104 protein-coding genes, 2 tRNA genes and 2 riboswitches (1 of these 108 running past the window's edge) are annotated in these 115,343 nt (G+C 60.9%); of the genes, 26 read left to right on the forward strand and 80 right to left on the reverse strand.

Annotation, left to right across the window (positions count from 1 at the left end):
• Positions 1-1,327 precede the first annotated feature (1,327 nt).
• The 4 genes from GTP27_RS07480 to guaB all read right to left on the reverse strand — a co-directional run bounded on the left by GTP27_RS07480 (position 1,328) and on the right by guaB (position 5,938).
• Complete coding sequence (locus GTP27_RS07480) at positions 1,328-1,834, reverse strand: GNAT family N-acetyltransferase (RefSeq protein WP_161038570.1); 507 nt, start codon at positions 1,832-1,834, stop codon at positions 1,328-1,330.
• Complete coding sequence (locus tag GTP27_RS07485) at positions 1,831-2,169, reverse strand: type II toxin-antitoxin system TacA family antitoxin (protein WP_161038571.1); 339 nt, start codon at positions 2,167-2,169, stop codon at positions 1,831-1,833. Before GTP27_RS07485 ends, GTP27_RS07480 begins: the two co-directional genes overlap by 4 nt.
• 622 nt (positions 2,170-2,791) lie before the next feature.
• On the reverse strand, positions 2,792-4,402 hold the full coding sequence (guaA, locus tag GTP27_RS07490) for a glutamine-hydrolyzing GMP synthase (RefSeq protein ID WP_161038572.1): 1,611 nt from the start codon (positions 4,400-4,402) through the stop codon (positions 2,792-2,794).
• Positions 4,403-4,465: 63 nt separating this feature from the next.
• Complete coding sequence (gene guaB, locus GTP27_RS07495) at positions 4,466-5,938, reverse strand: IMP dehydrogenase (RefSeq protein ID WP_161038573.1); 1,473 nt, start codon at positions 5,936-5,938, stop codon at positions 4,466-4,468.
• 247 nt (positions 5,939-6,185) lie between these two features.
• Between guaB and GTP27_RS07500 the strand changes: the two genes are divergently transcribed.
• The 4 genes from GTP27_RS07500 to GTP27_RS07515 all read left to right on the forward strand — a co-directional run bounded on the left by GTP27_RS07500 (position 6,186) and on the right by GTP27_RS07515 (position 9,578).
• Positions 6,186-6,701 carry a DUF4124 domain-containing protein gene (locus tag GTP27_RS07500; protein ID WP_229633517.1) on the forward strand — a complete coding sequence of 172 codons (516 nt, stop codon included), beginning with the start codon at positions 6,186-6,188 and terminating at the stop codon, positions 6,699-6,701.
• Between the two features lie 63 nt (positions 6,702-6,764).
• The gene (gntR, locus tag GTP27_RS07505; protein WP_161038574.1) at positions 6,765-7,793 is read left to right on the forward strand and encodes an HTH-type transcriptional regulator GntR; all 1,029 of its coding nucleotides are present in this window, start codon (positions 6,765-6,767) and stop codon (positions 7,791-7,793) included.
• On the forward strand, positions 7,790-8,311 hold the full coding sequence (locus GTP27_RS07510) for a gluconokinase (RefSeq protein ID WP_229633518.1): 522 nt from the start codon (positions 7,790-7,792) through the stop codon (positions 8,309-8,311). The genes gntR and GTP27_RS07510 overlap by 4 nt, the downstream gene beginning before the upstream one ends.
• A 43-nt stretch (positions 8,312-8,354) precedes the next feature.
• On the forward strand, positions 8,355-9,578 hold the full coding sequence (locus GTP27_RS07515) for an esterase/lipase family protein (RefSeq protein ID WP_161038575.1): 1,224 nt from the start codon (positions 8,355-8,357) through the stop codon (positions 9,576-9,578).
• On the opposite strand, the gene GTP27_RS07520 is transcribed toward GTP27_RS07515, so the two are convergent.
• The 6 genes from GTP27_RS07520 to GTP27_RS07545 all read right to left on the reverse strand — a co-directional run bounded on the left by GTP27_RS07520 (position 9,547) and on the right by GTP27_RS07545 (position 16,771).
• Positions 9,547-11,031 (reverse strand): response regulator, encoded by a 1,485-nt coding sequence (locus GTP27_RS07520; protein ID WP_161038576.1) that lies wholly within the window; start codon positions 11,029-11,031, stop codon positions 9,547-9,549. The two genes, GTP27_RS07515 and GTP27_RS07520, sit on opposite strands and share 32 nt — an antisense overlap.
• Positions 11,032-11,068: 37 nt before the next feature.
• Positions 11,069-11,500 carry a hypothetical protein gene (locus tag GTP27_RS07525; RefSeq protein WP_161038577.1) on the reverse strand — a complete coding sequence of 144 codons (432 nt, stop codon included), beginning with the start codon at positions 11,498-11,500 and terminating at the stop codon, positions 11,069-11,071.
• A 1-nt stretch (position 11,501) separates the two neighbouring features.
• Complete coding sequence (locus GTP27_RS07530; protein ID WP_161038578.1) at positions 11,502-12,704, reverse strand: hypothetical protein; 1,203 nt, start codon at positions 12,702-12,704, stop codon at positions 11,502-11,504.
• Positions 12,705-12,712: 8 nt separating this feature from the next.
• A complete protein-coding gene (locus GTP27_RS07535; RefSeq protein ID WP_161038579.1) occupies positions 12,713-15,946 on the reverse strand; it encodes a hybrid sensor histidine kinase/response regulator in 3,234 nt (1,077 codons plus the stop codon).
• A gap of 116 nt (positions 15,947-16,062) precedes the next feature.
• Positions 16,063-16,347, reverse strand: coding sequence for an RnfH family protein (locus GTP27_RS07540; RefSeq protein ID WP_161038580.1), 285 nt, complete (start codon positions 16,345-16,347; stop codon positions 16,063-16,065).
• Positions 16,337-16,771 (reverse strand): type II toxin-antitoxin system RatA family toxin, encoded by a 435-nt coding sequence (locus GTP27_RS07545; RefSeq protein ID WP_161038581.1) that lies wholly within the window; start codon positions 16,769-16,771, stop codon positions 16,337-16,339. Before GTP27_RS07545 ends, GTP27_RS07540 begins: the two co-directional genes overlap by 11 nt.
• 75 nt (positions 16,772-16,846) lie before the next feature.
• Between GTP27_RS07545 and smpB the strand changes: the two genes are divergently transcribed.
• Positions 16,847-17,296, forward strand: coding sequence for an SsrA-binding protein SmpB (gene smpB / locus GTP27_RS07550; protein WP_161038582.1), 450 nt, complete (start codon positions 16,847-16,849; stop codon positions 17,294-17,296).
• Positions 17,297-17,337: 41 nt separating this feature from the next.
• Here smpB and GTP27_RS07555 read toward each other — a convergent pair whose 3' ends face one another.
• The 12 genes from GTP27_RS07555 to GTP27_RS07610 form a co-directional block, all read right to left on the reverse strand.
• Positions 17,338-18,189, reverse strand: a complete 852-nt coding sequence (locus GTP27_RS07555; RefSeq protein WP_161038583.1) for an NAD-dependent protein deacetylase — start codon at positions 18,187-18,189, stop codon at positions 17,338-17,340.
• A gap of 6 nt (positions 18,190-18,195) precedes the next feature.
• Entirely contained in the window at positions 18,196-18,612 is a 417-nt protein-coding gene (locus GTP27_RS07560; RefSeq protein ID WP_161038584.1) for a DUF4259 domain-containing protein, read from the reverse strand.
• Between the two features lie 100 nt (positions 18,613-18,712).
• Positions 18,713-19,498: a hypothetical protein gene (locus GTP27_RS07565; RefSeq protein ID WP_161038585.1), complete on the reverse strand. Its 786-nt coding sequence runs from the start codon at positions 19,496-19,498 to the stop codon at positions 18,713-18,715.
• A gap of 43 nt (positions 19,499-19,541) precedes the next feature.
• Positions 19,542-19,916: a response regulator gene (locus GTP27_RS07570; RefSeq protein ID WP_161038586.1), complete on the reverse strand. Its 375-nt coding sequence runs from the start codon at positions 19,914-19,916 to the stop codon at positions 19,542-19,544.
• Positions 19,913-20,188 carry a hypothetical protein gene (locus GTP27_RS07575; RefSeq protein ID WP_161038587.1) on the reverse strand — a complete coding sequence of 92 codons (276 nt, stop codon included), beginning with the start codon at positions 20,186-20,188 and terminating at the stop codon, positions 19,913-19,915. The genes GTP27_RS07570 and GTP27_RS07575 overlap by 4 nt, the downstream gene beginning before the upstream one ends.
• Entirely contained in the window at positions 20,188-22,443 is a 2,256-nt protein-coding gene (locus tag GTP27_RS07580) for a chemotaxis protein CheA (protein WP_161038588.1), read from the reverse strand. The genes GTP27_RS07575 and GTP27_RS07580 overlap by 1 nt, the downstream gene beginning before the upstream one ends.
• Positions 22,440-22,814 carry a response regulator gene (locus GTP27_RS07585; RefSeq protein ID WP_161038589.1) on the reverse strand — a complete coding sequence of 125 codons (375 nt, stop codon included), beginning with the start codon at positions 22,812-22,814 and terminating at the stop codon, positions 22,440-22,442. Before GTP27_RS07585 ends, GTP27_RS07580 begins: the two co-directional genes overlap by 4 nt.
• Positions 22,811-23,653, reverse strand: a complete 843-nt coding sequence (locus tag GTP27_RS07590) for a CheR family methyltransferase (protein ID WP_161038590.1) — start codon at positions 23,651-23,653, stop codon at positions 22,811-22,813. Before GTP27_RS07590 ends, GTP27_RS07585 begins: the two co-directional genes overlap by 4 nt.
• Positions 23,654-23,659: 6 nt before the next feature.
• Entirely contained in the window at positions 23,660-24,301 is a 642-nt protein-coding gene (locus tag GTP27_RS07595) for a HEAT repeat domain-containing protein (RefSeq protein ID WP_161038591.1), read from the reverse strand.
• Positions 24,292-25,416 carry a chemotaxis-specific protein-glutamate methyltransferase CheB gene (gene cheB, locus GTP27_RS07600; RefSeq protein ID WP_161038592.1) on the reverse strand — a complete coding sequence of 375 codons (1,125 nt, stop codon included), beginning with the start codon at positions 25,414-25,416 and terminating at the stop codon, positions 24,292-24,294. The genes GTP27_RS07595 and cheB overlap by 10 nt, the downstream gene beginning before the upstream one ends.
• Positions 25,409-26,938: a chemotaxis protein CheW gene (locus tag GTP27_RS07605; RefSeq protein ID WP_161038593.1), complete on the reverse strand. Its 1,530-nt coding sequence runs from the start codon at positions 26,936-26,938 to the stop codon at positions 25,409-25,411. Before GTP27_RS07605 ends, cheB begins: the two co-directional genes overlap by 8 nt.
• Positions 26,939-26,949: 11 nt before the next feature.
• Complete coding sequence (locus tag GTP27_RS07610) at positions 26,950-28,872, reverse strand: methyl-accepting chemotaxis protein (RefSeq protein ID WP_161038594.1); 1,923 nt, start codon at positions 28,870-28,872, stop codon at positions 26,950-26,952.
• A gap of 71 nt (positions 28,873-28,943) precedes the next feature.
• Between GTP27_RS07610 and GTP27_RS07615 the strand changes: the two genes are divergently transcribed.
• The gene (locus GTP27_RS07615) at positions 28,944-29,189 is read left to right on the forward strand and encodes a hypothetical protein (RefSeq protein WP_161038595.1); all 246 of its coding nucleotides are present in this window, start codon (positions 28,944-28,946) and stop codon (positions 29,187-29,189) included.
• On the opposite strand, the gene GTP27_RS07620 is transcribed toward GTP27_RS07615, so the two are convergent.
• The 3 genes from GTP27_RS07620 to ppsA all read right to left on the reverse strand — a co-directional run bounded on the left by GTP27_RS07620 (position 29,186) and on the right by ppsA (position 33,209).
• Positions 29,186-30,115 carry an SPFH domain-containing protein gene (locus GTP27_RS07620; protein WP_161038596.1) on the reverse strand — a complete coding sequence of 310 codons (930 nt, stop codon included), beginning with the start codon at positions 30,113-30,115 and terminating at the stop codon, positions 29,186-29,188. The genes GTP27_RS07615 and GTP27_RS07620 overlap by 4 nt on opposite strands.
• A 56-nt stretch (positions 30,116-30,171) precedes the next feature.
• Entirely contained in the window at positions 30,172-30,600 is a 429-nt protein-coding gene (locus GTP27_RS07625) for an NfeD family protein (RefSeq protein WP_161038597.1), read from the reverse strand.
• Between the two features lie 179 nt (positions 30,601-30,779).
• On the reverse strand, positions 30,780-33,209 hold the full coding sequence (gene ppsA, locus GTP27_RS07630; RefSeq protein ID WP_161038784.1) for a phosphoenolpyruvate synthase: 2,430 nt from the start codon (positions 33,207-33,209) through the stop codon (positions 30,780-30,782).
• A 153-nt stretch (positions 33,210-33,362) separates the two neighbouring features.
• Between ppsA and ppsR the strand changes: the two genes are divergently transcribed.
• Positions 33,363-34,211: a posphoenolpyruvate synthetase regulatory kinase/phosphorylase PpsR gene (gene ppsR / locus GTP27_RS07635; RefSeq protein WP_161038598.1), complete on the forward strand. Its 849-nt coding sequence runs from the start codon at positions 33,363-33,365 to the stop codon at positions 34,209-34,211.
• 14 nt (positions 34,212-34,225) lie between these two features.
• The gene (locus GTP27_RS07640; protein WP_161038599.1) at positions 34,226-35,602 is read left to right on the forward strand and encodes a GGDEF domain-containing protein; all 1,377 of its coding nucleotides are present in this window, start codon (positions 34,226-34,228) and stop codon (positions 35,600-35,602) included.
• An 18-nt stretch (positions 35,603-35,620) separates the two neighbouring features.
• Here the strand turns inward: GTP27_RS07640 and GTP27_RS07645 are convergent, their stop codons facing one another.
• Together GTP27_RS07645 and GTP27_RS07650 are read right to left on the reverse strand one after the other, a co-directional pair.
• A complete protein-coding gene (locus tag GTP27_RS07645) occupies positions 35,621-36,085 on the reverse strand; it encodes a DUF805 domain-containing protein (RefSeq protein ID WP_229633519.1) in 465 nt (154 codons plus the stop codon).
• Between the two features lie 133 nt (positions 36,086-36,218).
• A complete protein-coding gene (locus tag GTP27_RS07650; RefSeq protein WP_229633552.1) occupies positions 36,219-37,502 on the reverse strand; it encodes a 2-hydroxycarboxylate transporter family protein in 1,284 nt (427 codons plus the stop codon).
• A gap of 319 nt (positions 37,503-37,821) precedes the next feature.
• Between GTP27_RS07650 and GTP27_RS23750 the strand changes: the two genes are divergently transcribed.
• Positions 37,822-38,397, forward strand: a complete 576-nt coding sequence (locus GTP27_RS23750) for a PEP-CTERM sorting domain-containing protein (RefSeq protein ID WP_229633520.1) — start codon at positions 37,822-37,824, stop codon at positions 38,395-38,397.
• A gap of 75 nt (positions 38,398-38,472) precedes the next feature.
• Here GTP27_RS23750 and GTP27_RS07660 read toward each other — a convergent pair whose 3' ends face one another.
• The 17 genes from GTP27_RS07660 to rpsB all read right to left on the reverse strand — a co-directional run bounded on the left by GTP27_RS07660 (position 38,473) and on the right by rpsB (position 55,295).
• Positions 38,473-39,678 carry an EAL domain-containing response regulator gene (locus tag GTP27_RS07660; protein ID WP_161038600.1) on the reverse strand — a complete coding sequence of 402 codons (1,206 nt, stop codon included), beginning with the start codon at positions 39,676-39,678 and terminating at the stop codon, positions 38,473-38,475.
• A gap of 21 nt (positions 39,679-39,699) precedes the next feature.
• Entirely contained in the window at positions 39,700-40,485 is a 786-nt protein-coding gene (locus tag GTP27_RS07665) for a TrmH family RNA methyltransferase (RefSeq protein ID WP_161038601.1), read from the reverse strand.
• A complete protein-coding gene (gene rnhB, locus GTP27_RS07670) occupies positions 40,482-41,123 on the reverse strand; it encodes a ribonuclease HII (RefSeq protein WP_161038602.1) in 642 nt (213 codons plus the stop codon). The genes GTP27_RS07665 and rnhB overlap by 4 nt, the downstream gene beginning before the upstream one ends.
• A gap of 10 nt (positions 41,124-41,133) precedes the next feature.
• Positions 41,134-42,321 carry a lipid-A-disaccharide synthase gene (gene lpxB, locus GTP27_RS07675; protein ID WP_161038603.1) on the reverse strand — a complete coding sequence of 396 codons (1,188 nt, stop codon included), beginning with the start codon at positions 42,319-42,321 and terminating at the stop codon, positions 41,134-41,136.
• Positions 42,305-43,093 carry an acyl-ACP--UDP-N-acetylglucosamine O-acyltransferase gene (gene lpxA / locus GTP27_RS07680; protein ID WP_161038604.1) on the reverse strand — a complete coding sequence of 263 codons (789 nt, stop codon included), beginning with the start codon at positions 43,091-43,093 and terminating at the stop codon, positions 42,305-42,307. The genes lpxB and lpxA overlap by 17 nt, the downstream gene beginning before the upstream one ends.
• A 2-nt stretch (positions 43,094-43,095) precedes the next feature.
• Positions 43,096-43,608 (reverse strand): 3-hydroxyacyl-ACP dehydratase FabZ, encoded by a 513-nt coding sequence (gene fabZ / locus GTP27_RS07685; protein WP_161038605.1) that lies wholly within the window; start codon positions 43,606-43,608, stop codon positions 43,096-43,098.
• A complete protein-coding gene (gene lpxD / locus GTP27_RS07690; RefSeq protein WP_161038606.1) occupies positions 43,605-44,666 on the reverse strand; it encodes a UDP-3-O-(3-hydroxymyristoyl)glucosamine N-acyltransferase in 1,062 nt (353 codons plus the stop codon). Before lpxD ends, fabZ begins: the two co-directional genes overlap by 4 nt.
• Positions 44,667-44,687: 21 nt before the next feature.
• Positions 44,688-45,212, reverse strand: coding sequence for an OmpH/Skp family outer membrane protein (locus tag GTP27_RS07695; protein ID WP_161038607.1), 525 nt, complete (start codon positions 45,210-45,212; stop codon positions 44,688-44,690).
• Between the two features lie 55 nt (positions 45,213-45,267).
• The gene (gene bamA / locus GTP27_RS07700) at positions 45,268-47,604 is read right to left on the reverse strand and encodes an outer membrane protein assembly factor BamA (protein WP_161038608.1); all 2,337 of its coding nucleotides are present in this window, start codon (positions 47,602-47,604) and stop codon (positions 45,268-45,270) included.
• Between the two features lie 82 nt (positions 47,605-47,686).
• Positions 47,687-49,078 (reverse strand): RIP metalloprotease RseP, encoded by a 1,392-nt coding sequence (gene rseP / locus GTP27_RS07705; RefSeq protein ID WP_161038609.1) that lies wholly within the window; start codon positions 49,076-49,078, stop codon positions 47,687-47,689.
• Positions 49,075-50,304, reverse strand: a complete 1,230-nt coding sequence (gene ispC, locus GTP27_RS07710; protein ID WP_161038610.1) for a 1-deoxy-D-xylulose-5-phosphate reductoisomerase — start codon at positions 50,302-50,304, stop codon at positions 49,075-49,077. The genes rseP and ispC overlap by 4 nt, the downstream gene beginning before the upstream one ends.
• A gap of 10 nt (positions 50,305-50,314) precedes the next feature.
• Positions 50,315-51,151, reverse strand: coding sequence for a phosphatidate cytidylyltransferase (locus tag GTP27_RS07715; RefSeq protein WP_161038611.1), 837 nt, complete (start codon positions 51,149-51,151; stop codon positions 50,315-50,317).
• Entirely contained in the window at positions 51,151-51,903 is a 753-nt protein-coding gene (uppS, locus tag GTP27_RS07720; protein WP_161038612.1) for a polyprenyl diphosphate synthase, read from the reverse strand. The genes GTP27_RS07715 and uppS overlap by 1 nt, the downstream gene beginning before the upstream one ends.
• A 126-nt stretch (positions 51,904-52,029) precedes the next feature.
• Positions 52,030-52,590, reverse strand: coding sequence for a ribosome recycling factor (frr, locus tag GTP27_RS07725; protein WP_155435295.1), 561 nt, complete (start codon positions 52,588-52,590; stop codon positions 52,030-52,032).
• Positions 52,591-52,632: 42 nt separating this feature from the next.
• On the reverse strand, positions 52,633-53,349 hold the full coding sequence (gene pyrH / locus GTP27_RS07730) for a UMP kinase (RefSeq protein WP_161038613.1): 717 nt from the start codon (positions 53,347-53,349) through the stop codon (positions 52,633-52,635).
• Between the two features lie 155 nt (positions 53,350-53,504).
• Entirely contained in the window at positions 53,505-54,416 is a 912-nt protein-coding gene (gene tsf / locus GTP27_RS07735; protein WP_155435293.1) for a translation elongation factor Ts, read from the reverse strand.
• Between the two features lie 126 nt (positions 54,417-54,542).
• Entirely contained in the window at positions 54,543-55,295 is a 753-nt protein-coding gene (gene rpsB, locus GTP27_RS07740; protein WP_155435292.1) for a 30S ribosomal protein S2, read from the reverse strand.
• A gap of 368 nt (positions 55,296-55,663) precedes the next feature.
• Between rpsB and GTP27_RS23580 the strand changes: the two genes are divergently transcribed.
• The 6 genes from GTP27_RS23580 (at position 55,664) to GTP27_RS07770 (ending at position 62,256) form a co-directional block, all read left to right on the forward strand.
• Positions 55,664-56,470, forward strand: coding sequence for an MHFG family PEP-CTERM protein (locus GTP27_RS23580; protein WP_202416614.1), 807 nt, complete (start codon positions 55,664-55,666; stop codon positions 56,468-56,470).
• 138 nt (positions 56,471-56,608) lie between these two features.
• Positions 56,609-57,418 carry a type I methionyl aminopeptidase gene (map, locus tag GTP27_RS07750; protein WP_161038614.1) on the forward strand — a complete coding sequence of 270 codons (810 nt, stop codon included), beginning with the start codon at positions 56,609-56,611 and terminating at the stop codon, positions 57,416-57,418.
• A gap of 13 nt (positions 57,419-57,431) precedes the next feature.
• The gene (locus tag GTP27_RS07755; RefSeq protein WP_229633521.1) at positions 57,432-60,014 is read left to right on the forward strand and encodes a [protein-PII] uridylyltransferase; all 2,583 of its coding nucleotides are present in this window, start codon (positions 57,432-57,434) and stop codon (positions 60,012-60,014) included.
• 51 nt (positions 60,015-60,065) lie between these two features.
• Positions 60,066-60,815: a pseudouridine synthase gene (locus tag GTP27_RS07760; protein WP_202416615.1), complete on the forward strand. Its 750-nt coding sequence runs from the start codon at positions 60,066-60,068 to the stop codon at positions 60,813-60,815.
• A gap of 154 nt (positions 60,816-60,969) precedes the next feature.
• On the forward strand, positions 60,970-61,809 hold the full coding sequence (locus GTP27_RS07765; protein ID WP_161038615.1) for a substrate-binding periplasmic protein: 840 nt from the start codon (positions 60,970-60,972) through the stop codon (positions 61,807-61,809).
• Between the two features lie 18 nt (positions 61,810-61,827).
• Entirely contained in the window at positions 61,828-62,256 is a 429-nt protein-coding gene (locus tag GTP27_RS07770; protein WP_161038616.1) for a hypothetical protein, read from the forward strand.
• On the opposite strand, the gene GTP27_RS07775 is transcribed toward GTP27_RS07770, so the two are convergent.
• The 9 genes from GTP27_RS07775 to GTP27_RS07815 form a co-directional block, all read right to left on the reverse strand.
• Complete coding sequence (locus GTP27_RS07775; RefSeq protein ID WP_161038617.1) at positions 62,253-63,221, reverse strand: ion channel; 969 nt, start codon at positions 63,219-63,221, stop codon at positions 62,253-62,255. The two genes, GTP27_RS07770 and GTP27_RS07775, sit on opposite strands and share 4 nt — an antisense overlap.
• Before the next feature lie 11 nt (positions 63,222-63,232).
• Positions 63,233-63,769 (reverse strand): peptide deformylase, encoded by a 537-nt coding sequence (gene def / locus GTP27_RS07780; RefSeq protein ID WP_161038618.1) that lies wholly within the window; start codon positions 63,767-63,769, stop codon positions 63,233-63,235.
• Entirely contained in the window at positions 63,766-64,668 is a 903-nt protein-coding gene (galU, locus tag GTP27_RS07785) for a UTP--glucose-1-phosphate uridylyltransferase GalU (RefSeq protein ID WP_161038619.1), read from the reverse strand. Before galU ends, def begins: the two co-directional genes overlap by 4 nt.
• An 8-nt stretch (positions 64,669-64,676) precedes the next feature.
• Positions 64,677-67,016: an NAD-dependent DNA ligase LigA gene (ligA, locus tag GTP27_RS07790; RefSeq protein WP_161038620.1), complete on the reverse strand. Its 2,340-nt coding sequence runs from the start codon at positions 67,014-67,016 to the stop codon at positions 64,677-64,679.
• An 8-nt stretch (positions 67,017-67,024) separates the two neighbouring features.
• On the reverse strand, positions 67,025-68,155 hold the full coding sequence (locus GTP27_RS07795) for a cell division protein ZipA C-terminal FtsZ-binding domain-containing protein (RefSeq protein ID WP_161038621.1): 1,131 nt from the start codon (positions 68,153-68,155) through the stop codon (positions 67,025-67,027).
• The gene (gene smc, locus GTP27_RS07800) at positions 68,152-71,679 is read right to left on the reverse strand and encodes a chromosome segregation protein SMC (RefSeq protein WP_161038622.1); all 3,528 of its coding nucleotides are present in this window, start codon (positions 71,677-71,679) and stop codon (positions 68,152-68,154) included. The genes GTP27_RS07795 and smc overlap by 4 nt, the downstream gene beginning before the upstream one ends.
• A 69-nt stretch (positions 71,680-71,748) precedes the next feature.
• Positions 71,749-72,405 (reverse strand): phosphatase PAP2 family protein, encoded by a 657-nt coding sequence (locus tag GTP27_RS07805; RefSeq protein WP_229633522.1) that lies wholly within the window; start codon positions 72,403-72,405, stop codon positions 71,749-71,751.
• Between the two features lie 416 nt (positions 72,406-72,821).
• Positions 72,822-75,068 (reverse strand): DUF1631 family protein, encoded by a 2,247-nt coding sequence (locus GTP27_RS07810; protein ID WP_161038623.1) that lies wholly within the window; start codon positions 75,066-75,068, stop codon positions 72,822-72,824.
• Positions 75,069-75,161: 93 nt separating this feature from the next.
• Positions 75,162-75,722 carry an ATP-dependent Clp protease proteolytic subunit gene (locus GTP27_RS07815; RefSeq protein WP_161038624.1) on the reverse strand — a complete coding sequence of 187 codons (561 nt, stop codon included), beginning with the start codon at positions 75,720-75,722 and terminating at the stop codon, positions 75,162-75,164.
• Positions 75,723-75,865: 143 nt separating this feature from the next.
• Positions 75,866-75,952: riboswitch (glycine riboswitch) on the forward strand.
• A gap of 29 nt (positions 75,953-75,981) precedes the next feature.
• Positions 75,982-76,095: riboswitch (glycine riboswitch) on the forward strand.
• A 74-nt stretch (positions 76,096-76,169) separates the two neighbouring features.
• Between GTP27_RS07815 and gcvT the strand changes: the two genes are divergently transcribed.
• The 6 genes from gcvT (at position 76,170) to GTP27_RS07845 (ending at position 81,912) form a co-directional block, all read left to right on the forward strand.
• Positions 76,170-77,291, forward strand: coding sequence for a glycine cleavage system aminomethyltransferase GcvT (gene gcvT, locus GTP27_RS07820; RefSeq protein WP_161038625.1), 1,122 nt, complete (start codon positions 76,170-76,172; stop codon positions 77,289-77,291).
• A 52-nt stretch (positions 77,292-77,343) separates the two neighbouring features.
• The gene (gene gcvH, locus GTP27_RS07825) at positions 77,344-77,724 is read left to right on the forward strand and encodes a glycine cleavage system protein GcvH (protein ID WP_161038626.1); all 381 of its coding nucleotides are present in this window, start codon (positions 77,344-77,346) and stop codon (positions 77,722-77,724) included.
• Positions 77,725-77,856: 132 nt separating this feature from the next.
• Positions 77,857-80,751, forward strand: a complete 2,895-nt coding sequence (gene gcvP / locus GTP27_RS07830; protein WP_161038627.1) for an aminomethyl-transferring glycine dehydrogenase — start codon at positions 77,857-77,859, stop codon at positions 80,749-80,751.
• 126 nt (positions 80,752-80,877) lie between these two features.
• Positions 80,878-81,207, forward strand: a complete 330-nt coding sequence (locus tag GTP27_RS07835) for an ArsR/SmtB family transcription factor (RefSeq protein ID WP_161038628.1) — start codon at positions 80,878-80,880, stop codon at positions 81,205-81,207.
• A 9-nt stretch (positions 81,208-81,216) separates the two neighbouring features.
• Positions 81,217-81,474: a hypothetical protein gene (locus tag GTP27_RS07840; RefSeq protein WP_161038629.1), complete on the forward strand. Its 258-nt coding sequence runs from the start codon at positions 81,217-81,219 to the stop codon at positions 81,472-81,474.
• Between the two features lie 21 nt (positions 81,475-81,495).
• Positions 81,496-81,912, forward strand: coding sequence for a hypothetical protein (locus tag GTP27_RS07845; protein ID WP_161038630.1), 417 nt, complete (start codon positions 81,496-81,498; stop codon positions 81,910-81,912).
• A gap of 32 nt (positions 81,913-81,944) precedes the next feature.
• Here the strand turns inward: GTP27_RS07845 and GTP27_RS07850 are convergent, their stop codons facing one another.
• The 11 genes from GTP27_RS07850 to GTP27_RS07900 form a co-directional block, all read right to left on the reverse strand.
• Positions 81,945-83,015, reverse strand: a complete 1,071-nt coding sequence (locus GTP27_RS07850; protein WP_161038631.1) for an MCP four helix bundle domain-containing protein — start codon at positions 83,013-83,015, stop codon at positions 81,945-81,947.
• Positions 83,016-83,055: 40 nt separating this feature from the next.
• Complete coding sequence (locus GTP27_RS07855; protein WP_308495211.1) at positions 83,056-83,538, reverse strand: cache domain-containing protein; 483 nt, start codon at positions 83,536-83,538, stop codon at positions 83,056-83,058.
• Positions 83,539-83,721: 183 nt separating this feature from the next.
• Entirely contained in the window at positions 83,722-85,389 is a 1,668-nt protein-coding gene (locus GTP27_RS07860; RefSeq protein WP_161038632.1) for a peptide chain release factor 3, read from the reverse strand.
• 95 nt (positions 85,390-85,484) lie between these two features.
• Positions 85,485-90,167: a pilus assembly protein gene (locus GTP27_RS07865; protein WP_161038633.1), complete on the reverse strand. Its 4,683-nt coding sequence runs from the start codon at positions 90,165-90,167 to the stop codon at positions 85,485-85,487.
• A 27-nt stretch (positions 90,168-90,194) separates the two neighbouring features.
• On the reverse strand, positions 90,195-90,776 hold the full coding sequence (locus GTP27_RS07870) for a hypothetical protein (protein ID WP_202416616.1): 582 nt from the start codon (positions 90,774-90,776) through the stop codon (positions 90,195-90,197).
• On the reverse strand, positions 90,773-91,969 hold the full coding sequence (locus GTP27_RS07875) for a PilW family protein (protein ID WP_229633526.1): 1,197 nt from the start codon (positions 91,967-91,969) through the stop codon (positions 90,773-90,775). The genes GTP27_RS07870 and GTP27_RS07875 overlap by 4 nt, the downstream gene beginning before the upstream one ends.
• Before the next feature lies 1 nt (position 91,970).
• A complete protein-coding gene (locus GTP27_RS07880; RefSeq protein WP_229633528.1) occupies positions 91,971-92,447 on the reverse strand; it encodes a hypothetical protein in 477 nt (158 codons plus the stop codon).
• Positions 92,444-93,094 carry a prepilin-type N-terminal cleavage/methylation domain-containing protein gene (locus tag GTP27_RS07885; RefSeq protein ID WP_229633530.1) on the reverse strand — a complete coding sequence of 217 codons (651 nt, stop codon included), beginning with the start codon at positions 93,092-93,094 and terminating at the stop codon, positions 92,444-92,446. Before GTP27_RS07885 ends, GTP27_RS07880 begins: the two co-directional genes overlap by 4 nt.
• A complete protein-coding gene (locus GTP27_RS07890; RefSeq protein ID WP_161038635.1) occupies positions 93,082-93,507 on the reverse strand; it encodes a type IV pilin protein in 426 nt (141 codons plus the stop codon). Before GTP27_RS07890 ends, GTP27_RS07885 begins: the two co-directional genes overlap by 13 nt.
• Positions 93,508-93,616: 109 nt before the next feature.
• Positions 93,617-94,990: a sensor histidine kinase gene (locus GTP27_RS07895; RefSeq protein WP_161038636.1), complete on the reverse strand. Its 1,374-nt coding sequence runs from the start codon at positions 94,988-94,990 to the stop codon at positions 93,617-93,619.
• Positions 94,987-95,664, reverse strand: coding sequence for a response regulator transcription factor (locus GTP27_RS07900; protein ID WP_161038637.1), 678 nt, complete (start codon positions 95,662-95,664; stop codon positions 94,987-94,989). The genes GTP27_RS07895 and GTP27_RS07900 overlap by 4 nt, the downstream gene beginning before the upstream one ends.
• Before the next feature lie 250 nt (positions 95,665-95,914).
• Here GTP27_RS07900 and GTP27_RS07905 point away from each other — a divergent pair, with 250 nt between their 5' ends.
• Complete coding sequence (locus tag GTP27_RS07905) at positions 95,915-96,706, forward strand: Crp/Fnr family transcriptional regulator (protein WP_161038638.1); 792 nt, start codon at positions 95,915-95,917, stop codon at positions 96,704-96,706.
• Here the strand turns inward: GTP27_RS07905 and GTP27_RS07910 are convergent.
• The 12 genes from GTP27_RS07910 to GTP27_RS07965 form a co-directional block, all read right to left on the reverse strand.
• Positions 96,603-98,186 carry a CHASE3 domain-containing protein gene (locus tag GTP27_RS07910; protein ID WP_161038639.1) on the reverse strand — a complete coding sequence of 528 codons (1,584 nt, stop codon included), beginning with the start codon at positions 98,184-98,186 and terminating at the stop codon, positions 96,603-96,605. The two genes, GTP27_RS07905 and GTP27_RS07910, sit on opposite strands and share 104 nt — an antisense overlap.
• A 117-nt stretch (positions 98,187-98,303) precedes the next feature.
• The gene (locus GTP27_RS07915; RefSeq protein ID WP_161038640.1) at positions 98,304-98,936 is read right to left on the reverse strand and encodes a response regulator; all 633 of its coding nucleotides are present in this window, start codon (positions 98,934-98,936) and stop codon (positions 98,304-98,306) included.
• 139 nt (positions 98,937-99,075) lie between these two features.
• A complete protein-coding gene (locus tag GTP27_RS07920) occupies positions 99,076-99,468 on the reverse strand; it encodes a MerR family transcriptional regulator (RefSeq protein WP_161038641.1) in 393 nt (130 codons plus the stop codon).
• A gap of 14 nt (positions 99,469-99,482) precedes the next feature.
• Positions 99,483-99,830: an integration host factor subunit alpha gene (locus tag GTP27_RS07925; protein ID WP_155435261.1), complete on the reverse strand. Its 348-nt coding sequence runs from the start codon at positions 99,828-99,830 to the stop codon at positions 99,483-99,485.
• A gap of 152 nt (positions 99,831-99,982) precedes the next feature.
• On the reverse strand, positions 99,983-102,433 hold the full coding sequence (gene pheT / locus GTP27_RS07930; RefSeq protein WP_161038642.1) for a phenylalanine--tRNA ligase subunit beta: 2,451 nt from the start codon (positions 102,431-102,433) through the stop codon (positions 99,983-99,985).
• A gap of 72 nt (positions 102,434-102,505) precedes the next feature.
• Positions 102,506-103,525: a phenylalanine--tRNA ligase subunit alpha gene (pheS, locus tag GTP27_RS07935; RefSeq protein ID WP_155435259.1), complete on the reverse strand. Its 1,020-nt coding sequence runs from the start codon at positions 103,523-103,525 to the stop codon at positions 102,506-102,508.
• 103 nt (positions 103,526-103,628) lie between these two features.
• Positions 103,629-103,988 carry a 50S ribosomal protein L20 gene (gene rplT / locus GTP27_RS07940; protein ID WP_008449404.1) on the reverse strand — a complete coding sequence of 120 codons (360 nt, stop codon included), beginning with the start codon at positions 103,986-103,988 and terminating at the stop codon, positions 103,629-103,631.
• Between the two features lie 23 nt (positions 103,989-104,011).
• Positions 104,012-104,209: a 50S ribosomal protein L35 gene (gene rpmI / locus GTP27_RS07945; RefSeq protein ID WP_057262756.1), complete on the reverse strand. Its 198-nt coding sequence runs from the start codon at positions 104,207-104,209 to the stop codon at positions 104,012-104,014.
• A 333-nt stretch (positions 104,210-104,542) separates the two neighbouring features.
• The gene (gene infC / locus GTP27_RS07950) at positions 104,543-105,070 is read right to left on the reverse strand and encodes a translation initiation factor IF-3 (protein WP_371865902.1); all 528 of its coding nucleotides are present in this window, start codon (positions 105,068-105,070) and stop codon (positions 104,543-104,545) included.
• 31 nt (positions 105,071-105,101) lie between these two features.
• Positions 105,102-107,009: a threonine--tRNA ligase gene (thrS, locus tag GTP27_RS07955; protein WP_161038643.1), complete on the reverse strand. Its 1,908-nt coding sequence runs from the start codon at positions 107,007-107,009 to the stop codon at positions 105,102-105,104.
• Positions 107,010-107,200: 191 nt separating this feature from the next.
• A tRNA-Val gene (locus GTP27_RS07960) sits at positions 107,201-107,277 on the reverse strand.
• Between the two features lie 57 nt (positions 107,278-107,334).
• Positions 107,335-107,411: transfer RNA gene (locus tag GTP27_RS07965), tRNA-Val, on the reverse strand.
• A gap of 168 nt (positions 107,412-107,579) precedes the next feature.
• On the opposite strand from GTP27_RS07965, the gene GTP27_RS07970 reads away from it, so the two are divergent.
• Positions 107,580-108,521 carry a cation diffusion facilitator family transporter gene (locus tag GTP27_RS07970; protein ID WP_161038644.1) on the forward strand — a complete coding sequence of 314 codons (942 nt, stop codon included), beginning with the start codon at positions 107,580-107,582 and terminating at the stop codon, positions 108,519-108,521.
• Positions 108,514-109,155, forward strand: coding sequence for a CatA-like O-acetyltransferase (locus tag GTP27_RS07975; protein ID WP_161038645.1), 642 nt, complete (start codon positions 108,514-108,516; stop codon positions 109,153-109,155). The genes GTP27_RS07970 and GTP27_RS07975 overlap by 8 nt, the downstream gene beginning before the upstream one ends.
• Before the next feature lie 18 nt (positions 109,156-109,173).
• Here GTP27_RS07975 and GTP27_RS07980 read toward each other — a convergent pair whose 3' ends face one another.
• Genes GTP27_RS07980 through GTP27_RS07990 form a run of 3 tightly spaced genes read right to left on the reverse strand, consistent with a single transcriptional unit; the run spans position 109,174 to position 112,726 of the window.
• The gene (locus tag GTP27_RS07980; protein ID WP_161038646.1) at positions 109,174-111,429 is read right to left on the reverse strand and encodes a RelA/SpoT family protein; all 2,256 of its coding nucleotides are present in this window, start codon (positions 111,427-111,429) and stop codon (positions 109,174-109,176) included.
• A gap of 7 nt (positions 111,430-111,436) precedes the next feature.
• Positions 111,437-111,787 carry a RidA family protein gene (locus GTP27_RS07985; protein WP_161038647.1) on the reverse strand — a complete coding sequence of 117 codons (351 nt, stop codon included), beginning with the start codon at positions 111,785-111,787 and terminating at the stop codon, positions 111,437-111,439.
• A 60-nt stretch (positions 111,788-111,847) separates the two neighbouring features.
• Positions 111,848-112,726 (reverse strand): alpha/beta fold hydrolase, encoded by an 879-nt coding sequence (locus GTP27_RS07990; RefSeq protein ID WP_161038648.1) that lies wholly within the window; start codon positions 112,724-112,726, stop codon positions 111,848-111,850.
• Positions 112,727-112,858: 132 nt separating this feature from the next.
• Between GTP27_RS07990 and GTP27_RS07995 the strand changes: the two genes are divergently transcribed.
• Together GTP27_RS07995 and GTP27_RS08000 are read left to right on the forward strand one after the other, a co-directional pair.
• A complete protein-coding gene (locus GTP27_RS07995; protein WP_161038649.1) occupies positions 112,859-113,653 on the forward strand; it encodes a 3-hydroxybutyrate dehydrogenase in 795 nt (264 codons plus the stop codon).
• A gap of 161 nt (positions 113,654-113,814) precedes the next feature.
• Complete coding sequence (locus GTP27_RS08000; protein WP_161038650.1) at positions 113,815-115,119, forward strand: dicarboxylate/amino acid:cation symporter; 1,305 nt, start codon at positions 113,815-113,817, stop codon at positions 115,117-115,119.
• A gap of 109 nt (positions 115,120-115,228) precedes the next feature.
• Here the strand turns inward: GTP27_RS08000 and GTP27_RS08005 are convergent, their stop codons facing one another.
• Positions 115,229-115,343, reverse strand: the final stretch of a protein-coding gene (locus GTP27_RS08005; RefSeq protein ID WP_229633532.1) for an FxDxF family PEP-CTERM protein. Its footprint extends 395 nt past the window's final position; only the last 115 of its 510 coding nucleotides appear in the window; its start codon lies beyond the right edge, outside the window; it ends in the stop codon at positions 115,229-115,231.

Here is a 115,343-nt window from a genome sequence, read left to right on the forward strand (position 1 = left end):
CCGGCGGCGTTCCTGGCTCACGGTCACTACTTCGATTGTTTGCTTGTTCCTAGTCATATGCACAGTCCTATTCCTATCCGTAAGAATAACGCATAGGCTGTGTCCGGTGATTCAAGGGGCTATCTCAGTTGTACATAGCCCATCTGATTTTGGCCTTGTATGAACGAATAAAGCCTATGGACCCGGGTGGAAGAAAAGCTTTCGTTTTTCGATCTATACATGGCCACGGGCTATTGAATTCGAAAAGTTACTTTGATGCTCTCGCCAACGACATGAGCGATGCTCTTAGCACTCGCATAAAATGTCCAACCTGTAATACGCCCTTAAAGTCTACTCGACATAATACTGCGCGGTTACTGCTGAGTGAGTCATTTCGATGCACTCACTGCCGGCGAGTCCAGCCGTTCCCCTTTTCTTGGATACTTTAATTGCGTCAGCCTGTCCGGCTTCACGATACGTTCTTCAGCGCGAAGATGGGTATAACATATGGCTCACTGGTGTGAATATTTGGCGCCGTCCGCTTCCTGGCTTCTATCTTAACTTGCCACCGCGAACACAGATGCCCGTTAAGCCACGTGCGCTGATGGGCCTTCTGATTCAGCAACGTAAGCATCTGGCTGGGGAAGCGCAATAAGCTTGCCATGCCGTAGAGCAGACGACACGATGTAACGCTTGAACAGGCATGTTAAATGCAGCCCACTGGGTACGATGACATGCTCAGTGACTTAAATCTTGTTCGCGCACTATTCCTTGTTGCAGCACACGCGCGGCAACCGCGTCTGATACGCCCGACTCCTGCAAAAATGCAAAAGCTATCTCTGTGCCTGCCTCGCGTTGTATGACAAGTGCGGCCCGGACCAAAGTCGAAGTATCGTGCCGACGGATCCAACCTTCCGGCAGCTCTGACTGCGAGCTTCGGCGGTCTGCGTCATAAGTTTGCATTTTGCGCTCCCAACGATAGGTGGCATTGCTGCAACGGTTGATAAAAATCTGGATTCATCCCAAATCTAGCGTAGATCAAACTTCGACTTAACGCTAGTGCCGCAAACCTTTGCAGCCTCTGGCACTCTCAATATTATCTGAACTTAATCGCAGCATGGCAATCGGTGGCACCAAGCAGGAATCAGCGGCTTCGCACAGGAATTAGTGGCACCAAGAGAGAATCAGCGGCTTTGCACAGGAATCAGTGGCACAGCTAGAAATTGGCTCGGCGCTCAAAATTGTGTGGCCGCTTTGCAGCAGGAATTAGTGGCCGGAATGAAGTAGGAATCGTTGGCCGCTTTGGCGAGAATACGCACCCAACCCTGGGAGTCTGATCAATAGCCGGCTATGGGATACTCGTCATGCGTAAGAACATGGGAGACGGATCAGGGCTCTTGTCGCCTTCCAATAGACTGAAGCCCAGCCCTGTATAGAACTTAACTGCTCCAGCGTCAGCATCGAGATACATCCCGAATGATCCTACGGCCTGGGCAGCCAGCTTCGTTGCCAGGAATGCCTCCTTCATAAGCTGCTTACCCAAATCTCGTCCTTGGTACTGGCTGTCAACGCCGAGCATGATAAGTCGAGTACACGGAATTTGCTTGGGTAGCGAGCCAAGAGAGAGTGCAGAAAGCGCAGACAGACTGATCGAGTGTTGCCCAATGGTGAAAAATCCAACAAATTGCCCTGCTTTGGATTGATCTGTAAGCACATAGGCCACACAGACACCTTTTTTCACTTGTGATTTTAGTGAATCATGTACGAACTTATTGATAATCGCATGGCCACAATCGAACTTTTTTTGACCGGGATAGGTGACGTTCGAATCATATTTAGCAAAAAGGATTGTCATGCCTTCTTCAAATCAGGCAAGGACATCAACTCACGCATCGCGTTCGTAGGCTTGCTAGGTGCCGATTGCAGCAATCGGCCAAGCGCCTCCTGACCGTCTCTGCTGAGCATGATGGCACTATGTTCCGCCACAACTTTACGTGCCTTTTCCACAGCAGTATTCAAAATGAAAGCAGTTAAATCTGTGCCATCTAGTGCCGCTGCAAGGCTTAGCAACTCCTTTGCAGCATCCGTGGTCTTTAGTTCCATTCGAGCGCGCTTAAGCGGTGCGTTTACCGAAAAGGTCTCAGTAGCGCCTAGTTGAGCATACGCACTCTTCAAAGTAGCTGTAGTCATTTGATTGCCCTCCATGGCAGTTGATTGCGAGTCAGTACGGCTATTGGCCGGATGCACGCTGACGGCCATAATACGGCTAACAACCGTACAAGTCAACTGCATTGAGACTTCGTACATCCCTCAGTACGACCACATGAACACAAGCCAAGGGACTTGCTAAGACGCAAATTTCTTGCAAGTCTGGCAGTTAACCTGCAGGGAGCATATTGCGGCGCCTAGCCCCACTACGACGCCGGGAAGTAGTCACGAATGTCATGCCCTCGACCTGCTCCGTTAAGCTGCCCCAACAACTGTCCGAGAGCCCGCAGCATACCGTTATCTGTTCAAAAGAGGCCAGAAATACCATGATCGGAAAGCGCATCAAATTTTCATGTAAAGCCTTGAATTTAAAGCATTTACACAAAACCGATACCATGACAGCTCGCAACACCATCGCATGGTATCGACTGCCGATCATGGCACCTTTGCGAGCTCATACCATTAAGAATGCCATGAAAAAACATTGCTTAACCGTGCTAATCGTTGCCAGACAGTGCCAGACGAAATAACAAAAAAGCCCGTGAAATCACGGGCTTAGGTGTAGCTTACTGCCAATCTGTGCCAGCAGTTGCCAGACATCAAATCATTCCCACTCGATGGTCGCTGGCGGCTTGCCGCTGATGTCGTAGACCACCCGGTTGATGCCGCGCACCTCGTTAATGATGCGGTTCGAAACCGTACCCAGCAGCGAGTGCGGCAAGTGCGCCCAGTGTGCCGTCATGAAGTCCTGCGTCTGCACGGCGCGCAGTGCCACCACATATTCGTAGGTACGGCCGTCGCCCATCACGCCCACCGATTTCACTGGCAGGAACACGGCAAACGCCTGGCTGGTCGCTTCATACCAGTTGGCCGGTACGCTGTCCTGATCGAAGCCCGGCACCACCACCGCTTCATACGGCGTGTTGCGCAGTTCTTCGATGAAGATGGCATCGGCCTGACGCAGCAGGTCGGCATATTCCTTCTTCACTTCGCCCAGAATCCGCACGCCGAGGCCAGGGCCAGGGAAGGGATGACGGTACACCATATCATGCGGCAGACCCAGCGCCACGCCCAGCTTGCGCACTTCGTCCTTGAACAGCTCGCGCAGCGGTTCCAGCAGCTGCAGCTTCATGTGCTCCGGCAGGCCGCCCACGTTGTGGTGGCTCTTGATGGTCTGGCCTTTCTTGCCTTTGCCGGCCGACTCGATCACGTCCGGATAGATAGTGCCCTGTGCCAGCCATTTGGCGCTGGTCAGTTTGCCCGATTCGGCATTGAACACTTCGACGAACTCGCGGCCGATAATCTTGCGCTTCTGCTCGGGGTCGCTCACGCCAGCCAGATGACCCATGAACTGGTCTTCTGCATCGACGCGGATCACTTTCACGCCCAGGTTTTTGGAGAACATATCCATCACCATCTTGCCTTCGTCGAGGCGCAGCAGGCCGTGATCGACAAACACGCAGGTCAGCTGATCGCCAATGGCGCGATGGATCAGCGCGGCAGCAACGGAGGAATCCACCCCGCCCGACAGGCCCAGTATCACTTCATCCTTGCCCACCTGCGCGCGGATTTTTTCGACCGCTTCGCTGATGTAGTCAGGCATATTCCAGTCCGACTTGCAGCCGCAGATCTCGTGCACAAAGCGGCCCAGCATGGCCTTGCCCTGCACCGTGTGAGTGACTTCAGGGTGCCACTGCACGCCGTAGAAACGTTTCTCCTCATTAGCCATGGCGGCGATCGGGCAGCTCGGGGTATTTCCCATCAACACGAAGCCCGGTGGCATTTCCAGCACTTTGTCGCCGTGGCTCATCCACACTTTCAGCATGCCGTGACCTTCGTCGGTGACGAAGTCGTTGATGCCGTCCAGCAGTTTGGTATGGCTGCGTGCGCGCACTTCAGCGTAGCCGAATTCGCGTACCTTGCCGTTTTCCACTTTGCCGCCCAGCTGGGCCGCCATGGTCTGCATGCCGTAGCAGATACCCAGTACTGGCACGCCCAGTTCGAACACGGCGTCCGGTGCGCGTGGCGCATCGCCTTCCAGCGTGGAGCTGTGGCTGCCCGACAGAATCACACCGGCGGCGCCATAGTTGCGCACGAATTCGTCGCTAACGTCGTAGGGGTAGACTTCCGAGAACACGCCGGCATCGCGCACGCGGCGTGCGATCAGCTGGGTTACCTGGGAGCCGAAATCGAGAATAAGGATTTTAGAGTGCATGGAGATGTGCAGAAGAGGTCAACGAGAAAAACGCCGGCCACATGGCCGGCGTTAGCAGGAGGCTTAGTCGCCCGAACGGTAGTTCGGCGCTTCCTTGGTGATTTGTACATCGTGTACGTGCGATTCGCGCATGCCGGCCGAGGTGATCTCGACGAATTCGGCCTTGTTCCGCAGTTCTTCGATGGTAGCGCAACCGCAGTAGCCCATGGACTGGCGCACGCCGCCCACCAGCTGGAAGATGATGGCCAGCACGCTGCCCTTGTAGGCAACACGGCCTTCGATACCTTCCGGCACGAACTTGTCGGCCTTCATGGTGGCGTCCTGGAAATAGCGGTCAGCCGAACCATCCGACATCGCGCCCAGCGAACCCATGCCGCGGTAGGACTTGTACGAACGGCCCTGATACAGGATCACTTCGCCCGGTGCCTCTTCGGTACCGGCGAACATCGAACCCATCATCACGGTGGATGCGCCAGCAGCCAGCGCTTTCGAGATATCGCCCGAGAAGCGGATGCCGCCGTCAGCGATGCAAGGTACGCCCGTGCCTTCCAGCGCTTCGGCCACATTGGAGATGGCGGTAATCTGCGGCACACCGACACCGGCAACGATACGGGTGGTGCAGATCGAGCCGGGGCCGATACCCACTTTGACTGCATCGGCGCCATGTTCCACCAGCGCTTTGGCGGCAGCAGCGGTAGCGATATTGCCGCCGATAACGTCCACTTGCGGGAACTTGGTCTTAATCCATTTCACGCGGTCCAGTATGCCTTGCGAGTGACCGTGGGCGGTATCGACCACCAGCACGTCGACGCCAGCGGCCACCAGCAGTTCGATACGCTCTTCGTCCTTGGCGCCTACGCCTACGGCAGCACCGACCAGCAGCTTGCCTTGCGAGTCTTTCGACGCCATCGGGTGCGAGGTCGATTTCTGGATGTCCTTCACGGTGATCAGACCGCGCAGTTCGAAGGCATCGTTCACTACCAGCACGCGTTCCAGACGGTGCTTGTTCATCAGGCGCTTGGCTTCGTCGCGGTCAGCGCCTTCGGCGCCTTCCTTCACGTACACCAGCTTGTCGCGCGGAGTCATCTTGGCGCGTACTTCGGCATCCAGTTCGCGTTCGAAGCGCAGGTCACGGTTGGTAATGATACCCACCACTTCCTTGCCTTCCACGACAGGGAAACCGGAAATGCCATACTGCTCGGTCAGCTGAATGACGTCACGGATTTTCATCGTCGGCGGAATCGTGATCGGGTCACGCAGCACGCCAGCCTCAAACCGCTTAACACGAGCCACTTCACGCGCCTGATCTTTCGGATTCAGGTTTTTGTGGATGATACCGATGCCGCCTTCCTGTGCCATGGCAATGGCCAGACGGGCTTCGGTCACGGTATCCATCGCAGCCGACAGCAGCGGGATATTCAGCGTGATATTGCGGGTCAGACGGGTTTTGAGAGACGTATCGGCAGGCAGAACATTCGAATACGCGGGGACGAGCAGCACGTCATCGAACGTGAGTGCTTTTTGGAGTAGACGCATAGCATTTCCTATAGGCGCAAAAGCAGATTATACAGAGAATCGTGAATTCTGTCTGCAACTTCAGCGCACCCTGCCCTAATCACGCTATCATTAGCTTTCTTCAACGATTAAGTTCAGTCCTATGTGCGTGAATTTCCGCCCACCCGATCCTGCCCGCATAGTCCTGCACAACGAACAGGGCCAGCGCGCGGGCTTGGTCGCCAGCAACTGCATGATGCCGACAATGGCTTTTTCTACTGAAACAGCCATGAACCTGATGCTTGCCCATCGCTCCCGCCGCCGCACCGCCAGCACCATTCTGGCAGCACTGAGCATGCTGCTGTTTGTCAGCGCTGCCCACGCCCAGTACCTGTGGATAGACGAAAAAGGCGTCAAACAGCTGTCGGACCGCCCGCCGCCGCCCAGCGTGCCGGACAAACGCATTCTCAAAGCACCGGGCAAGGCCAGTTTCAATCCGGATGCAGCGCCAATGGAAGAGCCCGCCGCGCCCGCGCGCAGTGGCCCCACACTGGCAGAGCGCAACGCCGACTATAACCGGCGCCAGAGCGAGGCCGCACAGGCGGCAGGCAAGGCCGCCGACGAGGCCCGCCAGCGGGCAGAAACGGCAGCCAATTGCGATATTACCAAGAAGAATCAGCAAGCCATCAGCGACGGCATCCGCATCGCCAACTACGACAAAAACGGCGAACGCTACTTCCTGAGCGACGCTGAAAAGGCCGAACAGGAAAAAAACAACCGGAAAGTGTTGGCCGGTTGCAAATAGCCCCTGTTGCAAATGGGGCAAGCTGCCGTATCATGTTGCGATCCATTTTCTTTGCAACCTGACATGCTCAAGCCTACCGTAAACAAGGGCCGCGCCAGCGGACGCATTACCTTGGCCATGGTTGCGCGGCACGCCGGGGTTGCCACCATGACGGCATCCCGGGCACTGACCCAGCCCGGCCTGGTTTCCCAGCCCTTGCGCGACCGCGTCCTGAAATCCGTCGCCGAACTGGGCTACGTGCCCAACCGTGCCGCCCGCGCCCTCGCCTCGTCCCAGTCCAAAGTCATCGCCGTGCTGGTGCCATCGCTGGCCAATGCCGTCTTCACCGAAGTACTGGCCGGGATAGAGGACGCGCTGGAAGGGGATGATTACCAGATCCTGATCGGCAATACCCGCTATTCCGAACGCGAAGAAGAAAAGCTCATCACCACCTATCTGCAATCGGCACCGGACGGCATGCTGCTGACCGGACTGAGCCCCTGCCCGCGCGTACAGCAGCTGCTGGCAGGCAGCCCCATGCCGCTGGTCTCCATGATGGATCTGGCTGGCGCAGACGAACAGCCCTCGGTCGGTTTCTCCCAGTTTGCGGCAGGCCAGACCATGACGCGCTACCTGATCAGCCGTGGCTACCGCCGCATCGGCTTCATGGGCGCCCAGCTGGACGAACGCACCTTGCGCCGCGCCGACGGCTACCGCCAGGCCATGCAGGAGGCCAGGCTGGCCGCAGCGGAACTGGAAGTGATGGTGGCGCAGCCTTCCACCATCGCGCTCGGTGCCGCCCTGCTGGACCGCATGCTGGAACAGGCCAGCGGCTGCGACGCCATCTTCTGCTGCAACGACGATCTGGCCCAGGGTGCCGTGTTCCAGGCCCAGCGCCGCAACTTGCACATCCCCGGCCAGCTGGCCATTTGCGGCTTTAACGATCTGCCCGCCTCGGCATGGATGAACCCCACGCTAACCACCATCAGCACGCCGCGCTACCGCATCGGTTTCGAAGCAGCTACCCTGCTGCGCTCGCTGATCAAAGGTGAAACACCGGCGGCGCGCCACATCGACCTCGGCTTTACGCTAATGGCACGCGAGAGCGCATGACACAGACTAGCGCCACCAGCTGGGTAGTCATGGGCGTTAGCGGCAGCGGAAAATCCTCTGTGGGCCAGCAGCTGGCACAGGCCCTGCGGTGCCCCTTCATCGAAGGTGACGCTTTTCACGCGCCGGAAAATATCGCCCGCATGAGCGCCGGCATCGCCCTCAGCGATGCCGACCGGGCCGGCTGGCTGAGCGCACTGGGCGAGGAGATCCGCCGTGCGCGCCGGCAGCACGGCGGCTACGTGCTGTCCTGCTCCGCATTGAAGCGCCAATACCGCGACAGCCTGCGTCAGGCTGATCCGGCACTGCGCTTTGCCCACCTGCACGGCGAAGCCGCCCTGCTGGCCCAGCGCATGGCCGGACGCAACGCCCACTTCATGCCGCCCAGCTTATTGCTTAGTCAGCTGGCGACACTGCAGCCGCTGGAAGCCGATGAAGCAGGCATCGTTCTCGACATCCGCAACAGTACCGAACAGCTGGTACACCGCATCTTGACGCAATCCGGCGCCGCTGTGCGCTGATGGCCACTACACTGGCACTATCACCGCTAAGCGGGAGAGTGCCATGAACCTGTCCAAGCAGGAGCAACTACAGCGCGCACTGCAGGACGCCGGCAGCGCCGTGGTACGGCCGCCCCTAACGCTGGCAGCCGTCAGCATGCCGCTGAGCGCCGCCCAGATCGCCGACAGCAATCTCAACATCGTACGCAACAAGGATACCGGCTGTATCCAGTTCATCTTCCCTGCGCACCGTGCACCACAGCTGGACAGTGCTCCTGCTGTGGCCATGGACTGGCTGGTACATGCCGCCTTACGTGTGCGCGATGAGATCACGCAGACCATGATAGAAACCATCGAGCCACATGCAAAACCCGAGCGCCTGCTGAAACTGGGGGCGGACTGGCAGACGCCGGCCAGTCCCCAGCATCTGGCAGCGGCTAAAGGCCGCCGCGTGCTGCTGCTAATCCACGGCATCTGCAGTAGTTGCGAAGGGGCGTTCAACGAACTCGAACGTGATGGCACGCTAGCCCAGCTGATCCAGCATTATCAGGGACAGGTGTATGGCTATGACCACTGGACCATCGCCAAGACGCCGCAGCAGAATGCGCTCGATCTGCTGCAATTGCTGCCCGCCGATGGACAATGGCAGCTGGACCTGCTGTGCCACAGCCGCGGCGGCGTGGTAGTGCGCAGTCTGCTGGCCGACAGCACGCAGGACAGCACGCTCGCTGCCATCCGCACTGCCCGCACGGGCCGGATTGCCGGCATCGGCAATGCCATCTTCGTCGCTGCAGCCAATCAGGGCACGCCGCTGGCCCAGCCGGCGGATATACAGAGTTTTCTGAATATCGCCGCCATGCTGGCCACCATCAGCGGCGCTCTGGGCTTGGATCTGGTCATCGCGCTGGCCAGGCTGGTGCTGAATCAGGGCCTGCAGCAGCCCAGCATTGCGGCACTGTCCAGCCAGTCGCCGTGGCTGGCAACATTGGCGGCCAGCCCCAGCCTGCTGGCCGCTGCCCGCGTCTACTACGCCCGCGCCGACTTTAACTACGGTGGCTCAGCGCTGGAACAGACGGGCGCGCTGATCAACCACATGCTGATTTCCGCCGACAATGATGTCATCGTGCCCTACGACAGCGTGCTGCTGCCGGGCGACCAGCCTGCACCTGACCGCTTGCTGGAATTCGGCACGCCGCAACAACGTCAGAGCGAAGTCTGGCACACCGAGTTTTTCCGTCAGCCTGCCATGCGCCGGTTTATTTTGCAGGCAGTTCTATCGTCAGGGTAGTGCCGTCGATTTCCGACGTGATCATGCTGATGCTGCCGCCATGGGCTTGCGTGATCAGGCGGGCCGAGTATGTACCCAGCCCGCTGCCGTTTTCCTTGCCCGAAGTCGCATATTTTTCGAAGAATCGCTCGCGCATCACTTCCGGCACGGCGGCCCGATTATGGATGCGTATCTGGCCATCCGGCGCCAGCGTGATACGTACGGTATCACCCGCCGTACTGGCCTCGGTCGCATTGCGTACCAGATTGTGCAGCATCGAATACAGCAGCAACTGGTTACCGGCCACGCTGCGCGGCGCCCCCAGCTCCAGCACGATATCGATGTGGCGTCCCGCGCAGATGCCGCGGCTTTCATCGGCCACCCGCTGTAGCAGTGCCGCCAGATCGACTGGCAGCGGCTCCGGCTGATAGTCGCCCGCTTCCATGCGCAGTAACAGAGCCGACAGCTTGAGCATGTCCAGCATATCGCTGGCAGTACGCTCTATCGCTACCAGCTGCCGATTCTGCTCTTCGTTTAACTGCCCTGCCAGCAGCATGGCGCTGCTCATGCCGATGATGGCCGCCAGCGGATTGTGCAGATCATGGCGGGTAATCCGCTCCACCTCTTCGCGCAGGCGGGCATTTTCCAGCGCCAGATCGAACTGGGCGCGCAGCGCTTCACGATCGCGCGCCGTGCGTAAGGCCGTAGCCACGCGGGCTTTCAGTATCATCGGCTCGATAGGTTTGCTGACGTAGTCGACCGCACCCAGCGCCAGTCCTTCCACGGTACGGCTGGCATCGCTCACGGCGGTGAGGAAAATCACGGGGATATGGGCGGTGGCAGGATCAGCTTTCAGGCGGCGGCAGACTTCGAAACCATCCATCTCCGGCATCATCAGATCGAGCAGCACCAGATCGGGCGCGCTCGTCGCGCATAGTTGCAGCGCCTTGTCGCCCCGCGCAGCCAGCTTGACCTGATAATCGTCGCGCAGCAGGCCGCCCACCAGCGTCAGATTGGCCGGCGTGTCGTCCACCACCAGCACGGTCTGGCGCTGGAGCGGCGCTGCGACCGGCGCCGCCTGTGCCGGCATGGCCAGTCGCTGGCCACCTAGTGCGGCATGGATGCGCTTTTCCAGCTCCTCGGGGCGAAAGGGCTTGAGCAGAAAATCGCTGACTTTGGCCTCGATGGCCGCCGACACTTTCTCGCGCTGGATTTCGGCCGTCACCAGTATGAAAGGCAGGCGCGCCAGTGCCGGCGTCCTGCGCACCTGTATGAGCAGATCCAGTCCGCTCATGCCGGGCATGGACCAGTCCGAAAGCACCAGCGAGAAACTGCGCGCAGCCAGCAGCTTCAGGGCATCTTCGCCATTGCTGGCGGTATGCACATCGGTCAGCCCCAGCAGCTTGAGCTGGTGCACCACCAGATCGCGCATCACGGCAAAATCATCTACTACCAGTATGGTCGGCTGGCCCAAGGGCGCCTCCTTGTTCGGTCAATGTTACGGGCCGCGCTTATTTGCGCAGCAAAATATTCAAACCGGGCTTCAGATCACTGTCTTCCACATAACCGATGGCGCCGGGAGTGGACTGCACGAAGTTCACCACTTCGGCCCCGCTGGCCAGCTCGCGTGGCGGCGTGCCTTTGCCGATATAGCGCCGTACAGTCCAGTAGGCCGTGTATTTTTCCTCGTCCTGATTCAGATAGGTCTGCAGGAAGTGGGCGCGCACCGTATTCCCGCTGCGCAGATTGACGGCGGCTACCGTCACGCCGGCCACTTCCACCACCTTGCCGCTGTAGATTTTCTGCACCTGCGCATCATCGAGCCGGGGCAGATTACCGTTACCGATCACCACCACGCCGGCAGACGCCAGTGGCAAGGCAAACGCCAGAACCAGCGCGGCTGGCAGACGCCAGCGGGGACTATATTGCTTATGCTTGGCCATCTCAGTACACCACGCTGTAGGAGGCCGACAGCACGTTCAGGCCCTGATGCTGGACTACGGCAGCACCCATACTGTGGTCTATCAGGCTGCTGCTGGTGCCGACATGCACATGCATCCACTCCAGCTTCAATTTACCGTTCGCACCCAGACTGTAGGACGTGCCCAGCGCCAGCGACTTCTGATCGTCGATGCCACCGCGCCCACCTTCCGCTACCCGCGCAGCCTTTTCCGACAGCAGACGCGCCGCCGTCACATAGGGCGTCCATTTGCCCGCCGGGCGCAGCAGCGTCAGATAAGCTCCTTGCGAATTCTTCGGCGTCACCGCATTGGCGGCATGGCGCCAGGCATATTCGCTCACTATCCGCAGGCCGCTGTCGAAATGCAGGTCGGCGCCCAGCAGCGCCACCCGCGTATCGATACCATCGCCGCTGCTGTCGACCGGCACACCGGGCGCGATATCGCTACCGCTAGGCTGCACTCCGCCCGGAGCGCCACCCTGTCCCATGCCATCGACACGGATGCGCGATCGTTGCCAGCCCATCCGCCACACGTCATCGTCGTGGCGATAGGCCAGCACCACGCCGCCGGAACGGGTATGCAGCTCGCCCGGCGAACTGCCGCCCTGCTGGGCACGCGCCGTGAGACTGGTGCGCCCCGCATAGGCTTCCAGTCCCAGTTCGCCTTGCGCCAACGACCAGTTGCGGCTGAATGCCAGCCCCGTGTAATCATTGGTCGGCGCGGTGGAATACACCTCGGTCGGCAGATGCATCACATCGTACGAAGCACCCACCTGCATGTTTTCCGAGAACAGATACATAGGCATGCGCAATTTACCGGCACGCAGCAGGGTGTCGTTACCCAGCCGGTAGGACAGGAAAGCCCATTGCAGACGGGCGTCCCAGCGCTGGTCATTGCTGACCGACGGGGCCACCGTGGCTTGCACCGTGGCACTCCAGCGCGGCGCCAGTTCCGCCACCAGTTGCGCGCCCACCAGACTGTCACGCATGAAGGTGCCGCTACGGTCGACATAGCGCTCGTAAGTGTAGCTGCGGTCGGAAATGGCATAGCCGGCGGTTGCAAAACCGGACCAGCTAAGCTCTGCCGCATGCACGGCTGGCAGACTGCCCATTCCCGGCGCCAGTGCCACTGCCAGCGCCAGCAAAGCCGGACGGCGCATTGTTAAGGGTTGATATGATTTCATCATGGACGGTTTCAGGTAATGGTTTCCGGCAGCAGCGAAAGCGCCGTATCAAAGTCGATGTTGTCGAGCGCGTGGCTGATCTGCTGTACGATCTCCACGGGCAAGGCCGCAGCAAACGCTGCGCGGTGTTCTTCCCACAGAGTGATGCAGTCGCCATCGCAATCGGCTAGCAGTGCGCGCAGCTGCGGCAGACAGTCCGGCAGTGCTGCCCCAGCTGCGCCCGGAGCGCCGCCAATTGCCTGCGGTGTTTGCGGCAGTTGCCCGAGCAAGGTCTGCAAAGGTGCGACTAGCTCCCCCAGCCCGGCTTGCGCAGCAGCGCCATCCTGCGCATGACAGGCATTTTCCAGCGCTGTCGCCAGTTCCGCCACGGCCGACGCACCTATCGTGCCGCTCAGGCCGCGCAGAGTGTGCGCCAGCCGCTCCGCCGCCGGCCACTGCTGATGGCCGAGCAGGGTCTCCATAGTGGCCGGGAGCTCGGCAAACTCCTGCGCGTAACGTTCCAGCATGCCCCGATACAGCGATACCCTGCCGCCGCAGCGGCGCAAGCCGGATACGGTATCAAGTCCCGCGATGAACGGCAGCCCCGCCAGATTCGATGCGCTACCGCTGGCACCATGTGTATTGCCCGATGCAGTCTCCGCGCCGGTGGCAGCGTCCGCACCGGCAGGCTGCAATACGCGATCTGCCGCGGATTCGTCGGCCGGGGTATAGTGGCGCGCCAGTTCTGCATACAGTTCGTCAGGTTCGATCGGCTTGCCGATGTGGCCATTCATGCCCAGCGCCATACACTGCTCGCGCTCCTCGATCAGCGCATGGGCGGTCATGGCAATCAGCGGCAGTCCATCATATTCAGAACGGGCACGCAGACGGCGCGTGGCTTCGTAACCATCCATCACCGGCATCTGCAAGTCCATCAGCACCACATGGTAATGTTCGGGCGTTACGGCTGCCAGTTGGTCTAGCGCAGCCTGTCCATGTTCGGCTACAGTGACCTGCACGCCCCGGCTTTCCATCAGCTCGCAAGCGAGTTGCTGGTTGAGGGGATTGTCTTCCACCAGCAGCACGCGCATACCTTCCAGTCCGGCGCTGTGCAGGCGCTTTGCCTGATGGGCCGCCGCGCCCGCCTGCCCTGTCACACTGGCCAGCAGATCACGCAGCGCCGAAGGCAGTACCGGTTTGGCGAGGAAGTGCCGCGCACCTAGCCGCCCTGCACTGATATGCAGATGCTCGGCATCGTAGGCCGAGACGATGGCGGTGACCGGTGTCTTTCCGCCCAGCGCCGACAGCACGGCATCGCCACCGGCGGGCGGCATCACCCAGTCCAGCAGCAGCAAGTCGTAGGGCTGGCCTTGCTCGTGTGCCGCCTGCACCTGCGCGATGGCAGCCGATGCACTGTCTGCGGTGACGATGCATCCCGCGTCGCTCTCGGCCACACCAAGCGCCGTCAGCAGATGCTGCAGCACCGTACGCGCTTCCGGCTGGTCGTCCACCACCAGCACACGCAATGCGCCCAGATTTGGCGTCACAGGCGCCGCAGAAGTGGCAGGCGGCAAGCCAAACCGGGCGCTGAACACAAAGCTGGAACCCCGTTCCGGCTGGCTTTCCACTGCGATTGCGCCGCCCATCAGCTCCACCAGCCGCTTGGATATGGTCAATCCCAGTCCCGTGCCACCGAAGCGGCGCGTGGTCGAACCATCGGCCTGAGTAAATTCCTGAAACAGATTAGCCACCTGTTCCGGCGTCATGCCTATGCCAGTGTCGCGAATGGCAAAGCGCAGCGTCATCGCTGCATCGCTTTGCTGCTCCACCTCCACCGACAGGCGCACAAAGCCGCGCTGGGTGAACTTGACGGCATTCGACAGCAGATTGGTCAGCACCTGCCCTAGCCGCAAGGCGTCGCCGCGCAGCATGCCCTGCTCGCCCAGCAGCTTGGGATCGGCTACATCGAGCAGCAGTTCCAGCCCCTTGTCGCGCGCCGCCATGCTGAGCAGCGACATGCTATTGGCCAGCACATCTTCCAGCCGGAATGGCGCCTCCTCCAGCCGCAGCTTGCCCGCTTCGACTTTGGAAAAATCCAGAATGTCATTGATGATACCCAGCAGCGACCTGGCCGCCTGATGCACCTTGCTTACATAGTCGCGCTGGCGCGGATTCAGTGCCGTTTCCAGCGCCAGATGGCTCATGCCGATAATGGCATTCATGGGCGTGCGGATCTCGTGGCTCATATTCGCCAGAAACATGGACTTGGCCTGCGTGGCCGATTCCGCCTGTGCCCGCGCTGCTTCCAGCTCGCGCTGTACCGCAGCGCGCGCAGCAATATCGCCCTCGATGGCCTGCGCCATGCCATCGAGCGTGCTCCCCAGTTCCTGCACTTCTTCCACCGCCTGCGGCCCGCTGCGCGCTGCCTCGGCGCCGGCGTAGCGGGTGCTGTAGTCACCACCGCGCAGCTGGCGCGCCGCCCTGCCCAGCCGGGTAATCGGCGCCAGCACCTTGAGCCGCACCACCTGAAATGCCGACAGCACCAGCAGCACCGTCAGCGCCATCGACCCCAGCGAAATGGCGATGCGCTGTTCCAGCCGCTGGGCCGCCATATCCATTTCCGCACTGGTGCGACTATCGGTAATGGCACTGAGCGCATTCACCGCACGCGACAGATCGGCTTTCAGTTCGCTGTACTGTTTGCTGTAGACCAGCTGGCTGGCATAGTCGCGCCGCGGCTCGCCATCATCGACAAAATCACCCTGCACCGGATCGTACAGACCCTGCGTGGCGGCAAACGCGATCTGCTCGATCTTGTTCATGGCGGCTGTGGCAGCGATCACCTGATTAAGCGCCTGAAACTCGGCCGGACCGAAGCCGGCTTTTTTCATCCGCTCGGCCAGCGAAACCTTGACACCTTGTTCCGGCAGATGGTGCGCTATCCGTCCCGCAATGGCATCGTCCCAATAGGTCATGGGATTGTAGTGGGCAGGTGCCGGCTTGCTACCCTCGCGGATGGAGAGTATGTCGTAGTAGTAAAACAGATAACGGGTTTCGCCCGTCAGCGTGTAGGCCCGCACCAGCTGGGCCAGTTGTTCGGTTTCTTGATGTAGGCCATGGGTCAGCGCCAGCGCGTCCTGCCGGTACTGTTGCGAAGAAAGCATGTCATTATGGGCCTGACGGATCTGCATGATCAGCCAGCCGTTGGCTGCCAGCGACAGCAGCACGAGAAAGGAAAACCATGCAGAAATTCTGCGTAATTTCATAGGCAGATCAACATTCTTGGGCGGATCAGGCGATAGCACAAGAATAGAACAGATTGCCTAGAAAACGAACAAAAAGTCACCGCCGCATGTGGATTTACGGCAATAGTGTTGGTTTGTCAGACGCTGGCTTTGCGCCGGCGGCGCGCCTGTTTGGGATCGGCGATCAGGGGGCGATACAGTTCCACCCTATCATGCTCGCGCAGCACCGTGTCCAGCGTCTTCTTTTTGGCATACACACCAACCTGCAAAGCTTGCAGGTCCAGCTGCGGCAGGCGCCGGGCCAGCTCGCTCAGGGCAATCGCCTGGGCAATGGTACTACCGGCAGGCACCTGTAAAGCCTGCAGAAATTGCAACTCGTCGCTGGCGTAGCAGACTTCGATATTCAGCGCATCACTGGCCATACACGGCCTCCGCCCGTTTGCAGAAAGAATCCACCATGCTGTTGGCGATCATGCCGAACACGGGACCCACCAGCTGGGCCAGCAGCGCACTGGAAAACTCGTAGTGCAGATCGAGCTCGATTTTGCAGGCATCCTCGCGCAAGGCCTTGAAACTCCACACACCGTCCAGACATTTGAAAGGGCCATCGACCAGTTTCATGCGGATTTCCGCCGGCTCGATATTGGTATTCGAGGTAGTAAAGCTCTGGCGCACGCCGCGATAATTGATGCCGACGCTAGCCACCACCTGATGATCGTGTTTTTCCTTGATCTCGACCGCCCCGCACCATGGCAGAAATTTGGGGTAATCCTCAATGGCAGCGACCAGATCGAACATCTGCCGGGCGCTGTAACCGAGTAAAACTGACTTGTGCACTACTGCCATACGCTAACCATTTGCTATGATGTTGAATTATTCGCGAAAAAATCCGCGTAGCAGTAGTTTAACCGATACCATCCCATGACCATAGCTGATAACAAAAAAGCCTTTTTTGACTACTTCATCGAAGACCGCTATGAAGCGGGCATCGTGCTGGAAGGCTGGGAAGTCAAGGCCATCCGCGACGGCCGCGTGCAGATCAAGGAAGCCTATGTCACCATCAAGGGCGACGAGCTATTCCTGTTCGGCGCCCACATCAGCGCCCTGCCCACCGCCTCCACCCACATCCATCCGGAAGCCGTACGCACCCGCAAGCTGCTGCTGCACCGGCAGGAAATGGATAAGCTGATCGGCAAAGTGGTACGCGCCGGTTACACGCTGGTGCCGCTCAATCTGCACTACAAGGGCGGCCGGGTGAAGTGCGAAATCGGTCTGGCCAAAGGCAAGAAAATGCACGACAAGCGCGCCAGCGAGAAAGACCGCGACAACAAGCGCGAAGTGGCGGCCGCCATGAAAACCCACCGCCGTTAAGCCTGACGCCCGGTTCCCCTCTTATTTCTACACCGCGCCGGCTACAGCAGGCGCGGCAGCACATCGGCCGCCGAGGCGGCCAGTTTCAGGCTGATCAGATCATCGGCGCGGGTCTTGCCCAGATTGATGGCCGCAATCGGCTTGCCGGCCGCAGCCGCCAGCTTGCAGAAGCGGAAGCCGGAAAACACCATCAGCGACGAACCCACCACCAGCAACGCATCGGCCTGCTCGGCCAACGCCAGCGCCGCCGCCGTGCGCTCGGGCGGGATATTATCGCCAAAGAAAATCACATCGGGCTGCAGCGTCCCGCCGCAATGACGGCACAGCGGCATGTGGAAGCGCTGCATGGCGGCCAGCTCCACCTCGGCATCCCCATCAGGGCGCACCTCCGGCACCACACTATCCGCATCGGCGCTGGTCGCATTGGCGGCCAGTTCCGGATTATGGGCCAGCAGCCATTGCTGGATTTCGGCACGGGGATGGATGGCGCGGCACTGCAGGCATAGCACGCCGTGGATGTTGCCATGTAATTCGATCAGCTGGCGCGTACCGGCGCGCTGGTGCAGGCCATCCACGTTCTGGGTAATGATGGCGCCTATCCTACCCGCGGCTTCCAGCCTGGCCAGAGCATAGTGGGCGGCATTCGGCGTCGCCTGTGCCAATGTGGGCCAGCCCACCATGCTGCGCGACCAGTAGCGCCGCTGCACGGCTTCGTCTTTACGGAAGTCCGGCCCCTGTATCGGCGCACGGCCACGCCGCACGCCATCCTGATCGCGGTAATCGGGAATGCCGGACGCCGTGCTCAGGCCTGCCCCCGTCAGCACCAGCACATTGCGGTGCCGGTCAAGAAAATCTGCCAGCTGCGCCAGCTGGTCTACATCGACTGCCTGCATACTGATTCAGGCCTGCAGACGGCCGCGCAGATCGGCCACGCTGGCGCTCCACTCGGCGTAGTGCTCGCTGTCCTCCCACAGTTCGCGCAATTCCGAGCCAGGTGCCAGCACCTTATCGAGCACCTGCAAGGCTTTTTGCGCCAGATCGGTGCGTACCCGCGCCTTGGCTTTGCGCGCCGCCACCCACTCGTCCACGGCACGGCTATCGTCCGTCTGCGGCCCGCCCTTGCCCTGCAGGCGCGCCAGCACTTCGACGGCCACCAGCGCTTCCGCCGCAAACGGCGCTGCCAGCTCGCCGCTGCCTGCCTGCAGCACCACATCCAGCGTACTTTCCACCGCCTCCAGATTGCTCACCTGTGCCAGATCTTCTGCCCAGTCCTGCGCATAATCATTGCCAAAAGCGTCTACCGCCCATGTACCCATTGCGACTCTCCAAACTGCTGGCAACTACGGGACCATACCCGCTGCCATGCTGTACCAGCCAGAATCTTAGCAGACCTGGCAGGAGCCGGAAGGCGCCGCATTAGAACAGTTCTATCGTCGGCAGCGCTTCGCCAGTCTTTTCCTGTGCAGCATCGCGCTTGACGATCTCGCCCAGTTCATCGACTAGCTGGTCCAGCGCGCCGGCCACCACCGGCGCCAGCTCGACGCCCGCCACGATGCGCTGGCCGGCACGGCGGATGGCACTCACCATGGCCGCCTCCTGTGCCGAGCTCAGATCGAAGTCCTGCGACATGTCGTTGAGCTGCTCGACCAGCGATTCCACATTCTGGCCGCTGCGTTCGCGCGCTTCCAGCAGGCGCTGGTGGTATTCGCGGCGGGTCTGGTCCAGCATGGCCAGAATGTGCTCCAGCTCAGCGATGCCGCTAGCATTGTCCAGCATGGTGCGCAGCACCGCCAGCCTGTCGTCAGCCGCAGCGGCTGCAATCGCCAGGTGATCGCGCAGGCGGCCGCACAGGGCGGCATCGGCCAGCGGCATATTGTTCACCAGTATGGTCAGGCGTTCGAAGTTATAGGCCGCCTTGTCGCGGAAGGCGACGATGCGGTCCATCTCGCGCACATGGCGCACCATCGCCACCTCGCTCGCCACGTCCACGCCCGCCGCGCTCACGGTCTGCTCCGTCTCGCCCACGCGCATGTGGATGACCCCCTCCAGCCCGAAGCGGGTCAGCATCTCCAGCAGTGCGCCGGCCACATCCTGATAGCTGCGGCAGCCATTGAGCTGGCGCAGGCATTGCACCAGCAGCGCATATTCATCGAGCACGCGGGCATACTGCACGGCGCTTTCTTTATCGGACATATCACTCATGATTTCACCTCGCGGGATCGGAATTATCGGTCGACAGCGCCGTTCAGGCGCCCGGCAGCACTTGTTTCACCACTTTCAACAGCTCGCCGCCCAGCACCGGCTTGACCAGCCAGCCGGTCGCGCCCAGCTGCTTGGCTTCGGCGCGCTTGGCGATATCGCTTTCGGTCGTCAGCGTCAGGATAGGCGTGAAGCGGAAACCCGGCAGCGCCTTGACTTCGCGGATCAGCTCCAGCCCGCCCATGGTCGCCATATTGATGTCGGTAATAATCAGGTCCGGCTTGGCGCCGCCGCGCAGTGCCGTCATCGCCGTTACGCCGTCGTCGGCGGTCATGACGTGGAAGCCTCCGCTTTCCAGATTGCTCTTGATGCTCATGATCATGGTGGGAGAATCGTCGACGATCATTATGGTCTTGCTCATGATGGAATTCCTTTAGTTTCGGTGGGAGGGACAGTTTCGGCGCTGACCGGCGTGGCCGGTAGCCAGCTGCGCAAAGCCGGCGCGGCCGGCCAGGCGGTGATACGCGCTCCGGCGCAGAACAGCAATTGCAGTACGGCCGGATGGATATGGCTGCAGGCGGCCAGATCGACCGGCCCGTTGTGCTGCTGCAGCCAGTCCAGCAGAGGTTCGGCTTCGTCGATGCTGACATGCCCGCTCAGGTTGGCGGCATCGGCGTGTAAATCGTGCGGCATCAGAAGATCTCCTTGGGGTTAAGCACCATCAGGACCGAGCCGTCGCCCATCAGCGCAGAGCCGCTGTAGAGCGCCAGTCCGCCCAGCATGCCGGCCAGCGGCTTGAGGATGATGCTGACCGCCTGATGGAACTGGTCGACCAGCAGGCCGACGCGGCTATCGCCCTCGCCCAGCACCAGCACGGCCAGCTCCTGCTCGGCGTTCAGCCTGGGCGGCGCACTCAGGCCCAGCACCTCGTTGAGCGCCAGCAGCGGCAGCACGCAGCCACGCAGCGTTACCACCTGACGCTGCTTGATGCGGCGTACCGATTGCAGCGGCACGCGCACCGTCTCGCGCACGGCATCCATCGGCACGCCGAAGCGCTGGCCATCGGTCTCGATAGTCAGCACCTGGGTGACGGCCATGGACAGGGGCAGACTCAGGCTGATGCAGGTGCCGGCGCCGGCACGGCTCTCCAGCGTCAGCGTGCCCTGCACTTTCTGCACGGCGTTGCGCACCACATCCATGCCGACGCCGCGGCCGGAAATGTCCGACACTGCCGCAGCCGTCGAGAAGCCCGGCGCGAACACCAGATTCACGGCTTCCTGATCGCTCAGACGGGCGGCACTGGCCTCGTCTATCAGCCCTTTGGCGCAGGCGCTGCGGCGGATCGCTACGGGATCGATGCCGCGCCCGTCGTCGCGGATGGTGATGCAGACCCGGTCGCCTTCCTGCCGCGCTGCCACGCTCAGCGTGCCGCAAGCAGGCTTGCCGGCCGCAATGCGGCTGGCGGCGTCTTCGAACCCGTGATCGAGACTGTTGCGCAGGATGTGCAGCAGCGGATCCGCCAGCCCTTCGATAATGTTCTTGTCGGCCGCCGTCTCCTGCCCGCTGATCTCCAGCCTGACTTCCTTGCCCAGCCGGCGCGACAGATCGCGCACCAGCCGCGGGAAGCGCTGGAAGATGAACGAGACGGGCATCATCCGCACCTGCATGATGGCGTCCTGCATTTCCTCGGCGATGCGTTTGATCACGCCGTACTGGGCTTCGATTTCGCGCGCCAGCGCCGGAACGGCAAACACCTGCTCGGCCCTTGCCGCCAGATAGGGAATGGCATTCTTGGCCACCACCACTTCGCCTATCAGTTCCATCAGGCGGTCGATCTTGCCCTGCTCCACCCGCAGTACCCGCGCCGCGCCGCCTTCCGTGCCAGCCGCCGCAGACGGACCGTCGGCCTCTGCGGGCGGAGCGGCATCGGCCGGCTGCGGCGCGCCGGGAAACACTTGCGCCAGCCATGCCAGCAAAGGTCCGCTCTGGCCACTCTGTCGGCAACTGGCCAGTGCCGCCGCCAGACTCTCCTGCTGTGCGTCATGCCCGGCCTCGTGCAGGCAGGCTGCCAGCACCTGCTGCACGGCTTCCAGCCGCCCATCCTGCGCCGTCGCCACGCCGGGCAGCGCGAGTATTTCGCGCTGCGCCGCCAGCATGGCTGCCAGCGCCGGCTGACCGGAAACCCGCGGTGGCGCAGGCAGCAGCCAGTGCTGCCATTGTTCCGGCACATAACGGAAGTGTTCGGCCAGCTCGTCTTCGCCGGCACGACTGATCATGTAAAAGTCCAGATTGCAGCGGAACGGGTCGAGTTCGGCCAGTTCGGGCCATGGCTCGCGCTCCTGCATACTGCCCCACAGCAGCCCGGGCACACCCATGGCGCGATGCAGCGGATCTTCGCCGCTGAAAAAACACTGCGCATCGGGACGGTAGATCACCAGACGCGGGTGCTCGCCACGGCTGGCCGCCGCGCGCGCCGCCAGCCACGCCGCCGCCGGCATGGCCGGCATAGGCGGCGTTGCCGCTGGCGCTGCGGCGCCTGCATCCGGCGTTGCGCCAGCCTCGCACTGGCCCAGCAGGGCGCGCAGCAGGCGCGCCGATTCCAGCGCCTCGGCAGCCAGTGCCGCGTCGGCAGGCTGCTCGCGTTCGGCGCAATCGCACAGCCGCCCCACCAGATCCATCGCTGCCAGCAGGCGGTCGGCCAGTTCGGCGCGATAAGCCATCTGGCCGGCCCGCATGGCCTCCATCACATCTTCCGCCGCATGCAGCAGACGTATCATTTCGGGAAAATCGAACAGCCCGCAATTGCCCTTGAGCGTATGCACCAGCCGGAATAGTCCGGTGATCAGCTGGCCATCCTGCGGCTGGGCTTCCAGTGCGATCAGGGTGCCGTCGATGGCCGTCAGGGCTTCACGCGCCTCGGCCAGAAACTGTTCGAGTAGCGTCATCATTTGGGGCTCGCAAGATTGAGCAGCAGCACCACCGGTGCCACCAGTTGTTCGGGCCGGGTCGGCTTGAGCAGGTAGTAGTTGGCCCCTGCCTCGTAGGCGCGGCGCCGGTCTTCGGCGCGGGCCAGGGTAGAAATCATAATCGCCGGCACCTGCGGCACGGCCAGCTGGCGCAGCTCCTTGAGGAAGCCATAGCCATCCAGCTTGGGCATGCTGATATCGACCAGATACAGGTCATAGGGATGGGCCAGCACTTTCTCCAGCGCCTCCACGCCGTTCACCGCCTCCTCGACCTGGTAGCCGACAGGTTCGAGGATGCCGCGGTAGTACAGGCGCACGGTCGCGGCATCTTCTATGATCAGAATACGCTTCATAATAGGTCAACCGGTTTTTGATAGACTATGGCTTCCGGAAATTTCCGGATCTTGTACAGCGATGAAATCCTGCTCATCGACTCGGAGTGCCCGAGGCAGATAAAGCCGCCCGGATTGAGCACATCGTAAAACGTCTCGGCCGCGGCCTTGCGCGACACATCATCGAAATAGATCAGCAGATTGCGGCAGAACACCACATCGAAATGGCGGTAGGCGCGGGTCTGCCTCGGGTCGGACAGATTCACCCGGGTGAACTCCACCACCGAGCGCAGTTGCTCGGAAATCTGGTAACCCGATTCAGTCTGGCTGAAATGGCGCGCCAGCATGGCTTTCGGCAGGTGCGCCACGGCGCGGCTGCAGAAATGGCCGCGCCGGGCTTGATCGAGGATGGTGGTATCGATGTCGGAGGCGATAATTTCCACATCATGTGTGTCGATCTGCGGCCAGCGCTCGAGCAGATACAGGGCGATCGAATAGGCTTCCTCGCCGGACGAGCAAGGCATCACCCAGATGCGCAGCGGTCGGCCGTCGTGCTTGCGGGCGACGATATCGGGCAGCATGGAATCGACCAGGCACTGGAACTGATATTCTTCGCGGAAGAAATAGGTTTCGTTCACCGTCATCAGATTGGTCAGGGTCTGTAATTCGGCGCCATCGGCATCGAAGCGCAACTGCATAAAATAGCTGCGGAAGCTGCGATGGCCGGTCTGCTGCATGCGCTCGAGCAGGCGCTTGTCGACGAAGTAGCGTTTGCCCTCATCGAACTGGATGCCGGTGCTGCGATAGAAGAACTCGCGGAACAGCTGGAAGTCATCGGCAGAAATGCGCGTATTCGGCATGGGAGCTCACATTTCTTCCAGACGACGCAAGGCCAGATCGGCCGCAAAGGCGATGTAGGGTTCCCCTGCAAAGCGCTGCTTGAGCTGCTGCAGCGGCAGCCGCGCTGCCGCACTGCCCACTTCTCCCAGCAGATCCACCGCGGCGGCACACACATTGAGGTGCTCGTCGCGGGCAATCACCTCCAGCAGCAGCGCCTCGACATCGGCGTGGCGCAGCGATTCGAGTATATTTACCGTCAGGATGCGCAGCGCGCTGTCGCTGTCGCGCAGCAGCGCGGGAATCTGCGGCGCCACCAGCGCTGGCAGTTGCTGCAAGACGCCGATAATCTCCTGACACAGGGCCGGTTCGCCGCTGCGCAAACAGGCCAGCAACTGCAGCACTACGCCCTGATCGGCCAGCTTGAGCAGGGTACTGAGGATAATCGCCCGCACTGCCGCCTCCGGCTCGCGCGGCAGGCGCGCCAGCAGCGCTGCGCGCACGCCGGCGCTGCTGGCAGGGTCGCTGCAATCGGCCAGGTCGCGCGCCGCCCAGCGCCTTACCAGTGCCTGCGGATCGTCCAGTGCGGCGCACAGACTGGCGCAATCGCGTCCGCGCTGGCGCAGCTGGGCGCCGCCCGTCATATCCTGCGCATGTTTGATCAGCCCCATGATGTTTCCTGCCGTAGCCAGTTTTTCAGTTGCGCGGCGATGCCGTCCAGCGGCAGCACCATGCTGGCGCCGCCACGGGCCACCAGTTCGCCCGGCATGCCGTACACCACCGCCGTTTCCTCCGCTTCGGCCAGCGTGCGTCCGCCCTGGCGGCGGATTTCGGCAAACGCCTCGGCGCCGTCATTGCCCATCCCCGTCAGCATCACCGCCACCAGCTGCTGCGGCGCGACGCAAGCCAGCGCCGAACGCGCCAGCAGTGTCACGGAGGGATGCCACAACTGGGCACGGTCTTCGGGTTTCGGCATCACGGTCAGCACGCCATTGCGCCGGCACAGCACCACATCGGCGCCGCCACGGGCGATATACACGTTGCCGGCGCTCACGGCCATAGGCTGGGCCGCTTCGCACACGTTGAGCGCGCACAGCCCGTTCAGCCGGGCTGCAAACGGGCCGGTAAAACTGCCCGGCATGTGCTGCGCCACCACCACCGGCCAGGGGAAGCTGGCAGGCAGGCGGGGCAGCACTTCTTCCAGCGCACGCGGCCCCCCGGTCGAGACGCCGATCAGCACCACCCCTGCGGTTCTGGCGCCAGCCGTGGCCGTGGCCGCCGGCACACCGCCAGCGACGGAGCTGACTTTGGCGGCGCTGGTGAGACTGCCAACCTGGCCAGCTCTGGCGCTGACCGGGGCCAGCGCCTGCCGCCGCATCCAGCCGCGCGACAGGCGGCTGCGCGCGGCGCTACGGACCTTGTCCAGCAATTCCGCGCCGACCATATCGAGCGAAAGCGAAATCGAGCCGCTCGGTTTGGCAATGTAATCAAGCGCGCCCAGATTCAGCGCTTCGAAGGTCGCCAGCGCACCCTGCTCCGTCAGCGACGACAGCATCACCACCGGCACCGGGCGCTGCTGCATCATCAGCGCGAGCGCGGTCAGCCCGTCCATCTCGGGCATGTTGATGTCGAGCGTGACCACGTCCGGCTCGAAGCTGGTGTTCAGTGCCACCGCTTCGACGCCATCGCGCGCCACTTCGACCCGGAATTCGCCGCTAGCCTTGAACAGCTGTTGCAGCAGGCGGCGCATCAGGGCCGAATCATCGACAATCAACAGCTTAAGCATGGCCGGCCTCCGCCATGGCCGCGCGTAGCTCGGCAGTCTGCAGCAGGAATTGCGGCTCGATCAGCTGCAGCAGGCGGTTGTGCTGCTCCAGATTGACCATGCGCGCCAGCAGTTGCGCCTGATCGGCCGACAGGCGCGGCGCCGGCTCGATTGCCGCTGCCGGCACTTTCAGCACTTCGGCAACGGCGTCGACGATGAAACCGGTGCGCAGACCATCGATCAGCAGCACGATGATGCGCTGGCCATCGTTGCGTTCCACGCTGTCCAGTCCCAGCCGGCGGCGCAGATCGACCACCGTCAGTACTGCGCCGCGCAGATTGATCACCCCTTCTACCGCCGTAGGCGCTTGCGGCACGTGGGTCAGCGTGGCCGGCACCCGCACGATTTCCTGCACATTGGCGATCGGCACGCCAAATTCTTCGGTGCCCAGCCGGAACACCACCATCAGTTCATATTCGCTCTGTACCGCGGCCGTGCTGCCCTGTCCCGCCATGTCAGCCTGATCCATACTTGCCATCGCCTCCCGGATTGCCGTGTGTTGAAACAGCTGTTCGGTGGACATCACCGAGACCAGCCGCCGCCCCTCGTCGAGGCGGCAGATATGACTGAGTTCGGCCAGCTGGCTATCGCGCGCCAGCAGTGCCGGCATCGCCTCGACCTGACTGGTGGGCACGCGCAGCACCTCATTGACGTTATCCACCACGATACCGACCGAACCGGCGGCCAGCGCCACCACCACGATACGGCTGCGCTCGTCCTGACCGATCGCCGCCAGGCCGAACATGCGCCGCAGCGACACCAGTGGCAGCAGGCGGTTACGCAGGGTCATCAGCCCCAGCACATGGGACTGGGCGCGCGGTACCTGCACGAAATGCTCGGGCATCTGCACAATCTCCTGCACTGCGCTGATGGCGATGGCATATTCCTGCTGCGCCACATCGAAGCTGACCAGATGCAGCTCGTCTTCCTTGCGGCTGATCTGCTGCGCGCTACTGCTCTGCGCCGAAGACGCTTGCGTGCGTCCAGCCAGCGCCGTGGGGGCAAACTCCTGCGCCATCAGGCGTTCGAAGTCCAGCACCATGATCATCGGGTGGCCAGCCACGTCTTTCAGCAGGCCGCTCAGCAGATCCGTGCTGACCGAGGCTTCGATCCCTGCCACGCCTTCGATCTGGCTGCTGTCCACGCCCACCACGCTGGCCACGCGGTCGACCACAAAGCCCATCTGCTGGCCGTAGCCGATCACGATGGCACGCGCACTGTCGTCGTAATCATGTTCCGCCAAGCCCAGCGTGCGGCGCAGCGAAACGATGGGCAGCACCTTGCCGCGCAAATTGGTCAGACCGTTCAGGGTGGGCGGCGCCAGCGGTACCCGCACCACCTGCGGCACGCGGATGATTTCCTGCACCGGCGCCATATCCACCGCGAACACTTCGCCACCGGCCATAAAGGTGACAAACTGGCGCGTCTGATGGCCAGCTGGCGCGCCGCCCGGGCTTTCAGCCTGTTCTGTCAGGGTATCCATGCGGGCTCTCCTCAGGCACTTTGCAGTTCGTCGGCCAGCGACGCCACTTCCTCGATGGCGGCCGCCAGTTCTTCCGCACCCTGGCTTTGCTGCTTGGCAGCCGTGGCGGCTTCTTCGGCGGCCTTCATGGCTTCCTGCGCCGCCGAGGCGATCTGGGTGATGCCGCGGCCCACCTGCACCACCGCACTGGAAATCTCTTCCGCCGCCTGCAGAATCTCGTCAGAGCCCTGGCCAACCACGCCGATATCGCGTTCGATCTGCACCAGACTGGCGCTGGTGCCCTTGGCCTTTTCTACCTCGCTGTTGGCAGTAGCCAGAATGTCGCCCAGATCGCGTCCTACCACACCGATCTGGTCCTGGATGGCTTTCACGACTTCCTTGATGCGGTCGGCATTGCCGGCCGAGTCCTGGGCCAGATTGCGAATATCGGTCGCCACCACCACAAAGCCCTTGCCGTATTCGCCAGCCCGTGCCGCTTCGATCGAGCCGTTCACAGCCAGCATATTGGTCTGGATCGAGACGCTGGCGATGGCATCGACGATCTTGTCGATACGGCGCGACACCAGTTCGAGTTCCTTCATCTGTTCGATGCTGGCGCGGCTAGCTTCAGCCGAGGTCGCGACATTCGCGATCAGACTGTCCACCGACTGCTTGTTGGTGGACAGCAGCTGGGTCATGGCAGCGATCTTCTGCTGGCTGGCAGTACAGCGCTCGAATGCGATCTTGGCGCCGCGCTCGATCTGCGACACGGCAGCCGAGGACTCTTCCGTGCTGGCAGCCTGCACATCGGCGCCTTTGCGGATTTCATCGATGGCGCTGAGGATCTGCGCACCGGACCGGCTGATTTCGCTGACCGCCGACGACAGCTGCTCGGCAGCTGCTGCCACTTCTTCGGCGCTCTTGGCCGTATCGGTAGAATTTTTCAGATCATCGGCCAGGTCCGACAGCGCCTGCGCTGCCTGCTCGCACGATGCCAGCGCCTGGGCCTGCTCGGCAACGGTATTGGCCGATTCTTCCGCTGCGGCCGACTGCTGAGCCGCAGCCGCCGCAATGCTCTCGGCACCGGCCGAGGCCTGGCGCGACGCCACCACGGCCTGCTGCGCTCCCACGGCCACCTCGGTGATGCCTTTCACCACGTCGGCCGTTTCCGTGGCGATCTGGTTAAGCTGGTCGATGATGAGCTTACCGCTAGCAACTTCCGCTTCCACCGCACGGGCCGAATCACCTATGCCGCCGGCGATCTCGCGCACCCGCTGCTGGATCTGTCCCACCAGTTCCTGGATTTGCTGGGCACTTTTTTCCGAGGTCTCGGCCAGCGTACGCACTTCGTCTGCCACCACGGCGAAACCCTTGCCATGTTCGCCCGCACGCGCCGCTTCGATCGCGGCGTTCAGTGCCAGCAGATTGGTCTGATCGGCGATGCGGGCCACTGCCTTGACGATATCGCCAATATTCGCCGCCTGTTTCTCCAGTTCGCCCACCATGGTCACGGAGTCAGCCTGGCGGCGCGCTGCCACGCCCACCTTGCTCACCAGCGCGGCCACTTCATCGCTGGTGCGCGTCACCAGTTGCTGCGAGGCTTCACCACGCTGCTGGCTCATTTCTGCGGAACGCAACTGGCGGCCTATCGCGCCCTCCACCTGACTGAACGCGGCCAGCGACTGCTGCGCCGCGCCCGCCGCTTCGCTGGCGCCGGCCGCAATCTGGTCGCTGGCGCGTTTCAGTTCCTCTGCCGCCGCAGCCGCCTCCGTGATACCGGACGACATCTGGCCCGTGGCAGCAGCAATCCGCTCAGCAGCCTGTTGCTGCTTGGCCAGCGTGCGTGCGCGCCGGCGCTGGACGTCCGCGTCGCCCCGCATCGCCGGCGCAGTTTTGTGCGCGCTGGCAGGCAGCGGAGCGGTCGCTACGCTGATGGATTTTTTAATAAGGGCCATGATCGTACTCCTAGTCTGTGCGTGGTCTGGGTGGGAAACGCCCACTCTGGGCAAGTTAAAAACAAAGAAACATGGTGAATCTGATATTTTCGGTAAAATCACCAAAATCGTTAAATTCATTATTTCACTTTGCTTTGTCCAAGTCAACGTCGACTTTTAAATATTTAACTATTGACTTATGGAAATTAATAGTTTTACATAGAAACGTGCGCACGCAAGCCGCAGGCAAAACAAAACCCCGGCTCTCCAGAGGAAAGCCGGGGCTGGCAGTGACGGCAGAGGCGCGCCGGGCGGCGCGCCGCAAAAACGTGCTCTAGACGCTGTTTTTCTGGGTTTTGACCACCTGCATGGCGGTGGCAATCAAGCCGCTCATATCGCCGAGATTGGCAGGAATGATGATGGAATTATTGGTTTTCGCCAGCTGGGCAAATGCGCCCACATACTGCTCGGCCACTTTCAAATTGACGGCGTCGGCGCCGCCCGGTTCATGGATGGCCGCCCCTACCTGACGCAAGGCCGCGGCATTGGCTTCGGCCAGCGCCACGATGGCGGCAGCCTGGCCCTGGGCGCGGTTGATGGCGGCCAGCTTGTCGCCTTCCGAGCGGGCAATCTGCGCTTCCCGTTCGCCGTTGGCGATGTTGATCTGTTCCTGCTTGCGCCCTTCGGACGCGGAAATCAGCGCGCGCTTTTCCCGTTCGGCCGTGATCTGGGCCTGCATGGCGTGCAGAATTTCTTTCGGCGGCGTCAGATCCTTGATCTCGTAGCGCAGCACTTTAACGCCCCAGTTGGCGGCCGATTCATCGATGGCGTTCACGATCGCAGTGTTGATGTGCTCGCGCTCCTCGAAAGTCTTATCCAGTTCCATGCGGCCGATCACCGATCGCAGCGTGGTCTGGGCCAGCTGGGTGATGGCGGCGATGTAATTCGACGAACCATACGAAGCGCGCATGGCGTCCGTAATCTGGAAGTACAGGATGCCATCGACCTGCAACTGGGTATTGTCCTTGGTGATGCAGACCTGCGGCGGCACATCGAGCGGGATCTCTTTCAGCACATGCTTGTAGCCGATGCGGTCGATAAAGGGAATCACGATGTTCAGGCCCGGCCCCAGCGTGGCATGGTATTTACCGAGCCGCTCCACCACCCAGGCATGCTGCTGCGGCACCACGTTGATGGTCTTGAACACGAACACCAGCGCCACAATAAACAGGATCAGACTGACGTTACCAAAACTGATATCCATAAAAACTCCATAAAATGACTGCGACTAGCTTGATTAACTCTGGCTGACTGCACCGTTCAGCCAGCGGCGCCCACGATCAGGCGGCTGCCGCGCACCTCGCGTATGGTGTACCAGCCGGCAGCTGGCGCCGTACCGGCCTCCAGCTCCACATCCCACAGCGCGCCGCGGTACATTACCCGCGCCTGACCATCCTGCCATTCGCTCACCTGCACGCTCTGGCCGATATCTAGATGCTGGTTGGGATCGCGTCCGGCCACGCCGGCAAGCTGCTCCGGCGTGTAGCGGCTGACCCGCAGCAGCACCGTGGCCAGCATGCCCACCAGCGCTGCCAGCAAAGTCTGCATGGCCATGCCGAAGCCCAGCACGGCCGCCAATGCACCCGACACCAGCCCCAGCGCTATCATCAGCAGATAGAAAGTCCCGCTGAATAATTCCATGATGACCGTTGCGCCCGCGGCCATCAGCCACAAACTCCAGTCCGCCATACTGCTCTCCTTTCAGGCAATAAAACCCGCTAAATAAAACGCAAAAACCCCCGCTAGCCCATGCGGGCTGCGAGGGTTTTCCGGTACAACGTAAGCCGTGAAGTATTAATGGTGTTGTTGCTTCCTTAATGCGACAACAGCAGTCTATACCAATCGCGGCTTACGTCAATCCTTTTCGCTTACTTGACCAGCGTGGCCAGCTTCTGCCACGTATCGATCACCGAATCCGGATTCAGCGACATCGATTCTATGCCCTGTTCCATCAGCCAGACGGCGAAGTCCGGATGGTCGGATGGACCCTGACCGCAGATACCGATGTACTTGTTACGTGCACGGCAAGCCTTGATGGCCATGGCCAGCATGGCTTTCACGGCCGGATCGCGTTCGTCGAAGTCGGCGGCCAGCAGCGCCATGCCGGAATCGCGGTCCAGACCCAGGGTCAGCTGGGTCAGGTCGTTGGAACCGATCGAGAAGCCGTCGAAGTGGTCAAGGAACTGGTCAGCCAGAATCGCGTTGGAAGGCACTTCGCACATCATTATCAGACGCAGGCCATTTTCGCCCCGTACCAGACCGTTCTTGCCCAGCAGACCCACGACTTTTTCAGCCTGGCCCAGCGTACGCACGAACGGCACCATGATTTCGACGTTGGTCAGACCCATGTCGTTGCGCACGCGCTTCATGGCCTGACATTCCATTTCGAAAGCACCGGCAAAGTCGTCAGCCAGATAGCGCGCTGCGCCACGGAAGCCCAGCATCGGATTTTCTTCGTCCGGCTCGTAGCGCGAACCGCCGATCAGTTTCTTGTACTCGTTGGACTTGAAGTCCGACAGACGCACGATGACTGGCTTAGGCCAGAACGCTGCGGCGATGGTGGCCACGCCTTCGGCCAGCTTGTCGACGTAGAAGGCTTTCGGCGAAGCGTGGCCACGGGCCACCGACTCCACGGCTTTCTTCAGATCTGCATCAATATTCGGGTATTCCAGAATCGCTTTCGGGTGGACGCCGATGTTGTTATTGATGATGAATTCCAGACGGGCCAGACCCACGCCGGCATTCGGCACAGCCTGGAAGTCGAAGGCCAGCTGCGGGTTACCCACGTTCAGCATGATCTTGGTCGGCAGCTTGGGCAGCTCGCCGCGCGAAACTTCCGATACTTCCGTTTCCAGCAGACCGTCATAGATCTTGCCTTCGTCGCCTTCGGCGCAGGATACGGTGACGAAAGTGCCGTCTTTCAGCACATCGGTAGCATCGCCACAGCCCACCACGGCCGGCACACCCAGTTCACGCGCGATAATCGCGGCGTGGCAGGTACGGCCACCACGGTTGGTCACAATGGCGGAAGCGCGCTTCATTACCGGTTCCCAGTTCGGGTCGGTCATGTCGGCGACCAGCACGTCGCCCGGCTGCACACGTTCCATTTCCGACGGATCGGTAATCACGCGCACCGGACCGGCGCCGATTTTCTGGCCGATCGCGCGGCCGGAAGCGAGCACGGTGCCGGTCGATTTCAGCTTGAAGCGCTGCTGTACGTCGGTGGCTTTCTGCTGCGATTTCACGGTTTCCGGACGGGCCTGCAGGATGTACAGCTTGCCGTCGCGGCCGTCTTTACCCCACTCGATGTCCATCGGACGGCCATAGTGGTTTTCGATGATGACAGCGTACTTGGCCAGTTCCACCACTTCTTCGTCGTTCAGCGAGTAGCGGTTGCGCAGTTCGACCGGCACATCGACGGTTTTCACGGAACGGCCAGCTTTGGCTTCGTTGGTGAATTCCATCTTGATCAGCTTGGAGCCGATGTTGCGGCGGATCACAGGCGATTTACCTTTTTCCAGCATCGGTTTGTGGACGTAGAACTCGTCCGGATTGACGGCGCCCTGCACCACGGTTTCACCGAGGCCATAGCTGGAGGTGACGAAGACCACATCCTTGAAGCCCGATTCCGTATCGATGGTGAACATCACGCCGGAAGCGCCCAGATCGGAACGCACCATGCGCTGCACGCCGGCCGACAGCGCCACTTCGGCGTGGGTAAAGCCTTTGTGCACGCGGTAGGAGATGGCGCGATCGTTATACAGGGAAGCGAACACGTGTTTCATCGCGTCCAGCACGTTTTCGATGCCGACCACGTTGAGGAAGGATTCCTGCTGACCGGCGAAGGAAGCGTCCGGCAAGTCTTCGGCGGTGGCCGAGGAACGTACGGCGAACGAGACTTCGGTGCTGGAATCGGCCACCAGTGCTGCGTAGAACGCTTCGATTTCCTGTTGCAGACGGGGCTGGAACGGGGTATCGACGATCCACTGACGGATTTCCGCACCGGCTTGCGCCAGAGCACGGACGTCGTCGATATTCAGATCGGCCAGCCGGTCGGCGATACGCTCGGCCAGCGGCTTGCCGCCGGCGACGCTGTGCGACAGGAAGTCACGGAATGCCTGCGCCGTGGTAGCAAAGCCACCGGGCACACGCACGCCGGCACCGGCCAGCTGGCTGATCATTTCGCCCAGAGAGGCGTTTTTGCCGCCGACGGATTCGACATCCGTCATGCGCAAGTTTTCAAACGAAGCAACGTAAACCGCGTCGTTGTTCTGCTCCTTCAATGCTGCGTTGGACATAATTACACCTTTTTGATGATAGAAATCTTCCAGCGAGGCGCAGACATGTTTCTTGTTATTCTGTTCGTCGTGCAGCACAATCTTGCCATTGGCGTCCATTCTACAGCCTGCGACGCAAATTGACGATTCACAATAATGACTGGCCCATCCCTCATGACACAAGAACAACGTTCCCCCCTGCCTTCCGCCGCCCGTACCGTGTTTTTTGTTTCTGACGGCACCGGCATTACCGCTGAAACTTTTGGTCACTCCGTGTTGACCCAATTTGACTTGCGGTTCCGCCAAATCCGCCTGCCATTCATCGATACGGTTGATAAAGCGCACGATGCTGCACGTAAAATCAACGAAGCGTTTGCAACCGATGGTTACAGACCGATCATTTTTTCGACCCTGGTGAAGACCGAATTGTCACAAATCATCCGCCAGTGCAAAGGCATGCACATGGACTTGATCCAGACATTTGTTGCACCTTTGGAACAAGAACTGGGCGTGATGTCGACCCATACCATAGGCCGCTCGCACAATATTGTTGACAGTGAGGAATACAAAAACCGTATCGAAGCGATCAATTTCTCGCTCGCCCATGATGACGGCCAGTCGCATAAAAACCTCGCTTCGGCCGATGTGATACTGGTCGGTGTGTCGCGTTCCGGCAAAACCCCGACCAGCCTGTATCTGGCCATGCAGTATGGCATCAAAGCCGCCAACTACCCGCTGATCCCCGACGATTTCGAACGGGGCCGCCTGCCTTCCTCGCTGTACGAGTTCAAAAACAAGATCTTCGGCCTGACTATTACCCCCGAACGTCTGGCCGAAATCCGCAACGAGCGGCGCGCGGGCAGCAAATATGCCTCCATCGAAAACTGCCGCTACGAAGTCAACGAAGCGGAAAACATGATGAAGCGCGAAGGCATACGCTGGCTGTCCTCCACCGCCAAGTCGATCGAAGAGATATCCACCACCATCCTTCAGGAAATCAAGCCTAACCGGCGCGACTACTAACCGCGAGCCCCATCATGCATGCCCAGAACGCCCTCCCCTACGATCAGACGGCCGAAAACGAATGGACCGCAATAGTGCTGGCGACGCCGGAAATCTGCCGCGCCACGCTAGATAGCCTGATGACGCGGGAGGCGGAGCAACTGGCCAGCTACTTCTACCAGCACATGCTGGGGCACCCGCAGGCCAGCGTGTTTCTCAGCGCCGAAACAGTACAGCAAAGGCTGCACGCGTCGTTGACGCGCTGGCTGCGTTCCATCTTCCGCCACCCTATGGACGATGCGGCCGGCATCGTGGCGCACCAGCGGCTAGTGGGCGAAGTGCATGCCCGCATCCAGCTGCCCGTGCATCTGGTGTCGCGCGGCGCACGCCTGCTCAAGCACCACGTGCGGCTGGCGCTGCTGCAGGAATTCGACGATGCGCAGATGCGCGCACTAGCCACCGCTTACGCAGAGGGACTGATCGATCTGGCGCTGGAGCTGATGAGCGTGTCCTACGAGCGCAATAGCCAGCGCGAAGCCCGCACCGACGAGGCCTACCGCCTGTTTGCCATCGGCCAGAATGTCGGGGTAGAGCGCGAACGCCAGCGCGCCGTACTGATGGAATGGGCCAACGAAGTGATGGTAGCACTGCACCGCAGCGGCTCGCATGGCTTGCCGCCGCTGCGTAAATCCGAGTTCGGCATGTGGTTCCACCACAAGGCCACGGCCATGTTCGAGGGCGATATCGAAGTCGAACAGATACTCGATATTATCGAACGCATCGACAATGTCATCCTGCCGCTGCTGCGCACGCGTGATGGCACAGGCGGCGCGATCGACCGTGTGGCCGATCTGCAGGATGAAATCGACAACCTCAAATTCCTGCTCGCGACCCTATTCGAGCGCAATCTGGAAGCGGAAAACGGGCGCGATGCCCTGACCCGGCTGTTCAGCCGGCGCTTCCTGCCCGCTGTAGTGAGCCGCGAAATCAACGTCAGCCAGAAGCGTAAAACCAGCTTCGCCCTGATCCTGCTGGATCTCGACCATTTCAAGCAGGTCAACGATACCCATGGCCACGATGGCGGCGATCTGGTGCTGCAGCAGGCCTCGGCGCTGCTGCTGGCCAGTGTGCGCAATGGCGATTTCGTGTTCCGCTATGGCGGCGAAGAGCTACTGGTGATGCTGGTGGAAGTGACGGCGGAATCGGCCCAGCGCATCGCCGAACTGATACGCAGCCGATTCGAGAGTACCCCGTTCTCGCTGGCGCAGGGCAAATCCGTCAGCGTCACGGCCAGCATAGGCGTCGCCATGTTCGACGGCCACCCCGACCACCAGTATCTGATCAAGCGGGCCGACGCAGCCATGTACCAAGCCAAACACTCCGGCCGCAACCGGGTAGTGCTGGCGCGCTAGGCGCGCCGCAGCGCCCGGCTAGTCCGGATACTTCGGGCTGGGACCGTAACGGTTGCTGCCTACATCGCTATCGAAGCACAGCAGCACCAGATTCACGAACGGCAGCAGCAGCCACCAGCCGCTGCGGTTGGTGTCGTGCAGCCTGCGCACCCCGGCCGCTATGCTGGGAACCAGAGCAGCCAGCATCAGCAAAGCGGACAGAATACTCAGTCCGCTACTATCGAATACGCCGGACAGAAAGCCCAGCACAAAATTCACCACCATCAGCAGCAGGTAGAAATACCAGTACTCCTTGCGTCGGGCGCGGCCCTGAAATACTGCGTACTGGGTGAGCGGGCGCAATGCGTAATCAAAGAAACCACCCTCGTCCACGCTGCGCGGGGCCGGCTTGGACGCCAGCGCTTGCGGTGCGCCACAGTGAGGACACAGCGGTGCAGTTTCGTGCAGTTCTTTCCCACAAGCCCGGCAAAATACCATACCCATACTTTCCTTTCGCGCCACGCGCTATTATTTTTCGACCTATTCAGGCAGACTGTTTCGAAAAATATAACACGTATTATTGAAGGAAAATAGACCCGTATAGCAAAGCCGGTGCAATACGGGGCGGGCGGGCGCGTTACAGACCTACGCGCGCCAACGCAAATAGCGCCAGCGTAACGACGATGGCACCGCCGATACGGGTGGCGATCTGGGCGAACGGCATCATCTGCATGCGATTCGCAGCTGTCAGAATCGCCACATCGCCCGTGCCGCCCTGGCCACTATGGCAGGCATTGATGATGGCCGTCTCGATCGGATACATCTTCAGCATGCGGCCCACCACGAAGCCGGTGGCCATCAGAGTTGCCACGGTGGCGACAATCGTGATCAGGTTGACGATGGTGAAGGCAGCGATCAGTTTGTCCCACGGCGTCAGCGCGGCGCCAATGGCAAACAGTAGCGGATAGGTGACCGCCGTCGAGAAGAATTTATACACTACGCCGGAAGCCTGCTGTAACTGCGGCGACACCACGCGGCACAGCATCAGCAGCACGGCAACAAACAGCATCACCACCGGGGCGGGAAACTCGAACAGCTTGTGCGCCATCAGGCCCACCATGTACAACGTAATCGCCGTCAGGCCGGCAGCGGCGATCTGGCCCACATCGACCGTAGCGGCCGGCAGTTCCGCCACGCGCAGTTCATCTTCGGCGCCCGGCTGCAAACGGCCCTCGCCCGTCAGGTGCGGATAGCGCTTGCCGACAAAGTTCAGCGCGCCCGACATCAGGATGGCGCTCAGACTGCCCAGCATTACGGGCGGCAGCACCTCGGCAAAAATTTCGCCCTGCGCGTGGCCCAGTATCGCGGCATAGCCTATCGACAGTGGAATTGCGCCCTCGCCCACACCGCCCGCCATGATAGGCACGACGATGAAGAACAGCGTGTGCTGCCAGCTCATGCCCAGTGCCGTGCCGACGGCTGTGCCCACCAGCGCCGCGACCACCGTACCGGCAGCCAGCGGGGCAAAGATCTTGAGGAAGCCCTTGATCAGCACATTGCGGTCCATGCTGAAAATACTGCCCACCACGATAGAGGCGATAAACAGATAGAGGAAGTTGCTGTTCTTGGTGAACTCGGCCACGTTCTTCAGCAACACGGGCGGCATGGCATGGACATACACGAGGAAGGACGGAACAAAGGTGGCAAAGATAGCCGCCGCACCGATATGGCGCAGCAGCGGCATGCGCTTGCCGAATTCGGCGCAGGTAAAGCCGCCTACCGCCAGCACGGCAATCGACACGGAAATATCGGTCGGCACTTTGCCCATGCTGACAAAGCCCCCGATCAGGGCCAGCAGCAGCAGGTAGATCGGCAGCGGCACCAGGCCGATGCGCATATCCATCGCCCGCCAGGCCAGCATGTGCCAGGGCGTGCGGGTGCCGGCTTCGACGCTGGCCGCATCACGAATCGGGCTGACGCTGGCCAGGCCCTGCTGGGCGGGTGCGCTCTGATAGCTAGAGGTAGTGGTATTCATTTTGTCTCCTGTGACTGGTTCTGGCAGGAGTGTAGGCGCGCCAAGCTTTCAAAACGCTTTCTGCGCACGCCGATCCGGCATAAATAGGAATTGCCAGAAACGCCATAAATAGTGCCTTATAGGAAAAATAAATGCACGGCAGATATTTTCCGTGGTAATCTTTCGATTAATCGCCGTCACCACCGATGTCAATAAGGGAAATCAAATGAAACTTATTCAATCCGCATCGACCGCCCTCGCTCTGAGCCTGATGCTGGCATCCGGTATGGCTGCCGCCAGTGATCCGAAATGCTCGGGTACCGCCATTGAAGTTATCGTGGCTGGAAAAACTGTACCTGTCACCTGCCTCGGCTATTTCGATGGCAATCTGAACGGCAATTCGACCAGTTGGACTTCGGTCCGTACCGATCTGGCGCCATGGAATGTCAGCGTCACGGGGCCCGCCGCCAGCAGTAATATGCTGAGCGGCCTCAGCAACGCGACCACCTTCGATTTCAGCAAAACCCTGTATGGCGACACCGTGCTGGGCGTACACTACGGCGTGATCAAGGTAGGCAGCGGAAAGGATGCGATCAAGTACAACGATGTGACCGCTTTCTACCGCTTCGATGCCGGCACCTCGGGTGTGCTGAAAATCATTAACAACATCGATTCGATTTCGAATGCCACGCTGTACCGCAGCGGCGTAGCAGCCCCGGTACCGGAACCGGAAACCTATGCCATGTTGCTGGCAGGTCTGGCTCTGGTCGGTGTGATCGCCCGCCGCCGCAGAAGCGCCTGATCTAGCCCATGACTTAACAAAAAAGCTGCCTGATCAACTGATGGCAGCTTTTTTTATGCCCTCCAGCCAGTCCGGCTAGAAGAAGTGGCGCCAGTCGGTCAGCCAGTCAGGAAACTCTTCCACCGGCATGGGTTTGGCGATGTAGTAGCCTTGCGCGTAGGTACAGCCCAGCCCTTGCAGGAAATCCCAGTCTTCCTTGGTTTCCACGCCAACGGCCACGGAGCGGCGGTCGAGGTTGCGGGCCAGTCCCAGACAGGAGCGCAGCACGGCGGCGATGGCCGGCTTCTTGAACGCGCCATCAACAAAGCTGCGGTCTATCTTCAGTTCCGAAAACGGGATGCGCGCCAGCAGTTGCAGATTGCTGCGCCCCGTGCCGTAGTCGTCGATCGCCAGACCATAACCTTTCATGCGCAGCCGCAGCAGCCGCTCGATAAAGTGCGGCTCCGTGGTCAGTACCGCCGACTCGGTCATCTCGAACGTAATGTAGTCGGGCAGGATGCGGTGGCGCTCCAGGCAGGCCGCCATCTGCTCCATGAACTGGGGATGCGCCAGCGTGCTGGGGTCAACGTTGATGGAGAAGGAAATCGGGATGCTCTGGTCATGCAGCTTGCGGCAGGCAGCGACCGATTTCTCGATCAGGGTCCAGTCGAGGAAATCGACGCGCCTGTGCTGCTCCAGCACCTGCATGAAGGCGGCCGGCCCCAGCACGCCGAACACCGGATGGCGCCAGCGGGCGAACATTTCCAGTCCTTTGACCTGCCCCGTTTCCAGCTCTATCTTGGGCTGGAAATAGGGATCGAACTGGCCATCCTGCAGCGCCTGTCCTACTTCGGCGAAACTGGATTGCGGCAGCTGACTATGGGTCTCGCTGTGGCGCGGCACAGGCGGCGTTACACCATGCTCGATCAGGTGCTGCAGCCGTCCCGGGACCAGCGGCTTGGCCAGCGTGCCCCAGATATTCACCCCGTAGGCCTGCGCCATGGTTTCAACGGAAATCAGCACGGCACTGCTCTGGGCACCGATGACGATGATGGCGGCGCGGCACTGCTGCTCGGCCAGCCGGCGTATCAGCTCCAGCCCGTCCATGCCCGGCAGGGCCAGATCGAGTATCGCCACATCTACCCGTGGCGCCAGTCCGGCCGTCAGATGGCGCAGCGCCGTATGCCCGTCCGGCACCTGGGTGATATGCCCCACGCCCAGATGGACGAGCACATCGGCCAGCGCCAGACGCTGGGTCTGTTCTCCGTCGGCTACCAGAAAGTGCAGCTGGGCGAGGTCCATGCGGGGCTCCATTTATCGCGCTTAGCCCTGATTCTGCCTGACTTGCTCGAAAAAGCATACTGCCGCACACGCTGCCACGTTGAGCGACTCAACCTGTCCCAGATGGGGAATCACCACCTGATGGGTGGCCATAGACAGCAAATCGTCCGCTACGCCCTGCCCTTCATGGCCGAACAGCCACGCCACCGGCTGGCGCAGATCGATATCGTACAGGCGCTGGGTGGCGTAGCCGCTGGTGGCCAGCGTGCTTACGCCGGCACCGCGCACCAGTTCGACCAGATCGACGTTCTCGTAGATATCCAGTACGAAGTGTGCACCCATGGCGGCGCGCAGCACCTTGGGCGACCAGCAATAGGCCGAGCCGGCGCTGCAATACACTTCCGTAATCCCGGCCGCCGCCGCGCTGCGCAGTATCGACCCCATATTGCCGGGATCCTGCACGCCATCGAGCAGCACCGCATTACGGGACAGCGGCGCGCTGACGCTGCGTTCCGGCGTGGCGACGGAAAACATCACGCCGACGCCATGTTCGACCTGCGATACCGCCTTGAACAGGCCATCGGGCAGCGCCAGTACGTGGCCATGCTGTGCTTCCAGCTGGCCGATAATCTGCATTACCTCCGGATGCTGCAGCGCCGTTTCGCTGACGATGCACTGTTCCGGCAGCCCGCGCAGCTGCAGGAAGGACTGGCACAGATGCACACCATCGAGCAGGGTGCGGCCCAGCTTGCGCCGCGTGGCGGCGTTACCGGCCAGCTTGACCAGCTCCTTGTACTGCGCGTTGTCGCGCGAAGTAATCGTCTTCATGCAGCTTCTCCTGAACCCTGTGCGCCAGCGGCCAGCGCGGCACGTACCGGTGCAAAGGATCGGCGGTGTACGGGCGAGGCCCCGAATTCGCGCAGGCGGGCCAGATGCAGCGCCGTGCCATAGCCCTTGTGCTGGTCGAAGCAGTACTGCGGATAGGTTTCATGTAGCGTCACCAGCGCCGCATCGCGCGCCGTCTTGGCCAGGATGGAGGCAGCGGAAATCGCTTCTACCTTGTCGTCGCCGCCGACGATGGCAATGCTCTGTATCTTCATCACCGGACAGCGGTTACCGTCGATCAGCGCCAGAGTTGGCGTGGTCTGCAATGCTTCCACCGCGCGCCGCATGGCCAGCATGGTGGCCTGCAGAATATTGAGCTGGTCGATTTCCGCTTCCGAGGCTTGCGCTATCGCCCATGCCAGCGCCTGCGCCTTGATGACCGGGGCCAGCAGATCACGTTTGGCCTCGCTCAGTTTTTTCGAGTCGCGCAGGCCGTCGATGGGCCGGGCCGGATCGAGGATTACAGCGGCGGCAAACACGGGGCCGGCCAGCGGACCACGGCCCGCCTCGTCGACGCCGCAAATGATTTCATCTGGCGAGTCGGGCAGAAAGTCGAACAGGCCGGGTGTAGGGTTCTTCACGTTGATTCTCTTATGCTTGGATTACTTTGAGCACGGCTGCCGCGCTCTCCTGCGCGCTGTTGCGCAGCAGGCTGTGGTGCATATCGCTAAAGCGCTGCGCCAGCCGAAGCCGGTGCGGCGCATCGGTCAGCTGCTGCCACATGGCCTCGGCCAGCGCCTGCGGACTGGCGGCATCCTGCAGCATTTCCGGCACGAGAAATTCGCGCGCCAGTATATTCGGCAGTCCTATCCACGGCTGGTAGCCGAAATGGCGCAATATCTGCCACTCCAGCGCCATCATCTTGTAGGCGATCACCATGGGCTTTTTGAACAGCGCCACTTCCAGCGAGGCAGTACCGGAGGCCACCAGCACCGCATCAGCGGCAGCAATGGCAGTATGCGACTGGCCGTCCAGCAGCGTCAGTTCCACATCCTGCAAACCTGCCTGCGCGATCAGTTCGAGGAAGTACTGGCGCTGGCGCGCGCCCGCCATCGGCACCACAAAGTGCAGCGAGGGCTCGCGCTGCTTGAGCAGCCGCGCCGCGCCGATAAACGCCGCCGTGTTGTACTTAATTTCCGACATGCGGCTGCCGGGCATGATGGTGACCACATTGGCCATCTCGGGCAGGCCCAGCGCGCGCCGCGCGCCTGCTTCGTCGGTTGCCAGCGGAATCACTTCGGCCAGCGGATGGCCCACATAGCTGACCGGCACACCGGCCTTGCGGTAGATTTCCTCTTCAAACGGAAACACCACCAGCATGTGCGACACGGCGCGGATGATTTTCTTGATGCGGCCACCACGCCAGGCCCAGATCTGCGGCCCGATGTAGTGTATGGTAGGGATGCCGGCGGCCTTGAGCTGTTCTTCCAGTCCCAGATTAAAGCCCGGGTAGTCGGCGCCGATGAACGCGGCCGGCCGTTCGGCCAGCAACTGGTCACGCAGCTGGTTCTGGATGCCTTTGATTTCGCGGTAGCGCGGAATCACCGCCAGCAGACCGCGCACGGTCAGCTTATCCATCGGCCAGTGCGACTCGAAGCCTTGCGCCATCATCTGCTCGCCGCCTATGCCATGGAAGCGCGCATCAGGCAGATGCGGGCGCAGGCCGGACAGCAGACGCGCCGCCAGCATGTCGCCCGACGGTTCGCCCGCTACCAGCGCGAGCGACAGCGGCGATAGCAGCGACTGTTCAGCCGCTGCGATATCAGCGGACGATGCCACGGGTGGCCGTGCCGAGGAACTCGCGCATCGATCGGATCTGCTCGGCCGCAGCAGGGTTGGCAATCTCTTCCTCCTGCAGCGCCGTCTTGGCCTCTTCCAGCGTCAGACCGGAACGGTAGATCAGCTTGTACGCCGTGCGGATACCGTTGATCTGCTCGCGCGTGAAACCACGGCGTTTCAGACCTTCGATATTCACCCCGTGTGCCTGCGCCGGATTCCCGTTCAGCAGCACGAACGGCGGCACATCCTGCGTCAGCGAAGTGCTCATGCCGACAAAGGCATGCGCGCCGATCTTGCAGAACTGGTGCACATTGGCGAAGCCGCTCATGATCACCCAGTCGCCGATCTCGACGTGGCCGGCGATCTGCGCATTATTGGAGAAAATGGTGTTGCTACCCACCTGACAGTCGTGTGCCAGATGGACGTAAGCGGAAATCCAGTTGTCGTTGCCCAGCGAAGTCACACCCTTGTCCTGTACCGTACCGGTATTGAAGGTGCAGAATTCGCGGATGGTGTTACGGTCGCCGATGGTCAGGCGGGTAGGCTCGCCGTTCCACTTCTTGTCCTGCGGCGCTGCGCCGATGGACGAGAACTGGAAAAACTTGTTGTCGCAACCGATGGTGGTGTTGCCCTCGATGACCACATGAGGCCCCACCACGGTGCGCGCACCGATCACCACATTCGGGCCGACGATCGAATACGGGCCGATTTCGACGCTGTCGTCGAGCTGGGCCTTCGCATCGACGATGGCGGTAGCATGGATCTTGGCCATGATTACTTCCCGGCGGGCTGGCTAGCGTCGGTTGCGCTGCGGATGGTGCACATCAGTTCCGCTTCGACGGCCGTCTGGCCATCCACCGAACCGACTGCCTTGTATTTCCAGATACCGCGCGCCACGCGCAGAATCTCGACGTTCATCACCAGCTGGTCGCCCGGTTCCACCGGACGCTTGAAGCGCGCGTTGTCGATGCCGACGAAGTACACCACCGAATTTTCATCCGGTTTGATGTTCATGGTCAGGAACGACAGAATCGCAGCCGTCTGCGCCATCGCTTCGATCATCAGCACGCCCGGCATTACCGGCTTGTGCGGGAAGTGGCCATTGAAGAATTCTTCATTGACGGTGACGTTTTTAACGGCGGTAATGCTCTTGCCCGACTCCCAGTCCAGCACGCGGTCTACCAGCAGCAGCGGGTAGCGGTGCGGCAGGTACTGCTTGATGGTGTGGATATCCAGGCACTTCTTGGTGCAGGTGGATTCGGAGCTTACCGGGGTATTCGTAGTCATAATGTTTTCTCGTCCTGATTCGTCAATGTTTTAATTGTTTTTTCCAGCGCGCGGATTTTATCGCGCATCGCCGACAGATTGCGCACGATGACCGCAGATTTTTCCCATTCGCTGTTTTTGGCCAACGGATAGAAGCCCGTGTACTGGCCCGGTTCGAGGATGGAGCGCGAAACCATGCTGCCCGATCCTACGTGTACCTTGTCGACGATGGTCAAATGGCCCAGCACCATGGCGGCGCCGCCAAAAGTGCAGTACTTGCCTATCTTCGCGCTGCCGGCCACGCCAACGCAGCCGGCCATGGCGGTATGCGCGCCGATGTGGCAGTTGTGGCCGATCTGGATCTGGTTGTCCAGCTTGACGCCATCTTCGATGATGGTATCGGCCAGAGCGCCACGATCGATGGTGGTGTTGGCGCCGATATCGACATCATCGCCTATCACTACCCTGCCGGTCTGCGGAATCTTGATGTAGACACCGCCCTCGTTGGCGAAGCCGAAACCGTCCGTGCCGATCACGGCGCCGGAATGGATGATGCCGCGCTGGCCGATTACGCAGCCAGCGTGGAAAGTCACGTTGGCAAACAGATGGGTTTCTGCGCCGATCACGGCAGCGCGGCCGATATAGCAGCCGGCGTCGATCACCGCATGCTCGCCGATCACGGCGCCGCTTTCGATCACCACGCGCGCGCCGATGTGGGCGCTGCTTGCTACCTGCGCATCATCGGCCACCACGGCGGAAGCGTGCACGCCGGGCTGAGGCACCAGTGCCGTCAGCGATTCGAAGTACTGCGCCGCACGGGCGAAATACACATACGGATTATTCGTCACGATCAGCGCACCGTGGAAACCGGCGCTGATGAAGGCCTGATCGGCAGCCGACACGATCAGTGCCGCCGCCTGGCTTTGCAGCGCCTGTGCGCGCAATTTGCTGTTGCTGAGGAAGCTGATGTGCGAAGCGCTGGCGTCGGCCAATGGTGCGATGCCGCTCACCTCGAGGTTGGCATCGCCCATCAACTGACCGCCGAGGCGTTCGACCAATTGCCCTAGTCGAGTGCCCATCGGGTGGTCCAATCTGTTGAATTATTTATCTTTATCGAGTGCGGCCAGCACTTTATCGGTGATATCGATGCGCGGGCTGGCCCAGACGGCGTCCTGCAGCACGATATCGAAGCCTTCCACCGTGGCCATCTGCTTGATGATCTTGGTGGCTTTTTCCGAAATGGCCTGGCGCTCTTCGTTGGTGCGCTGGTTCAGGTCTTCGCGGAATTCGCGCTGGCGGCGCTGGTATTCCTTATCCAGCTCGAACACATCGCGCTGGCGTTTGACGCGGTCGGTTTCGGCCAGCGCCGGCATATCCTTCTCCAGCTTCTCGGAAGCAGCCTTGAGACGCATGGCCATGTCGTTCATGGCTTTCTCGCGGCTCTTGAATTCTTCCTGCAGCTTTTCGCCGGCCAGCTTGGCCAGCTTGGATTCGTTGTAGATGCGCTCGGGGCTAAGCCACGCAATGCGCGACACGGAGGTCTGGGCCTGCACCGGCGCCCATGCGCAGCAGCCCAGTGCGAGCACGGCAAGTGTTTTGCTCAGGTTAGCGGACAGAGTCTTCAACTTATTTCTCCGAAGTAATTTTCAATACCGGCTATCAGATCGCCTGCAGGCCAGCTTAGAAGCCGCTGCCCATCTGGAACTGGAAGCGCTCCAGACGGTCGCCCGGCTTGGCGTTCAAAGGCTTAGCATAACTCAGTTTGAGCGGCCCCACCGGCGAAATCCAGCTGATGCCCAGGCCGGTCGAATAGCGCAGCTCGGAGGCGCGCATTTTCTGGCCTTCCTGATACACCTGACCGCCATCGACGAAGCCGAACCAGCGCAGACTGCGGTCCTTGCCCGAACCGGGGAACGGCAGCTGCAGCTCGGCATTGCCGATCAGACGGGAAGCACCGCCCAGCGCATCGAAGTAGTAAGGATCGACCGCACCCAGCGAGGAGCTCAGGTAGCCGCGCACGGAACCGATACCGCCGCCGTAGAAGTTCTTGAACACCGGGTATTTGCTGTTACGCAGACCATGGCCGTAATCGATTTCGCCTTTCAGGGCCAACGTGGTATTCCAGATCAGCGGTTTGTACCACTGGTGTTCATACACCGCGCGGTAGTACTGCTGCTGGCCGACCAGATCGATTTCGATATTGGCGCGCTGGTAGCGACCCAGCGTCGGCGTCAGGGCCGAATCGCGGCTATCGCGTGCCCATGCTGCCGTCAGCGGCACGGCATGGGTCTGGGCGGTACCGGTACCGTCGGCGCTACCGGTCACACTGGTGACGTATTCACGGAAGCGGGTCGGCGAAGTCAGGTCGGTGGTAATGCGCGAACGTTCCAGACCGATACCGAAGAACACCGTATCGACTTCCGAGAACGGCACACCGTAGCTGATGCGGCCACCCTGCTGGCGGATGGTGTAGCTACCGATATTCAGTGCCGGCGGCTGCTGGGTACGCATATACACTTCGTATGAGCGCGATACGCCGTCATCGGTGTAGTACGGGTCGGTCTGCGAGAACGAAATGGTGCGGCTGTATTTCGAGGTATTCAGCTCGATGCCGACAGTGGTACCGGAACCGGCAAAGTTGGCCTGCTGGATCGCCGCCTGGAAGGAGAATTTCTCCGACTGCGAGAAGGCGCCGCCGATCTGGAAGTTACCGGTCGGTTTCTCCACCACGGTCAGGTTGACGTCCACCTGATCGGAGGTGCCCTGCGCTTCCGGCGTATCGACCGTCACGTCCTTGAAGTAACCGAGACGGTCTACCCGGTCGCGCGACAGCTTGATCTTGTTGGCGTCGTACCACGACGATTCGAACTGGCGGAACTCGCGGCGGATTACTTCGTCGCGGGTGGTGGTGTTGCCGGCGATGTTCATGTGGCGCACGTAGGCGCGCTTGCCCGGATCGATAAAGAAGGTAAACGCTACTTCGCGTTTTTCGCGGTCGATATCGGGATTGGCATTGACGTTGGCGAAAGCGTAGCCGAAAGTGCCGAGACGGTCGGAAATCAGCTTGTTAGTCGCCGTCAGACGCTCGCCCGAATAGGTCTCGCCTTTACGCAGCAGCACCAGCGAGCGCAGTTCTTCCTCGCGGCCGAAGGTCTCGCCCTCGAACTTGATGCCGGAGACCGTGTACTTCTGGCCTTCGGTAATATTGATGGTGATGTAGATGTCTTTCTTGTCCGGGGTGATCGACACCTGGGTCGAATCGATCTGCATCTCGATGTAGCCGCGATTCAGATAGTAGGACTTGAGCGACTCGATATCGCCGGTCAGCTTGGTCTTGGAGTACTGGTCGGACTTGGTGTACCAGCTGAACCAGCCACCCGTATTCAGGGCCAGTTCGTCTTTCAGCTCCTTGTCGCTGAATACCTTGTTGCCGACGATGTTGATCTGCTTAATCTTGGCGATTTCGCCTTCATCGACGGCAAAAGTGATGTTGACGCGGTTACGCTCGATAGGCGTCACGGTGGTGACGATTTTTACGCCGTACAGGCCGTGCGACAGGTACTGGCGTTTGAGTTCCTGCTCGGCGCGGTCGACCGAAGCCTTGTCGAAAATCTTGGTCTCGCCCACGCCGATATCTTTCAGCGCTTTGACCAGCGTGTCTTTTTCAAACTCCTTGGTTCCGGTGAACTCCACTTTGGAGATGGCCGGACGTTCTTCCACCAGCACGACCAGCACGTCGCCGTCGCGTTCCAGTTTGACGTCCTTGAAGAAGGAAGTGGCATACAGCGCCTTGATGGCGGCCACGCCCTTGTCGTCGTTGAAGGTCTCGCCTACCCGCACCGGCAGATAGCTGAACACCGTACCGGCTTCCGTACGCTGGATGCCTTCGACGCGGATATCCTTGACGACGAAGGGCTCGATAGCCATGGCACTGCCGGCGCATAGCGCCAGAACGGCAGCGCCTATCAGGCTGCGGCGAAACGGGGATGAAGTAATACGGTCAGAATATAATTTCATTGGGTATTCAATGGCTAATCAACGAACTACTCATATACACAGCTGATCCACAGCTAATTTATAGCGAACTGCCACAACTCGGTTACAGCAGCCGCACAACGTCGTTAAACACCGCCAGCAGCATTAACGTCAGCAACAGGCCTATGCCGAAACGCTGCGCAATCTCACCAAAACGCTCCGGTACAGAGCGTCCGGTTAAAACTTCCAGCGAATAATACAGCAAATGCCCCCCATCTAGAACGGGAATCGGTAGCAAATTCATCACCCCTAAACTGATGCTGATGAAGGCGATGAAGCCCAGATAGCTGGCAACGCCTGCCCGTGCGGTCTGGCCGGCATAATCGGCAATGGTCAGAGGGCCGGTAACGTTTTTCAGCGAAGCCTCGCCGATCAGCATTTTTCCTACCATTTTGACCGACAATACCGACGTTTCCCACACCCGCTGCACGGCTTTCACCACTGCTGCAGGAGGGGACGACACCACTTTGATCATATCCGGCGCCAGCGCGATGTAGGCGCTGATCTTACCGACTGTTACAGTTCCTTTATCCTTGCCGCCCTTGGCGACTGGCTGCACTTCGCCTTGCGGCACCATGGCCAGCGTCAGCTCCTGCCCCGCGCGGCGCACCTGCACCTGCACGGTGCGACCGGCAGCGCCGCGGATAATGTCGATAAATGCGATACCGTCGGCCACCGGCGTGCCATCCACGGCCAGCAGCAGATCGTCGGCCAGCAGGCCGGCGCGCGCAGCGGGACCGCCTGCGATCACCTGCTGCACCACCGGCAGCGGGCGGGCAAAGCCCAGTCCCAGATCGCCCGGCACGTCGCCTTCCACATCGAGTCCGGTCAGCAGCACGGCGGGCAGTACGAAGTTGTAATGTCCCTGCCCTGGCCGTTCTACCGACAGCTGCACATCGCTCTTGTTGATCACACCCTGGATCAGCTGCCAGCGCAGATCGGACCAGGCAGCGACGCTCTGGCCATTCACGGCCGTAATCAGATCACCGCTGCGCACACCGGCTACCCAGGCGGCCGATGCTCCCTTGCTCTCGCCAACCGTGGCTTGCACGCTGACTTTGCTGGCCGGCTCTTGCACGCCAACCATATACAGGCCGGCGAACAGCACGATCGCCAGCAGGAAGTTGGCCAGCGGGCCGGCAGCCACGATGGCGATACGCTTCCATACATTCTGGCGGGTGAATTCGCGCTGCAGGTCAGCTTCGGGAAGGCCGGCCAGATTGCCCTCGCGGGCATCGAGCATCTTGACGTAGCCGCCCAGCGGCAGCGCCGAGATCACCCACTCCGTCTGGTCAGGGCCGTAGCGGCGCGACCAGACCACCTTGCCCATGCCGACCGAAAAACGCAGCACTTTGACACCGCACCAGCGCGCCACCAGATAGTGCCCCAGCTCGTGGATAGTGACCAGCGTGCCGAGGCAGACGATGAATGCCAGGACGGTCTGCAGCAGGTTCATTTTGCCTGCCCTGCGGGAAGTTGGGTGCGAAGTTGGGGGCGAAGTTGGGTGCGAAGTTGGGTGATATACTGCTGCGCCGCCTGCCGCGCCACCGCATCCTGCGCCATCACGGCGCCGATGCTATCGGCAGCGCCATGCGGCACGCTGTTCATCACATGGGCGATCACGCGGTCGATCTGGCGGAAGCCGATCTGCAGATCAAGGAAAGCCTGCACGGCCACTTCGTTGGCGGCATTGAGCAGGGCTGGCGCAGTGCCGCCGGCGCGCAGCGCCTCGAAGGCCAGCGCCAGACAGGGGAAACGCTCGAAATCAGGACGCTGGAACTGCAGCGTGGCGATCTGGGTCAAGTCGAGCGGGCCGACGCCGGACTCGATGCGCTCGGGATAGGCCAGTGCATGGGCAATCGGCGTGCGCATGTCCGGATTGCCCAGCTGCGCCAGTACCGAGCCGTCGCTGTACGACACCATCGAATGGATCACCGACTGCGGGTGGATTACTACTTCGATCTGGTCGGCCGGCGCGCCGAACAGCCAGTGCGCCTCGATGACTTCCAGCCCCTTGTTCATCATGGTAGCCGAATCGACCGAAATCTTGCGGCCCATTGACCAGTTGGGGTGCTTGCAGGCCTGCTCCGGCGTCACCGCTTCCAGCGTTGCCACCTCGCGGTTAAGGAAAGGCCCGCCCGATGCGGTCAGCAGAATTTTGGCCACGCCGCTCTGGCCCGGCACGCGCGCGTAGTCGGACGGCAGGCACTGGAAGATCGCATTGTGCTCGCTATCGATGGGCAGCAGTACGGCGCCCGATTCCTGCACGGCGTCCATGAACAGCTGGCCGGACATGACCAGCGCTTCCTTATTCGCCAGCAGCACCTTCTTGCCGGCGCGGGCTGCCGCCAGCGTAGGCGCCAGACCGGCTGCGCCGACGATGGCCGCCATCACGCTGTCGACTTCGGGCGCACTGGCGATGCTGCATAGCGCTGCTTCGCCATATTCGACTTCCGTATTCAGGCCGGCCGCGCGCAACAGCGCCGTCAGGCGGCTGGCCGCTTCGGCCGTGCCCACCACGGCACGCAGCGGACGAAAGGCGATACACTGGGCCGACAGTTCCTCCACCCGGCTGTGTGCCGACAGGGCGTAGACGCTGTAGCGCTGCGGATGACGGGCGAGCACGTCCAGCGTGGACACGCCGATCGAACCGGTGGCGCCAAGGATGGTGATGCGTTGCATAATTACTCTCTCAGAGCCAGAAGCCTATCAGCGCCGCCAGCGGCAGCACCGGGATCAGGGCATCAATACGGTCAAGCACGCCGCCGTGGCCGGGCAGCAGATTGCTGCTGTCTTTCATGCCGGCGCGGCGCTTGAGTTGGGATTCGAACAGGTCGCCGACGATGGACGCAGCCACCACCAGCACCAGCAGCAGCAAGGCCATGGCCCAGCCGAAGCGGGCCTGCAGTTTGACGGCGAAGGTATCCTGCAACCACGGGTTGGCAGGCGCCAGCAGTACGGTGGCGCTGGCGGCCAGCAGCACGGCAATGCCGCCGCCAATGGCGCCTTCCCACGATTTACCGGGCGAGATAGACGGCGCCAGCTTGCGCTTGCCGAATGCCTTGCCGGCGAAGTAGGCGCCGATATCGGCCAGCCACACCAGTGCCATCACCGACAGCAGGTACAGCGGCGATTGCAGATACAGGCCGAGGATGGCGAAGAAGCAGGCGAAGATGGCGAAGCTGAAGGTCACTGCCATCGACCAGTTGCCACCGCCCTGCATGGGCGGCAGGCCCATGCCCAGCGAGGGCACATAGCGCAGCAGCCACAGCAGGCAAGCCACGCCGTACAGCGAATTGACCGAAGCCGGCTTGGCGATCAGCAGCAGAAACACGAACAATGCGCCACCGGCCACACCGGCCAGTCTGGCTTTTGCGCTGCCCACGCCGAACAGGCGCGCCGCTTCCCACAGGGCGGCGGCGACGAACAGCGTCACCACGCCGGCCACAGCAGGGAAGTAGTGGGAGAACAGCACTGGCAGCAGCACTGCCAGCAACAGCACGGCCGTAATAATGCGGGTTTTCAGCATCAGCTAGTCTTCTCTGCCAGTTGCGCACCGGTGCGGCCGAAGCGGCGTTCGCGGTGCTGGTAGGAGGCGATGGCCTCATCCAGACTCTCTTTGGAAAAGTCGGGCCAGTAAGTATCGGTAAAGAACAGCTCGGTATAAGCCAGCTGCCACATGAGGAAATTCGAAATACGCTGTTCGCCGCCGGTGCGGATGAACAGATCCGGCTCGGGCGCATACGCCATGGCCAGATGGGGTGCCAGCTGCTCTTCGCTGAAATCGTGTGCGCCCGGATGGGCCGCCACCATTTTGGCTATCGCCTGCATGATATCCCAGCGGCCGCCATAGTTGGCGCACACGGTCACGGTCATGCGGGTGTTGTTGGCGGTCTTGCGCTCGGCGGCAGCGATCATGCCCTGCAGCTTCTCGTCGAAGCGGGTCAGGTCGCCCACCACCTTGAGGCGGATGTTATTGGCGTGCAGCTTGGAGACTTCGCGGTCGAGCGCGGTGACGAACAGGCGCATCAGCAGCGACACTTCCTCTTCGGGGCGGCGCCAGTTTTCCGAGCTGAAGGCAAACAGGGTCAGGTATTCCACGCCGCTGCGGGCGCAGGCTTCGACCACGGTGCGCACGGCATCGACGCCTTTGACGTGGCCGGCTACACGCGGCAGAAAACGCTTGGTGGCCCAGCGGCCATTGCCATCCATGATGATGGCAATGTGACGAGGCACGGCCGGCGCGTCCGGAACTTCAGTAGTCGAACTGGTATATTTCATGAAAACTGCAGTGCCAAAGTGTTAAGTATTGCAGGTGTTGCCCGAAAAAACAAGACGCCAGCAGAGCGCCCGCAGCCGGTGATCGCATCACCGGCCCGGACCCGCTGCTGGCGCCCTTGCCGACCCTTAAACGGTCAGAACTTCCTTCTCTTTCTCCGCTACCATCTTGTCGACGTCGGCGATGAATTTATCGGTGACTTTCTGTACGTCATCAATGGCGCGACGCTCGTCGTCTTCCGAAATGGCCTTGTCTTTCACCAGCTTTTTCAGCGATTCGTTGGCATCGCGACGGATATTACGCACAGCAATTTTCGCATCTTCCGCTTCGCTCTTGACCAGTTTCACCATTTCCTTGCGGCGCTCTTCCGTCAGCGGCGGAGTCGGCACGCGGATCACATCGCCCTGCGCGGCCGGGTTCAGACCCAGATCGGCATCGCGGATGGCTTTTTCGATAGCAGCAGCCATTTTCTTTTCGAACGGCTGCACGCCGATGGTGCGGGCATCGACCAGGGTCAGGTTGGCCACCTGATTGATCGGGGTAGGATTACCGTAGTAATCCACGGTGACGTGGTCCAGGATACCCGTGTGGGCACGGCCGGTACGCACCTTGGCCAGATCGGCACGCAGGGTTTCCAGCGATTTGGTCATGCGCTCTTGCGCACTTTTCTTAACGTCAGCTACGGACATTACTGCTCTCCTGTATTCGGTATTGAGTATAAACGGTTAGCATTAAACGTGAACCAGCGTGCCCTCGTCCTCGCCCATGATGACGCGCATCAGCGCGCCCGGCTTGGTAATCGAGAACACTTTGATTGGCAGCTTCTGGTCGCGGCACAGCGCAAACGCGGTGGCGTCCATGACTTGCAGATGCTTGGCGATGGCTTCGTCGAACGAGATCGAGCTGTACAGCGTGGCATTCGGGTCTTTCTTCGGATCGGCCGAGTACACGCCATCGACCTTGGTAGCCTTCAGCACGATTTCCGCGCTCACTTCCGAGCCGCGCAGCGACGCTGCCGTATCGGTGGTGAAGAACGGGTTGCCGGTACCGGCGGCGAACACCACCACTTTGCCTTCTTCCAGATATTGCAGCGCTTTCGGGCGCACATACGGCTCGACCACCTGCTCGATGCCGATGGCCGACATTACGCGGGCGGTAATGCCCACATGGCGCATGGCATCGGCCAGGGCCAGTGCATTCATCACGGTGGCCAGCATGCCCATGTAGTCGGCCGTTGCACGGTCCATGCCTTGGGCGCCGGGCGCTACGCCACGGAAGATATTGCCGCCGCCAATCACGATTGCCAGTTCCACGCCCAGTTTTGCGACCTCGGCCACATCAGCGACCATGCGCTCTATCGTGCCGCGGTTGATGCCGTAGGCATCGTCGCCCATCAGGGCTTCACCGGACAATTTGAGGAGGACACGTTTGTAGGCTGGTTTGGACATGGGACGGGGCTCCTAAGTTGGGTTTATTCGGGTAAGGCTGCCGGCGCCTATGATACCTAGTCTGGCGCCGGGAACAACTATTTACTTCTGGGGTAAAACTTGCCGCAAGCAGGTGCAGCTTAAAAAAACGGGCCTCTCGGCCCGTTTTCTTTTTATTACGCTCCTTTGGAAGCGGCCATCTGTGCGGCCACTTCAGCAGCGAAGTCATCGACTTTCTTCTCGATGCCTTCACCAACCACAAACATCGTGAAGGCTTTCACGGTGGTGGCTTTTTCTTTCAGCATCTGCTCGATCGATTGCTTGTCGTTTTTCACGAAAGCCTGGTTCAGCAGCGAAACTTCTTTCAGGTACTTCTGTACCGAACCTTCCAGACGCTTAGCAACGATTTCAGCCGACTGAGCTGGCTTGCCTTCGGCAGCCGCTTTGGCAGCATCTTCGTCAGCTTTCAGCTTAGCAACCGAACGCTCTTTCTCGATCAGTTCTGCTGGAACCTGATCTTGCGACAGAGCGACTGGTTTCATTGCAGCGATGTGCATCGCCACGTCTTTACCCACTTGCTCTTCAGCGCCGTCGAAGTCGACGATCACGCCGATGCGCGAGCCGTGCAGGTAGGAAGCCAGTTTGCCGGTGGTTTCGAAACGCTGGAAGCGACGGATGGTCATGTTCTCGCCGATCTTGCCGATCAGAGCCGAACGTACTTCGTCCAGGGTTTTGCCATCCAGTGGCAGTGCCAGCAGCGCGGCAACGTCAGCTGGGTTGTGTTCTACGACCAGACGGGCAGCGTTAGCAGCCAGTGCCAGGAAGTCATCGTTTTTCGCAACGAAGTCGGTTTCCGAATTAACTTCGATCAGCGCACCTACGCCGCCGGCGATGTGGGTAGCTACCACGCCTTCAGCGGTGATACGTGCCGAAGCTTTCGAGGCCTTGCCGCCCAGTTTGACGCGCAGGATCTCTTCTGCACGCGCCATGTCGCCATCGGCCTCGGTCAGAGCTTTTTTGCATTCCATCATTGGTGCGTCGGTCTTGCCGCGCAGTTCGCCTACCATCGCTGCAGTAATCGCTGCCATGTGTTTCTCCTGTATTCGGTATTCGTGGGGGATGGGGAGCGGGTTTGCCCGGCTCTACCCATTTACGTTAAAAAAAAGGGGGAGCTGTTGGCCACCCCTTTTTCCTTACAGCCTAGCTAGGAACAATTAAGCCTGTTCGTTCACTTCGACGAAATCGTCGCCAGCTGCAGCTTTAACCATTTCAACTACTTCGTTACCGGCAGCAGCACGGCCTTCCAGGATCGCATCTGCTACGCCGCGAGCGTACAGAGTGATGGCTTTGGACGAGTCATCGTTACCTGGAATGACGAATTGCACGCCTTCTGGCGAGTGGTTGGTATCGACCACGCCGATCACTGGGATGCCCAGTTTAGCGGCTTCGGTGATGGCGCCTTTGTGGTAGCCAACGTCCACGACGAAGATTGCGTCAGGAACGCCGCCCATCTCTTTGATGCCGCCGATCGATTTTTGCAGCTTAACCATTTCGCGTTGGAACATCAGCGCTTCTTTTTTCGACAACTTCTCAACCGAACCGTCTTGCATCGCAGCTTCCATGTCTTTCAGACGCTTGATCGAGGTTTTGATGGTTTTGAAGTTGGTCAGCATGCCGCCCAGCCAGCGCTGGTCAACGAAAGGAACGCCTGCGCGTGCTGCTTCAGCAGCAATGATTTCACGAGCTTGACGCTTGGTGCCTACCATCAGGATGGTGCCGCGGTTAGCAGCTACCTGTTTCACGTGTTTCATCGCTTCCTGATACATACCCATCGTCTTTTCCAGATTGATGATATGGATCTTGTTGCGGTGACCGAAGATGAAAGGAGCCATCTTTGGGTTCCAGAAACGGGTTTGGTGACCGAAGTGGACACCGGCTTCCAGCATTTCGCGCATAGTTACGGACATATTAAACTCCAGGGTTGGGTCTGGAATCCGATCAGTCACCTTATAGGCACCCTTGTCGACCGGATTCGCTTTTATTAATGAAAAATAACAGCTTGTCTTTACAACGTTGCCCGAACGGAATTCAAGCAACCCGCTATTCTAGCCCGAAAACACCCGCTTAGGCAATACCTTACACGGACTTGAGCTATTGCAAGGCGCCCCGCTTGCACTAAACAAATAATCAATACTTCCCCTGATTGCCAGCCGTTACAACTTGAGACTAAATATTTCTGCAAAGATAGTCGATATGTAATATCATATGTCAAAGTTTAATTGCATTAAATTAAGAAAAAGTTCTTTAATGCATTATTTTAGCGCGGGAAACTAACATGTCCGTATTTCTCACTGTTGCTCTGGCTGCGGCCACCCAGTTCGAGCCCACCTGTTCGTGGGACCGGCCGGGTGCGAATCCGTACACCGGTAGCACCAGTGCAGCCATCGAGCGCTACACCGACATCCCCGAGCAGGTACGCCGCACTCTCCGGCGGCGCATGGACGAGCACCAGTCGGATGACCGCGTCACCATTACCCGCGATGCCATCGTCGGCAAGAACCAGTACGAAGCGGGCATACGCGACATGCATTTCGGCGCGGCCTCGGTGTGCGCCACGGTTACCCGCAGCAAGTGGGCTGTCACCCGGCAGGAGCCGGGCGCAGTGTATTGCGTGGGCGAATACTGCATACTGGTGCCCCGTATCTGCGGCAATATCAGCCGCATCACCCGCCTGCCCGCGCCCCATACGGCCCACGCCGCCCCGGCCGCCCCGCCTGCTCCGGCCCTAGCCCAACGCGATCTGGGCAACAGCCTGCAGGCACGCGATCTGGGACTGGCCGACGCCACCCCGCCCGAAAGCACCGACGACGACGACGCCAGCAAAGCACATGATCGTGCACGGGGCAATGTTACGGAAGTGTTCGAAGCGATACAGCAAGCCGAAGACGCCAATCAGGCCCTTGCCGGCGGCGATGACCGCGATCACAACGGCCAGTTTGGCCGCCGCCCCGGCTGGCCCAAGGACCACGATGACAGCGATGACGGCTACTTCCCGGCCAGCCCCGTGCCGGAAGCCGATACCTGGGCCATGCTGCTGGCCGGTCTGGGCGTGCTCGGCCTGCTCATGCGCCGCCGTCGCTAGTCGCCGCCGATAGCGCGGGCCGGCTGACCCACGCTTTGCCTGCTGCGTCGTTTATAATCCATACCATCGTGCATGCCGCGCCGGCCCGTTCCGGCAGCCGCCTGCTTTTTTACCGTTTACCTTGCAGATTGTGAGCTTATGCCTATTTCCATCAAATCCGCCGAAGACATCGCCGGCATGCGCGTCGCGGGCCGCCTCGGCTCCGAAGTGCTCGACTACATTACGCCCTTCGTCAAGGCTGGCGTGACCACCGGCGAAATCGACCGCCTGTGCCACGAATACATGGTGAATGTACAGGGCACCATTCCTGCCCCGCTCAACTATTGCCCGCCCGGCTACACGCCCTACCCGAAATCCATCTGCACCTCCGTCAACGACGTGATCTGCCACGGCATACCGGGCGATAAAGTGCTCAAGAACGGCGATGTGGTCAACCTCGACATCACCGTGATCAAGGATGGCTACCACGGCGACAACAGCCGCATGTTCTTCATCGGCGAACCATCCATCATGGCCAAGCGCCTGTCCGACATCACCTACGAGTGCATGTGGCTGGGCATCGCCAAAGTCAAACCGGGTGCCTATCTGGGCGACATCGGCCACGCCATCCAGCAGCATGCCGAAAAAGCCGGCTACAGCGTGGTGCGCGAATTCTGCGGCCACGGCATCGGCAAGATCTTCCACGAAGAGCCGCAGGTTCTGCACTACGGCAAACCGGGCACGGGTGAGCAGCTGCAGGCCGGCATGATCTTCACCATCGAGCCGATGATCAATGCGGGCAAGCGCGACATCCGCGAAATGGGCGACGGCTGGACCATCAAGACCAAGGACCGCAGCCTGTCGGCCCAGTGGGAACACACCATACTCGTCACCGACACCGGCTACGAAGTGCTGACGCTGTCGGCCGGCAGCCTGCCGCCACCTGCATTCATTACCAACGCCGCCTGAACGATCACCCCGGATGAGCACACCAGCGATGAAGAAAGAACTGCGCGAACATCTGAAGCGCCAGTTGAAAGATGAGCGTCAGCAGATCATCGCTGGCTTCCAGTCCGACGGCATGCCGGAAAAGCTGCTGCGCAGCCTGCGCCAGAGCGTGGACGCCGTGCTCACCACGGCATGGTTCGAAGCCGGCCTGCCGGAAAACACCGCGCTGGTGGGCGTGGGCGGCTATGGCCGCGGCGAACTGTTTCCCCAGTCCGACGTCGACCTGCTGATCCTGCTGGAGCAAGCGCCCGATGCCGCCACCACGGCCAAGCTGGAAGAACTGGTGCAACTGCTGTGGGATCTGGGACTGGAAATCGGCCACAGCATCCGTACCGTGGACGAGTGCCTGACCGAATCGGCCGCCGATATCACGGTGCAGACCAGCCTGCTGGAAGCGCGCCTGATCTGCGGCAATCTGCCCCTGTTCGGCACGCTGCAGGAGCGCTACCGCGCCGCCATGGACCCGCGCGCCTTCTACCACGCCAAGGTGCTGGAAATGCGGCTGCGCCATGCCAAATACGAAGACACGGCCTTCAGTCTGGAGCCTAACTGCAAGGAAAGCCCGGGCGGCCTGCGCGATCTGCAAGTGATACTGTGGATGGTCAAAGCTGCCGGCGTGGCCAACTCGTGGCGCACGCTGGCTACCAGCGGCCTGATTACCCAGACCGAAGCCAAACAGCTGATGGAAAAGGAGCGCGCCTTCAAGGATATCCGCATCCGTCTGCACCTGCACGCCAAACGGCGCGAGGACCGCCTCGTGTTCGACGTGCAGACCGCCATCGCCGAGTCGCTGGGCCTGCAGTCGACCGGCAGCGGGGCGAATATGCGCCGTGCCAGCGAATACCTGATGCAGCGCTACTACTGGGCCGCCAAGACGGTGACCCAGCTGAACATGATTCTGCTGCAGAACATCGAAGAGCGCCTGTTCCCCAAGCCGGGCGTGACGGTACGCATCAACGAACGCTTTAACAATGTCGATGGCCTGATCGATATCAGCGAAGACGACACCTTCGCCACCACGCCTTCGGCCATGCTGGAAGTGTTCGCCCTGATGACGGAGCGCCAGACGCTGACCGGCATGACCTCGCGCACCTTGCGCGCGCTATGGCATGAACGCTTCAAGATCGACGCCGAATTCCGCGCCGATCGGCGCAACCATGCGCTGTTCCTGCGCATCCTGCAGGCGCCGGTGGGCCTGCTGCACGCGCTGCGCCGCATGAACGACCTGTCTATCCTGGGCCGCTACCTGCCCAACTTCCGCAAGATCGTGGGCCAGATGCAGCACGACCTGTTCCACGTCTACACGGTGGACCAGCACATCCTGATGGTGGTGCGCAATATGCGCCGCTTCGCCATGGCCGAACACGCGCACGAATATCCGTTCTGCAGCCAGCTGATGGCCAACTTCCCTACGCCATGGCTGCTGTATCTGGGCGCGCTGTTCCACGACATCGCCAAAGGCCGCGGCGGCGACCACTCCAAGCTGGGTACTGTGGACGCCGAACAGTTCTGCCGCGAACACGGCATGAGCGAGGAAGATACCGAACTGGTGGTATTCATGGTGGAGCAGCACCTGACCATGTCGCAGGTAGCGCAGAAGCAGGATCTGTCCGATCCTGACGTGATTGCCGCCTTTGCCAATCTGGTCAAGGACGAGCGCCATCTGACCGCGCTGTATCTGCTGACCGTGGCCGACATCCGCGGCACCAGCCCGAAAGTGTGGAATGCATGGAAGGGCAAGCTGCTGGAAGACCTGTACCGCGTCACCCTGCGCGTGCTGGGCGGCGAACCGCACAGCGCCGACCGCGAACTGAAAAACCGCCAGCAGGAAGCACTGGCCACGCTGCGCCTGTACGGCCTGCCGCCCGACGCCCATACGGCGCTGTGGAAGCAGCTCGACATGGCCTATTTCCTGCGCCACGATGCGGCCGATATCGCCTGGCAGACCCGTGCCCTGTACGACCGCTATGACAGCGACAAGGCCGTGGTCAAATGCCGCCTTGCGCCTATCGGCGAAGGCTTGCAGGTGGCCGTCTACATCAAGGACCAGCCCGACCTGTTTGCGCGCATCTGCAGCTATTTCGACCGCAAGAACTTCAGCATCCTCGATGCCAAGATCCACACCACCCACCACGGCTATGCGCTCGATACCTTCCTCGTCACCGAGCAAAACTTCGCCAACAGCTACCGCGACATCATCAGCCTGATCGAGCACGAACTGTGCGCCCTGCTGTCGAGCGTGGACGAACTGCCGGCGCCGGGCAAAGGCCGGTTGTCCCGCCTGTCGCGCACCTTCCCCATCCAGCCCACGGTGGATCTGCGTCCCGACGAACGGGGCCAGTACTACCTGTTGTCGATTGCCGCCAATGACCGTACCGGCCTGCTGTACTCGATTGCCAACGTGCTGGCCAAGTACAAGATCAATCTGCATACGGCCAAGGTGATGACGCTGGGCGAGCGGGTGGAAGACGTGTTCCTGATCGACGGTCCGTCGCTCAACGTGGCGCGCAACCAGATCCAGCTGGAAACCGATCTGCTGGAAGCCATCAAAGTCTAAAGCGGAGCGCGCCAGACTCCCCTACAACATAACCGATAAAGAAAACGCATCATGTCCGAAGAATTACTCCGCCTGTCCAAACGCATGTCCGAGCTGGGCCTGTGCTCGCGCCGCGAAGCCGACGAATGGATAGCGCGGGGCTGGGTACGGGTGGACGGCAAGGTCGTCTCCGAACTCGGTAGCAAGGTCTACCCCAGCCAGCGCGTGACGGTAGAACGTCAGGCTGCCGCCGAACAGTCGAAACGGGTCACCATCCTGATCAACAAACCGATGGGCTATGTCAGCGGTCAGGCCGAAGATGGTTATACCCCCGCGGTAGCACTGATCAAACCGGAGAACCACTGGGTTGACGACCCTTCGCCGGAAGTGTTCCACCCCACCCAGCTACGCTCGCTGGTGCCGGCCGGCCGGCTCGATATCGATTCCGTCGGCCTGCTGGTGCTGACCCAAGATGGCCGTGTAGCCAAGCATCTGATCGGCGAAACCACCGACGTGGACAAGGAATATCTGGTGCGGGTGGAATACACCAAGCCTGGCAAGCTGCCTGACAGCGACCTGAAGAAGCTCAATCACGGCCTGTGGATGGATGGCAAACCGCTGCTGCCTGCCAAAGTGCGCTGGCAGAACGACGACCAGCTCAGCTTCACCCTGCGCGAAGGCAAAAAACGCCAGATCCGCCGCATGTGCGATATGGTGGGCCTGAAAGTAGTGGGTCTGAAGCGGGTGCGCATCGGCAAGGTCAAACTGGGCGATCTGCCGGTAGGCCAGTGGCGCTACCTGCGTCCGGACGAACAATTCTGAGGCGGCTGCCGGGCGTGCAAGCGCGTCGCCTCGCCGCCACGGCACCCGATATTTAACGTTTTAAATCGCTAATTTTACATTTTGTCATTTTGCAACCGATTGCTTCATGCTAGGATGGCTGACAACCTACCTACTCGATGACGACAAGCGGATAATGGCGAGCCCGGCGCACACCTCACTAGCCCTGATTCTAGCCCTGGCCGGGGCTGTGCTAGCGGGCAGCCCCGCCACGGCGGCAGCGCAGGCGGCCGATATCCCCGTGACGCTGTATGCCGACGCCGGCTATCCGCCCTACTCCTACGACAAACAAGGCAAACCGGCTGGCCTGTACTACGAAATCGTCAGCACTGCCGTCAAACGCATGCACGGCTACAAGGTCGAGATTCAGCCGGTACCATGGAAGCGCGGCATGAGTCTGCTCAAGTCCGGCAGCGGTTTTGCACTCTACCCGCCCTACCACAACACCCACGACGAACCGTGGACCTGGCCTTACTCGCTCCCCCTGTACGAAGAAAAAGTCATCGCCATCTGCCGCAAGGATGTGCTGGCCGCCAAAGCGCGCAAGCGCTGGCCGGAAGACTTCTACGGCCTCACCATCGGCAATAACGCCGGCTTTATCGTGGGAGGCGAAAGCTTCGAGGCAGCCATCCGCGACGGCCACCTGAAGGTGGAAGAAGCCAGGGACGTGGCCACCAATCTGCTCAAGCTGGGCATGCGCCGCATCGACTGCTATATCAACGACCGCATTGCCATCCAGTGGACGCTGAAACAGCTCAAGGCCGAAGGCCGCTATGACGAAGGCCACAGTCATGCCGAACTGGCCGAAGCGCTGGTGATCGCCACCGAACAGGGCTTCCTCGGCTACACCGAGCGCGATAATGGCCGCTACAGTTACAAGACCGATTTCGTCAAACAGTTCGACAGCATCATCTACCAGATGAAGCGTAGCGGGGAAATTGATACCATAGCGCGTAATTTCTTTAAAACGCACTAAACGGTTTGCATCCCTTCCATGCCAGCTGCGCCTCCCTTCCCGCTACGTAAGGAATGCCCGCCCGGCGCCTGCGACTGCCAGCGCGACGAGCTGCTGGAGCAATGGTGCGCGCAGCCCGAGGCCACCGACATCCGCATAATGCGGCTCACGCGCGAGGAAGAAAAGCAGCTGATCGCCCGCATCGAAGCCATGGCCAGCTACGCCGACCTGCGCCGCATCGAAGACCGGCTGTACCAGCTGCTAGGCGTCCGGCTCACCATTACCCCCAGCGCGAACGGCGTGCGCACCGTCATGGGCCTGCAGATCCGGCTGGCACCCCGGCCCGGCCTGTGCCGCCGTACCCGCGAAGCCGTGCCCGCTGCAGTACGGCGCTGCCTGGCCAGTCATCCGGAAATTGTCTATGCCCTGCTGGACGCAAACGACCTGCTGGGCGGTGCCCAGCCCTAGCCCGGATGGGCCAGCGCGGCGCCCGGCATATTGCCGCCCTCGGAACCGTCCGGATAGATGTCGTGAAACTTGCTGTAGTCGAGAATACGGACGTTCCCTTCCAGCTTGTCGGACATGATGTCGGCGAAGTGGTGGTTGTAAAAAATGTGGTCAGCCGAATAGGTCTGGCGCGCGTGCACGAAGTCGTTGAGCGTGTCGTCCGTGCCCGTCAGCAGCACCGACAGCGTGGCCGCTTCGCGCAGCAGGTCTTCCTGCGTCTTGCCCCACAGAGGGCTGGACTCGTCGATCCTATGCAGTATGGTCCAGGTCAGCGCGAACACGCCGGTGGTTTCGCGTTCCAGCTCCAGATCGTAGAAGCGGGTGAACATCTGGCCTTCCTGGGTCAGCTCGCGGCGGATCAGCGAAGCACGCACCGAAGCTTCCAGAATGAGGTTGCCGCGCTCGTTACCGGCACGCAACATCAGCGTGGGCACGCCGTTGAACGGCGTAATCACCGCCACATCGGAAAACAGGATGCGCGAAGTGGGACGGGAAAAGCGCGCAAACAGCAGCCCCGTTACCACCGCCACCTGCACCATGCCGAACAGGATTTCCGTCGACGCCACCAGATGGCCGTAGGTCGAACCGGGGTTCATATAGCCGTAGCCCACAGTGGCCAGCGTCTCGATCGAGAAGAATAGCGCGTCGGGGAAATAGCCGGGACGGGCATTCGAAATCGAGCCCGGCACCATGTAGAAGGCGGTGGCAAAGAACAGATTGGTCAGCAGATAGCTGACGCCCACCAGCAGGAAAAAATTCGGCCAGCTCAGCGTGAGCATCCAGTGATACACATCGCCCCAGTACCAGCGCGCCACCCCGACCCGTTTGATCTTCGAGGTACCCATCTGGAATACCCCGCGCTCGTTGCCGACTTTGGGGCGGGCAGCTTTCTGTACGGGGATGCGCACTGGGCCATGGTGGGTCATGCTGATCTTCCTTAATCGTCGTCGTTGGGATCGAGCTCGGGGAACATCACTTCGGTATAGCCGAAACGGGAAAAATCCCGTATCCGCATAGGGTACAGGATACCCAGCAGGTGATCCACTTCATGCTGTACCACCCGCGCATGGAAGCCATCGACTTCGCGCAGGATGGGCTGGTTGAACTGGTCCACGCCCTGATAGCGCAGCTGGGTATAGCGCGGCACGCTGCCGCGCAGGCCCGGCACCGAAAGACAGCCTTCGTAGCCCTCTTCCTGCTGTTCCGACAGCGGTGTCAGCACGGGATTGATCAGCACCGTTTCCGGCACTTGCGGCGCATCCGGATAGCGCAGGTTCTGCTTGAAGCCGAAGATCACCAGCTGCAGGTTGACGCCGATCTGCGGCGCCGCCAGTCCGGCGCCGTTGGCGGCGTGCATGGTATCGAACATATCGGCGATCAGCGTGCGCATGGCGGGGGTATCGAACTCCGTCACCGGCTCGGCTACCCGCAGCAGGCGCGGATCGCCCATCTTCAGGATCTCGCGCACCGTCACTTCGCGGCTCCGTCCTCGATCAGGCCGTGCATCTCGCGCAGAAACTTGGTGTACTCTGCACCGGTCTCTGCATGCTTGAGGCCCATGGCCGTCATGGCTTTCAGATAACCCAGCTTGGAACCACAGTCATAGCGCGTACCATCGTAGCGGTAGGCCAGCACACGCTCGTCCTTCATCAGCGCGGCAATGCCATCGGTCAGTTGGATTTCGCCGCCGGTACCGGTGCCGAGATTTTCCAGATAGTCGAAGATGCGGCCCGACAGCACGTAGCGGCCCACCACTGCCAGCGTCGATGGTGCTTCTTCCGGCTTCGGTTTCTCGACGATGCTGTGCACCAGTTCCAGCTTGGGCTGATAGGCCGAGGCGCTGACGATGCCGTACTGGCGGGTGGCGGCACGCGGCACTTCCTGCACGGCCAGTATGCTGCAGCGTTCATAGGCATACAGTGAAGTCATCTGGGCCAGCACCGGCTGTACCCCTGCATCCGTATCCATGAAGTCATCGGCCAGCAGAACGGCAAACGGTTCGTCGCCAATGATGGGGCGGGCGCACAGCACGGCATGACCCAGTCCCAGCGGTTCGGACTGGCGGATATAGATGCAGTTGACGTGCTTGGGTATCACATTGCGTACCAGTTCCAGCAATGCCTGTTTGTTGGCAGCTTCCAGTTCCGCTTCCAGCTCGTAGGCCTTGTCGAAGTGGTCTTCGATGGCGCGCTTGTTACGGCCCGTGATGAACACCATTTCGGTAATGCCGGCGGCGACCGCTTCTTCCACCGCATACTGGATCAGCGGCTTGTCGACGATAGGCAGCATCTCTTTCGGCTGCGCCTTGGTGGCGGGAAGGAAGCGGCTACCGAGACCGGCCACCGGGAAAACTGCTTTGGTAATTTTCGACATTGTGATGCTTATCCCTGTGCGGAGAGCAAAGCCAGCAGGCCTGCTTCGTCAATAATGGTTACTTCCAGATCCTGCGCTTTGGTCAGCTTGCTGCCGGCATCGGCGCCCGCAACCAGATAATGGGTTTTCTTCGACACCGAACCGGAAACTTTGCCACCCTGTGCTTCGATCATAGCGCCAGCCTGATCGCGGCTCAAGCTGGGCAGCGTACCAGTCAGCACAAAGGTCTTGCCGGTCAGGGGCCCTGCTGCAACAGCCTCGGGCAACTGCGCCAGCAGGTCGTTGCGCAAATGATCTAGCGCAATCAGCTGCTCGCGATGGCCTTCTTCGCGCATCCAGTTCTCCAGCGACTCGGCCACGCCGGCCGGCAGGCCGAATACATTGAATACGGGCAGATGCGCCAGCACTTGCAGCGTCACGTCCTGCTCCACCAGCTGCTTGCAGCGCGCTTCGGTCAGCTTGGGTATGCCCAGCGCCGCCATCAGCTTGACGGGATCGAGTTTCTCGCGCAGCTTGGCACTAGGCGCATGTTCGCCCTGCGGCGCCACGCCTGCCGCCAGCAGTGCATCGATGGCTTGCTGATTCTTAGGCTCGGCAAAAAATTCGGCGATGGAATCCGCCACCACGCCGCCAATATCGGGCAGCACGCGCAGCAGCGCACTCGGCACGCGGCGTATCAGCTCGAAGCGGCCCAGCCATTCGGCCAGCGTCTTGCCGGTGGATTCGCCCACATGGCGTATGCCCAGCGCGAACAGCAGGCGTTCCAGTGGTGGATTGCGGCTGGCCGCAATGGCTTCCAGCAGATTCTCGGCCCACTTGGTGGCGACTTTACCCTGTACCACCGTCTCCGGCGTCGTGCCGTCGCGTTCATCGGCAAGGCGCTTCATTTCCAGCAGATCGTCCAGCGTCAGCGCGTACAGGTCTGCCACGCGCTGCACCTTGCCATGTTCCACCAGATTGTCGATATAGCGATCGCCCAGACCTTCGATATCCATCATGCGGCGGCCAGCGAAGTGGCGTATCGCTTCCTTGCGCTGGGCCGAGCAGAACAGGCCGCCCGAGCAGCGCGCAATCGCTTCGCCCTCTTCGCGCACCACGTGCGAGCCGCATACCGGGCACACGCGCGGCAGCACATACATCGCCGCTTCCGGCTGCGGACGGCGCTCCAGCACCACGGCCAGTACTTCGGGTATCACGTCGCCCGCGCGGCGTACGATCACTGTGTCGCCCACGCGCACATCCTTGCGCCGCACTTCGTCTTCGTTATGCAGGGTGGCGTTGGTGACGTTCACGCCGCCCACGAACACCGAGGCCAGACGGGCAACCGGGGTGATGGCGCCCGTGCGGCCCACCTGCACTTCGATTGCCAGTACCGTGGTCAGCGCTTCTTCAGCGGGGAATTTATGGGCCAGCGCAAAGCGCGGCGCGCGCGAAACAAAGCCCAGCATGCGCTGGTCCTGCAGCAGATTGGCCTTGTACACCACGCCATCGATCTCGTACGGCATGGTCGGGCGCGCTGCGCCTATGCGGGCGTAATACGCCATCAGGCCTTCATAGCCGCGCACTACCGCAGCTTCTTTCGCCACCGGCAGGCCCAGCATGCGGTACCAGTCCAGCAGCGCCGCATGCGATACCGGCATGGGCGCACCTTCCAGCGCACCGACGCCATAGGCAAAGAAGCTCAGCTTGCGCTGTGCAGTAATGCGCGAATCGAGCTGGCGCAGGCTGCCGGCGGCAGCATTGCGCGGATTGACGAATTCTTTCTGTCCAGCGTCGCGCTGGCGTGCATTGAGTGCTTCGAAATCGGCTTTGAACATCAGCACTTCGCCGCGCACATCGAGCACGGCAGGTGGCGTGTCCGTGTTCAGGCGCAGCGGAATGCTGCGGATAGTACGGATATTGGTGGTGACATCCTCGCCGGTATAGCCATCGCCGCGGGTGGCCGCCTGTACCAGCAGGCCGTGTTCGTAGCGCAGGTTGATGGCCAGACCATCGTATTTGACTTCGGCGGCATACTCCACTGCCGCAGCAGCGTCGAGGCCCTCGCGTACGCGGCGGTCGAAGTTCTCGATGTCTTCGTCGCTAAAGCCATTGTTCAGCGACAGCATGGGCACGCTGTGCGTCACCTGATCGAATTGCGGCAGCGGCGCCGCCCCCACGCGCTGGGTGGGCGAATCAGGCAAAGCCCATTGCGGATGGGCTGCTTCCAGTTGCTGCAGTTCGGCGAACAGACGGTCGTACTCGGCGTCGGGTATGGTCGGTGCATCCTCGACGTGATAGGCGTGCAGGTGACGGTTCAGCTCTGCGCTCAGAGCGGCTATGCGCGCCTGAAAATCTACTTCTGTCATGCCTCGTCCTAGCTAAACAGACGCAGCGCCCGTGCCGAACCGGCCGGTATCTCGGCGTCGTTCATTTCGGCGTAGAAGTCCTGTACCTGACCGGCGATTTCCTCCAGCGCGGCATCGGACAGCGGCTGGTTATAGTCATCAACAATGGTGGCGTCCAGACGCGTCATCAGCGAGCGGGCGCAAGCCACCATGGCGCCAAAGCCATCGCGCGCCGGTGCCACGCAAGGCACATCGAGCAGCAGGGTCAGGCGCGACGTGGTCTCTTCCGCCAGCGTGACATTGGTGGACAGGCTGAACAGGTGACCACCGTCGCCATCCGGCATGACGTAGCGCCCATCGGGACGCACGTCGAAGCCCTGTTTTTCCAGCGCGCCTATCAGGGTGGCGATGGCCCACGGTGCGCCGTTCGACTGCAGGTTTACGCCCAGCTGGGCATCGTGGCTGGCAACGAAGCGGTGCAGATTGCGCGCTTCGGCCATCACTTCTATCATGTCCGGCACTTCCGGTTCGGCGCCGATTTCATCGGCCATGGCGCGCAGACGCGTCACCAGTTCCGAGTATTCGAGTTCATTCAGGGCCGTGGTGCGGCTGGCCAGTTGCACGCCGCCCTGCAGCTTGGTGTACACGCCGCCATGCACGATAGGCTCCCACTCGCCGGCGACGCTAAAGCCGATGTAATGTACCGGCTTGTTGCCGACCATGCGCAGCGTCTGCAATACCGGCAGCAGCTTGTCGCCGCGGGCCGCGCTTTCCAGCGCCAGCGGCAGCAGGCAATCGATCTGCGGATCCACCAGCGCCAGCGCAGCTTCGGCGCGGGCATTGCGGGCCGCTTCCGCAGCTTCGCTGGCAGCCCGTTCGGCCGTTACACCATCGATTCCGGCAGCCACCGCTTCCAGTGCTGCGGCAGCCGCCGAGGCTTCGCCTCCGGCCAGACCGGGCACGTCGTCTTCCGTCGAGAAGCTCGGTTCATGGCGTGCTGCCGACACCTCGCCGACGCGCATCAGCACGTCGTCATGGTCGTTGGCAAAAGCCCGGTCCACGCTTTTGCGTGCGCGGTATTCCTGGATTTTGTTGTAGCTGTAAACGCCCGCGACAAATACGCCGGCAATGCCGATTAAACTCAGTTGTAGGTCTGTCATGCTGCTTGTGCCTCAGTAGCAAAATTGGCAGCGGATTCCATATCCACCGCCACGATGCGCGATACGCCCTGCTCTTGCATCGTCACACCGATCAGTTGATTGGCCATCTCCATCGCAATCTTGTTGTGCGAGATGAAGAGGAATTGGGTCTGGTCAGACATGCGTTTGACCATCCTGCAGAAACGTTCAGTATTGGCGTCGTCCAGCGGTGCATCGACCTCGTCGAGCAGGCAGAACGGCGCCGGATTCAGGCGGAACATGGAGAACACCAGCGCCGTCGCCGTCAGGGCTTTTTCGCCGCCCGACAGCAGGTGGATGGTGGCGTTCTTCTTGCCCGGAGGCTGGGCCATGACCTGCACGCCGGAGTCGAGAATCTCGTCGCCCGTCATGATCAGCTTGGCCTGTCCGCCGCCGAACAATATAGGGAACAGTTCCGAGAAGTGGCCGTTGACGCGGTCAAAGGTATCCTGCAGCAGATCGCGGGTTTCCTTGTCGATGCGGGCAATCGCATCTTCCAGCGTGCTGATGGCTTCCTGCAGGTCGGCATTCTGCATGTCGAGGAAGTTCTTGCGCTCCGATGCCGTGGCCAGTTCTTCCAGCGCCGCCAGATTCACTGCGCCCAGCATGGCGATGGCATTGGTCAGCCGCGTTACTTCACCCTGCAGATAGGACGCCTTCATATCGGGATGCAGTTTTTCTGCCAGCGCCGCTTCGTCGGCCTGCGCCTCGGCCAGCTGGGCCGCATACTGCTCCAGATTCAGGCGCGCCGCCTGCTCCTTGAGCTGCATTTCCATGATCTTGTCGCGCTGCGGCTGCAAAGCCCGTTCGGTCGACATGCGGCCTTCTTCGAACATGCGCAACTGCTGGGCGATCTGGTCCAGTTCATGGCGCGCATCGGACAGGGCTTTTTCCTGCGCCGTGCGGCGGTCCAGCAGTTCCTGCAGGCCGTCGTTGCTCTGGCCCGATTCCAGACCGGCCAGCTCCTGCTGGCCCGCTTCCAGGCTCTGCGTCACCTGCGCGACCTGCGCGCTGGCGGTAGCGATGGCACGGCGGAATTCCTCGATCTTGCTACGTTGCGATTTCTCGGCAAACTGGGCTTCCTGCGCGGCCCGTTCCAGATCGCGCAAGGCTGCACGTGCGTCGGCCAGGCGCTGCTCTTTTTCCAGGAACAGCGTCTGCTGGTCTTCGTGCTCGCCCTGCAGATTACCGAGCGCCATATCGAGCTGTTCGAACTTCTCTTCCGATTCCAGCTTGATCTGGGTCTGCTCCTCTTCCTGCGCAGCGATTTCGGCCAGATCGGCTTCCAGCTGGCCGCTGCGCTGCTTGAAGCGCGCTTCGATTTCGGCAGCCTTCACCACTTCCAGCTGCAGCGTATGCACGTTAGCCTGCAGGCTTTGCAGCCTGGCGCGGTACTCGGCCAGCTGGCGCGTCAGATTGCTGACGGCCGCTTCGGCACGCACGGCACGTGCACGCGCTTCGTCGGCCAGCATCTGCTGGGCACGCAGCTGTTTGCTGATGTTCTCGATTTCCTGCTGACGTCCGAGCATGCCGTCCTGCTCGGAATCGGCGGCATAGAAGCGCACGCTACCCTGCGTAATCGCGTGGCCCTGACGGGTAACAAAGCAGCCGCCAGCCGGCAGTTGCGCGCGACGGGCAAAGGCGCTGGCTGCATCTTCGGCCAGATAGACGTTGTGCAGCCAGTCCTGCAGCAAGGCGCTCAGCGACGGATCGTTGAGTTTCAGCAGGCTGATAAACGGCGTCAGGCCCGCCACTTCCGCCATCTGCGACGGCTGCGCATGCGACGGGGCAAACAGTGCCAGCTTGGCTGGCGGCGCATCGCTGAAAAAGGCCTGCGCCCATTCGAGATTCGGCATCTGCAAGGCCTGCATGCGCTCGCGCAGCACGGCTTCCAGCGCATTTTCCCAGCCTTCCTCGATATGCAGTTTCTGCCACAGGCGCGGCAGCGTATCGAGTTCGTGCTTCTGCAGCCAAGGCGTAACCTTGCCCTGCGACTGCACCCGCTCCTGCATCTGGCGCAGCGCATTCAGGCGCGCTTCCAGCTGGGCGTTGGTGGCGGTCTCGGTCTGCACCTGCTGCTGCGCCAGCTGACGCTCCGCTTCGAGCTGGGGCTGCTGTTCCAGCGCTTCTTCCAGCACCATGTTCTGCTCTTCCAGCGCCTGCTGCTTTTCTTCCAGCTGCAGACGCAGGTTGTCCAGATGCGCGCTGTCCGGCAGGTTCAGGCCATTCTTCTCCTGCTGCAGGCGCTCGCGCCGCATGGCCAGGCCATTGAGGATATTGCTGGCGTTGCGCTGATGGGCCGATTCCAGTTCCAGCTGCTGCTGCGCCTGCATAATGCGGGCACGCGACTCCACGCTCAGGGTCTGCGCTTCGCGCCACACCTGTTCCAGCATGGGCAGCGCTTCGGCCTTCTGCTCGGCCATCATCTGCGCCTGCTCCACCTTGGCCGACAGTTCTTCCAGCGTGAACTCGCCTTCTTCGATCTGGCCGGCGTACTCGCTGGCCTGCTGCTGCCACTGGTCGCGCTGGGCCGTCAGTGTGGCCAGCTGGGCCTGCAGACGGGTACGCGACTCCACCACGAATTTGATCTGCGCTTCCAGACTGCCGATTTCTGCATTGGTCTGGTACAGATGGCCCTGTGCCGTATGCAGATGATCGCCCGCGGCAAAGTGCGCCTGACGCGTCTGCTCCAGCGACAGTTCCACGTTACGCAGCTTGGCGGTCTGTTCTTCCAGCTCGTTCTGGGCCAGTTCCACTTCGCGGAAATACTTCTTCTGCTCGTTCTCGGCTTCTATCTTGCGCAGCAACCACAGCAGCTTCTGCTTTTCTTCCTGATCGGCCTGCAGCTGGTGGAATTTGGTGGCCACGGCCGCCTGCCCTTCCAGCTTTTCCAGATTGGTATTCAGTTCGCGCAGAATGTCTTCCACCCGCAGCAGGTTTTCGCGCGTATCGTGCAAACGGTTTTCCGTTTCGCGCCGCCGCTCCTTGTATTTGGAGACACCGGCCGCTTCTTCCAGAAACACGCGCAGTTCTTCCGGGCGCGATTCGATGATGCGGCTGATCATGCCTTGGCCGATGATGGCGTAAGCACGCGGCCCCAGACCCGTACCGAGGAAGATGTCCTGAATATCGCGCCGCCGCACGGGCTGGCCGTTGATGTAGTAGGTGGAGGTGCCGTCGCGCGTCAGCGTGCGCTTGACGGCGATTTCCGCGTACTGGCCCCACTGGCCGGCCGCCTTGCCTGCGTTGTTATCGAACACCAGTTCGACCGAGGCCCGCCCGGCCGGCTTGCGGTGGGTGGAGCCATTGAAAATCACGTCCTGCATGGACTCGCCACGCAGCTCCGATGCCTTGGATTCGCCCAGCACCCAGCGTACGGCATCGATGATATTCGACTTGCCGCAGCCATTCGGACCGACCACGCCTACCAGCTGACCCGGCACCTGAAAATTGGTGGGATCAACGAAAGACTTAAATCCCGACAATTTGATGGAAGAAAGACGCACGTTGTTATCTGGTGTATGGGCTGGAAAACTTCACAATAATACCATTTTGCACTCGGAATCTGGCCCTTTTCACAGGGGGAACCCCGCCGATGGCGTGTACTGGCGACTTTTCGGCTTATGCCAGATCGCCCGGGTATAAGTCTGCTCGCGCCCCGACAAATGCATGGCCAGTTGTTCTATCCAGCGCTCGGCCGGCACCGGTTCCACGCGCGGGGCAATCACCACGATAGGTAGACACATGAGCAACAGCCAGCGGCTTAGCGCCAGATGCTCGCGCACGCTGGCATACCAGATGAAACTCATGGCCACCAGCAAACCGAGTAGGCAGCCAGTCACCGACTCGGACACCGAATGCGCTTCCACATAAACGCGGGAAATAGCGATCAGCATGGCTAGCGCCACGCCAGCAGCCGTTGCCGCTGCCCGCCACGAGAGAGAACGCGTGCGCACCAGCAGGTAGCCGGCCACGGGAAACACTGCCGCTGCCCGCATGGCGTGGCCGCTAAAGCCGGCAAACTCCACGGCTTCCACGCCCACGCCCCAGCCCATGAAAGCCACTTTGGTTGCCACTACCAGCGCCATTCCGGCGCCAAATAGTGCGCACCACGCCGCCGTCAGATGCCACGAACGTCCGGCCACCAGCCAGATGGCAATCGCCACGCCTATCGGCCCCGTTACCGCCAGACTCCCCACCAGACTGAGGCCATGCCACCACCACATCATCATTCCGCTCGCCCTCTTGCTGTCATACACATTCCTATTGATCCGGCGCAAACCATCGTCAGCGAGACCCTAGCAGTTCTAGGGCGATATTAAATCACATGCAATAGCATAACACTGAGGAATTGCTGTGCATCAATAGTTTACATCGAACACAGCACCGTAACATGTTTTCATTAAGACAATATGAAAAACCGCGCTACACTGCGCTAACTGCCGCCAGCTTCACACTGCGAACGCACAGCCAGCACAAATACTGTTTCTATCCGCTCCAGGTAGTGCTACAGCGCCACAAAGCCATGGCCTTGACGGCCTAGCACGAGTTCACTCTGTCCCAGCGCAACAGGACAAGCAAGCAGAGGACTTAATTCGGGCACCGCAAGCGTATAGGCAATAGCAGCAATCTGCGCTACAAGTGACCTTCACGCGGCGCGGGCTAATGCATGGGAGAGCGCGCTGCCGACCACATCGGTATCGCAAACGATACGGACACTGCCGGCCTCGAAACGCCGCGCCAGTTCATCGGCGCCAAGGGAATAGGCTTCCTGCCGGCTGGCAGCAGCAAAAATGTACAGACTGCGCAGGGGGCTGACCCATGCCAGCCTCACTTGCTGTACTCCCCCTTCGGATTGATCGAACTCCAGCCACATGCCGCGTTGCAGAGATGCAACATCGGCACTCAGCATAACGGTGGACTGGGCAGGAATATCAACCTCGGCGGCAAGCGGGGCGCGCCTAGCCGCATCGCCTTGGCCTGCCGCGATGGCAAGCTCCAGTTGCCGATCGGCTGGCATATCCAGCGGCGCGCGCACGATGGCGGCATGGCATTCGGCCAGCTCGGCAAAGAACTGGGTGCGCTCCTCGCCTTGCCACTGGACCAGATCCAGCCATTTATTCAGAGCGCCCAGCAAGGCAGGCAATTTCAGCAGCAGACGTCTGCGCTCCTGCAGATTCAGCTTGGGCTGCACGCTCCACAGCAGTTCATCCATGGCGCAGGTGGCATGATCAATCGCGCCAGACTTTTCATCCTCGACGCGATAGGCAAACGCCAGCACTTCGATCCAGCGCTGCGACAGGAAATCGCGCACCAGTTCCAGCACTTCGCTTCCTTCCAGCCGCGCAGCCAGCGCCGCCTCGGCCTGCCGCCTTGCCACCAGTGCCTTCTCCTGCCGGATGGCGGCAGCAATCGGCACCGCCATGCGCTCGCTATCCTGCTGTTCCTGCACTGCCAGAGCGGCTTCCAGTTCATTCACTGCGTCAGCAAAGGCGGCCGATTCTGCCGCACCATCGCGCCCTACCCGCTCCACGCTGCGCTGCATGGCCTGCAATCGCGCCGTATCGGGCAGCATGCGCTGTTCCCAGCCCAGCCGCGAAAGCAGATCGATCAGCTTGCGGGCGGGGTGCTGGTCCTTGAAGAAGAATGCCTGATCGGCCAGTGCTGCCTTCAGCACGGGTAGCTGCAGCAGCAACATCAACTCGCGAATTTCCTGCGCGATGTGATGGTCGCGGAATAGTGTTTCGAATACCGCCGCGAGCAGATCGAGCGTCCCTTCGTCGGCCCGGCTCAGACTGCCTTGCGGCAAAGCGGCCTTGAGTCGAGGCAGGTAGAAAATCTGCGCGCTGCCGGCGCTAACCGGCATTGCTGCACCGGCAGCAGGCGGCGCATCCTGCCTCAGCGGCAATTGCGCAAGATAGGCCAGCAAGGCCGACACCGGCGCTACGGATGCTGCCGATACTGCTGACCCTGCCGCCCCGGATGCCGCGCTACCTGCACCGCCCTCGCTTGCAGCGCTAGCAAAAAACTGCCGCAGCTGCTGGGCAAGCTGGTGGTGGCGCGCGGGCGCAGCAGCCCTGCTTCCGCCTGCCGCAGTAGCATCCTCGCGCCGCTGCTGCGCGGAAGGCGGCAACACTGCAGCTGCGGAGACCGCGAAGGCTGCCGGCGGCAAGGTAGGAACAGTGGGACCTGCCTGCGGACTTACAGCGGTGTCGGCCGCAGCGGATACCGGCCGTTCCGGCCGGCAAACCAGATGGCCTTGCAGACAGACGTGCAAAGCCTGCAGCACCGGCGCCAGCTGGGGAAACAGCGCGGGCTGGCATAGCTCGAACAGGCTCAGGGCCGCCGCATCGTCTGCAGCGAATTCGCACCACGCCTGCCACAGCGCGGCCATGAATACGGCAGGACGGAAGGGATGCTGCGCCAGCCGCAGCGTATCGCGCTGGAATAGACGGGCCAGCCCTGCATTCAGATCTGCCAGCACCGCCCCCAGACTCGCCTCATACGGTCTGGCCAGCGCAGCGAGCGCCAGTTGCTGATCCATTTCCTCATAGGGCACCAGCGACAGGCCGGGCGCCGCCGCCGTCACAGGTGGGCAAGGGCCTGGCGCCAGTGTTGCCAGCTCGCGCCGCAAGGCCTGCTCCAGCGCTGCGCCAGCCAGCGGCAAAAAGGCAAACTGGCGCAATCGCAGGCCATTCCCCGCACGCAGACGCGCCTGTACGGCATCCGGCTGAATATTGCTAACATCAAGCAGGCATTGTGTCAGCCGCAGCACCAGTGCGGGCAGTTGCAGTGCCAGTTGCTGCCGCGCCAGCTCGATCAGCTCCTCCAGCACGGCATGGCGTGCTGAAACAGCGCGCAGTCTGGCGTTCGTAGATGTGGAATTTGCAACCATGGCCAGTCTGCCCCGCCGAGTGAGTCCCAGCATCATTCTGGCACATTATTTCCACATGGCAATATCAGGAAAGCATTTCCACGCAAAAATCTGTCAGATGTTGCAGACCCGCTGCCCGGCCGGCGGAATAAAATCCGTTACCCCGTGCACCATCCCCACATTCAGTGCCTCAGCCGCCGTCAGGTGCAGGTCGGAGTACGCATGGATGCGCCAGTGCTGCTCATCCAGCTGCACATGCTGGCGCAAGATCGCTTCGGTCCGGGCATCGTCAGCCTGCAGGCCTTCCACGATAATGCGCAGCGCGTCGGGACGCGCCCCCTGCGGCGCACTGGCATGCGACTTGTGCACCATGAAGCGCGCCGTGCTGCTGGCATAGCGCTCGGCCCCTGCCAGAAACAGCGTGACCGCTATCGACGCCACCGCGCCCGCGTTATAGGTGATGAACCTGATGGGCAGCTTGCTCAGGTAGTTGTACAGGCAGATGCCATCGCTTACATAGCCGCCGTTCGACTGTATCAACAGATGCGCCGTAGTGACGTGGTCCTCCGTCATATCGGCCACGGCATCGAACACGCGCCGCACCATATCGCTATTCACATCGCCAGACAGGGTGTACCACCCGTGCCCCGCATACTTATCTGCTTCCGGTCCCATGTTGCCTCCGATGAAATGGTGCAATTTATTCTAGCAAAGCATGCGTTTTAGGGGCGCCAGCTGTGCGCACCCTCAAGCAAGCCTAGCACTGGTAACGGCCCGGTTCCAGATTGACATTAACCCTGTTTCTGACATATATTCCCGAGTCTTGATCGGGAGAGGGCAAACCAGCGTTGCCGCCGAAGGGGCACTACCCAAAAACTCTCAGGCAAAAGGACCAATCAAGGGACCAGCGCGACCGCACCAGCGGGATGCCAACTGGGCCAACTCTGGAGAGCGAGCGCGACCCACGTCGGTGCTCCACCGAAGGGGCGCACGGATAACGGTATCCCCGTTCCGTAATCTCTCAGGTACCAAGGACAGAGGGGCTGCGATCATTGCGAAGCGCCGCACTAGCGGGCGCTTCTTGTGTGTTCTGTTAACCCCTCACGATTTGGACCGAGTACCATGACGCTCAAAGCCACCCCCCTCAATAATGCCCACCGCGCAGCCGGCGCCCGTATGGTCGATTTCGGCGGCTGGGATATGCCTGTCAACTACGGCTCGCAAATCGAAGAACACCATGCTGTGCGTAGCGATGTCGGCATGTTCGACGTGGCCCACATGTGCGTGGTCGACATCAAGGGCGACAACGTGCGCGCCTTCCTGCGCGGCCTGCTGGCCAACAACGTCGACAAGCTGCAGGTATCGGGCAAAGCCCTGTACTCGTGCATGCTGAACCCGCAAGGCTACGTGATCGACGACCTGATCGTCTACTTCATCAGCGAAAGCTGGTTCCGTCTGGTGGTCAACGCCGGCACGGCAGAAAAAGATGTGGCATGGATGCAGCAGCAGAACAGCGTCACTAACAGCGGCCTGACCATCACCCAGCGCCGCGACGGCCCTCACGCCATGGCCCTGATCGCCGTGCAGGGCCCGAACGCCCGTGCCAAAGTATGGCAGGTGATTCCCGAATCGCAGGCCGTCAGCGCCGACATGAAACCATTCAACGTGGCCTTCGCCCAGAGCACCGCATTCGGCGAAGCGATGATCGCCCGCACCGGCTACACCGGCGAAGACGGCTTCGAAATCGGCGTTGCTGCCGAACAGGCCGAAGCCCTGTGGAACGCACTGGCTGCCGCGGGCGTCAAACCGGCCGGCCTGGGTGCACGCGACACCCTGCGTCTGGAAGCGGGCATGAATCTGTACGGCCAGGACATGGACGAAACCGTCAACCCGCTGGACGCCGGTCTGGCATGGACCATCGATCTGGTCTCCGAGCGCGACTTCATCGGCAAGGCTGCCCTGCAGAGCATGGGCCAGAACGCCCAGTTCGTAGGTCTGATCCTGCGTGAAAAAGGCGGCGTACTGCGCGCCCATCAGAAAGTCATCGTGGCCGGCACCGAAGCCACCGGCGAAATCACTTCCGGCACCTTCAGCCCGACCATGCAGCAGGCGATTGCGCTGGCGCGCGTGCCGATGAACGTGGCCGTAGGCGATACCGTGCACGTGGAAATCCGCGACAAGAAACTGGCTGCTTCGGTAGTTAAGCTGCCATTCGTCCGTAACGGTAAAATTCTGGCTGTCTGATTAGCCGATATCGACAATTATCATCAACATCCCTCACACTCTGGAGCCACACATGAATATCCCTGCAGACCTGAAGTACACCGAATCCCACGAATGGGTACGCGCTGAAGCAGACGGCACCGTTACCGTCGGCATCACCGAATTCGCCCAGGATGCACTGGGCGACATCGTTTTCGTCGAGCTGCCTAAAGTTGGCGCCAGCTTCGGCGCCGGCGACGACGCTGCTGTAGTGGAATCGGTCAAGGCTGCCAGCGACATCTACGCGCCTATCGCCGGCGAGATCATCGCCGTCAACGACGACGTGGTGAATGCTCCTGAATCGATCAACAGCGATGCCTACGCTGCATGGCTGTTCAAGATCAAACCAGCGGATGCTGGCGCCATCGATGGCCTGCTGGACGCTGCCGCCTACGGCAAGACCACCGACCATTAATGTCCTGGAAGGCCAGCGTCTGCTGGCCTTTTGCTTATTGCCTTATTGTCTCCCGCTAGCTGCGCGCCGCGCAGGCTAAGGCAATCAGGCGCTCCCGTTTTTCTCGTATTCCTCTATCGGCCCTGACACATCATGACCCGTACCAGCCTGACCCAACTCGAAGCGCGTGACGCTTTCATCGCTCGCCACATCGGCCCGGATGCCACCGAACAGCAAGAAATGCTGTCCCTGCTCGGCTACGCCTCGCGCACCGCCCTGATCGACGCACTGGTTCCCGCCAACATCCGCAACCGCAACCCGCTGCCGCTGGGCGCCTACGCCCAGCCCATGCCGGAACAGGATGCCCTGGCCAAGCTGAAAGCCACTGCCTCGAAAAATCAGGTACTCAAGTCGCTGATCGGTCAGGGCTACTACAACACCCATACCCCGGGCGTTATCCTGCGTAACATCTTCGAAAACCCGGCCTGGTACACCGCCTACACCCCTTACCAGCCAGAGATTTCGCAGGGCCGTCTGGAAGCCATCCTGAATTTCCAGCAGACCATCACCGACCTGACCGGCATGGGCATCGCCAACGCATCGATGCTGGACGAAGGCACGGCCGCAGCGGAAGCCATGACGCTGATCCAGCGCGTGGGCAAATCCAAATCGATCACCTTCTACGTCGCCAGCGACGTGCTGCCGCAAACGCTGGAAGTGGTGCAGACCCGCGCCAAGCCGCTGGGCATCACCGTCAAGACTTTCGACGCCGCCGAACTGGCTGGCGTGACCGACGCGTTCGGCGTGCTGCTGCAATACCCGGGCGTGAACGGCGTCGTGCGCGACTACAAGGATGCCGTGGCTACCGTTAAAGCGACTGGCGCCATGGTGATCGTCGCGGCCGACCTGCTGGCCCTGACCCTGCTGACGCCACCGGGCGAATGGGGCGCCGACGTGGTCGTCGGTAACAGCCAGCGCTTCGGTGTACCGCTGGGCTTCGGCGGCCCGCACGCCGGCTATCTGGCTACCCGCGACGAATTCAAGCGCAGCATGTCCGGCCGTCTGGTGGGTGTCACCATCGACGCACAGGGCAACAAGGCCTACCGTCTGGCGCTGCAGACCCGCGAGCAGCACATCCGCCGCGAGAAAGCCACCTCCAACATCTGTACCGCGCAGGTGCTGCTGGCCGTGATGGCGTCCATGTACGCCGTCTACCACGGTCCTAAAGGCCTGCAGCAGATCGCCCAGCGCGTACACCGCTACACCGGCGTACTGGCCGCCAACCTGAAAGCGCAGGGCTACAGCGTAGTCAACGCCAGCTTCTTCGACACCCTGACCGTGGCAGTGAAAGATGCCGCCGCCGTGCACGCTGCAGCACTGGCCAACGGCGTCAACCTGCGCCAGATCGACGCTACCCACGTTGGCGTATCGCTGGACGAAACCACCACCCGCGACGACATCGCCCTGCTGTGGACCGTGTTCGCCCAGGCCGCCGGCAGCAGCACTGCGTGCCCGGATCTGGATGCGGTGGAAGCAGCCGTAGCGCCAGCCTACGCCGCCGAACTGGCCCGTAGTAGCGCCTATCTGACCCATCCGGTATTCAACCGCTATCACTCGGAAACCGAGATGCTGCGTTACCTGCGCGCGCTGGCCGACAAGGATCTGGCGCTGGATCGCACCATGATTCCGCTGGGTTCGTGCACCATGAAGCTGAACGCTACCTCGGAAATGATTCCGGTAACCTGGCCGGAATTCTCCAGCATCCACCCGTTTGCACCACAGGCGCAAACCGTGGGCTACCGCGAAATGATCGCCCAGCTGGAAGAAATGCTGTGCGCAGTCACCGGCTACGCCGCCATCTCGCTGCAGCCTAACGCCGGTTCGCAAGGCGAATATGCCGGTCTGCTGGTCATCCAGGCCTACCACCAGTCGCGCGGCGAAGGTCACCGCAACATCTGCCTGATCCCATCGTCGGCCCACGGCACCAACCCTGCATCGGCCAACATGGTCGGCATGCAGGTCGTGGTCACCGCTTGCGACGCCAACGGTAACGTCGATCTGGCCGACCTGAAAGCCAAAGCCGAACTGCACTCGAAGAATCTGGCCTGCGTGATGGTGACCTATCCATCGACCCACGGCGTGTTCGAAGAAGGCATCCAGGAACTGTGCGAGATCATCCACAGCCACGGCGGCCAGGTCTACATCGACGGCGCCAACATGAATGCACTGGTAGGCGTCGCCGCACCGGGCGCCTTCGGCGGCGACGTATCGCACCTGAACCTGCACAAAACCTTCTGCATCCCGCACGGTGGCGGCGGCCCGGGCGTTGGTCCTATCGGCGTCGGCGCTCACCTCGCCAAGTTCCTGCCTAACCAGCGTTCGAACGGCTACGTGCGTAGCGAAGACGGCATCAGCTCGGTCAGCGCTGCACCATTCGGTTCGGCCAGCATCCTGCCGATCTCGTGGATGTACATCGCCATGATGGGCGCCGAAGGCCTGACCGCTGCCACCGAAACGGCTATCCTGAACGCCAACTACATGGCCCGCCGCCTGTCGCCGCACTACCCTGTGCTGTACTCGGGCCACGACGGTCTGGTAGCGCACGAGTGCATCATCGACCTGCGTCCGCTGCAGGATGCCACCGGCATCAGCAACGAAGACGTGGCCAAGCGTCTGATGGACTTCGGCTTCCACGCTCCGACCATGAGCTTCCCGGTACCGGGCACGCTGATGATCGAACCGACCGAGTCGGAATCGAAAGCCGAAATGGACCGCTTCATCGACGCCATGATCACCATCCGCGGCGAAATCGCCAAAGTGGAAAGCGGCGAATTCGACAAGCTGGACAACCCGCTGAAATTTGCACCGCACACGGCCGAAGTACTGACCGCCGATAAGTGGGAACGCAAGTACAGCCGCGAAGTGGCCGCCTACCCAGTGCCATCGCTGCGCAAGCAGAAGTACTGGCCACCAGTGGGCCGCGCCGACAACGTCTACGGCGACCGTAACCTGTTCTGCGGCTGCGCGCCGATCAGCGACTACGAATAATTCTGTGTAATCTGCTTAGGCAACCCGCAGACAAAAGGGTCAGACCGCAAGGTCTGGCCCTTTTTTATGCCCACCTGAGGCGAAAATCTGCTTGACTCGCTACCACCTGTCAGATAATGTTTACACATGACAGAGAAACCATCAGAACTGCACGGCGATCAGTTGCTGGCCATGCTGGCGGCGCTGTCCAATCCGCATCGGCTGCGCATCATGGGCTGGTTGGCCAGCAATGGCCGCAACTACGTAAGCCAGCTGGCACGAGACCTGGGGATTAGCCGCCCTTTGCTGCACCTGCATTTGCAGAAGCTGGAGGATGCTGGCCTCGTGACCAGCCAAATGGAACTGTCACCCGATGGCAAAGCGCTTAACTTCTTTGCAGTAGCACCGCTGGATGTCCGGCTCACCCCTGCCCTGCTGGCAGCGGCCGCCGCCACCCTAACCGTTCAACCTGAATAAGAGACGACTATGGCCGAGCATGTATATCTACTGACCATCATCCTGCCCCTGCTGGCGATCATCATCGTTGCCGGGCTGCGCTACTACGCCAATGTGCAGCAGGCCAGACTGCGCTATGCGCACGAGGAAGCCTATCGCGCCATGGCACAGCAGGCGCTCGATGCCCAGAGCAGCACCGCCCAGACGCTGGCCAGCATGAACGACCAGCTGGCCGAGCTGAAATCGCGCATTGCCGTCATCGAGAAAGTGCTCAGGGAAGTCGAATAGCAATCCGGACAGGAGTACGCCATGCCAGAAGTTTCGACCTTACGACTATATTTGCTGCGCGCTGTCTATCTGATCATTACCGTCGGTCTGGCTATGGTGATCTGGCCCGGCGTGCTGCACCATGAAAAGCCATGGTCGCTGCCGACCGGCGTAGTGCAGTGCATGCTAGCCGCGTTCAGCCTTCTGTGCGCACTGGGCCTGCGCTACCCGCTGCAGATGCTGCCCGTGCTGATGTGGGAGCTACTATGGAAAGCTCTCTGGATGCTGGTCGTCGCCCTCCCCGCGTGGCGCTCCGGCCAGATCGATCCGGCTACGCTCGGCACGCTATACGAGTGCGCCTTCGTCATCATCATCCCGCTAGCCATGCCGTGGCGCTATGTGTATGCCCGCTATCTGCAGCAGCCGGGCGACCGCTGGAGGCCACTGCGTGGCAAATGAGGCCGCTGCAGCCTCCACACTGGTACTGTGCTTCAGTTGGGGACAGCACTCAGATGCTTGCGGCTGATACGTTCAGGCACTCCGGCAGAGTCGGATAGCTGATAGTCATCAAGCTTGAATCTGGCAACTGCCTCGGACAGATCCACCGCCTGCTGTTGCAGGCTGCTGGCAGCAATCGCGGCCTGCTCGACCAGCGCCAGTTTTTGCTGCGTGGCCTGATCCAGTCCGCTGATCTGCAGATCGGCCGTACCGGCTGCAATGGCGCGCGAAGCACTGCCTATGGTCTGGGCCGAACTGAGAATATGCCTCAACGTGGCATTCAGATTGCGGATGCTGCCATCGAGCGTGCGCGCAGTTTCGTCGATCTCGTCGCGGCCATAGCTACGCTGCTGCACAGTCAGATTACCTTGCGCCAGATTGCTGGCAGCGCTGCCTATGCCTTGCAGCTCATCTAGCAGCGCCCGGCGCACTAGCAAGGACACTAGCAGCGACAAGACGATCGAGACAATTACCAGCAATGGCATCGACATCTTCAGGGTGGCGAATTCGGCCTCGGCGACTGCATACGCGCTGACACTCAGGCTCTGCTCCAGCCGCGCTAGTTCATCGAGCCGCCTGGCCACCACATCGAAGCTGCGTTCGGCTTTGGACATGGCATTGGCCGCCATTGAATGATCGGCCATACTCAGTTCGATCACATCGGCCACGGCTTTGATATATAGCCCATACGCCGCCTGCGACTGGGCCACATAGCGCTGCTCGGCCGGCTGGTTCTGGGTACGCATTTCAAGCTGGGCAAACTGGCTATCGAGCGCCGCGTGCCGCGCGTGCAATTCGCGCAGCAGCGCATCCACCCGCGCCGAGGAAAAGCTGGCATTCATCCAGGTCAGCAGCTGGTATGCCTCCGCATGGGCCTTGTGAGCATTGATCACCAGATCATCCGCCGCCTTCAGGCGCACGGCACGCACCTGCACCATCTCCTCGAGTCGCTGGTTCTGCCGCAGCAGTCCCGCATACGCCCCTATCGACAGCACCAGCAGCAGTATCAGCACCAGCCCCGGTGCCAGCAGCAGTTTCGGCCCTATCCGCAGTTTGCTTAACATAGTCCCTCTCGTAGCTCGTTTTTATCAGGTAGCGCCAGGCTCAGTGCCGCTTGTTACTGTCCCCGTGCTTGTACACGCCCGCCTCCAGCGCCACATCTTCCACCCGCAGGACATAGGTAGTCTTGGCTTCCACCTTGCCCGTCCTGGGGTTGAGGAATTTGTAGTCGACCCAGCCGCTGCCCTTGCCGCGCGCCAGCGCCAGCATCTCGTGACGGAATAGCTTGCCGTCGGCATCGGGCACGTCGAGCAGATTCTTGCCTATCAGTGCGGTGGTGGGGTGGGCGATGGTGATGCCGTTCAGATCGCGTACGGCAAGGTAGAGCGCCCCCTGATTGAACGCGGGATCTTTGCGGTTGATGCTGGCGATCAGCGCATCCTTGCCATGCTCCTGCAGGTAGCGGGCGCCCTTTACGGCCAGCGCCATCGCTTCGCGCTCGCCGGGCTCTGCCAGCGCCAGCTGGCTAACCGCGAACAGGGTAATGAATACGGCGCGCATGGTGTCCTCCGACAGCTGAGATGCCATACGATACTTCCCATGCCATGATGCAATCTTGCGGTTAATCAAGCACTTCAGTAATGCAGTTTTTACGGATGGGGAAGCGGAATATTCCGAAGCAGCTGCTGCATGCGCCGCCGGACATAGGGAGAGGAAAGGGAAGGCCGCGATGGCAGGTGCTTGCCATCGCAGCTAGGTACAGCTTGAAGCTTAGACCAGTTTGGCCGAGTGCTCGCGGGTAGCGTGGAACTTCAGCTTGGGCCAGCGCTCTTCGGTCAGGCGCAGGTTGACGCTGGAGGTGGCCAGATAAGCCATATTGCCCGCCGCATCGTAGGCCACGTTGTGACCCAGCGAATTTTGGAAGTCCGACAGCGCCTTCTTGTCGTCGCTGGAAATCCAGCGTGCGCTGCTGATGCTGGTGCCCTCGAACACGGCGTCCACACCATATTCGTTTTTCAGGCGGCTAGCCACCACCTCGAACTGCAGCACACCGACTGCGCCCAGTACCAGCTCGCCGCCCTGTACGGGTTTGAATACCTGCACCGCGCCCTCTTCGCCCAGCTGCTGCAAGCCCTTGTGCAGCTGCTTGATTTTCAGCGGGTTCAGAATGCGCACGGAGCGGAAGAAGTCCGGCGCGAAGTAAGGAATGCCGGTAAAGGTCAGCATTTCGCCTTCGGAGAAGGAATCGCCGATCTGCATATTGCCGTGGTTAGGCAGGCCGATGATGTCGCCGGCGTAGGCCTCTTCCACCTGTTCGCGCGACGATGCCATGAAGGTCACCACCGACGACACCTTGATTTCGCGGCCCAGACGCAGGTGCTTGACCTTCATGCCGCGCTCGAAACGGCCCGAGCAGACGCGCAGGAAAGCGATACGGTCGCGGTGCGCCGGGTCCATATTGGCCTGTATCTTGAACACGAAGCCGGAGAACGGCGTTTCGGTCGGCGCTACGGCGCGTACCGTGGCGTCGCGTGCGCGTGGCGCAGGCGCCCAGTCCACCAGTGCCGACAGAATCTCGCGCACGCCGAAGTTGTTGATGGCGGAGCCGAAGAATACCGGCGTCTGGATACCGGCCAGGAACTGCTCCAGATCGAACGGGTTGGAGGCGCCGTGCACCAGTTCCACTTCCATGCGCAGCTGATCCATCTCCAGCGGGAACATCTCCTGCAGGCGGGGATTGTCGATGCCCTTGATGATTTCGAAGGCGCCGTCGGCCTTTTCTTCGCCGGCCTTGAACAGCATGATCTCGTCATTGAGCAGGTGGTACACACCGCGGAAGTTCTTGCCCATGCCGATAGGCCAGGTCACGGGCGCGCACTTGATCTTCAGGACCGATTCCAGCTCGTCCAGCAGTTCCAGCGGGTCGCGGGTTTCGCGGTCCAGCTTGTTCATGAAGGTGACGATAGGCGTATTGCGCATACGGCAGACGTCAAGCAGCTTGATGGTCTGGGCTTCCACACCTTTGGCCGCATCGATCACCATCAGCGCCGAGTCCACCGCCGTCAGCACGCGATAGGTATCTTCCGAGAAGTCCTGGTGGCCCGGGGTGTCCAGCAGATTGACCACGTGGTCGCGGAATTCGAACTGCATCACCGAGGACGCCACCGAAATGCCGCGCTGCTTCTCGATCTCCATCCAGTCCGAGGTGGCATGGCGGCCGCTCTTGCGGGCCTTGACGGTACCGGCCATCTGGATCGCGCCCGAGAACAGCAGCAGTTTTTCGGTCAGCGTGGTCTTACCCGCATCCGGGTGAGAAATAATGCCGAAAGTACGGCGGCGCTGCACTTCGCGGGCGATCAGTGCCGGGGTTTTGGCGCTGCTGACGACGGCATGGTCGCCAGCGGACTCGGGGGTTACATTTTCGATATCGTTGGACATTTGTACGCGATCTGGAGCGGTTCTGCAAAACCCTCGATTTTACCGGAACTTCGCCCCTATCGTGCGCTTTTGTTGCCCCCCGCCCGTGCCGCCACCTATTCGCCTTTCACTCTGCGCCAGCCGCTGCGGTGCGCATCGACCGAGATCTGTTCCGACAGGGGCGACGTCTTGTTGCTGCCGTCGGCCAGCGTGGTCACCATTTTCAGCTGGCCATTCGGCAGGCGGATGATGATGAAGCCCACCGCCGCCGAGGTATTCGACAGCGTCTGCCCCACCGGCTGGCTGCCGATGGCCTGACCGTTGCACACGTTGACCTGATACAGATTGCTGGAGCCACCCACCGAGCAGGCCGATGAGGATGTGGGCAGATTGGTCACCACATTGGCCACTCCGCTGACGATCTGCGGGTCCAGATTCATGCGTTCGCCCGCGTTCAGCGCCCAGTCGAAATACCAGCCATCCTTCTGTGTCAGGTCAACCGGGTTGCTGGTGATCTGGTAGGTATTGATATTGCTGCCCGAACCCAGTGTACTCAGGGTCTGCCTGACCATGCTGGCGCCGCGGATATCGCTGATGGTGCTGCCGCCATCCTTGAGCAGATACAGGCTCTGGATCGAGGTGTCGGTGGTATCCGGCACATCGAGCAGCCGCCCCGTCCCGAACAGCACCACCCGTACACCGGCCGTGCTGTTGACGGTGACGCCGTTCACTTCCGTCTGCACCGGCACGGCGCACATGGTGACGTCAGGCCGGGTAGTGATGGGTTTGCCCACGCCGGCATCGCCCAGCAGCTTGACGCTGATCGCGCCGGACGATGCCGTCAGATCGAAGCGCCACATCTGGCCCTGATTATCGCCGCCGTAGATGTAGTTGACGCGAGGATCAGCACCGGGGTCGGCACTGATGGCGGAAATTTTGGCCAGACCGGACGGCGTGGTGGTGTCGCCCGAATTGGTGCTGATCTTGTTGAGCAGTTCGCCCGTATAGGCATCGAGCACATAGAGGTAGCCTTTGCCGCTCCCCGTTGCTACGCCATCGCTACCGGGCACGTTGTTGTAGCCGGAGGTGAGGAACACCACCCAGCGGCCGCTAGCCAGCGTGCCGAACTGCGGGTTGCCGAAGCTCAGGCCCAGATCGCCGTCGCTGACCGGACAGACGGTGGCATCGGCGCAGAATTCCCACAGCTGTTTGGGGTTGCTGGTATCGGTGATATCGAGCGCGTAGTAGCCGCGCCCGCCGGCATTCAGGCCAGCCACCAGCACGGTGCGCCAGCTGCCGCCCGTGGTTTTGATGTCGGCCACTTCCGGCGAGCCGTCGGCCGTGAACTGGTGGTTGGTACTGTAGATGGTGCTGGCCAGTCCGTACAGCTTCTTCATGGTGGTGCGCGGAACATAGGCCCATAGCTCGTCGCCGGTGGAGGAATTAAAGGCATGCAGCATGCCGTCATTGGCGGCAGTGAACACTGCGCCGCTGCGGTAGCTGCTGCTGGCCGGATTACCGTAGGTGTCCTTGAAGGTAATGTAATCGGCATCCGGATAATCGTTGCGGGGATCGCGCACATAAGCCGGTTTGGACGAGGCGATATCGCCCAGCACGATAGGCACCGGCCCCGTGGCCCCGGCTGGCGTGTTGCTAGTCATGCTGTAGGCGCGGAACAGCGTATCGTTGGCATACTGCTGCTGGCCGCGCAGCCAGTTGACCAGATTATTGCCGTCATTGACCAGCGCCTTGTCCGAGGCCGACAGCAGCGCACACTGGGGCAAGGCGCCGCACTTGCTGGCAAACCAGGCCGGTGCGGCCCCCTTCATATTGGCGAAACGGAACTCGTCCGGCGCGCTGCCGTAGCTGCCCGCGGTGTTGTACATATAGATGCGGCGCGTATCGGTGCTGGCGCCCACCTTCTGGCCCAGTCTATCGCTGGTGGTCCAGGTGATCGTGCTGGAGACGCTGCCGTCCGTGCTATCGATCTTGCGGTCGGACAGTTCGCCAAACCATTTCACCGTGGTGAAGGTGTCGGAGAAGATGTCGTTGTCGGTCAGCGTGATGTTGGGCGTAGACGTCGCTGCCGCTGCCGCAGCGCCCACATGCACCTGCATATTCGACAGCGCTTCGCTCAGGCCGCTCACCACGTCTTTCGGGTCCTGCGCACTGAAGTATTTGCCATGCCCGTTAATCGCCGCATGCCACAGGTCATCCACCCGTTCCTGTACCGTGCTGGCCGTGTTGGTGGTATCGGGGTCGGGCCAGACATAAGCACCATTGCTGTTCCAAGGACAGCCCGTGGTTGCACCGGTAATCAGTTTGTAGAAGTCGCCGCCAGCCTTGGGCGCGCTATCGTAATTCGGCTCGTAGGTCATCACCCCGTCCACGCCCAGCCCCAGCGTATAGGTGTTCATGTGCAGGTGGGTGTTTTCGCCCGATGCTGCCGGCACCGAGCCGGGCTTGCTCATATCAGGCTCCAGCGCTGGGCGCAGCGACACCGTGGTGGTGCTGGAGCCGCCGTTATACCAGTGCAGTGCCACATCCGAGATCGATGGCTGGCTCTGTGCCCGCGTGTCCACGCAACCGCGCGCCAGCGTGCAGAAGCGTGCCGGATTTTCCACGTTATCGTTATTGACGACGTTAGGCGTACTGCTGCCGTTCCAGTAGCCATCCGTGGTGAGGATCATGAAATTCTGCTGGCACGGGTACTGCACCACCTCCTGACCGGCCGCATAGTTGTAGGGCGAAAGGTTGCCGAACATGCGGCCCACATTGTCCATCGCCGTGCGGATAGGCGTGGAACCCGAGGTGGTGGTGTTGTACAGCGCGGTGTACCAGTTGGCACGCGCAGTGCCGGCAAAGTCGGCCGGCTTCAGGTCGATGGCGGCGCCGGAACCGGCATTCGACAATTTGACATAGCCCACCTTGTAATTCGCTGTGATGGCCGAGAAGGCAATGCCGACCGAGGTCTTCATCATTTGCAGCCGGCTCTTGTAGTACACATACCAGTTGGCGAAGTTGTTCATTTCCTCCGCATAGCTGCAGCTGCTGGCGCCAGCACAGTCGGTGCGGTCGGCGCTCTTGGGATAGGTCTGGCCGCTGACGATATTCACCCGCACAAACGGGTTAGGCGCACCGGAACCGGCCGACAGTGCGCTGGTCGAGACGGGAATCGCATCATTCACAGCCGCCACATAGCCGCTGGAGGCAGAACGGCTCCAGCTCACCGTACCCTGATTGTCCATGGTGAAGGCGCTAATGGTCGCCGTGTTGTCACTAGCGGCCCAGTTGACCAGACAGACGCTGCTGCTAGTGTAGCCGCTCGGGCAGCTACTGCTGTTGCCCAGATAAGCCTTGATGGTGCCGGCCGTGCCGATGGCGCCGACCACGGAGCTGGCGATCTGCGCCGGAGTGCGGCCTTTGCCCAGACTCAGATAGGCGGGGCTGCTGCCAGACGACGCACCGATCAGCGTGCTGCCGGCATAGCTGAGGCTTTTCAGTATGGCGGTCAGCGAGGACGACGTGCTGGTGCCGGTAAACGTCACCACGGCGCTGGCCGGCGCATAGGGCGTGGTGACGACGGACGGTGCCGTCACCGCCAGCCCCCAGCCGGCGCGCGTACTGTCCGTCAGCGTCTGGCAGTTGGCCACGCTGACAGTACCCGTGCAGGTGACCGGTACCACCGCCAGCAGATTTTCTGCCGACAGCGTAATGCCGAAGGTGGTACAGGCCGGAACTGTCGGCTGCCCGGTCGGCGTGCGCACGCAGGCGTAATACAGTTTGCTGGAACTGGCGCCCAGATTGACGGAAGTGGCAATGATATTGGCCGCCAGCGCGCTGGCCATGGTCTGCTGCTTGATCAGGCTATTGGTGCCGGTGGGCGCGGTCACTGTGCCGTTGGTGATGGTGGTGCTGCCGTTCACCACCACGCTGGTGATGGTCAGCGAGCTCGCCGTTGCAGAGGCGCCGATGGCGATGGTGCCGTAGGAAGCCACGGCGCCGGTAGGGGTGGAATAGGCCGGATAGATGTAGCTGCCTACACGCTTGCCCTGGCACTGGGTGAGCAGCCGGTCGCTACACCAGCGCACCTTGACCGGTACCGGATAGCCGGCCGGCGCGGTGGCGCCTACGGCGGTCGACTTGCAGGTCTTCATGGTATCGTCGGTGCAGAACTGCCCTACCCCGATGGTGTAATAATACGGCGCCGTGGTAATTGCCGTCGCCGTCTGGTAGGTCGCGTCGGGATAGGTGTAGCTGGCGGTATTGAACTGGCAGCTGCTGCCCGAGCACCATTTCAAGTCCGGGAAACCGGTGACCAGATTGATGTTCGAGCTGACCACATTGCCCGCCATGTCGTTCTTGCGCACGCCGTAGCCATCGCCAGTAACGGAAGTCCAGTTGCTGGTATTGGCGGCGTTCTGCTCGGGATAGTAGCTGCCGTCAGCCTTGACCGGCACCACATAGCGGATGGCCGGATTGTAGTACTGCTTGTTGAAGTCCGGACTCATGAACGGCGGATGGCCCACGGCACACGCCGTGATACCTGCCTGTAGCGTCGCGCCGCTGCGGCAGATGTTGTCGTTGACGTAGTCCGGCGTGTAGGTCTGGTCCATCGAGCCGGAGTTATCGAACAACAGCATCAGATTAGGTTTCACCGTGCCGGTGCCGGAGATGTTCAGCAGCGGCACTTGCGCGATCTGGGTCAGGCCGGCCTGTGCCAGCGGCGCCACAGCAGCCAGCGCGGCGAACGCAGCCAGCAACAGGAAATCGGATAAGGCCGAGCGCAGATTGTTCATGATTCTATCCATCCACAGTACCGGGCCTTATGGCCCTTTCATGATGACGGCCTGCGTCACCACATTGCCGCCACGCGCGCCGGCTATGCGCGCCGTGACAACATAGTGGAGCTGAGGCTGGTCCAGGTAATTCGGGCTATCGGAGCGGCCGCTGCGGCCATAGGGCTGGCTGGTTTTCGAGTTAGGCCGCGCCGAGGTCAACTGGCAGCGGTTATTCACCGCGTTATAGGGGCCGGCAAAATCGCACAGGCGGTGGATCACATATTCCACCCGGTTGCCGGCAGCATCGGGCGGCAGCGTTAGCGAGCCTTGCCAGAAGGCGGGCGTACTCACCGTCCATGTCGGCGACATGCTGGCCACATAGCCTGCCGCCGCCTGGTTCGATTCCAGCTGCGCCTTATTGGGTATATCGCGCAGATAGGCAAAAGCCGTGTGCACACCCAGATCGGCCGCTTTGCTTAAGGCCGATTCATACGCCAGATTCGAGGTGGTCAGCGTGGTCGACGTGCTGGACTTGAGCAGATAGATACTACTGACCAGCATCACGGTCAGCATGATCAGCATGATGGGCAGCGCTATCCCCCGCTGCAGGCGGCGTAATCGCATCATGGCCTCCACTGCGCGTTACGGATAGGGACGATGTTTTCGAACACGCGGTAGCGGTAGCACTGCCACGCCTGCGTATCGCCCGCTACGGCCACATTCACCTGCATGGGCACGGCAGCAACCGTGGCCGGTGCTGCACTGGCAAACACGGTCGGCTGCTCGGTGGTCGCCGTGCACTGGCCGGAAGCATCGGGCTTTGCCACTGTTTTACTGCGCGCCACCACTGCCAGCCGCACGGCAGCAATACGCTGATAATCGCCGGGGCTGCCCACCACGCCATCGCCATCGGCATCGATCATGGTGGCGCTCCACGCCGTAATCTGCATGCCGTTGCCGGTGGGGCTGGGGTCATAGGTGCCGGCCACCACGCGGGTATCGAAACCATATTGCGCCTTGATGCTGACCACATTATCCGTTACGGAAACCCCCGCCTGCTCGGCACCGGGCAGTTCGGCGGCGCGCAGCAGCAGCACGCCGTTAGCCACCGACCACGTATGGAAATGCAACTGGGTGGCAGGGCCCAGATTGTAGATATAGGCGGCGTTCTGGCGATACACATTAGCCAGCCCGCCGGGCGGATTAAAGCGGAAAGCCGTGCCGCTAGTGAACAGCAGGGTATTCGCCGGTGCCGCACCAAAACCGGACAGCTGCACCAGCGAGCATTGCGCACTGCCCTGCGCCAGCGGCGCGACCACCATCACATCACCAGTCTGGAAGGTGTAGGGATTACGGCTATCGATGGTGAACTGGGTGCCGCCCACATAATCGGCAAACAGCCGCGCCGAGCCATTGCCGCTTTGCGAGGTGCCGCTGTTAAACGCAATCACATCGGGATTGCTGCCGTTCGACTGGATCAGCACGGCGCTCAGCGGTGAGATCGTTACCCCGCCCCGCGTCGCCGTGGGCAGCACATAGCCGCTGGCATCGCTCAGCACCGTATCGCAGCCAGCCAGCATGGGGTCGTTGATACCCCAGCCCGATTCTCCCGCGTCGTTGCTGAGCGAGTACAGCGCCAGCATACCGTTCTGCATGCTGTCCGAGCCCCCTACGGCGGCGTCCTTGTTCAATTCGCCGCTGATGATCAGCCGCGTAGCAAACAGCAGCGCCAGCATGCCGATCACCACGCTGACCATCAGCTCGACGAGCGAAAAGCCGCTCATGCGCAGGCGAGTATAGTAGGTCTGAAGAGGCATCATCTCAGTTCGCAATGTAGGAAGTTAGCTGATGCTGGTTCATATCGTCGCCAGCCTTGCGCTTCCAGCGGATGGAAATATCGACCCGCACACGCCGCGCTTCCGGCGTTACCTGCACCGCCAGCAGTGCGCCCGGTATGTACTGGCGGGTTTCATCGACCCAAGGCTGCAAGGCTACCGAAGGTTCCGCCCCCTCTTCCGCGCTGTAATTGAGCACATTCGCCACATCGGCATTCATCACGCCGAGCAGCTTTTCGCTGGCCATGGTGGCTTCGGCACGCTGGCTGGCATCGGACAGGGCCGAGTAGGCGCGCGCCTGCAAACCTATGGTGCCCAGCAGGCCTATGCCCAGTATCAGGATGGCGAGCAAAGCCTCCAGCAGAGCGATGCCGCGCTGGCCAGCTGGCTGTCCGGGCACTTGCACCTGTACCTGTGCAAGCCCGCGCTGGCGCAGTTGCGGGTTGCGGAGGATAGTTTTCATGGCGGACAGGCTCGCGTATCCGTGGCAGGCGCGTCGGGCTGGCATTTGCTCGCCATGCCGGCCAGCGTAACGACCAGCGCAACAGTGGGCACTTCACCATGGAAGCGGCTGGCCGGGGTGAGTACCAGCCGCGTCAGACGCTCGGCAAAGCGGGTGTCTACCCAGCCCATGGGGGTGAAATAGACTTGCGAACTACCCTCCGGCACAGTGCTGGGCAACAGCACTTCGGAATTCGGCATGGCATCGGCCAGTCGCAGCACGGATTTAAATCCGGCCGCACCTTCCGGATCATTGGCTGCGGCGGTAGTCGCGGTAGACCAGCCGCCTTCTGCAGCGCCGCACTGGCTATTGGCCGCGACAAAACACAGATCCACCTGCCAGTTCATCTGCCCTGTATTCACATTCGGCGTCAGGCTGATGCGGCTGAAGGTGTTATGTACGATAGCCTGGCGCCGTGCCATGCTGAAGCCTTCGGCGTAAAACTCGCTGGCGCTGCGGGCGCGGTTAGCCAGCAGCCAGTTGCTGGCATTGGGCAGACCGATGGCCAGCATAAAACCGAAAATGGTCAGGGTAATCAGCAGTTCCAGCAGGGTCAGCCCGCGCATGCGGGCAAACCCTGGCCAGCGCTGCAGGCCTAGTTGGAACATGCTCCACCCTTATGGTCTACCCAGCAGGAGGCACTGGTGCCCCAGCCAGTCGGGCTGGCCGTGGTGGCATGGGTGCCATTCTGGTCTATGGTGTAGACGAAACCGGCCATTTTGCCGCTGCCTGTGGCCGTAATGGTGTAGGTCGACGCGGTGGCCGTGGTGAGCGCGTAACTGAAATTGGCCGTGCTGGCAGGGAAAGCGGCGGCACCGTCGAAGCCCGCATAGCTGCGCTTGTTGGCCCAGTACTGCTCCGCCGCCGGCTGCGCGCCGCCGAGCGCCGTAAAGGCTTCGCTCAGGCGGCCACGGACCACGTAGTCCATGTAGGAGGGGACGGCAAAAGCCATCAGTATCCCGACGATCGCCACGGCGACCATGATCTCGATCAGGGTAAAGCCTCGCTGGCCCGTTTTCATCGCCTGCTCCTGTTGTCAATGTGCACGTTTAATAGTGTAACCGAGCAAGCTTGCATTTCCCTGAGGAAATGCTGACAAAGCGCTGACAATTGCACAAAAGAATTAAAAATCAGGGAAAAATGATGGAAAAACGGGCACCCTGCCCTGTGCTGGCGTCGTCGATACGGCATTCAGCGCCGTGTACTATGGCAATATCGCGCACGATGGCCAGCCCCAGACCGCTGCCGCTGCTACGGTCGTCGAGCCGGACAAAACGGCGGAAGACCTGCTCGCGCCGCTCGGACGGGATGCCGGGGCCGCTGTCCTCCACCACCAGCATGCCACCGGCGCCGCCAGCCTGCGGCATGCAGCTGACGGTAACGCTGCCGCCGGCCGGCGTGTAGCGGATCGCGTTATCGATCAGATTATCGATCAGATCGCGCAGCAGGAAATGGTCGCCGCGCACCGTCAGCGGCTGCAATTCGAAACCGAGATCGATCTGCTTGCGGCTGGCCCGCTCGACGAACAACTGGATCGCCGGTTCGATCAGGCTATCGAGCGCCACGGGCTCGAGCCGGGTTTTCTCGAAGTGCTCGGGTTCGGCGCGGGCCAGCGCCAGCAGCTGGTTGGTCTGCCGGATCATGCGCTCGGTGGTAGCCAGCATCAGCTGCACCGACTGGGCTGCATCGGCCTCGCTCTGGCGCGCACCCAGCCATTCGAGCTGGGTTTTCAGGCCGGCCAGTGGAGTACGCAACTGGTGCGCTACATTGGCCAGAAACTGCTGGCGTGCCTGCGCGCCCTCGCCCACCTTTTCCAGCAGGCCGTTCAGGGCATGCACCACGGGTTTCAGTTCCTGCGGCAGATCGGCCACTGCCAGCGCTGCCAGCTGATCGCTGTCCCGCCGGTTCAGGTCCGCGCGCAAACGCTGCAGCGGCAGCAGGCCATTGCTCACGCTGAACCAGATCAGACCTATGCTGGCCAGCGCAAACAGCCCTTCCAGCAGCAGCAAGGCGCGCAGCGTGGCCTGCTGGATCTGCTGGCGCTTGCGCACAGTCTTGGCCACCACAATATAAGCATGGCTGGCTGCAGCGTTCCCGGCCCGCGCCGGCAGCGCCCACGGCTGCATCAGGAGCCGCACCGGCTGCTGCTGCCGCACGGCGTCGGATAGCTGCCGTGTTCTGGCGCTGGCGGCTTGCGGCGGCAGCGGTAAATCGCGATCGCCCGCGATCTGCCGGCCAGCGCCGTCGAACACGGCAAAATACAGGCTATCGCTATCGTCGCTGCGCAGCACAGCCTCGGCCAGTGCGGGCAGCTCCAGCCTCAGCGCGCCCCCATCATCGCTGAGGCGGGCACCGAGGCTGGCGGCCGCTTCGGCCAGACTCTGGTCAAACGCCAGCTGGGCCGGTGTCCATGCCAGCAGATAGGCCAGTGCGCCGCCGGCCAGATTCATCAGCAGGATGGGGCCGATCAGCCATTTCAGCAGGCGCAGACGGATGCTGCTCATGGCGCCGGCGGCCCCGCTTCCAGCATGTAGCCGAAGCCCCGTATAGTGCGCAGCGTGACGCCCGCATCGGCAATCTTCAGGCGCACGCGCGAGACATACACTTCCACCGCATTGTGCGTCAGCTCGTCTCCCCACGGCAGTATGGCATCGATGATCTGCTGCTTGGACACCACCTTACCGGCCTGCTGCAGCATAAATTCCAGTACGGCCCACTCGCGAGCCGACAGCTCGATCAGCCGTTCGCCTACGCGCGCCCGCTTGGCATCGAGATCAAGCGCCAGCCGGCCCAGCGCCAGCTGGCCGGGTTTCGGCGCATTGCGCCGCACCAGCGCGCGCAGGCGCGCCACCAGTTCCGCCGTAGCAAACGGTTTGACCAGATAATCGTCGGCGCCCAGTTCCAGCCCGCGCACGCGGTCGTCGATGGCATCGCGTGCCGTCAGCAGCAGCACCGGCAAGTGACTGCCCCGTGCACGCAAACGCCGCACCAGTTCAAAGCCGTCCAGACCGGGCAGGCCGATATCGAGCACCGCCACGGCCAGCGTTTCCGCGTGCTGCAGACGCAGGTCGGCCTGGCTGCCATCGGCCAGCAGTTCCACCGTCATGCCATGTTCACCCAGCACGCGGCGCAAGCCATCGGCCAGAACAGCATCGTCTTCCACTACCAGTACCTGCATGGTGCACGCTCATCTATGGAGATGGCTGCATTATGCACTTGCCCTGCGGCTAAGCCTAGTGGGCCGGCGCCGGACGCCCCACGACGGGCTCGGTGACTTTGTAGGATCAGGACTACAAAGCTGCCCCACGGAGGACTACAGGCCTGCGTCTACTGCGCTTATGTTCGTTACCTCGCCCTCGCCTTACAGTAGTGATAACACCGAAGCGCAGCGACGGTGTTGTTTGAGTAGCCAGACTGTGAGGAAAAACATGAACAATACCCAACTCAGCCCATCGCCCAGAACACGCGGTTACGGCGCCACAGCCCGTCCACCACTGCCGTACACCATCAGCCCCAGCGGGGCACGCCAGAATGAATTACTGGCGGCCCTGCCCGAACACGAGCTGGCAGCCTTGCTGCCGGAACTGGAACTGGTGACTCTGCCGGCAGGCAAGGAACTATTCGAATGCGGCGCCTGCATGGACTATGTGTATTTCCCTACCAGCGCCATCATTTCGCTGCTGTACGTGATGGAAAACGGCGCCACGACGGAAATCGCCGTGGCCGGCCGTGAAGGCGTGGTCGGCGTATCGCTGTTTGCCGGCGAACGTGCCATGTGCAGCGCCATGGTGCAGGCAGCCGGCTATGGCTACCGCATGCACGCACGCCATCTGCGCGCCGCCTTCCATCTCGGTGGCGCACTGCCTGCCCTGCTGATGCGCTACAACACGGCACTGTTTGCCCAGATGGCGCAGAACGCCGTCGGTGGCCGTCACAGTTCCATCGAGCAGAAGCTGTGCCGCTGGCTGCTGGAACGGCTGGACCGTTCGTCCGATAACGTACTCAAGGTAACGCAGGAAATGATCGCCATCATGCTCGGCGTACGGCGCGAAAGCATCACGGCCGCCGCCGGCAAATTACAGGAGGAAGGCCTGATCGCCTACCGTCGCGGCACCATCACCGTACTCGATCGCTCAGGTCTGGAGCAATATGCGGGGGAGTGCTACAAGGTGGCAAAGACGGAGTATGTGCGTCTGCTGGAGGATGTAGCGCACTATTGAGCACGGCACTGAGAGCAGGCGGCAGGCTGTTTATCACAGCGCCACCCGGACTGGCTGCCATCGCCTGTTCCGCTAAAGGCTCAGGCAGTGCGCTAGGCTGGGGCAAGGGTATATTCACTTCAATACAGGTACCCTTTTCATGGCGGCCGCGCCGTATGCTCATGCTGCCACCGAGCAGCAAAGCACGCTCACGCATACCCAGCAGACCGTGCGACATAGGCTTGACGATGTTGGCAGCGGCTATGCCTATGCCATCGTCGATGATACGCAAGATGAGGCCGTGCTGATCACGTGTGAGCGTCACTGTTACATGACTGGCGTGGGCATATTTACGGATATTCGTCAGTGCTTCCTGCACGATGCGGAACAGGGCAATCGACAGATCGCCGGAGCGGCGCGCGGTCTTTTCCACACCTGCCGCGACATCGCAATCGCAGCGCACCTGCGCCAGACGGCTGAACTCTTCGCAATAACTTTCGATGGCCGCGCACAGACCCAGATTATCGAGCAGACTGGGGCGCAGATTTTCGACGATGCGGCGTTTCATTTCCACCGTTTCCACCAGCGTGGCGCGGGCCCGCTTGAGCTGCGCCGCCAGTTCCGGCTCACGCTGCTGCAACTGCTGGGTAACGGCGGCAATATCCATGCTGATGGACGTCAGATTGGCGCCCATTTCGTCATGCAGTTCGCGCGATAAACGGATTTTCTCGTCTTCGCTAATGCTGATCAGGTGGCGCGACAGCAGCGACAACTGTTCGGTACGTTGTTGCACCTGCGATTCCAGCGTCTCGTTTGCACTCTGCAGCGCGTGCTCGACCTGTGCCCGGTTGGCAAAGCTACGCCGCACCAGCTGGTAGAACATCACCAGCACAACAATGGCCAGCGCATTAATGCTCATGCCCAGCAGGATGGCCTTAAGATATTCCTGATAGAAGGCCGCACTACGGTGCGCCATGGTTTCGTTCTGCTCCTGCTCCATGATCACCACCTGCAGGCGGATTTCATCCATGTTCACACGTCGTTCGCTGAGCTTGGCAATCTTGACGATTTCGGACAGGCCGCCATCGCGGTACACATCGATCGCCTGCCCCATCAGGCGCAAACGGCGGCGCACCAGAGTATGCAGCTGAGCCAGATTGCGCAGTTGCGAGGGGTTATCGGCCAGCAGCTTTTCCAGTTCCCTGAACTCGGCGTCCGTTTCGGTTGATGCCGAGGTGGTAGCGCGCAGCGTTTCTTCGCGGCCATTGAGGAAATAGCCGCGCATGCTGCTTTCCGCTTCCAGCACCAGCACATTCAGGTACTGCAAGCGGTCCGCCACGCGGGCCGACTGGGCCAGCGATTGCTGAGCTCCGCGCAGGGACTGCAGATTATGGAACAGACTGAAGCCATTCACGATCAGCAGCAGCGCGCAGGTCACGCACAGGACCGTCTTATACAGTGGCAGACGGTGTTGCGGTGCCGGTTCTACAGTGAAATGCATCCTGAGGGGTTTCCTTCATGGTAGTTTGCGCCGGCCAGCGTAGGCGCATTATAGACCCGTGAAAGAATGGCTGCGCTGGCGCCACAGTTCAACCGTGCGCATAGCCCTGCAGCCGGCTTACTCGAGCAGTTTGTTCTTCATGGCGTAATAGGTCAGGTCGGAATTCGACTGCATGCCCATTTTTTCCATCACGCGGGTGCGATAGGTACTGACGGTTTTGATACTGAGCGACAGCGCCACGCCGATATCGGACACGGTTTCGCCCTTGGCCAGCCGCAGGAATACCTGAAATTCGCGGTCCGATAATTCCATGTGCAGCGCCGTATTCGGGTCGCGGTCCAGCGTCTGCGCCAGCAGTTCGCCTACCGTAGCGTTGACATAGCGCCGTCCCTGGAACACGGTGCGCACGGCCGTCATCAGCTCGTCCGCCTCGCACTCCTTGTTCAGATAGCCGTTGGCGCCCATCTTGAACAGGTTCACCGCATACTGCTGGGCCGGATAGCCGGACAGTATCAGTACCGGCAGATCGGGCTGGCCCTGGCGGATGGTGCGCAGGGTATCGATGCCGCTCTGGTCGGGCATGGCGATATCGAGCATCAGCACATCGCACACTTCGCGGCGGGCGATATCGAGCGCTTCGCGGCCACTACCGGCCTCGGCCACCACTTCGAATTCCTCGGTGGCGGAAAAAATCTGTTTGAATCCTGCGCGGACTATCTGATGATCGTCGCAAATGGCAACGCGTATCATGCATCCTCCTGTCTGGCCGGCCTGCGGCATAGACTGTCCCGGACGGAACGTCACGGTATTCAGCGTCGCTGATTTTTAGTCAATATTGAGAGTATAGCAGCTACCCAGCTGGAGGCCGCGTACGGCTGGCCTGCGCAGCTCAGCCCAGCTTGAGCAGGTCCAGTATGGCCTGCAGTTCGCGCCGGATCAGACTGCGATCGAGCGGCGCCGCTTCTGGCGGCACAGCCGCTTCAAAACTGCCCTCGGCCGCTGCGCCATGGTGCTCGCCACGGCTATCGAGCTTGTTACGGGCGCCGCTAATGGTGAAGCCCTGCTCGTACAGCAACTCGCGGATACGGCGGATCAGCAGCACTTCGTGGTGCTGGTAGTAGCGCCGGTTGCCGCGCCGTTTGACCGGTTTGAGCTGCGTAAATTCCTGCTCCCAGTAACGCAGTACATGGGGCTTTACGCCGCACAGCTCGCTGACTTCACCGATGGTGAAGTAACGCTTGGCCGGTATCGGCGGCAGCACGGCAGCATCGGTCTTGGTCACGACTTAGCTCCCGTTCAGGCAACACGTGCCGCCGGATTGCTCTCTTCCACCATGCCTTTGAGCTTCTGGCTGGCGTGGAAAGTCACGACGCGGCGCGCCGTGATAGGAATTTCTTCGCCCGTCTTGGGGTTGCGGCCCGGTCGCTGCGGCTTGTCGCGCAGCTGGAAGTTGCCGAAACCGGACAGTTTTACGGCTTCGCCCCGTTCCAGCGCATTGCGGATTTCGTCAAAGAAGGTTTCCACCATGTCTTTGGCTTCGCGCTTGTTCAGGCCCACCTGTTCGAACAGCAGTTCGGCCAGCTCCGCCTTGGTCAGCGTCGGCAAATCTTTTTCAGCATCCTGACGTACTTTGGCGACCTGCATGGCGCGATGCAGATCGGCAGCCAGTGCGGACTGCAGTACGGCGGAATCGACGTCGTTGTTATTAATTTTACTGCCCTGCCTTCTCTAATAACGAATGAGTCCGGCATTAGCCGGACTCCCGAATATACAAAACGCTCAGCTTTGCGCCCGTATCAGGTGCGCAGACGTGCGCCGTGTTTCTGCTTGGCAGCGTCGCCCAGGGCCGTCATTACGGCCTCGACCACGTCATCCTGCAGCGTGTTTTGAGTATCTTGCAAGCTAAAGCGGAAAGCAAGCGATTTTTCGTCCGCCTCCAGCCCTTTACCACGATATTCATCAAACAAAACAATGGCTTGCACAATCTTTCCGTGCGGATTTGTTGCCAGAGCATCATTGAAGGCATCGAGCAGATCCTGTGCCGGAACGCACTGTTTCACCACCACGGCCAGATCGCGCGTCGCGCCGGGGAACTTGGAAATTTCCGCATAAACGGGCACATTGCGTTGCTGCAGCGCCTCGGCATCGACTTCGAACACCACCGGCGCTTGCGGCAGCTCATATTTCTGCAGCCAGCGCGGATGCAGTTCGCCAATGAAGCCGATAACTTTGCCGTCCAGCAGCACGTTAGCCGAACGGCCCGGATGCAGGGCCGGATGTTCGGCTTTGACGAAACGCAGGGTCAGCGGCGCAAACAGGTGTTCCAGATCGGCCTTCAGGTCGAAGAAATCGACATGGCGGTTATCCAGCCCCCACTGCTCGTCGGCCACATGGCCGTAAGCCATGGCAGCGACCCGCTTAGGCTGGTGGTAGCCGGCCACGGTCAGCGCGCCATCGGCCACGCTGTCGTCGCGCAGGTAGATGGCGCCCACTTCGAACAGGCGCACGCGGTTGGTCTTACGGTTGAGGTTGTAACGCACATTGCTGACCAGACTGCCGATCAGGGTGGTACGCATCACGCTCATCTGGCTGGCGATAGGATTCTGCAGGCGGATAGGCTGCTCGTTGCCGGCGAAATCCTGCTCCCATGCCGCTTCCACGAAGCTCATATTGACCACTTCCTGGAAACCCAGATCGGCCAGCTGGTGACGCACGGCGAACAGAGTACGGGTGTTTTCCGGCGCAATGATCATGGTGTTGGCAGCCACTGGCGCCACCGCTGGAATGTTCTCGAAGCCGTACACGCGCGCCACTTCTTCGATCAGATCTTCTTCGATCTCGATATCGAAACGGTAGCTAGGCGCCGTCACGGCGAACACGCCATGGTCATTGCTGCCATCGGCGGCAGCTTCGAGCGAGAACGGCAGGCCCAGGCGGGCGAAGATATCGGCCACCATCTGGTCGTTGACAGCCACGCCGATCACCTTGCGGGCGCGCGCCGTGCGCATCTGCACTGGCTTGGCAGCCGGTACGTTGACGATCTGGTCATCCACCGGCCCCACTTGCGTGGTCGGGGTGCCGCAGATTTCGATCAGCAGCGAGGTAATCCGCTCGATATGTTCCACCGTGGTGGCGTGGTCTACGCCGCGCTCGAAACGGTGCGCCGCATCGGTCGAGAAGTTGTACTTGCGGGCGCGGCCCTGTATCGCGTTAGGCCACCAGAATGCCGCTTCCAGATAGATCGATTCCGTTTCCAGCGAAACAGCGGTAGCGTCGCCGCCCATGATACCGGCCAGCGATTCGATTTCTTTGTCGTCGGCAATCACGCCTACCCATTCGTCGATGCTGATGGTGTTACCGTTCAACAGCTTGAGGGTTTCACCGGCCTTACCCCAGCGTACATTCAGGCCGCCGTGGATTTTGGCCAGATCGAACACGTGGGTAGGACGACCCAGCTCCAGCATCACGTAGTTGGAAATATCCACCAGTGCCGATACCGAGCGCTGGCCGCTGCGCTCAAGGCGCTGCTTCATCCACGCTGGCGTGGCGGCTTTGGCGTTCAGGTTGCGGATCACCCGGCCCGAGAAGCGGCCGCACAGATCCGGCGCCGAGATTTTCACCGGCAGCACTTCGGCGCTGTTGACCGCCACCGGACGGAAGGTCGGCGCCTGCAGCGCAACGCCCGTCAGGGCCGAGACTTCACGCGCCACGCCCAGCACGGACAGGCAGTCGGCCTTGTTCGGGGTCAGCTTGATGGTGAACTTCAGATCGTTGAGCGCGTAGTAGTCGCGGAAGTTTTTGCCGATCGGTGCATCGTCCGGCAGTTCCAGCAGGCCGCTGCCCTCTTCCGACAGCTTCAGTTCCTTGGCCGAGCACAGCATGCCTTGCGATTCCACACCGCGCAGCTGGCCCACCTTGATTTCGAAGGGCTTGCCGTCGGCGCCAGGCGGCAGCACGGCGCCGGCCATGGCGCACACCACTTTCAGCCCCGGGCGCACATTCGGCGCACCGCAGACGATGTTGAGCAGGGTGCCCGTGCCCACATCCACCTGGCACACGTTCAGACGGTCGGCATTCGGGTGCTTGGCCATATCGCGTACATGACCGACCACCACATTGGAAAACGGCGGGGCTACCGCTTCGACTTCTTCCACTTCCAGACCGGACATGGTCAGCAGATGGGCCAGTTCGTCCGAAGTCATCTTCGGATCGACCATGGTACGGAGCCAGTTTTCAGAGAATTGCATAATCAAGCCTTCAAAGAGAGTCCGACGGGAGCGCTGCCCACCTGCGTGAGCGCGCTCGACCGACTTGAGGATTTAGTTGAACTGCTTCAGGAAGCGCAGATCGCCTTCGTAGAACAGACGCAGATCGTTGACGCCGTAGCGCAGCATGGTCAGGCGTTCCAGACCGGAGCCGAAGGCGAAACCGATATACTTTTCCGGATCCAGACCGAAGTTGCGCACCACCGAAGGGTGCACCTGACCCGAGCCGGAGATCTCCAGCCAGCGGCCTTTGAGCGGGCCGGAACCGAAGGCAATGTCGATCTCGGCCGAAGGTTCGGTGAACGGGAAGTAGGAAGGACGGAAGCGCACTTGCAGATCATCCGTCTCGAAGAAGGCTTTGACGAAATTCAGGTACACGCCCTTCAGATCGGCGAAGCTGATGTTCTCGGCGATCCACAGGCCTTCGACCTGATGGAACATGGGCGAGTGGGTGGCATCGCTGTCGACGCGGTAGGTACGGCCCGGCGCGATCACCTTGATCGGCGGCGTGTGGCTGCGCGCATAACGCACCTGCATAGGGCTGGTGTGGGTACGCAGCAGCAGCGGCTTGCCCGTGGTATCGTTGCCTTCGATGTAGAAGGTATCCTGCATGGAACGGGCTGGATGGTTTTCCGGGCTGTTCAGCGCGGTGAAGTTGGTCCAGTCGTTTTCGATTTCGGGGCCGTCGGCCACTTCGAAACCGATGGAACGGAAGATCGCCTCGACCCGCTCCCAGGTGCGCATCACGGGATGCAATCCACCGCCGGCGCGGCCGCGGCCTGGCAGGGAAACGTCGATCGCCTCGGCGTTGAGGCGCGCTTGCATCTGGGCTTCGGCCAGCGCGTCGCGCCGGGCCGTCAGGGCCGCTTCGATCTGCCCTTTGGCAGCGTTGATCAGGGCGCCCTGCGCCTTGCGTGCTTCAGGGTCGAGCTTGCCCAACCCTTTCATCAATTCGGTAATCTGGCCAGTCTTGCCCAGATATTTGGCTTTAGCATTTTCCAGTGCGGCGGCGTCATCTTGCGCGGCCATGAAATCCTGCACTGCTGAGGCGACGAGTTGTTCCAGGGAGTCCATGCGTTTTTCTTATCCTCAATCAAAAACGGGGCACAGGTATCTCACCTTGCCCCGTTCTCTCGGCTGCTGCGTCGCCGCAGCAGCTAGTGTCAATCAATGCGTATTAGGCAGCGATTTTAGCTTTCACAGCGTTGACAATCGCAGCGAATGCTGGCTTGTCCATCACTGCCATATCGGCCAGGACTTTACGGTCCAGTTCGATCGAAGCTTTCTTCAGACCGTTCATGAATACGCTGTAGGTAACGCCATGCTCACGGGAAGCAGCGTTAATACGGGCGATCCACAGACGACGGAAGACGCGCTTCTTGTTACGACGGTCACGGTAGGCGTACTGGCCAGCGCGCATCACTGCTTGCTTGGCAATACGATATACCTTGCTACGACGACCGCGGTAGCCTTTGGCCAGGTTCAGTACTTTTTTATGACGGGCACGAGCTGTAACCCCACGTTTTACTCTAGGCATAGTAACTCCTTAACAGTGTGAGATTAAGCGGATGGCATCATACGCAGTACGGACGTGACATCCGAAGCGTTGATGTTGCGAGTGCCGCGCAGTTGACGTTTGTTTTTGGTGGTCTTTTTGGTCAGAATGTGGCGTTTGAAAGCCATACCCGATTTAACAGTACCACCTGGACGCACGCGAAAACGTTTTTTCGCGGAGCTTTTGGTTTTCATTTTTGGCATAGTAATCTACCCCTTCGGGTAGCTCCATATCAAACAGGATTGCAGGTGGTAACTACGTTACGCTTAGATGCCTGCTTTCACTTGTTTTTGCAGCAGATGCGAGTCCACTACATTTACTACAGCCGGACATTATAGACCAGTCGTAGCAATAGCGCAGCAAAAAAATCGGGGCTGGAGCAGGTTTTTTTAGAAAACCCGCTCCAGCCCCGAATTTTTTTAGAGGGTGTTTCAAAATGCGCGCAGCGAGGCGCGGCGACGAAGACAGTGCACAAGCACGGCGACGAGTCGCAACGAAGCTGCGGGCTTTTTGAAACGGCCTCTCAGCCCGAGAGCTTACTTTTTCTTCTTAGGTGCCAGCACCATAATCATCTGGCGGCCTTCCATTTTGGGGAACTGCTCAACCTGGCCGTGCGGCTCGAGGTCGGCTTTCAGACGTTCCAGCATACGGAAGCCAATATCCTGGTGCGCCATTTCACGGCCGCGGAAGCGCAGCGTGATCTTGGTCTTGTCGCCATCTTCAAGGAACTTGATCAGATTGCGCAGCTTGATATTGTAGTCGCCGTCATCGGTACCCGGGCGGAATTTGACTTCCTTCACGGAGATGACTTTCTGCTTCAATTTCGCTTCGTGAGCCTTCTTCTGCTCCGAATACTTGAACTTGCCGTAGTCCATCAAACGGCAGACCGGCGGGACCGCAGTAGGTGCGATCTCGACCAGATCAACGTTTGCCTCTTCCGCCAGGCGGAAGGCTTCGGCCAGACTCACGATACCGAGAGGCTCGTTATCAACCCCGCTTAAACGCATTTCGGGGTGAGTGATTTCGCCATTGATGCGATGCGACTTGTCAGTAGCTATGGTGATTCCTTTTAATGTCTGATGAAATGCTGCGCGCTTAGGCCTTGGTGGCGACGTCTTGCTGGAGTCGCTCGATCAGGGCTTCGACGGACATGACGCCCAGATCGACATTGCCCCGTGCCCGCACAGCCACGGTATTGGCATCCCGCTCTTTGTCGCCTACCACTAAAATGTAAGGCAGTTTTTGGACGGAATGTTCGCGTATTTTATAGGTAATTTTCTCGTTGCGCAAATCGGTCTGCACGCGGAACCCGCAGCGGCGCAGCTTTTCAGCCACTTGCGCCACATATTCGGCTTGGGCGTCGGAGATGTTCAGAACCGAAACTTGCACTGGCGACAACCAGGTTGGCAGCGCGCCAGCATAGTTTTCGATCAGGATGCCGATGAAGCGCTCCATCGAACCGACGATCGCACGGTGCAGCATAACCGGCACCTGACGGCTGTTGTCAGCCGCCACGTATTCGGCGCCCAGACGCTCCGGCATGAAGAAGTCCACCTGCATGGTACCCACCTGCCACGGACGGCCCAGCGAATCCTTCAGATGGTACTCGATCTTGGGACCGTAGAACGCGCCCTCGCCCGGCAGCTCGGTCCACGTTACACCGCAGGCGCGCAGACCGGAGCGCAGCGCTTCTTCGGCTTCGTTCCAGATTTCGTCGGTACCGATGCGGTTGTCCGGACGCAGAGCCAGCTTGACTTCGATGTTATTGAAGTGGAAGTCCTTATACACTTCCATGGCCTGGGTGTGGAATGCCACCACTTCCGGCTCGATCTGCTCTTCGGTACAGAAGATGTGACCATCGTCCTGCGTAAAGCCGCGCACGCGCATGATGCCGTGCAGCGCGCCCGAAGGCTCGTTGCGGTGGCACTGGCCGAACTCGCCGTAGCGCAGCGGCAGGTCGCGGTAGGAGCGCATATTGCTGTTGAAAATCTGCACGTGACCGGGGCAGTTCATCGGTTTCAGCGCATAAGAACGGTTTTCCGACTCCGTCACAAACATGTTTTCGCGGTAGTTATCCCAGTGGCCGGTCTTGCCCCACAGGCTGGAATCGAGAATCTGCGGCGCTTTGACTTCCTGATAGCCGTTCACCTGATACTTGTTGCGCATGTACTGCTCCACCTGCTGCCAGATGGTCCAGCCTTTCGGATGCCAGAACACCAGACCCGGCGCTTCGTCCTGGAAGTGGAAGAAATCGAGCTGTTTGCCCAGTTTGCGGTGGTCGCGCTTTTCCGCCTCTTCCAGCTGGAACAGGTATTGTTCCTGATCTTCCTTCTTGGTCCAGGCGGTGCCGTAGACACGCTGCAGCATTTCATTCTTGCTGTCGCCGCGCCAGTAGGCGCCGGCCAGTTTCATCAGCTTGAATACTTTCAGTTTGCCCGTCGATGGCACGTGGGGGCCGCGGCACAGGTCGGTGAAACTGCCTTCGGTGTAGAGCGACACGTCCTGATCGGCCGGAATCGAGGCGATAATCTCGGCCTTATAGGCTTCGCCGATAGACTTGAAGTAGGCCACCGCCTCGTCGCGCGGCAGCACTTTGCGGGTGACTGGCTCGTCTTTTTTGGCCAGTTCCGTCATTTTCTTTTCGATCGCTACCAGATCGTCCGGGGTGAACGGACGCTTGTAGGAGAAGTCGTAGTAGAAGCCGTTGTCGATGACAGGGCCGATCGTCACTTGCGCGTCCGGGAACAGTTCCTTCACAGCGTAAGCCAGCAAGTGAGCGGTCGAGTGACGGATCACTTCCAGACCTTCCGGATCTTTATCGGTAATGATAGCCAGATCAGCGTCCTGTTCGATCAGGAACGAGGTATCCACCACTTTGCCATTGACCTTGCCGGCCAGCGCGGCTTTCGCCAGACTGGTGGCGATGCTGCCCGCCACTTGAGCCACGGTAACCGGGCCATCGAATTGACGGGACGAACCATCAGGAAGGCGAATTGAAAGCATAGTGATCTCCATTACGGCGCACAGGCCAGGGGTGTCGATGAATTAAAAAATACGGACGAAAAAAAAACGCGGACTAGCCGCGTTTTCTCTTTTTTCGAGCAAAAGGATCCCGTTCGACTAGCGTCACTCACCAATACTGGTAGTAGTTCGCGGTGTCATAACCGGATTGCCTTTCTCGCTCTTACATGTTCTGGTGGGCGGTGCAGAATTCGAATCTGCGACCCCTTGGATGTCGACCAAGTATTCTAACCAGCTGAACTAACCGCCCGAGGTACTTCTATCGTTATAGTGTTTTACTGCCTGCTCCACTACCTACTACTTATTCTGGTGGGCGGTGCAGAATTCGAATCTGCGACCCCTTGGATGTCGACCAAGTATTCTAACCAGCTGAACTAACCGCCCGAAGACCAGCATTATAGAGAGCGATACGAAGAAACACAAGGGCATGTAAGCGAAACATTTACAGAAAGCACTATGTTGCTGATTTGATCGCATCTTCGCGGCCCGGCCAGCGACAAGAAATGCCGTGATCCATTAAACTACGGCTTTCACATCACAGCGCCCCATCCCATGCCCCACAATGCCGCGGCCGGCAGCCAGCTGCCCGACTCCCCTTCCGCCCACCTGCACGCCCACCGCGATGGCGACGCGCTGCACGTCCACTTTACCGAACAGCGCAGCCAGTCCGTACTGGCATGGTCGCTGGCGCTGACGCTGGGCTTCGCCGTGGTGGAAGTGGTCACCGGCTTCATGTCGAATTCGCTGGCCCTGATCTCGGACGCCGGCCACATGGTGACGGATGCGGCAGCGCTGGGACTGGCCTTGCTGGCCCAGCTGATCGCCAAGCGCCCGCCGTCGGCGCGCAACTCCTTCGGCTTTGGCCGCGCCGAAGCGCTGGCCGCCTTCGTCAATAGTCTGGTGCTGCTGGTACTGGTGGGCTGGATCGTGGTGGAAGCCGTGCACCGCTTCTCGCAGCCGGAACAGGTACAGGGCGCCATGGTGACCATCGTCGCCGCCATCGGCCTGCTGATCAATGTGGTACTCGCCTATATTCTGTCGCGCGGCGAAAGCAATATGAATACGCGTGCAGCACTGGTCAACGTGATCGGCGACCTGCTCGGCTCCGTGGCAGCGCTGGCCGCCGGTGCCGTCATCTATTACACGGGCTGGATGCAGATCGACCCGCTGCTGTCCATCTTCGTGGCCATGCTGATCCTCAAATCTACCTGGAGCGTGCTGCGCGAGTCCTATCACTTCCTGATGGAAGGCGTGCCCGAACATATCGACTATCTGCAGGTGGGCGCCGATCTGGGCCAGATCGATGGCGTGCTGTCGGTGCACGATCTGCACGTGTGGGATATGTCGCCCGGCCAGCCCGCCCTGATCGGTCATGTGGAAATCACCGACTTGTCGCGCTGGCCGGCCATCCTGCAGAATATCAAGTCCATGCTGCTGGATAAGCATGGCATAGACCATATCACCCTGCAGGCAGAAGTCGCCCACGATGCATAATTTCGAGAATCGCCGTGACCGCTATAACGGTTACACCCAGTTCGCCAACCCGCTGATCAACCTGAGCTTCACGCTCACCGTGCCGGATCTGCGGCCCTACTGCAAAGCGCAGCAGCTGCCGCCCTTCCACGTATTCCTGTATTGCGTGCTGCGCGCCGTCGCCAGCATCGATAATTTCATGTACCGCGAGCTCGATGGCGAAGTGATCCGCATCAAGGACTTCATGGCCTCGTACACGGTGCTCAATAGCGATAACAATCTGAATTTCGCCCGTTTCGACATGACGGACGATCTGGCGCTGTTCGTGGAACGCAGTCTGGCGGCGAAAAAAATGGCGGAAGCCAGCGCAGAGCTGATCAACACCAGCGCCGGTCTGAGCCCGCTCGATCACAAACGCAATGTGTACATCACCTGTATGCCTTGGCTGGAACTGACGGCGATCGAACACCCTATCTACCTGCACAAGACGGCCGACATTCCGGCCCTCGCATGGGGCAAGTTCGGCCCGCCGCAGGACGATGGCATGATGCGCCTGCCCTTATCGGTGCAGGCCCACCACGGTTTTGTAGACGGCTACCACATCCATCTGCTGGGCGAGGCCATCAAAGCCCGGATCAGCCAGCTGCTGATCTGAACTTCCCAAGCTGGCGCTTCAGGCGCGGCGCGCTTCCTGCACGCCGCTCACTTCCGTAATCGCCGTCAAGGCCTTCTGCAGCTGGGCGGTGGCGCCGATTTCGGCCGTGAAGGTCATGCGGGCAAATCCTTTGGCACTCTGGGTATTCACGCCGATCACATTGATTTTCTCGCGCGAGAAAATTTCCGAGATATCGCGCAGCAGGCCCTGACGGTCGCCCGCCAGAATGAAGATATCGACCGGATACACCGTATCGGACGAAGTGCGGCCCCATTCCGTCACGATGACGCGCTCGGGCGCCTGGGCCCGCATTTCGGCAAAGTTCTTGCACGTGGTGCGGTGTATCGATACACCTTTGCCGCGCGTGACGAAACCGACGATGCCATCAGGCGGTGCCGGCTTGCAGCACTTGGCCAGCTGCGTCATCAGACCATCCGTGCCCACCACCAGCACGCCTGACTTGGCGCCCTGCTCCACGCTGGAAGCGCGGCTGCGGCTGAGCACCACGGCATCTTCCGGCTCGGCCGGTTCGCCCGTATCGTTCAGCGCCTGCTCGACCTGACGCAGACTGAACTCGTCCTTGCCCACCGAGAGGAACAGATCGTCCACCTTGGCGAAACCCAGCTTGTTGGCCAGCGCTTCCAGATTGACCGCGGTTTTACCTTCGCGCTGCAAGGTCTTTTCCACCATGGCGCGGCCATCGGACAGGGTCTGCTGCATGTCGATGGCATGGAACCATGCACGGATCTTGGAGCGCGTGCGCGAAGCCACCGTGTAGTCGTTGTTCAGCCAGTCGCGCGATGGCCCGGCCGTGCCGGGCGCGCCTTTGGCCGTGATGATTTCGCAGGTCTGGCCGTTTTTCAGCGGCGTATTGAGCGGCACCATCACGTTGTCGACGCGCGCACCACGGCAGCGGTGGCCCACGTCCGTATGCAGGTGATAGGCAAAGTCCACCGGCGTGGCGCCCACCGGCAGTTCCAGCACGCGCGCCTGCGGCGTCAGCACGAAGATGCGGTCATCCAGGGCGGCCGATTTGAGCTTCTCCACCCATTCGCGCTGCTGCTGTTCTTCCTGTCCCACCACGACATCGGCCACATCGGTCTTCCACGCCAGCAGCTGGCGCAGCCAGGCGATCTTCTCGTCGTACTTCTGGCCCTGGAAGTTGGAACCGCCCTCCTCCTTGTAACGCCAGTGCGCCGCCACGCCGTACTCGGCAAAGTTGTGCATTTCCTGGGTGCGGATCTGCACTTCCAGCGGACGGCCATCTTCCGCAGTCACCACCGTGTGCAGCGACTGGTAACCGTTGGGCTTGGGACGGGAGATGTAATCGTCGAATTCTTTCGGGATCGGCGTCCAGATGTTGTGCACCACGCCCAGCACCGTGTAGCAGGTCTTGACGTCGGCCACGATCACGCGGAAAGCGCGCACATCGTACAGGTCGGTGAAGTCCAGCTCCTTGCCCTTCATCTTGTTCCAGATGGAATAGATGTGCTTGGGGCGGCCGAATACGTCGGCCTGTATGCCGGCGGCCGCCATTTCCGCCTGCAGGCGCGCAATCGCCGAGGTGACAAAGCCCTCGCGCATCATGCGCTTTTCTTCCAGCATCTTGGCGATGCGCTTGTAGGTATCGGGCTCGATGAAGCGGAACGACAGGTCTTCCAGCTCCCACTTGAGCTGCCAGATACCGAGCCGGTTGGCCAGCGGCGCGTACAGGTCCAGCGTTTCGCGCCCATAGGCGCTGGTCATGTCGTTGAACAGCTTGATCTCGGCGAAATAGCGCAAAGTGGTTACGCACGAGGCCAGCCGCACCAGCACCACGCGCATATCCGAGGCCATGGCCAGCAGCATCTTGCGCAGGGTTTCCACCTGTGCCACCGCCTGCTGCGCCGCATTGCGCCCCCGTGCCGCCGCAGCCGGGTCCTTCTGGCCCAGCGTCAGTTCGCGCAGGCGGATCAGCTGGCGCACGCCGGAGGCCAGATCGCACACGTCCTTGCCGAAGCGCGGCTCGATCAGCGGCGCATGGGCCGGATCCAGCAGCGTCAGTTCGAACATCAGACCGGCGATGCGGGTTTCGACATCGGTGCGCATGAAGGCCAGCGTGCTGGCTACACCGACGGCAAAGTCGAACGCCGCCTGCCCCGTGCTGCAAACCCGCTCGCCGTAAGCGCCGCTGGCGTAATCGAGCGCGGCCAGCATGCGGGCGCCGTCGTCGACCGACAGCCCCTGCACCAGTTGCTCCGAGGTGGCGCTCGTGATGGCGGTGGTGGAAACCATGGGACTCCTAGCGCTGTGCGGCGACGACGACGATCTCGACGCGCCAGGCGGGATCGGCCAGTTTGGCCTCGACCGTCGCACGGGGCGGCGTGTGGCCGTTCGGCACCCACGCATCCCACACTTCATTCATACCCGCAAAATCAGCCAGATCGGCAATATAGATCTGGCAGCTCAGGATGCAGGTCTTGTCGCTACCCGCCTCGGCCAGCAGGCGGTCGATATGCCCCAGCACTTCCCCCGTCTGGCCCTGGATATCGAGGGTTTTGTCATCCGCGATCTGGCCCGCCAGATACACGGTACCGTTATGAATGGCCACTTCGGACAGGCGCTTGCCTACATGCAGTCGTTTGATTTCCATACTCATCTTCTTGTTGGTAAAACCAGTATGCGAACATACTGTTTATTCTTTAAATGCCACTTAGCCCAGCAGAAATTCGCGCACGATGGCGATCTGGTCAGCGTGCACAAACGTGGGCGCATGCCCCACGCCGGGGATTTCCACCAGTTTGGCGCACGGGCCGCGCTGCCCCATCTGCTGCGCCGTCTCGGCCGACAGCAGATCGGACTCGGCACCGCGGATCAGCAGCGTTTCGCAGCGGATCGCATCATACGCGGTCCACAACGCGGCCTGATCAGCCTCCACCGATTCCGGCGTGGCCGAACGGAAAGGCTGGGCCAGTCCCATATCATAATGGCGCACCCACTTGCCATCCTTGTCCAGACGCAGCACATCCTGTGCCAGCTTGTGCCACTCGGCTTCCGTGTGCGGGCCGAAGGTGACCGACACGTCACGGATGAACTTGGCCGCCTCGTCGAAGCTATCGAAGCGCATGTCCTGACCAATATAGTCGCCGATGCGCTGCAGCGCCGCTGGTGCCAGCACAGGACCGATGTCATTGAGGATCAGTTTGCCGATAGGATTGCCGGGCAAGGAAGCCAGCCCCAGTCCGATCAGCCCGCCCATCGAGGTGCCGAACCAGTCCACCTTGCGTGCACCATGATCGGGCAAGACGCGCGCCAGCAAAGTTACGATGTCGCTAACATACTGGGGAATGCGGTACAGCTGGGGGTTGAGCAGACGGCCGGAACGGCCACGGCCCACAATATCGGGCGCGATAACGCGGTAATCGCCTGCCAGTGCCTGTGCCATGGCATCAAAATCGTCGGCAACGCGGGTCACGCCGTGCACGCATAACAACACACGGGGATTGTCGGCATCGCCCCATTCTTTGTAAGCCATGGTGTGCAGGCCCGCCATCGACAGGCATTGAACAGACTTTATTTTTGCTTCGAACATGCGGCTTCCTTGGTGATTTTTATTCGATTTATGTAAAGATGTTCTGAATTAACATTTTACTGGGCAATGCGCTTAAAATCCTACACAAGTGTAGCGCAGCGCGACTTTAATCTTCAACTCTGCAGAGGAACTATGGCAAACAAGACTTTGAGCGGCAAAACGGCACTGGTAACGGGTTCCACTTCCGGCATCGGTCTCGGCATCGCACGCACCCTGGCAGCGGAAGGCGCCAACGTGCTACTGAACGGTTTCGGCGATGCCGCGGAAATCGCCCAACTGCAGGCCGATCTGGCAGCCGAATTCGGCATTCAGGTGGAATACCACAACGCCGACATGTCCAAGCCCGACCAGATCGAAGCCATGATGGCCTATGCCGGCGCAAAATTCGGCGGCGTGGACATACTGGTCAACAATGCCGGCATCCAGTATGTCGCCAATGTGGAAGACTTCCCAGTCGAAAAATGGGATGCCATCCTCGCCATCAACCTGAGTTCGGCATTCCACACCACCCGTCTGGCGCTGCCGCGCATGCGTGCCAACAATTGGGGCCGCATTATCAATCTAGCTTCCGTGCACGGCCTGGTGGCATCGGCCGGTAAATCGGCCTATGTGGCGGCTAAGCACGGCCTGATCGGTCTAACCAAAGCTACGGCTCTGGAAACTGCCACCACCGGCATCACGGCCAACGCCATCTGCCCTGGCTGGGTACTGACCCCGCTAGTACAGAAGCAAGTCGATGACCGTGCCGCCAAGGAAGGCATCAGCAACGAAGCGGCCAAAAAAGCCCTGCTAGCCGACAAACAGCCATCGCACGAATTCGTCACCCCTGAAGAACTGGGCGCCATGGCCCTCTTCCTGTGCAGCGATGCAGCCCGTCAAGTTCGCGGCGTCGCGTGGAATATGGACGGCGGCTGGGTAGCCCAGTAAGCCCGTCCGGCGGGGCGCCACTTCCGCACAATGCGGTGGCGCCTGATGCCTAGGCATCATGCAATACGTGTTATCACCAATCCCTGTGAGGATTTCCACAATAGTGATAACAGTTATTTTCACGGATGATGAACGCTTGACCTTGAAGCGTGGAGACATCCGTGAAAAAACCATTCTATAAAATCCTGTACGTGCAGGTGCTGTTCGCGATTGCGGTCGGCGTCCTGCTTGGCATGTACTACCCTAGCGATGCCGTCGCCATGAAACCGCTGGGCGATGGCTTCATCAAGCTGATCAAGATGGTCATCGCCCCCGTGATCTTCTGCACCGTGGTATCCGGTATTGCCGGCATGCAGGATGTCAAGAAAATCGGCCGCGTAGGCGGCAAAGCGCTGCTCTACTTTGAAGTCGTTTCCACCTTCGCGCTGGTGATCGGCCTGTTCGTGGCCAATCTGATGCGTCCGGGCGCAGGCTTCAACGCCGATCCCGCCACGCTCGACACCAAGGCCATTGCCCAGTTCACGGAAAAAGCCAAACAGCAATCGACCATCGATTTCGTGATGAACATCATCCCGAACACCATCGTCGATGCGTTCGCCAAAGGCGATATCCTGCAAGTGCTGCTGATCGCTATCCTGTTCGGCTTCTCGCTGTCGCTGCTGGGCGAACGGGGCAAACCGGTTGCCAAACTGATCGACGAACTAGCCTCGGCCATCTTCGGCATGGTCGGTCTGGTAATGAAAGCCGCTCCTATCGGCGCATTCGGCGCCATGGCTTTCACCATCGGTAAATACGGCATCGCTTCGCTCAAACCACTGGCCGCCCTGATGGGTTGCTTCTATCTGACCTGCGGCCTGTTCGTCTTCATCGTGCTGGGCGCCATCGCCCACTTCACCGGCTTCTCGATCTTCAAATTCCTGCGCTACATCCGCGAAGAACTGCTGATCGTACTGGGCACCAGCTCGTCGGAAAGCGCCCTGCCTTCGCTGATTACCAAGCTGGAACGTCTGGGCTGCTCCAAGTCGGTGGTTGGTCTGGTGGTCCCTACCGGCTATTCCTTCAATCTGGACGGCACCAACATCTACATGACCATGGCTGCCCTGTTCGTAGCGCAAGCCACCAATACCGACCTGACGCTGACGCAGGAACTGACCATCCTCGGCGTCGCCATGCTGACCTCGAAAGGTGCTTCCGGCATCACCGGCGCCGGCTTCATTACGCTGGCTGCCACGCTGGCCGTGGTCCCCACCATTCCGGTGGCCGGCATGGCGCTGATTCTGGGCATAGACCGCTTCATGAGCGAATGCCGAGCCCTGACCAACTTCATCGGCAACGGTGTTGCCACTGTCGTGGTATCGAACTGGGAGCACGAACTCGATCACGATACTCTGCACAAGGAACTGAACAACCCCGGCTCCACCGTAACCGATCCTGACCTGATGCCGCTGCACCGTCAGGCCCACTAAGCCCCTACAGCACGCCCCTTAGTGACGCCCCGCGCCCTCTGGCCCGGGGCGTTTTTTTGTGCCCATAAAAAAAGCCCGCACTCGGCGGGCTATTCTTGCGTGTTGCGGATCAGGCGCGCTGTTTGCGGCGTGCCACCACACCGACCAGCGCCAGACCGGCCAGCATCATGCCGTAAGTCTCAGGCTCAGGTACGGCCATGGTGACGTTCATCACCCCGGCATAG

This window comes from Duganella qianjiadongensis (assembly GCF_009857915.1).
GTDB lineage: Bacteria > Pseudomonadota > Gammaproteobacteria > Burkholderiales > Burkholderiaceae_D > Rugamonas > Rugamonas qianjiadongensis.

Coding starts and splice junctions, on each gene's coding strand:
- bamA (WP_161038608.1), bottom strand. CDS start 47,604: ATGAAATTATATTCTGACCGTATTACTTCATCCCCGTTTCGCCGCAGC.
- pheS (WP_155435259.1), bottom strand. CDS start 103,525: ATGGACTCCCTGGAACAACTCGTCGCCTCAGCAGTGCAGGATTTCATG.
- tsf (WP_155435293.1), bottom strand. CDS start 54,416: ATGGCAGCGATTACTGCAGCGATGGTAGGCGAACTGCGCGGCAAGACC.
- rplT (WP_008449404.1), bottom strand. CDS start 103,988: ATGCCTAGAGTAAAACGTGGGGTTACAGCTCGTGCCCGTCATAAAAAA.
- pheT (WP_161038642.1), bottom strand. CDS start 102,433: ATGCAATTCTCTGAAAACTGGCTCCGTACCATGGTCGATCCGAAGATG.
- GTP27_RS07910 (WP_161038639.1), bottom strand. CDS start 98,186: ATGCATTTCACTGTAGAACCGGCACCGCAACACCGTCTGCCACTGTAT.
- GTP27_RS07665 (WP_161038601.1), bottom strand. CDS start 40,485: ATGAAGACGATTACTTCGCGCGACAACGCGCAGTACAAGGAGCTGGTC.
- GTP27_RS07875 (WP_229633526.1), bottom strand. CDS start 91,969: ATGATGCCTCTTCAGACCTACTATACTCGCCTGCGCATGAGCGGCTTT.
- GTP27_RS07615 (WP_161038595.1), top strand. CDS start 28,944: ATGGTGAATCTGATATTTTCGGTAAAATCACCAAAATCGTTAAATTCA.
- GTP27_RS07545 (WP_161038581.1), bottom strand. CDS start 16,771: ATGGCAGTAGTGCACAAGTCAGTTTTACTCGGTTACAGCGCCCGGCAG.
- GTP27_RS07970 (WP_161038644.1), top strand. CDS start 107,580: ATGCCCCACAATGCCGCGGCCGGCAGCCAGCTGCCCGACTCCCCTTCC.
- GTP27_RS07865 (WP_161038633.1), bottom strand. CDS start 90,167: ATGAACAATCTGCGCTCGGCCTTATCCGATTTCCTGTTGCTGGCTGCG.
- GTP27_RS07575 (WP_161038587.1), bottom strand. CDS start 20,188: ATGCCGCACGATTTACACGCCGATGCCGCCAACCTGAGCGGGCATGTC.
- frr (WP_155435295.1), bottom strand. CDS start 52,590: ATGTCCGTAGCTGACGTTAAGAAAAGTGCGCAAGAGCGCATGACCAAA.
- GTP27_RS07850 (WP_161038631.1), bottom strand. CDS start 83,015: ATGTTAAGCAAACTGCGGATAGGGCCGAAACTGCTGCTGGCACCGGGG.
- gntR (WP_161038574.1), top strand. CDS start 6,765: ATGCTCAAGCCTACCGTAAACAAGGGCCGCGCCAGCGGACGCATTACC.
- uppS (WP_161038612.1), bottom strand. CDS start 51,903: ATGAAATATACCAGTTCGACTACTGAAGTTCCGGACGCGCCGGCCGTG.
- GTP27_RS07650 (WP_229633552.1), bottom strand. CDS start 37,502: ATGCTGGCCTGGCGGGCGATGGATATGCGCATCGGCCTGGTGCCGCTG.
- GTP27_RS07715 (WP_161038611.1), bottom strand. CDS start 51,151: ATGCTGAAAACCCGCATTATTACGGCCGTGCTGTTGCTGGCAGTGCTG.
- GTP27_RS07760 (WP_202416615.1), top strand. CDS start 60,066: ATGTCCGAAGAATTACTCCGCCTGTCCAAACGCATGTCCGAGCTGGGC.
- GTP27_RS07885 (WP_229633530.1), bottom strand. CDS start 93,094: ATGTTCCAACTAGGCCTGCAGCGCTGGCCAGGGTTTGCCCGCATGCGC.
- GTP27_RS07835 (WP_161038628.1), top strand. CDS start 80,878: ATGACAGAGAAACCATCAGAACTGCACGGCGATCAGTTGCTGGCCATG.
- GTP27_RS07480 (WP_161038570.1), bottom strand. CDS start 1,834: ATGACAATCCTTTTTGCTAAATATGATTCGAACGTCACCTATCCCGGT.
- GTP27_RS07890 (WP_161038635.1), bottom strand. CDS start 93,507: ATGAAAACGGGCCAGCGAGGCTTTACCCTGATCGAGATCATGGTCGCC.
- GTP27_RS07510 (WP_229633518.1), top strand. CDS start 7,790: ATGACACAGACTAGCGCCACCAGCTGGGTAGTCATGGGCGTTAGCGGC.
- GTP27_RS07500 (WP_229633517.1), top strand. CDS start 6,186: ATGAACCTGATGCTTGCCCATCGCTCCCGCCGCCGCACCGCCAGCACC.
- GTP27_RS07540 (WP_161038580.1), bottom strand. CDS start 16,347: ATGGCCAGTGATGCGCTGAATATCGAAGTCTGCTACGCCAGCGACGAG.
- gcvH (WP_161038626.1), top strand. CDS start 77,344: ATGAATATCCCTGCAGACCTGAAGTACACCGAATCCCACGAATGGGTA.
- GTP27_RS23580 (WP_202416614.1), top strand. CDS start 55,664: ATGTCCGTATTTCTCACTGTTGCTCTGGCTGCGGCCACCCAGTTCGAG.
- ppsA (WP_161038784.1), bottom strand. CDS start 33,209: ATGTCCAACGCAGCATTGAAGGAGCAGAACAACGACGCGGTTTACGTT.
- GTP27_RS07515 (WP_161038575.1), top strand. CDS start 8,355: ATGAACCTGTCCAAGCAGGAGCAACTACAGCGCGCACTGCAGGACGCC.
- GTP27_RS07995 (WP_161038649.1), top strand. CDS start 112,859: ATGGCAAACAAGACTTTGAGCGGCAAAACGGCACTGGTAACGGGTTCC.
- GTP27_RS07595 (WP_161038591.1), bottom strand. CDS start 24,301: ATGGGGCTGATCAAACATGCGCAGGATATGACGGGCGGCGCCCAGCTG.
- GTP27_RS07975 (WP_161038645.1), top strand. CDS start 108,514: ATGCATAATTTCGAGAATCGCCGTGACCGCTATAACGGTTACACCCAG.
- smpB (WP_161038582.1), top strand. CDS start 16,847: ATGACCATAGCTGATAACAAAAAAGCCTTTTTTGACTACTTCATCGAA.
- GTP27_RS07590 (WP_161038590.1), bottom strand. CDS start 23,653: ATGCCGAATACGCGCATTTCTGCCGATGACTTCCAGCTGTTCCGCGAG.
- GTP27_RS07880 (WP_229633528.1), bottom strand. CDS start 92,447: ATGAAAACTATCCTCCGCAACCCGCAACTGCGCCAGCGCGGGCTTGCA.
- rseP (WP_161038609.1), bottom strand. CDS start 49,078: ATGAACCTGCTGCAGACCGTCCTGGCATTCATCGTCTGCCTCGGCACG.
- lpxA (WP_161038604.1), bottom strand. CDS start 43,093: ATGGCCAAGATCCATGCTACCGCCATCGTCGATGCGAAGGCCCAGCTC.
- GTP27_RS07605 (WP_161038593.1), bottom strand. CDS start 26,938: ATGGATACCCTGACAGAACAGGCTGAAAGCCCGGGCGGCGCGCCAGCT.
- GTP27_RS07555 (WP_161038583.1), bottom strand. CDS start 18,189: ATGCAGGCAGTCGATGTAGACCAGCTGGCGCAGCTGGCAGATTTTCTT.
- GTP27_RS07795 (WP_161038621.1), bottom strand. CDS start 68,155: ATGACAGACCTACAACTGAGTTTAATCGGCATTGCCGGCGTATTTGTC.
- gcvT (WP_161038625.1), top strand. CDS start 76,170: ATGACGCTCAAAGCCACCCCCCTCAATAATGCCCACCGCGCAGCCGGC.
- fabZ (WP_161038605.1), bottom strand. CDS start 43,608: ATGACTACGAATACCCCGGTAAGCTCCGAATCCACCTGCACCAAGAAG.
- GTP27_RS07840 (WP_161038629.1), top strand. CDS start 81,217: ATGGCCGAGCATGTATATCTACTGACCATCATCCTGCCCCTGCTGGCG.
- GTP27_RS07905 (WP_161038638.1), top strand. CDS start 95,915: ATGAACAATACCCAACTCAGCCCATCGCCCAGAACACGCGGTTACGGC.
- GTP27_RS07860 (WP_161038632.1), bottom strand. CDS start 85,389: ATGTCCAACGATATCGAAAATGTAACCCCCGAGTCCGCTGGCGACCAT.
- pyrH (WP_161038613.1), bottom strand. CDS start 53,349: ATGTCCAAACCAGCCTACAAACGTGTCCTCCTCAAATTGTCCGGTGAA.
- GTP27_RS07645 (WP_229633519.1), bottom strand. CDS start 36,085: ATGGGTATGGTATTTTGCCGGGCTTGTGGGAAAGAACTGCACGAAACT.
- ppsR (WP_161038598.1), top strand. CDS start 33,363: ATGACACAAGAACAACGTTCCCCCCTGCCTTCCGCCGCCCGTACCGTG.
- ispC (WP_161038610.1), bottom strand. CDS start 50,304: ATGCAACGCATCACCATCCTTGGCGCCACCGGTTCGATCGGCGTGTCC.
- GTP27_RS07565 (WP_161038585.1), bottom strand. CDS start 19,498: ATGAGTGATATGTCCGATAAAGAAAGCGCCGTGCAGTATGCCCGCGTG.
- GTP27_RS07845 (WP_161038630.1), top strand. CDS start 81,496: ATGCCAGAAGTTTCGACCTTACGACTATATTTGCTGCGCGCTGTCTAT.
- guaB (WP_161038573.1), bottom strand. CDS start 5,938: ATGCGTCTACTCCAAAAAGCACTCACGTTCGATGACGTGCTGCTCGTC.
- GTP27_RS07870 (WP_202416616.1), bottom strand. CDS start 90,776: ATGATGCGATTACGCCGCCTGCAGCGGGGGATAGCGCTGCCCATCATG.
- GTP27_RS07855 (WP_308495211.1), bottom strand. CDS start 83,538: ATGGCATCTCAGCTGTCGGAGGACACCATGCGCGCCGTATTCATTACC.
- GTP27_RS07985 (WP_161038647.1), bottom strand. CDS start 111,787: ATGGAAATCAAACGACTGCATGTAGGCAAGCGCCTGTCCGAAGTGGCC.
- GTP27_RS07570 (WP_161038586.1), bottom strand. CDS start 19,916: ATGAGCAAGACCATAATGATCGTCGACGATTCTCCCACCATGATCATG.
- GTP27_RS07580 (WP_161038588.1), bottom strand. CDS start 22,443: ATGATGACGCTACTCGAACAGTTTCTGGCCGAGGCGCGTGAAGCCCTG.
- GTP27_RS23750 (WP_229633520.1), top strand. CDS start 37,822: ATGAAACTTATTCAATCCGCATCGACCGCCCTCGCTCTGAGCCTGATG.
- thrS (WP_161038643.1), bottom strand. CDS start 107,009: ATGCTTTCAATTCGCCTTCCTGATGGTTCGTCCCGTCAATTCGATGGC.
- lpxD (WP_161038606.1), bottom strand. CDS start 44,666: ATGGGCACTCGACTAGGGCAATTGGTCGAACGCCTCGGCGGTCAGTTG.
- guaA (WP_161038572.1), bottom strand. CDS start 4,402: ATGCACTCTAAAATCCTTATTCTCGATTTCGGCTCCCAGGTAACCCAG.
- GTP27_RS07810 (WP_161038623.1), bottom strand. CDS start 75,068: ATGGTTGCAAATTCCACATCTACGAACGCCAGACTGCGCGCTGTTTCA.
- GTP27_RS07915 (WP_161038640.1), bottom strand. CDS start 98,936: ATGATACGCGTTGCCATTTGCGACGATCATCAGATAGTCCGCGCAGGA.
- GTP27_RS07620 (WP_161038596.1), bottom strand. CDS start 30,115: ATGGATATCAGTTTTGGTAACGTCAGTCTGATCCTGTTTATTGTGGCG.
- GTP27_RS07755 (WP_229633521.1), top strand. CDS start 57,432: ATGAGCACACCAGCGATGAAGAAAGAACTGCGCGAACATCTGAAGCGC.
- GTP27_RS07610 (WP_161038594.1), bottom strand. CDS start 28,872: ATGGCCCTTATTAAAAAATCCATCAGCGTAGCGACCGCTCCGCTGCCT.
- GTP27_RS07980 (WP_161038646.1), bottom strand. CDS start 111,429: ATGGTTTCCACCACCGCCATCACGAGCGCCACCTCGGAGCAACTGGTG.
- GTP27_RS07805 (WP_229633522.1), bottom strand. CDS start 72,405: ATGATGATGTGGTGGTGGCATGGCCTCAGTCTGGTGGGGAGTCTGGCG.
- rpmI (WP_057262756.1), bottom strand. CDS start 104,209: ATGCCAAAAATGAAAACCAAAAGCTCCGCGAAAAAACGTTTTCGCGTG.
- gcvP (WP_161038627.1), top strand. CDS start 77,857: ATGACCCGTACCAGCCTGACCCAACTCGAAGCGCGTGACGCTTTCATC.
- GTP27_RS07925 (WP_155435261.1), bottom strand. CDS start 99,830: ATGCAGGTCGCCAAAGTACGTCAGGATGCTGAAAAAGATTTGCCGACG.
- GTP27_RS07640 (WP_161038599.1), top strand. CDS start 34,226: ATGCATGCCCAGAACGCCCTCCCCTACGATCAGACGGCCGAAAACGAA.
- GTP27_RS07815 (WP_161038624.1), bottom strand. CDS start 75,722: ATGGGACCGGAAGCAGATAAGTATGCGGGGCACGGGTGGTACACCCTG.
- galU (WP_161038619.1), bottom strand. CDS start 64,668: ATGTCGAAAATTACCAAAGCAGTTTTCCCGGTGGCCGGTCTCGGTAGC.
- cheB (WP_161038592.1), bottom strand. CDS start 25,416: ATGCTTAAGCTGTTGATTGTCGATGATTCGGCCCTGATGCGCCGCCTG.
- GTP27_RS07765 (WP_161038615.1), top strand. CDS start 60,970: ATGGCGAGCCCGGCGCACACCTCACTAGCCCTGATTCTAGCCCTGGCC.
- rpsB (WP_155435292.1), bottom strand. CDS start 55,295: ATGTCCGTAACTATGCGCGAAATGCTGGAAGCCGGTGTCCACTTCGGT.
- GTP27_RS07530 (WP_161038578.1), bottom strand. CDS start 12,704: ATGATGAAATCATATCAACCCTTAACAATGCGCCGTCCGGCTTTGCTG.
- GTP27_RS07895 (WP_161038636.1), bottom strand. CDS start 94,990: ATGAGCAGCATCCGTCTGCGCCTGCTGAAATGGCTGATCGGCCCCATC.
- GTP27_RS07585 (WP_161038589.1), bottom strand. CDS start 22,814: ATGAAGCGTATTCTGATCATAGAAGATGCCGCGACCGTGCGCCTGTAC.
- GTP27_RS07560 (WP_161038584.1), bottom strand. CDS start 18,612: ATGGGTACATGGGCGGTAGACGCTTTTGGCAATGATTATGCGCAGGAC.
- GTP27_RS07770 (WP_161038616.1), top strand. CDS start 61,828: ATGCCAGCTGCGCCTCCCTTCCCGCTACGTAAGGAATGCCCGCCCGGC.
- GTP27_RS07525 (WP_161038577.1), bottom strand. CDS start 11,500: ATGGCCAAGCATAAGCAATATAGTCCCCGCTGGCGTCTGCCAGCCGCG.
- GTP27_RS07660 (WP_161038600.1), bottom strand. CDS start 39,678: ATGGACCTCGCCCAGCTGCACTTTCTGGTAGCCGACGGAGAACAGACC.
- GTP27_RS07775 (WP_161038617.1), bottom strand. CDS start 63,221: ATGACCCACCATGGCCCAGTGCGCATCCCCGTACAGAAAGCTGCCCGC.
- GTP27_RS07535 (WP_161038579.1), bottom strand. CDS start 15,946: ATGAAATTACGCAGAATTTCTGCATGGTTTTCCTTTCTCGTGCTGCTG.
- GTP27_RS07990 (WP_161038648.1), bottom strand. CDS start 112,726: ATGTTCGAAGCAAAAATAAAGTCTGTTCAATGCCTGTCGATGGCGGGC.
- map (WP_161038614.1), top strand. CDS start 56,609: ATGCCTATTTCCATCAAATCCGCCGAAGACATCGCCGGCATGCGCGTC.
- GTP27_RS07900 (WP_161038637.1), bottom strand. CDS start 95,664: ATGCAGGTACTGGTAGTGGAAGACGATGCTGTTCTGGCCGATGGCTTG.
- GTP27_RS07485 (WP_161038571.1), bottom strand. CDS start 2,169: ATGACTACAGCTACTTTGAAGAGTGCGTATGCTCAACTAGGCGCTACT.
- ligA (WP_161038620.1), bottom strand. CDS start 67,016: ATGACAGAAGTAGATTTTCAGGCGCGCATAGCCGCTCTGAGCGCAGAG.
- GTP27_RS07625 (WP_161038597.1), bottom strand. CDS start 30,600: ATGGCGGACTGGAGTTTGTGGCTGATGGCCGCGGGCGCAACGGTCATC.